This is a genomic window from Bradyrhizobium zhanjiangense (genome assembly GCF_004114935.1).
GTDB classification, from domain to species: Bacteria; Pseudomonadota; Alphaproteobacteria; order Rhizobiales; family Xanthobacteraceae; genus Bradyrhizobium; species Bradyrhizobium zhanjiangense.
Genome location: NZ_CP022221.1, coordinates 8,611,347 through 8,725,619 on the forward strand (window position 1 = coordinate 8,611,347; position 114,273 = coordinate 8,725,619).

General features: G+C 64.1%; 105 protein-coding genes and 2 pseudogenes (2 of these 107 running past the window's edge). 36 read left to right on the forward strand and 71 right to left on the reverse strand.

Annotated features, from left to right (window positions below; translation table 11 throughout):
- Positions 1–182 carry the 5' portion of a C4-dicarboxylate transporter DctA gene (gene dctA / locus XH85_RS41175; RefSeq protein ID WP_128936471.1) on the reverse strand. It extends 1,198 nt beyond the left edge of the window, so 182 of the gene's 1,380 nt are visible here — the first part of the coding sequence; it begins with the start codon at positions 180–182; the stop codon falls past the left edge of the window.
- Between the two features lie 53 nt (positions 183–235).
- On the reverse strand, positions 236–1,309 hold the full coding sequence (locus XH85_RS41180; RefSeq protein ID WP_128936472.1) for a 4-oxalomesaconate tautomerase: 1,074 nt from the start codon (positions 1,307–1,309) through the stop codon (positions 236–238).
- Positions 1,310–1,427: 118 nt separating this feature from the next.
- Here XH85_RS41180 and XH85_RS41185 point away from each other — a divergent pair, with 118 nt between their 5' ends.
- From XH85_RS41185 to XH85_RS41200, 4 genes are all read left to right on the forward strand, one after another.
- Positions 1,428–2,408, forward strand: a complete 981-nt coding sequence (locus XH85_RS41185) for a LysR family transcriptional regulator (RefSeq protein WP_164940420.1) — start codon at positions 1,428–1,430, stop codon at positions 2,406–2,408.
- 389 nt (positions 2,409–2,797) lie between these two features.
- A complete protein-coding gene (locus tag XH85_RS41190; protein WP_091888259.1) occupies positions 2,798–4,183 on the forward strand; it encodes an ABC transporter substrate-binding protein in 1,386 nt (461 codons plus the stop codon).
- 94 nt (positions 4,184–4,277) lie between these two features.
- Positions 4,278–5,150, forward strand: coding sequence for a carbohydrate ABC transporter permease (locus XH85_RS41195; RefSeq protein WP_128936473.1), 873 nt, complete (start codon positions 4,278–4,280; stop codon positions 5,148–5,150).
- Positions 5,147–5,998 carry a carbohydrate ABC transporter permease gene (locus XH85_RS41200; RefSeq protein WP_091888255.1) on the forward strand — a complete coding sequence of 284 codons (852 nt, stop codon included), beginning with the start codon at positions 5,147–5,149 and terminating at the stop codon, positions 5,996–5,998. The genes XH85_RS41195 and XH85_RS41200 overlap by 4 nt, the downstream gene beginning before the upstream one ends.
- A gap of 102 nt (positions 5,999–6,100) precedes the next feature.
- Here XH85_RS41200 and XH85_RS41205 read toward each other — a convergent pair whose 3' ends face one another.
- From XH85_RS41205 to XH85_RS41225, 5 genes are read right to left on the reverse strand one after another with little or no spacing between them, the layout of a single operon-like run.
- Positions 6,101–6,913, reverse strand: a complete 813-nt coding sequence (locus XH85_RS41205; protein ID WP_128936474.1) for an ABC transporter permease — start codon at positions 6,911–6,913, stop codon at positions 6,101–6,103.
- A 4-nt stretch (positions 6,914–6,917) separates the two neighbouring features.
- Positions 6,918–7,832, reverse strand: a complete 915-nt coding sequence (locus XH85_RS41210) for an ABC transporter permease (protein WP_128936475.1) — start codon at positions 7,830–7,832, stop codon at positions 6,918–6,920.
- Positions 7,829–9,001, reverse strand: a complete 1,173-nt coding sequence (locus tag XH85_RS41215; RefSeq protein WP_128936476.1) for an ABC transporter ATP-binding protein — start codon at positions 8,999–9,001, stop codon at positions 7,829–7,831. The genes XH85_RS41210 and XH85_RS41215 overlap by 4 nt, the downstream gene beginning before the upstream one ends.
- A 52-nt stretch (positions 9,002–9,053) precedes the next feature.
- Entirely contained in the window at positions 9,054–10,532 is a 1,479-nt protein-coding gene (locus XH85_RS41220; protein WP_128936477.1) for a glycerol-3-phosphate dehydrogenase, read from the reverse strand.
- Between the two features lie 36 nt (positions 10,533–10,568).
- A complete protein-coding gene (locus XH85_RS41225; protein WP_128936478.1) occupies positions 10,569–13,256 on the reverse strand; it encodes a sensor domain-containing protein in 2,688 nt (895 codons plus the stop codon).
- 202 nt (positions 13,257–13,458) lie between these two features.
- Between XH85_RS41225 and XH85_RS41230 the strand changes: the two genes are divergently transcribed.
- Positions 13,459–14,562: an NAD(P)/FAD-dependent oxidoreductase gene (locus XH85_RS41230; protein WP_128936479.1), complete on the forward strand. Its 1,104-nt coding sequence runs from the start codon at positions 13,459–13,461 to the stop codon at positions 14,560–14,562.
- A gap of 104 nt (positions 14,563–14,666) precedes the next feature.
- Here XH85_RS41230 and XH85_RS41235 read toward each other — a convergent pair whose 3' ends face one another.
- Positions 14,667–14,846, reverse strand: coding sequence for a YdcH family protein (locus tag XH85_RS41235; RefSeq protein WP_025034152.1), 180 nt, complete (start codon positions 14,844–14,846; stop codon positions 14,667–14,669).
- Positions 14,847–15,174: 328 nt separating this feature from the next.
- On the opposite strand from XH85_RS41235, the gene XH85_RS41240 reads away from it, so the two are divergent.
- The 3 genes from XH85_RS41240 (at position 15,175) to XH85_RS41250 (ending at position 16,024) form a co-directional block, all read left to right on the forward strand.
- Complete coding sequence (locus XH85_RS41240; protein ID WP_091888239.1) at positions 15,175–15,381, forward strand: YdcH family protein; 207 nt, start codon at positions 15,175–15,177, stop codon at positions 15,379–15,381.
- 151 nt (positions 15,382–15,532) lie between these two features.
- A complete protein-coding gene (locus tag XH85_RS41245; protein ID WP_128936480.1) occupies positions 15,533–15,751 on the forward strand; it encodes a hypothetical protein in 219 nt (72 codons plus the stop codon).
- Between the two features lie 21 nt (positions 15,752–15,772).
- The gene (locus tag XH85_RS41250) at positions 15,773–16,024 is read left to right on the forward strand and encodes a hypothetical protein (RefSeq protein WP_128936481.1); all 252 of its coding nucleotides are present in this window, start codon (positions 15,773–15,775) and stop codon (positions 16,022–16,024) included.
- Between the two features lie 2 nt (positions 16,025–16,026).
- Here the strand turns inward: XH85_RS41250 and XH85_RS41255 are convergent, their stop codons facing one another.
- Entirely contained in the window at positions 16,027–16,734 is a 708-nt protein-coding gene (locus XH85_RS41255; protein ID WP_164940417.1) for a GGDEF domain-containing protein, read from the reverse strand.
- A 141-nt stretch (positions 16,735–16,875) separates the two neighbouring features.
- Between XH85_RS41255 and purE the strand changes: the two genes are divergently transcribed.
- Entirely contained in the window at positions 16,876–17,364 is a 489-nt protein-coding gene (purE, locus tag XH85_RS41260) for a 5-(carboxyamino)imidazole ribonucleotide mutase (RefSeq protein WP_128936483.1), read from the forward strand.
- The gene (locus tag XH85_RS41265) at positions 17,361–18,467 is read left to right on the forward strand and encodes a 5-(carboxyamino)imidazole ribonucleotide synthase (protein ID WP_128936484.1); all 1,107 of its coding nucleotides are present in this window, start codon (positions 17,361–17,363) and stop codon (positions 18,465–18,467) included. The genes purE and XH85_RS41265 overlap by 4 nt, the downstream gene beginning before the upstream one ends.
- A gap of 136 nt (positions 18,468–18,603) precedes the next feature.
- Here XH85_RS41265 and aqpZ read toward each other — a convergent pair whose 3' ends face one another.
- The gene (gene aqpZ / locus XH85_RS41270; protein WP_128936485.1) at positions 18,604–19,326 is read right to left on the reverse strand and encodes an aquaporin Z; all 723 of its coding nucleotides are present in this window, start codon (positions 19,324–19,326) and stop codon (positions 18,604–18,606) included.
- A 261-nt stretch (positions 19,327–19,587) separates the two neighbouring features.
- Between aqpZ and rpsU the strand changes: the two genes are divergently transcribed.
- Entirely contained in the window at positions 19,588–19,884 is a 297-nt protein-coding gene (rpsU, locus tag XH85_RS41275) for a 30S ribosomal protein S21 (protein ID WP_008546194.1), read from the forward strand.
- A gap of 229 nt (positions 19,885–20,113) precedes the next feature.
- Positions 20,114–20,764 (forward strand): tetratricopeptide repeat protein, encoded by a 651-nt coding sequence (locus tag XH85_RS41280; RefSeq protein WP_128936486.1) that lies wholly within the window; start codon positions 20,114–20,116, stop codon positions 20,762–20,764.
- 21 nt (positions 20,765–20,785) lie between these two features.
- Here XH85_RS41280 and XH85_RS41285 read toward each other — a convergent pair whose 3' ends face one another.
- From XH85_RS41285 to XH85_RS41340, 12 genes are all read right to left on the reverse strand, one after another.
- Positions 20,786–21,721 carry a hypothetical protein gene (locus tag XH85_RS41285; protein WP_128936487.1) on the reverse strand — a complete coding sequence of 312 codons (936 nt, stop codon included), beginning with the start codon at positions 21,719–21,721 and terminating at the stop codon, positions 20,786–20,788.
- Positions 21,722–21,814: 93 nt separating this feature from the next.
- Positions 21,815–22,099 carry a cupin domain-containing protein gene (locus XH85_RS41290; protein WP_128936488.1) on the reverse strand — a complete coding sequence of 95 codons (285 nt, stop codon included), beginning with the start codon at positions 22,097–22,099 and terminating at the stop codon, positions 21,815–21,817.
- Positions 22,100–22,121: 22 nt separating this feature from the next.
- Entirely contained in the window at positions 22,122–23,219 is a 1,098-nt protein-coding gene (locus XH85_RS41295; RefSeq protein ID WP_128936489.1) for a calcium:cation antiporter, read from the reverse strand.
- A 49-nt stretch (positions 23,220–23,268) separates the two neighbouring features.
- Positions 23,269–24,747, reverse strand: a complete 1,479-nt coding sequence (locus XH85_RS41300; protein WP_128936490.1) for a sodium:proton antiporter — start codon at positions 24,745–24,747, stop codon at positions 23,269–23,271.
- The gene (locus tag XH85_RS41305) at positions 24,701–25,498 is read right to left on the reverse strand and encodes an alpha/beta hydrolase (protein ID WP_128936491.1); all 798 of its coding nucleotides are present in this window, start codon (positions 25,496–25,498) and stop codon (positions 24,701–24,703) included. Before XH85_RS41305 ends, XH85_RS41300 begins: the two co-directional genes overlap by 47 nt.
- A 200-nt stretch (positions 25,499–25,698) precedes the next feature.
- Positions 25,699–27,096, reverse strand: a complete 1,398-nt coding sequence (locus XH85_RS41310; RefSeq protein WP_128936492.1) for an NAD(P)(+) transhydrogenase (Re/Si-specific) subunit beta — start codon at positions 27,094–27,096, stop codon at positions 25,699–25,701.
- Between the two features lie 39 nt (positions 27,097–27,135).
- Positions 27,136–27,453 (reverse strand): proton-translocating transhydrogenase family protein, encoded by a 318-nt coding sequence (locus tag XH85_RS41315; RefSeq protein ID WP_091888212.1) that lies wholly within the window; start codon positions 27,451–27,453, stop codon positions 27,136–27,138.
- Between the two features lie 11 nt (positions 27,454–27,464).
- Positions 27,465–28,592 (reverse strand): Re/Si-specific NAD(P)(+) transhydrogenase subunit alpha, encoded by a 1,128-nt coding sequence (locus tag XH85_RS41320; protein WP_128936493.1) that lies wholly within the window; start codon positions 28,590–28,592, stop codon positions 27,465–27,467.
- 140 nt (positions 28,593–28,732) lie between these two features.
- Positions 28,733–28,885: an aa3-type cytochrome c oxidase subunit IV gene (locus XH85_RS41325; protein WP_128936494.1), complete on the reverse strand. Its 153-nt coding sequence runs from the start codon at positions 28,883–28,885 to the stop codon at positions 28,733–28,735.
- A 97-nt stretch (positions 28,886–28,982) separates the two neighbouring features.
- Complete coding sequence (locus XH85_RS41330) at positions 28,983–29,378, reverse strand: type II toxin-antitoxin system death-on-curing family toxin (RefSeq protein ID WP_206734363.1); 396 nt, start codon at positions 29,376–29,378, stop codon at positions 28,983–28,985.
- Between the two features lie 9 nt (positions 29,379–29,387).
- Positions 29,388–29,612 (reverse strand): AbrB/MazE/SpoVT family DNA-binding domain-containing protein, encoded by a 225-nt coding sequence (locus XH85_RS41335; RefSeq protein ID WP_128936495.1) that lies wholly within the window; start codon positions 29,610–29,612, stop codon positions 29,388–29,390.
- Between the two features lie 109 nt (positions 29,613–29,721).
- On the reverse strand, positions 29,722–31,674 hold the full coding sequence (locus XH85_RS41340) for a M3 family oligoendopeptidase (RefSeq protein WP_128936496.1): 1,953 nt from the start codon (positions 31,672–31,674) through the stop codon (positions 29,722–29,724).
- Positions 31,675–31,801: 127 nt separating this feature from the next.
- On the opposite strand from XH85_RS41340, the gene XH85_RS41345 reads away from it, so the two are divergent.
- From XH85_RS41345 to XH85_RS41355, 3 genes are all read left to right on the forward strand, one after another.
- Entirely contained in the window at positions 31,802–33,298 is a 1,497-nt protein-coding gene (locus XH85_RS41345; protein WP_128936497.1) for a sigma-54-dependent transcriptional regulator, read from the forward strand.
- Positions 33,299–33,645: 347 nt separating this feature from the next.
- Positions 33,646–35,820 carry a L,D-transpeptidase scaffold domain-containing protein gene (locus tag XH85_RS41350; RefSeq protein ID WP_128936498.1) on the forward strand — a complete coding sequence of 725 codons (2,175 nt, stop codon included), beginning with the start codon at positions 33,646–33,648 and terminating at the stop codon, positions 35,818–35,820.
- A 274-nt stretch (positions 35,821–36,094) separates the two neighbouring features.
- Positions 36,095–37,714: a peptidoglycan L,D-endopeptidase MepK gene (locus tag XH85_RS41355; protein ID WP_128936499.1), complete on the forward strand. Its 1,620-nt coding sequence runs from the start codon at positions 36,095–36,097 to the stop codon at positions 37,712–37,714.
- Between the two features lie 54 nt (positions 37,715–37,768).
- Here the strand turns inward: XH85_RS41355 and XH85_RS41360 are convergent, their stop codons facing one another.
- From XH85_RS41360 to XH85_RS41370, 3 genes are all read right to left on the reverse strand, one after another.
- Positions 37,769–39,532, reverse strand: a complete 1,764-nt coding sequence (locus tag XH85_RS41360; RefSeq protein WP_128936500.1) for an adenylate/guanylate cyclase domain-containing protein — start codon at positions 39,530–39,532, stop codon at positions 37,769–37,771.
- Between the two features lie 86 nt (positions 39,533–39,618).
- Positions 39,619–39,891, reverse strand: a complete 273-nt coding sequence (locus XH85_RS41365) for a DUF2312 domain-containing protein (protein WP_018641571.1) — start codon at positions 39,889–39,891, stop codon at positions 39,619–39,621.
- A gap of 194 nt (positions 39,892–40,085) precedes the next feature.
- Positions 40,086–40,391, reverse strand: coding sequence for a DUF1244 domain-containing protein (locus XH85_RS41370; RefSeq protein WP_128936501.1), 306 nt, complete (start codon positions 40,389–40,391; stop codon positions 40,086–40,088).
- 168 nt (positions 40,392–40,559) lie between these two features.
- Here XH85_RS41370 and XH85_RS41375 point away from each other — a divergent pair, with 168 nt between their 5' ends.
- Together XH85_RS41375 and pyk are read left to right on the forward strand one after the other, a co-directional pair.
- Positions 40,560–41,153, forward strand: a complete 594-nt coding sequence (locus XH85_RS41375) for a DUF1036 domain-containing protein (RefSeq protein ID WP_128936502.1) — start codon at positions 40,560–40,562, stop codon at positions 41,151–41,153.
- On the forward strand, positions 41,150–42,586 hold the full coding sequence (pyk, locus tag XH85_RS41380) for a pyruvate kinase (RefSeq protein ID WP_091888192.1): 1,437 nt from the start codon (positions 41,150–41,152) through the stop codon (positions 42,584–42,586). The genes XH85_RS41375 and pyk overlap by 4 nt, the downstream gene beginning before the upstream one ends.
- Before the next feature lie 133 nt (positions 42,587–42,719).
- On the opposite strand, the gene XH85_RS41385 is transcribed toward pyk, so the two are convergent.
- Together XH85_RS41385 and XH85_RS41390 are read right to left on the reverse strand one after the other, a co-directional pair.
- Positions 42,720–43,400 carry a TetR/AcrR family transcriptional regulator gene (locus XH85_RS41385; protein ID WP_128936503.1) on the reverse strand — a complete coding sequence of 227 codons (681 nt, stop codon included), beginning with the start codon at positions 43,398–43,400 and terminating at the stop codon, positions 42,720–42,722.
- Positions 43,401–43,841: 441 nt separating this feature from the next.
- A complete protein-coding gene (locus XH85_RS41390; protein WP_014492421.1) occupies positions 43,842–44,006 on the reverse strand; it encodes a Flp family type IVb pilin in 165 nt (54 codons plus the stop codon).
- 396 nt (positions 44,007–44,402) lie between these two features.
- Here XH85_RS41390 and XH85_RS41395 point away from each other — a divergent pair, with 396 nt between their 5' ends.
- The gene (locus XH85_RS41395; RefSeq protein WP_128936504.1) at positions 44,403–45,890 is read left to right on the forward strand and encodes a hypothetical protein; all 1,488 of its coding nucleotides are present in this window, start codon (positions 44,403–44,405) and stop codon (positions 45,888–45,890) included.
- A 48-nt stretch (positions 45,891–45,938) separates the two neighbouring features.
- Here the strand turns inward: XH85_RS41395 and XH85_RS41400 are convergent.
- Positions 45,939–47,106 (reverse strand): annotated as a pseudogene (locus tag XH85_RS41400) (IS3 family transposase).
- A gap of 264 nt (positions 47,107–47,370) precedes the next feature.
- On the opposite strand from XH85_RS41400, the gene XH85_RS41405 reads away from it, so the two are divergent.
- The 6 genes from XH85_RS41405 (at position 47,371) to XH85_RS41430 (ending at position 54,538) form a co-directional block, all read left to right on the forward strand.
- Positions 47,371–47,769 (forward strand): YybH family protein, encoded by a 399-nt coding sequence (locus XH85_RS41405; RefSeq protein WP_128936505.1) that lies wholly within the window; start codon positions 47,371–47,373, stop codon positions 47,767–47,769.
- A 43-nt stretch (positions 47,770–47,812) separates the two neighbouring features.
- Complete coding sequence (locus tag XH85_RS41410; RefSeq protein WP_128936506.1) at positions 47,813–51,184, forward strand: adenylate/guanylate cyclase domain-containing protein; 3,372 nt, start codon at positions 47,813–47,815, stop codon at positions 51,182–51,184.
- Between the two features lie 113 nt (positions 51,185–51,297).
- Complete coding sequence (locus tag XH85_RS41415) at positions 51,298–52,041, forward strand: protein-L-isoaspartate(D-aspartate) O-methyltransferase (protein ID WP_164939992.1); 744 nt, start codon at positions 51,298–51,300, stop codon at positions 52,039–52,041.
- A gap of 377 nt (positions 52,042–52,418) precedes the next feature.
- Positions 52,419–53,201, forward strand: coding sequence for a nucleotidyltransferase family protein (locus XH85_RS41420; protein WP_128936508.1), 783 nt, complete (start codon positions 52,419–52,421; stop codon positions 53,199–53,201).
- Positions 53,202–53,205: 4 nt separating this feature from the next.
- A complete protein-coding gene (locus XH85_RS41425; RefSeq protein WP_128936509.1) occupies positions 53,206–53,928 on the forward strand; it encodes a metallophosphoesterase family protein in 723 nt (240 codons plus the stop codon).
- A gap of 334 nt (positions 53,929–54,262) precedes the next feature.
- Positions 54,263–54,538: a hypothetical protein gene (locus XH85_RS41430; RefSeq protein WP_128936510.1), complete on the forward strand. Its 276-nt coding sequence runs from the start codon at positions 54,263–54,265 to the stop codon at positions 54,536–54,538.
- Between the two features lie 229 nt (positions 54,539–54,767).
- Here XH85_RS41430 and XH85_RS41435 read toward each other — a convergent pair whose 3' ends face one another.
- Positions 54,768–55,334 carry a GNAT family N-acetyltransferase gene (locus XH85_RS41435; protein ID WP_128936511.1) on the reverse strand — a complete coding sequence of 189 codons (567 nt, stop codon included), beginning with the start codon at positions 55,332–55,334 and terminating at the stop codon, positions 54,768–54,770.
- 271 nt (positions 55,335–55,605) lie between these two features.
- Complete coding sequence (locus tag XH85_RS41440) at positions 55,606–56,523, reverse strand: NADP-dependent oxidoreductase (RefSeq protein WP_128936512.1); 918 nt, start codon at positions 56,521–56,523, stop codon at positions 55,606–55,608.
- A 524-nt stretch (positions 56,524–57,047) separates the two neighbouring features.
- On the opposite strand from XH85_RS41440, the gene XH85_RS41450 reads away from it, so the two are divergent.
- Positions 57,048–57,914 (forward strand): alpha/beta fold hydrolase, encoded by an 867-nt coding sequence (locus XH85_RS41450; RefSeq protein ID WP_128936513.1) that lies wholly within the window; start codon positions 57,048–57,050, stop codon positions 57,912–57,914.
- A gap of 533 nt (positions 57,915–58,447) precedes the next feature.
- On the opposite strand, the gene ftsH is transcribed toward XH85_RS41450, so the two are convergent.
- The 10 genes from ftsH to tolQ all read right to left on the reverse strand — a co-directional run bounded on the left by ftsH (position 58,448) and on the right by tolQ (position 70,926).
- Positions 58,448–60,370: an ATP-dependent zinc metalloprotease FtsH gene (gene ftsH, locus XH85_RS41460; protein ID WP_091880422.1), complete on the reverse strand. Its 1,923-nt coding sequence runs from the start codon at positions 60,368–60,370 to the stop codon at positions 58,448–58,450.
- A gap of 300 nt (positions 60,371–60,670) precedes the next feature.
- The gene (gene tilS, locus XH85_RS41465) at positions 60,671–61,729 is read right to left on the reverse strand and encodes a tRNA lysidine(34) synthetase TilS (RefSeq protein ID WP_128936515.1); all 1,059 of its coding nucleotides are present in this window, start codon (positions 61,727–61,729) and stop codon (positions 60,671–60,673) included.
- A gap of 82 nt (positions 61,730–61,811) precedes the next feature.
- Positions 61,812–62,891, reverse strand: a complete 1,080-nt coding sequence (ybgF, locus tag XH85_RS41470) for a tol-pal system protein YbgF (protein WP_164939993.1) — start codon at positions 62,889–62,891, stop codon at positions 61,812–61,814.
- Positions 62,892–63,078: 187 nt separating this feature from the next.
- Positions 63,079–63,567 (reverse strand): peptidoglycan-associated lipoprotein Pal, encoded by a 489-nt coding sequence (gene pal, locus XH85_RS41475; protein ID WP_018641585.1) that lies wholly within the window; start codon positions 63,565–63,567, stop codon positions 63,079–63,081.
- 257 nt (positions 63,568–63,824) lie between these two features.
- The gene (locus XH85_RS41480; protein WP_128936516.1) at positions 63,825–64,565 is read right to left on the reverse strand and encodes an N-acyl amino acid synthase FeeM domain-containing protein; all 741 of its coding nucleotides are present in this window, start codon (positions 64,563–64,565) and stop codon (positions 63,825–63,827) included.
- Positions 64,566–64,770: 205 nt separating this feature from the next.
- Positions 64,771–67,101 (reverse strand): putative bifunctional diguanylate cyclase/phosphodiesterase, encoded by a 2,331-nt coding sequence (locus XH85_RS41485; protein ID WP_128936517.1) that lies wholly within the window; start codon positions 67,099–67,101, stop codon positions 64,771–64,773.
- A gap of 252 nt (positions 67,102–67,353) precedes the next feature.
- A complete protein-coding gene (gene tolB / locus XH85_RS41490) occupies positions 67,354–68,700 on the reverse strand; it encodes a Tol-Pal system beta propeller repeat protein TolB (RefSeq protein WP_164934747.1) in 1,347 nt (448 codons plus the stop codon).
- Positions 68,701–68,741: 41 nt separating this feature from the next.
- Positions 68,742–69,701, reverse strand: coding sequence for a protein TolA (locus tag XH85_RS41495; RefSeq protein ID WP_128936519.1), 960 nt, complete (start codon positions 69,699–69,701; stop codon positions 68,742–68,744).
- A 3-nt stretch (positions 69,702–69,704) separates the two neighbouring features.
- Entirely contained in the window at positions 69,705–70,154 is a 450-nt protein-coding gene (gene tolR, locus XH85_RS41500; protein ID WP_128936520.1) for a protein TolR, read from the reverse strand.
- 55 nt (positions 70,155–70,209) lie between these two features.
- On the reverse strand, positions 70,210–70,926 hold the full coding sequence (tolQ, locus tag XH85_RS41505; protein WP_028180156.1) for a protein TolQ: 717 nt from the start codon (positions 70,924–70,926) through the stop codon (positions 70,210–70,212).
- A 457-nt stretch (positions 70,927–71,383) separates the two neighbouring features.
- On the opposite strand from tolQ, the gene XH85_RS41510 reads away from it, so the two are divergent.
- Both XH85_RS41510 and XH85_RS41515 read left to right on the forward strand, forming a co-directional pair.
- Positions 71,384–71,902: a DUF2231 domain-containing protein gene (locus tag XH85_RS41510; protein WP_128936521.1), complete on the forward strand. Its 519-nt coding sequence runs from the start codon at positions 71,384–71,386 to the stop codon at positions 71,900–71,902.
- A gap of 244 nt (positions 71,903–72,146) precedes the next feature.
- Positions 72,147–73,310, forward strand: coding sequence for an acyl-CoA desaturase (locus XH85_RS41515; RefSeq protein WP_128936522.1), 1,164 nt, complete (start codon positions 72,147–72,149; stop codon positions 73,308–73,310).
- A 218-nt stretch (positions 73,311–73,528) separates the two neighbouring features.
- Here the strand turns inward: XH85_RS41515 and XH85_RS45695 are convergent, their stop codons facing one another.
- From XH85_RS45695 to XH85_RS41535, 5 genes are all read right to left on the reverse strand, one after another.
- Positions 73,529–73,705: a hypothetical protein gene (locus tag XH85_RS45695; RefSeq protein WP_164934733.1), complete on the reverse strand. Its 177-nt coding sequence runs from the start codon at positions 73,703–73,705 to the stop codon at positions 73,529–73,531.
- Between the two features lie 397 nt (positions 73,706–74,102).
- Positions 74,103–74,594 carry a DUF2852 domain-containing protein gene (locus XH85_RS41520; RefSeq protein ID WP_091880452.1) on the reverse strand — a complete coding sequence of 164 codons (492 nt, stop codon included), beginning with the start codon at positions 74,592–74,594 and terminating at the stop codon, positions 74,103–74,105.
- Between the two features lie 121 nt (positions 74,595–74,715).
- Positions 74,716–75,456: a TetR/AcrR family transcriptional regulator gene (locus XH85_RS41525; protein WP_128936523.1), complete on the reverse strand. Its 741-nt coding sequence runs from the start codon at positions 75,454–75,456 to the stop codon at positions 74,716–74,718.
- A 127-nt stretch (positions 75,457–75,583) separates the two neighbouring features.
- A complete protein-coding gene (locus tag XH85_RS41530) occupies positions 75,584–75,949 on the reverse strand; it encodes a YciI family protein (RefSeq protein ID WP_128936524.1) in 366 nt (121 codons plus the stop codon).
- 29 nt (positions 75,950–75,978) lie between these two features.
- Positions 75,979–76,413: a YciI family protein gene (locus tag XH85_RS41535; RefSeq protein WP_128936525.1), complete on the reverse strand. Its 435-nt coding sequence runs from the start codon at positions 76,411–76,413 to the stop codon at positions 75,979–75,981.
- A gap of 262 nt (positions 76,414–76,675) precedes the next feature.
- Between XH85_RS41535 and XH85_RS41540 the strand changes: the two genes are divergently transcribed.
- From XH85_RS41540 to XH85_RS41550, 3 genes are all read left to right on the forward strand, one after another.
- Entirely contained in the window at positions 76,676–77,464 is a 789-nt protein-coding gene (locus tag XH85_RS41540) for an SDR family NAD(P)-dependent oxidoreductase (RefSeq protein WP_128936526.1), read from the forward strand.
- Between the two features lie 126 nt (positions 77,465–77,590).
- A complete protein-coding gene (locus tag XH85_RS41545; RefSeq protein ID WP_128936527.1) occupies positions 77,591–78,025 on the forward strand; it encodes a hypothetical protein in 435 nt (144 codons plus the stop codon).
- 499 nt (positions 78,026–78,524) lie between these two features.
- On the forward strand, positions 78,525–78,887 hold the full coding sequence (locus XH85_RS41550) for a hypothetical protein (protein WP_128936528.1): 363 nt from the start codon (positions 78,525–78,527) through the stop codon (positions 78,885–78,887).
- Positions 78,888–79,016: 129 nt separating this feature from the next.
- Here the strand turns inward: XH85_RS41550 and XH85_RS41555 are convergent, their stop codons facing one another.
- The 4 genes from XH85_RS41555 to XH85_RS41570 form a co-directional block, all read right to left on the reverse strand.
- Positions 79,017–79,430, reverse strand: coding sequence for a VOC family protein (locus XH85_RS41555; protein WP_128936529.1), 414 nt, complete (start codon positions 79,428–79,430; stop codon positions 79,017–79,019).
- A gap of 30 nt (positions 79,431–79,460) precedes the next feature.
- Entirely contained in the window at positions 79,461–80,000 is a 540-nt protein-coding gene (locus tag XH85_RS41560; protein ID WP_128936530.1) for an SRPBCC family protein, read from the reverse strand.
- 218 nt (positions 80,001–80,218) lie between these two features.
- Positions 80,219–81,517, reverse strand: a complete 1,299-nt coding sequence (locus tag XH85_RS41565; protein WP_128936531.1) for an RNA polymerase sigma factor — start codon at positions 81,515–81,517, stop codon at positions 80,219–80,221.
- On the reverse strand, positions 81,514–81,882 hold the full coding sequence (locus XH85_RS41570; RefSeq protein ID WP_128936532.1) for a YciI family protein: 369 nt from the start codon (positions 81,880–81,882) through the stop codon (positions 81,514–81,516). The genes XH85_RS41565 and XH85_RS41570 overlap by 4 nt, the downstream gene beginning before the upstream one ends.
- Positions 81,883–82,022: 140 nt before the next feature.
- On the opposite strand from XH85_RS41570, the gene XH85_RS41575 reads away from it, so the two are divergent.
- The gene (locus XH85_RS41575; RefSeq protein ID WP_128936533.1) at positions 82,023–82,988 is read left to right on the forward strand and encodes a 2-hydroxyacid dehydrogenase; all 966 of its coding nucleotides are present in this window, start codon (positions 82,023–82,025) and stop codon (positions 82,986–82,988) included.
- A 326-nt stretch (positions 82,989–83,314) separates the two neighbouring features.
- Positions 83,315–85,283: pseudogene (locus tag XH85_RS41580) on the forward strand (methyl-accepting chemotaxis protein).
- Between the two features lie 142 nt (positions 85,284–85,425).
- On the opposite strand, the gene XH85_RS41585 reads toward XH85_RS41580, so the two are convergent.
- Positions 85,426–86,070 (reverse strand): TetR/AcrR family transcriptional regulator, encoded by a 645-nt coding sequence (locus XH85_RS41585; RefSeq protein WP_128936534.1) that lies wholly within the window; start codon positions 86,068–86,070, stop codon positions 85,426–85,428.
- A 105-nt stretch (positions 86,071–86,175) separates the two neighbouring features.
- Here XH85_RS41585 and XH85_RS41590 point away from each other — a divergent pair, with 105 nt between their 5' ends.
- Positions 86,176–86,820 carry a glutathione binding-like protein gene (locus XH85_RS41590; protein ID WP_128936535.1) on the forward strand — a complete coding sequence of 215 codons (645 nt, stop codon included), beginning with the start codon at positions 86,176–86,178 and terminating at the stop codon, positions 86,818–86,820.
- Between the two features lie 51 nt (positions 86,821–86,871).
- On the opposite strand, the gene XH85_RS41595 is transcribed toward XH85_RS41590, so the two are convergent.
- The 7 genes from XH85_RS41595 to XH85_RS41625 all read right to left on the reverse strand — a co-directional run bounded on the left by XH85_RS41595 (position 86,872) and on the right by XH85_RS41625 (position 95,830).
- The gene (locus XH85_RS41595) at positions 86,872–88,176 is read right to left on the reverse strand and encodes a TRAP transporter large permease (protein WP_128936536.1); all 1,305 of its coding nucleotides are present in this window, start codon (positions 88,174–88,176) and stop codon (positions 86,872–86,874) included.
- A 34-nt stretch (positions 88,177–88,210) separates the two neighbouring features.
- Complete coding sequence (locus XH85_RS41600; protein WP_128937613.1) at positions 88,211–88,804, reverse strand: TRAP transporter small permease subunit; 594 nt, start codon at positions 88,802–88,804, stop codon at positions 88,211–88,213.
- A 10-nt stretch (positions 88,805–88,814) separates the two neighbouring features.
- Complete coding sequence (locus tag XH85_RS41605; RefSeq protein ID WP_128936537.1) at positions 88,815–89,816, reverse strand: TRAP transporter substrate-binding protein; 1,002 nt, start codon at positions 89,814–89,816, stop codon at positions 88,815–88,817.
- 24 nt (positions 89,817–89,840) lie between these two features.
- Entirely contained in the window at positions 89,841–91,499 is a 1,659-nt protein-coding gene (locus tag XH85_RS41610) for a hydantoinase B/oxoprolinase family protein (protein ID WP_128936538.1), read from the reverse strand.
- Positions 91,500–91,501: 2 nt separating this feature from the next.
- Entirely contained in the window at positions 91,502–93,586 is a 2,085-nt protein-coding gene (locus tag XH85_RS41615) for a hydantoinase/oxoprolinase family protein (protein WP_128936539.1), read from the reverse strand.
- A gap of 197 nt (positions 93,587–93,783) precedes the next feature.
- Positions 93,784–94,779, reverse strand: a complete 996-nt coding sequence (locus tag XH85_RS41620; RefSeq protein ID WP_128936540.1) for an alpha/beta fold hydrolase — start codon at positions 94,777–94,779, stop codon at positions 93,784–93,786.
- Between the two features lie 127 nt (positions 94,780–94,906).
- On the reverse strand, positions 94,907–95,830 hold the full coding sequence (locus XH85_RS41625) for an NmrA family NAD(P)-binding protein (protein WP_128936541.1): 924 nt from the start codon (positions 95,828–95,830) through the stop codon (positions 94,907–94,909).
- Between the two features lie 114 nt (positions 95,831–95,944).
- Here XH85_RS41625 and XH85_RS41630 point away from each other — a divergent pair, with 114 nt between their 5' ends.
- Complete coding sequence (locus tag XH85_RS41630) at positions 95,945–96,568, forward strand: TetR/AcrR family transcriptional regulator (RefSeq protein WP_128936542.1); 624 nt, start codon at positions 95,945–95,947, stop codon at positions 96,566–96,568.
- A gap of 10 nt (positions 96,569–96,578) precedes the next feature.
- On the opposite strand, the gene XH85_RS41635 is transcribed toward XH85_RS41630, so the two are convergent.
- The 4 genes from XH85_RS41635 to XH85_RS41650 all read right to left on the reverse strand — a co-directional run bounded on the left by XH85_RS41635 (position 96,579) and on the right by XH85_RS41650 (position 101,721).
- On the reverse strand, positions 96,579–97,400 hold the full coding sequence (locus XH85_RS41635) for an NAD-dependent protein deacetylase (protein ID WP_128936543.1): 822 nt from the start codon (positions 97,398–97,400) through the stop codon (positions 96,579–96,581).
- 76 nt (positions 97,401–97,476) lie between these two features.
- Positions 97,477–99,276, reverse strand: a complete 1,800-nt coding sequence (locus XH85_RS41640; protein WP_128936544.1) for a cation:proton antiporter domain-containing protein — start codon at positions 99,274–99,276, stop codon at positions 97,477–97,479.
- A 215-nt stretch (positions 99,277–99,491) separates the two neighbouring features.
- The gene (locus XH85_RS41645; RefSeq protein ID WP_128936545.1) at positions 99,492–100,328 is read right to left on the reverse strand and encodes an SDR family oxidoreductase; all 837 of its coding nucleotides are present in this window, start codon (positions 100,326–100,328) and stop codon (positions 99,492–99,494) included.
- Positions 100,329–100,401: 73 nt separating this feature from the next.
- Positions 100,402–101,721 carry a solute carrier family 23 protein gene (locus tag XH85_RS41650; protein ID WP_128936546.1) on the reverse strand — a complete coding sequence of 440 codons (1,320 nt, stop codon included), beginning with the start codon at positions 101,719–101,721 and terminating at the stop codon, positions 100,402–100,404.
- A gap of 126 nt (positions 101,722–101,847) precedes the next feature.
- Between XH85_RS41650 and XH85_RS41655 the strand changes: the two genes are divergently transcribed.
- Positions 101,848–103,176 carry a dicarboxylate/amino acid:cation symporter gene (locus tag XH85_RS41655; protein WP_128936547.1) on the forward strand — a complete coding sequence of 443 codons (1,329 nt, stop codon included), beginning with the start codon at positions 101,848–101,850 and terminating at the stop codon, positions 103,174–103,176.
- Positions 103,177–103,356: 180 nt separating this feature from the next.
- Here XH85_RS41655 and XH85_RS41660 read toward each other — a convergent pair whose 3' ends face one another.
- From XH85_RS41660 to XH85_RS41710, 10 genes are all read right to left on the reverse strand, one after another.
- Positions 103,357–104,970 carry an ABC-F family ATP-binding cassette domain-containing protein gene (locus XH85_RS41660; protein ID WP_128936548.1) on the reverse strand — a complete coding sequence of 538 codons (1,614 nt, stop codon included), beginning with the start codon at positions 104,968–104,970 and terminating at the stop codon, positions 103,357–103,359.
- 167 nt (positions 104,971–105,137) lie between these two features.
- Positions 105,138–105,485 carry a RidA family protein gene (locus XH85_RS41665; protein WP_128936549.1) on the reverse strand — a complete coding sequence of 116 codons (348 nt, stop codon included), beginning with the start codon at positions 105,483–105,485 and terminating at the stop codon, positions 105,138–105,140.
- A 228-nt stretch (positions 105,486–105,713) separates the two neighbouring features.
- Positions 105,714–106,835, reverse strand: coding sequence for an NAD(P)/FAD-dependent oxidoreductase (locus XH85_RS41675; protein ID WP_128936551.1), 1,122 nt, complete (start codon positions 106,833–106,835; stop codon positions 105,714–105,716).
- Positions 106,832–108,250, reverse strand: coding sequence for an FAD/NAD(P)-dependent oxidoreductase (locus tag XH85_RS41680; RefSeq protein ID WP_128936552.1), 1,419 nt, complete (start codon positions 108,248–108,250; stop codon positions 106,832–106,834). Before XH85_RS41680 ends, XH85_RS41675 begins: the two co-directional genes overlap by 4 nt.
- Positions 108,247–108,543, reverse strand: a complete 297-nt coding sequence (locus XH85_RS41685) for a (2Fe-2S)-binding protein (protein WP_128936553.1) — start codon at positions 108,541–108,543, stop codon at positions 108,247–108,249. The genes XH85_RS41680 and XH85_RS41685 overlap by 4 nt, the downstream gene beginning before the upstream one ends.
- Positions 108,544–108,574: 31 nt before the next feature.
- The gene (locus tag XH85_RS41690) at positions 108,575–109,771 is read right to left on the reverse strand and encodes an NAD(P)/FAD-dependent oxidoreductase (RefSeq protein WP_245473289.1); all 1,197 of its coding nucleotides are present in this window, start codon (positions 109,769–109,771) and stop codon (positions 108,575–108,577) included.
- A gap of 8 nt (positions 109,772–109,779) precedes the next feature.
- Entirely contained in the window at positions 109,780–110,586 is an 807-nt protein-coding gene (locus XH85_RS41695) for an ABC transporter permease (RefSeq protein WP_128936554.1), read from the reverse strand.
- Entirely contained in the window at positions 110,583–111,458 is an 876-nt protein-coding gene (locus XH85_RS41700) for an ABC transporter permease (protein WP_128936555.1), read from the reverse strand. Before XH85_RS41700 ends, XH85_RS41695 begins: the two co-directional genes overlap by 4 nt.
- Entirely contained in the window at positions 111,455–112,495 is a 1,041-nt protein-coding gene (locus XH85_RS41705) for an ABC transporter ATP-binding protein (protein WP_128936556.1), read from the reverse strand. Before XH85_RS41705 ends, XH85_RS41700 begins: the two co-directional genes overlap by 4 nt.
- A gap of 26 nt (positions 112,496–112,521) precedes the next feature.
- Positions 112,522–113,556: an ABC transporter substrate-binding protein gene (locus XH85_RS41710; RefSeq protein ID WP_128936557.1), complete on the reverse strand. Its 1,035-nt coding sequence runs from the start codon at positions 113,554–113,556 to the stop codon at positions 112,522–112,524.
- Positions 113,557–113,827: 271 nt separating this feature from the next.
- Here XH85_RS41710 and XH85_RS41715 point away from each other — a divergent pair, with 271 nt between their 5' ends.
- A protein-coding gene (locus XH85_RS41715; RefSeq protein ID WP_128936558.1) for a LysR substrate-binding domain-containing protein crosses the window boundary here: on the forward strand, positions 113,828–114,273 show its beginning. Its footprint extends 481 nt past the window's final position; only the first 446 of its 927 coding nucleotides appear in the window; its start codon is at positions 113,828–113,830; its stop codon lies beyond the right edge, outside the window.

A 114,273-nucleotide genomic window follows, 5' to 3' on the forward strand; every position in this document is an offset into this window, starting at 1 on the left:
ATCATCTTGACCAGCTTGACGAAGCCGTCTCCGAAGGGCTTCAGCGCGGCGCCAAATTCAGGCCAGAAATGGCCGGTGAGGACGCCAAGCATGAGGCCGATCAGCACCTGGACGTAGAGAATCCGGTAGAATGGTTTTCGCGGCTCACTGTTCTCGGGCCCAGCCAGCGCTTGCTTGTGCATTCTCGTTTCTCCCATGGCTCTGATTTTCTTGATGGCTGCGGAGGCGGCGGGCTTCAGGCCGCCAAGACCGAATGAGGCACATGCGACCGGCGGGCGAAGACGTGGCCCTCGAAGATCCGCCGGGCTGTCCGCTGCACCCGGGCGACCGGACCGGGCTCCAGCCGAACCACGAGCTGGCCGGAGGGATGAGCGAGCGTGATCGGCACCGGCGGCGCCAGCGGTCCCACCATGTCTGCGGCGATAGTCCCGGGCGTGACACAGGCCGTCGCGATTGCGACAGCGCCGGTCACCGCCAGCGCGCCATGGCAGTCATGCGGCATGAAGTACCGGGTGTTCAACGTCGCCTCGCCCGCAGACGCAATCAGAACCGGCTTCGGGATCACCATTGTCGTGGAATTTGGAAAACCCATCAGGCGCCCGGCTTCGATGCGCAAGTTCTCGAGACGCGCGCGGAAGCCGCTGTCGGCGAAGTCCGAAGGTGCCTCACGGCCGGTCCATCCCAGATCCGCCGCGCGGACCAGCATGACCGGCATCGCCGCGTCGATGCAGGTCACGTCGATCCCTTCGATGCGATCGATCGGTCGTCCTGTCGGCAGCAGGCGACCGGTGCGTGCGCCGGCCGCGTTAGGGAACGACAGTTCGATGGGCGCGGCCGTTCCCGGTACGCCGTCGATCCGCGCCTCGCCCTCGTAAGTCACCCGCGCTCCGGGGGTGGCAACGGTCGCATCAATCAGCTTGCCGGTGTTGACATTGTGGATGCGGACATGGGTGCGATCTGCGGTCGCGGCGACCAGGCCGGCCTCGATTGCGAACGGCCCCACCGCCGCCAGCATGTTTCCGCAGTTCGGCGAGGTATCGACAATCCCTTCACGAACACGTACCTGGGCAAACAGGTAGTCAACGTCGGCGCCGGGCACCGTTGGCGGTCCGATGATCGCGACCTTGTTGATAACGGCATTGCCGCCGCCGATTCCATCGATTCCAAGATCGTGGCCGCCTCCCATCACAGACAACAGGACCGCGTCGCGCGACCTGGGGTCGGCGGGAAGATCGCGGGCCAGGAAAAACGGTCCGCGTGAGGTACCCCCGCGCATGACCACACAGGGAATGGCAATCTGATCGTTCATGGAATTCTTCCGTTCGGCGACATCTTCGCCCGAACCGGAGCATCCTCCCTCTGAACTCTTTTGTGAAATGCAAATATCTGAGGTATTATTTCGTTTCCAGAAAAAATGGAGTCCTGCCATGAACGCAGAACTGCTCGACCTCAGGGCGTTCATCACCGTCGCGGAGACGGGAAGCTTTGTCCGGACCGCCAAGGCGCTGAACCTGTCTCAACCAGCGCTCAGCCGACGTATTCAGAAGCTGGAAGAAAGCCTCGGTGCGCCGTTGCTCGAGCGGTCGACGCGCCACGTCAATCTCACCATGACCGGCCGCGACTTCCTGCCGAAGGTGCGCCGCCTCATCGACGAGTTTGAGACCTCGGTGCTCGCCATCCAGGATATCGGCGCGCGAAGTTCAGGCTTGGTCTCGGTGGCTGCGGTGCCGACAGCAGTGTTCTATTTCCTGCCGCGAGCGATCGGCCGGTTTGCCGAAGCGTATCCGCGCATTCGCATCCGGATTCTGGACATCGGCGCCAATGAGGGATTGGAAGCGGTCGCGCGCGGCGAAGCCGACTTCGGCATCAATTTCATTGGTGCATCACATGCCGAAATTGAATTTGAGAAACTGGTTGAAGATCCTTTCGTCCTGGCCTGCCGTCATGACCATCCGTTGGCATCGCGCAAACAGGTAAGCTGGTCGGAGATCGTGCCGCACCGGGTCATCACCGTCGGTCGCAACAGCGGCAATCGCGCGTTGATCGACAATGCGCTGGCGCGACACGGCCTGCAGCTGAACTGGTCCTATGAAGTCGCGCATCTCTCAGGTTCGCTTGGCCTCGTCGAAGCGGGACTCGGAATCGCCGTGCTACCGAAACTCGCGACGCCCGTCGCCGGCCATCCGATCATTCACACCATTCGGTTGATCGAGCCGGAAGTGTCGCGGACGATCGGAATCGTGCGCAGGCGCGGGGCGACACTATCCCCTCATGCCAGCCAATTTCTCAAGATGCTGCTCGAGGCGTGGCGCTCTCCTTCCCGGACGAGCGGGCAAGTCAAGCCGCGGCCCCGATCCGCCGAGGCAAGTTCAAACACAGCATCGACGGGTCTGAAGCGGAAACGCTGATAGCTCGCCGGCAGACCGGGGCAAGACCGTTCCCTGTCGAACTGGAGTTCCTCGGATCAATCCGCCCGTTTCACAGAGACATTTTTGGCCCTGCAGCCAGAGCACCGCTGCCTTGCGAGCGGGTTGCGTTGCGTTCAGTCCTCATACTGCTTAAAACGCCTTTCGCTGGCGGCGAGCAGCCGCGCATGGTCAGGCCAAGCCAGAACGCACAAGGCGAATTGATTGCCGCGAATTGATGCGGCGATTGGATCGATGCGCGCATTAAGCATCTCCGCGAGGCTCTATCCCCACGACATTGGTCTGACAAGATGGCGCTAGATCAGACTTCCGCCATGCGCTAGTGTTTTATACGACCGGTTAAAAACACCGGCCGTTTGAGGGAGAAAAACGTGAGATCCAAGGTTATTGGCGCAGTATCATTGGCGGTCGCTGCGGTTGGGCTGTTTGCGGCCACTGCACCCGCCTTTGCGCAGCAGAAGACGATTACGGTCTGGTGGGGCAAGGGCTTCTATCGCTCCGAAGACGACGCGTTGATCGACACGATCAAGAAATTCGAAGCCAAGACCGGCATCAAGGTCGAATTGTCGCAGTACGCGATCCAGGACATGATTCCGAAGACGGTCGCCGCGCTCGATGCCGGCACCGTGCCCGATGTCGCCTATTCCGACTCTTATGACGTGCAAGCACAGGGCAAGTGGGCTTACGAGGGCAAGCTCGAGGACCTCACGGATGTCATGGAGCCGATCAAGGGCCGGTTCGTGCAGAACACGCTGGACGCGTCGATCCTCTACAACGATGTGACCAAGAAGAAGGCTTATTACGGCTTCCCGCTGAAGCAGCAGAGCATGCACGTCCAGATCTGGAACGACATGCTGGAGAAGGCCGGCTTCAAGCAGAGCGACATTCCGACCGACTGGACGGGCTACTGGACGTTCTGGTGCGACAAGGTGCAGCCGGCGATCCGCAAGGCGACCGGCCAGCGCATCTATGCCGTCGGCCAGCCGATGGGCGTGGAATCCACCGACGCCTTCCAGTCGTTCTACACCTTCATGGACGCCTACCACGTCAAGCTGGTTGACGACGACGGCAAGCTGCTGGTCGATGATCCCAAGGTCCGCGAGAACCTGATCAAGGCGATGAAGGACTACACCGACACCTACATCAAGGGTTGCACGCCGCCCTCCTCGACGACCTGGAAGGATCCTGACAACAACGTCGCCTTCCACAACAAGACCATCGTGATGACTCACAATTTCACGATCTCGATCGCGGCGAAGTGGTTCGAGGACTCGCAGAACCAGGCCCTTACCCAGGAGCAGCGCGACGCCGGCAAGAAGGCCTATGAACAGGACATCATCACGGCGTCCTTCCCCAAGGCGCCGGATGGTTCGACCATCCGCTACCGCTCCGACGTCAAGACCGGGCTGGTCTTCACCGCGGCCAAGAACAAGGCCGAGGCCAAGCAGTTCATCAGCTTCCTGCTCCAGGAAGAGAACGTCCGTCCCTATATCGAGGGCGCACTGGGCCGCTGGTTCCCGGTGACGAAGGAAAGCCAGGAAAGCCCGTTCTGGCAGGCTGACAAACACCGCAAGGCGGTCTACACGCAGTTCAAGGGCGGCACCGCCGCGTTCGACTTCACCAAGAACTGGAAGTTCACGATCCTCAACAACGAGAACGTGTGGGCGAAGGCGATGAACCGGGTGGTGAGCGAGAAGGTTCCGGTCGACAAGGCCGTCGACGAACTGATCGCCCGCATCAAGCAGGTCGCGGGTTAAGTCATCCGCCCCTCTCCCCGCGTTGCGGGGGGAGGTGTAAGAACAACACCGGCCGCGTTTCGCGGCCGGCTTCTCTTTGAAGAGACCGAAAAGAATGGCGATCACGCTCTCTGGCGATCAGGCAATGCCCGGCACGCCCCTGTCGTCGCGGCTGACCCCGGCGCAGGTCTGGGGCATCGTACTGCTCGCGCCCTATCTGCTCGTTTTCCTCGCCTTCGTCGTCTATCCCGTCGGCTACGGGCTGTGGCTGGCGCGCGCCCCGGCAAACTATGTCGCACTCTACAACGACCCGATCTTCGCGCGCGCCGCGGTCAACACGCTGATCTTCCTGGTCATCGGCATCAACATCAAGATGCTGATCGCGCTGTTCCTATCCGGCTTCTTCGCCCAGCAGCGCACCTGGATCAAATGGCTCTCGGTGATCTTCATCCTGCCCTGGGCGGTACCGTCGATCCCGACCATCCTGTCGGTGCGCTTCATGCTCAATCCCGAATGGGGCATGATCAACCACTTCATCTTCACCTTCACCGGCGATGACGGCCCGAACTGGCTGAACGATCCGACCGTGGCGCTGACCATGGCGATCGCCGTGCACATCTGGAAGTCGCTGCCGTTCTGGACGCTGATCCTGATCACCGGCCGCCTTGCGATCTCCCACGATCTGTTCGAGGCCGCCGAGGTCGACGGTGCGAGCTGGTGGCAGAAATTCCGCTACATCACCTGGCCGTCGATGCAGACTCTCTACGTCACCTGCACGCTGCTCTCGATGATCTGGACGCTCGGCGACTTCAACAGCGTCTATCTGCTCACCGGCGGTGGTCCGGCCGACCTCACGCACGTGCTGTCGACGCTCGGCATCCGCTATCTCCGGCTCGACCAGCTCTCGCTGGCCATGGCGTCGATCGTCTGCGCGATGCCGTTCGTCCTGCCGCTCGTGTACTTCATGATGAAACGGTTGTCGCGATGAAGCTCCCCTCCTTGCGCGAAGTCGCGATCGAAGCGCGGCTGCTGCTGATCGGTATCCCCGTCTTCCTGTGGACGATGATCCCGATCTATCACATGTTCCTGTTCGCAATCTCCCCGAAGGAGGACGCGTTCTCGGGCAAGCTGTGGCCGGATCATCCGACGCTGCATAACTTCGAGATCGTGTTCAAGCAGCAGCATTATTTCCTGCGCGACTTCTACGTCCAGTTCTGGAATTCGACGCTGATCGCGGCATCTGTCGGCGTGCTGACCCTGTTCATCGCGACTGCGGCGGCGTTCTCGATCTCGCGGCTGAAGGTGCCGGGCGGACGCATGGTGTTGAACCTCGCGCTCTTCACCTATTTCATCCCCGCGGCGTTCCTCGCCGTGCCGATGTATCGCACCATGGGCAATTACGGCCTGCTCAACAATCACTGGTCGCTGATCCTGGCCATGGTGACGATCGCCAGCCCCTACGCGATCTGGGTGCTCAAGCAGGCCTCCGACAAACTGCCGGTCGAGCTGGACGAAGCCGCCGTCATGGATGGCGCGACGACGCTCCAGATCTTCCGCCTGGTCTATCTGCCGTTGATGATGCCGTCGCTGGTCGCGATCGGCACCTATGCGGTGCTGCTGGCCTGGAACGAATATCTCTACGCGTTCCTACTGCTCTCGAACGACCGCGAGATCACCCTCCCCGTCGCGCTCGGCAACTTCCTCGCCGCCGACGACTCGCCATGGGAGCTGCTGATGACAACCGGCTTCATCTACGCGCTGCCGCCGGCCGCGGTCTACTACGCCTTCCGCCGTTACATGGTGGGCGGGCTCACGGCAGGTGCAGTGAAGTCGTAACAGCCCTTCGTGTCATTGCGAGGAGCGTAGCGACGAAGCAATCCAGAGTGTTTCCGCGGGGGCATTTCTGGATTGCTTCGCTTCGTTCGCGTGACGATCGGCTCACAGCGGCGCCGCGCTCTCGCCCTGCGAGCTCGACAGCTTCGAGGCGAGCGAGGCGACAACGATCACCACCGCGATCAGGACGATCACCAGGGTGCAGATCGCGTTGATCTCGGGCTTCACCCCCAGCCGTACCTCGGAGTAGATCCGGATCGGCAAGGTCGCGGAGCCGGGGCCCGTGGTGAAGCTCGCGATCACGAGATCGTCCAGCGACAGCGTGAATGCCAGCATCCAGCCGGCGACGATTGCCGGCGCAATCAGCGGCAGCGTGACGGCCACGAAGGCGCGGACAGGATCGCAGCCGAGGTCCATCGCCGCCTCCTCCAGCGAACGATCGAGCGAGCCGAGGCGGGACTGCACGACGACAGCGACGAAGCACATCGTCAGCGTGGTGTGGGCGATCGTCACCGTCCAGAAGCCGCGCTCGGCGTTGAGCGCCACGAACAGCAGCAGCAGCGACAATCCGGTGATCACCTCCGGCATCACCAGCGGTGCATAGAGCATGCCGGAGAACAGCGTACGGCCGCCGAAGCGTTCACCACGCGACAGTGCGACCGCGGCGAGCGTGCCGAGCAGCGTGGCAATGGTCGCGGACGAGACCGCAACCCGCAGGCTCATCCAGGCCGCCTCGATCATGGCGCGGTCGTTGAAGAACTCGTGATACCAGCGCAGCGACCAGCCACCCCACACCGTCACCAGGCGCGAGGCATTGAAGGAATAGATGACGAGGATGAGGATCGGCAGGTAAAGGAACGCTAGCCCCAGCGCGAGCGAGGCGATGTTGAAGCGGGAGAGACGGGAGAGCTTGCGCATCGTCTCAGCGCCCCTGTTCCAGCTGCCGCTTCTGAAGCCGCTCGTACAGCAGCAGCGGCACCAGCAGCACAACCAGCAGCACGATGGCCGCCGCGGACGCGACCGGCCAGTCCTTGTTGGTGAAGAATTCGAGCCAGAGGGTCTGGCCGATCATCAGCGCGTTGGAGCCGGCGAGAAGGTCAGGAATCACGAACTCGCCAACGATGGGAATGAAGCACAAGAGCACGCCGGCGCCGACGCCGGGCAGCGACAGCGGGAAGGTGACGAGCCAGAACACCTGCCAGGGCGGCGCGCCGAGATCGCCGGCCGCCTCCTCCAGCGCCGGCTCCATCTTGGCGAGCGTGGCGTAGAGCGGCAGGATCATGAACGGCAGATAGGAATAGACGATGCCGATATACATTGCGCTGTCGGTGGAGAGCCACACGACGGGCTGGCTGACCAGATGCAGTGCCAGCAGGATCTGGTTGAGCAAGCCGTCGTGCTGGAGGATGTTGATCCAGGCATAGATGCGGATCAGGAAAGAGGTCCAGAACGGCACGATCACCAGCACCATCGCCACCGCCTGCCAGCGCTTGGGCAGCCGCGCCATGCCATAGGCGATGGGATAGCCGATCAGGAGCAGGAGCACGGTCGCTGTGACGGCGACGGTGAGACTGCGCACATAGGCGAATGCATAGATTTCGTCGGAGATCAGCAGCCTGAAATTATCGATCGACAACGCAGCAAGCGCCGTCTTCACTGCTTCCCATCCCGCCGTCAGGTCGAACACGGGCTCGTAAGGCGGCTGCGCAATCGCCGTCTGCGACAGGCTGATCTTCAGCACGAAGGCGAACGGCACCAGGAAGAACAGCACCATCCAGACGTAAGGCGCGATGGCAGCAAAACGCGCCGGCCGCGCGAAGATGCGCCGTCCGCTCACGACGGCAACACCACGCAGTCGTCGGGCGTGAACCAGGCGACGACATTCTGGTTCACGCTGTAGGCGTCGACGTCGAGACGCGCGCTGTTGACGACTGAAGCTTGCACCATTCCGCCGTCGTCGAGCTTCACCTTATAGGTGGTGGTGCCGCCGAGATAGCAGATGTCGGCGATCACACCGTCCAGACTGTTGATCGCCGTTTCACGACCGGCCTCAAACACCGGGCCGCGGCGCGAGAGCTTGACCTTCTCGGGCCGGATCGCGACCGACAATTTCGCCTCGCTCACCGGTTCGCGCGGCTCGGCCGCAACCAAGGTCCCGGCCTCGCGCGTGGCGATGATCAGGCGATGACCGTCGCGCAATTTGAACTCGCCCTCGAACAAATTGACGTCGCCGACGAACTCCGCGATCCAGCGCGAGCGCGGCGCCTCATAGAGCTCGCGCGGGCTCGCAACCTGCGCCAGCTTGCCGGCATTCATCACGCCGATCCGGCTCGCCATCGTCATCGCCTCCTCCTGGTCGTGGGTGACGATGATGAAGGTCATGCCGAGCCGGCGCTGCAGCTCCATCAGCTCGGCTTGCGTGCTCTCGCGCAGCTTCTTGTCGAGTGCGGCGAGAGGCTCGTCGAGCAACAGGAGCTGCGGACGGCGGGCCAGCGCACGGGCCAGCGCCACGCGCTGGCGCTGGCCGCCGGAGAGCTGGTCGGGCTTGCGCTTCTCAAGTCCCTCGAGCTTCACCAGTGCGACCATCTCCGCCACGCGCGAGGCGATGTCGGCGCGCGCCATGCCGGCACGCTTCAGGCCGAAAGCGATGTTGTCGCGCACCGACAGGTGCGGAAACAGCGCGTAGCTCTGGAACATCATGTTGATCGGACGCTCGTGCGGCAAGGCCTGCGCGATATCCTGACCCCCGAGCAGGATGCGCCCCTCGTCCGGCGCCTCGAAGCCGGCGAGCATGCGCAAAAGCGTGGTCTTTCCGCAGCCGCTCGGACCAAGCAGCGCGAAAAACTCGCCGGCCTTGATGTCGAGCGATACGCCGTCCACGGCACGGAACGTCCCGAACGTCTTGGCGACGCCCTCGATGCGCAGCAACGGCTGCCCGGCCGCCGGATGTTGATCTCCGCTGGCCGCATTGGCCGCGGCGTCTGTTCTGGGCAACTCGTCCGTCATGTTCCCTGCCAGCCCCGATTCCGCCGCACGCTAGCGGCCGATCGTCCCTAGCTCAACCGGTTCGGAAAGGATCGTTCACATCCGACATGAACGCGGCCAGCGCGTCGCGGTCCGCCGCGGGCATGGTCAGGCCGAGCTTGGAGCGGCGCCACAGGATGTCGTCGGGGAAGCGCGCCCATTCATTGTTCATCAGGTAACGTACTTCGGCGCCGGTCAGTTCGGGACCGAAGGCGGGGCCGAGCTCTTCATGGGTCTTCGCCTCGCCGAGCACCGCGGGCAGGCGCGAGCCATAGGCCGCGACCAGGCGTTGGGCCTGCGGCTCCGAAAGAAAGCGCCAGCGGTCACGTGCGAGATCGACCTCGGTGTCAAAACGATCCCAGGCAAAATCTCCACCCGGTAGCGCCACGCCAGCGGTCCAGCGCGGCGACATCGGATAGAACGGCGTCAGCTTCGTTATCGCTCGCTCCGCGCGCAGGCGCGACGTCGTGACGTCGCCGCCGAACATGGTGATCAGCGGCGCCTCGCGCCGGCGCACGTGGAACAGGGTCGTGCCATCGCGCTGCCGCACCGACGCCAGCGTCAGGTTGACGCCGGAGACCGTCCGGACCACGTCGATCGGGGTCACGTGCTCGCGGAAATAGCGGCTGGCCGCCTCGCAGAGGTAGCTGATGTCGGCTCCCGGCATCGCCACGATCGCGGGATCGCCGGTGAACTCATGCGTCACCGTGCCGATCAGGGTGAAGTCGCGCTCGAAGGGCTGGGCAAAGATCAGTCGTCCATCGTTGTTCTGGAAAACGTAGACGTTATCGGAATAGAACAGCCGCGGCACGATGATCTGGCTCATCTGCGTGGCGGCCATGGCGGGCTGCGGCTGCCGCAGCACCGTCTCCGCGACCATCGGCGTCCAGGCGCCGGTGGCGTTGGCCAGGGCCCGTGCCGTGATCGTGCGGCGGTGGCCACGATCGACCACCGCAAGCCGCCAGGTGTCGGTTCGGTCGGCGCGGACACAGCGCGCCCCGGTCCGGATCACCGCACCACGTTCGGCGGCATCGAGCGCCGTGAGCACCACCAAGCGGGAATCATCGACGACGCAGTCCGAATATTCGAACGCCGTGCCGAACGGACGCTTCAGCGCGTTGCCGACCGGATGATGCGTGATGTCGAGGGTCGTCGCGACAGGCAGCCCATTCCGGCTGGAGAGGCTGTCATAAAGCAACAGGCCGGCACGCAGCAGCCATGGCGGGCGTTCCTCGGAATGGGCGGGGATGACGAAGTGCATCGGCCGGACCAGATGCGGCGCGATCCTGAGCCAGGTCCGGCGCTCTGCCAGCGCCCGCCGCACCCGCCAGAACCCGCGCCGCTCCAGAACCGACAGATCGCCATGAATGAGCCGCGGGGTCGCCGATGACGCGCCGGCGCCGAGATCGCCCTGCTCGAACAGGATGACCCGCAGGCCACGGCCAGCCGCATCGCGCGCGAGGCTGACACCGTTCAGGCCGCCGCCGATGATCGCAAGGTCGTAATCCGCCATGAGGCCGTCGAGAAGGAGCGAAGCGCCCCATCATCATTAGCCGGTCTTGAGCGCAAGCTCCATGACCTCAGCACGGCCGACGAGGCCTGCATATTTCCCGATCGGCAAGGGCTTGCCGAGCAGATAGCCCTGCACGCCATCGCAGCCCTCTTTGGCAAGGAAGGCGAGCTGGTCGAGTGTCTCGACGCCCTCGGCGATAATCGACATTTCGAGGCCGTGGCCGAGATCGATCACGGCGCGCACGATCGCCGCCGATTGCGGGTTGCGGCCGAGATTGATGATGAAGGCGCGGTCGATCTTGATCTTGTCGAAGGGGAATGCCTGGAGATAGCTCAGCGAGGAGTAGCCGCTGCCGAAATCGTCCATCGAGATGCGCACGCCGAGCGACTTCAGCCGGCGCAAGAGCGCAAGGCCGCGGTCGAAATCCTCTATCAGCACGCCTTCGGTGATCTCGAGCTCGAGCCGGCCGGGTGCAAGGCCGGTCTCGATCAGGATCGAATGGACGAGGCCGACCACGTCACCGTGCATGAACTGCGCCGGCGACAGATTGACCGCGACCTGGAGCGGTTTTGGCCAGGACGCCGCCTCGCGGCAGGCCTCGCGCAGGATCCACTCGCCCATCTCGACGATCAGGCCGCTCTCTTCCGCGATCGGGATGAAATCGGCAGGCGAGACTTGGCCACGCACCGGATGCTGCCAGCGCGCCAATGCTTCGAAGCCGATGATCTCGCTATCGGCGACGCTGTGGCCGGCGGCGCCTTGCGGCTGGAACGCGAGCGAGAGCTCGCCATTCTTGATCGCCATCGAGAGGTCCTGGTGCAGCACGCGGCGGTCGCGGATCTGCTGGTCCATCTCGGGCTGGTAGAGGCTGATCGTGCCGCGCGACTTCTGCTTGGCGCGGAACAGCGCCGCGCCGGCATTGGCAAGCAGCGAGGCGCCATCAGCGCCATTGTGCGGGAAGATCGACATGCCGGTGGTGATGCCGGCGCGGACCGGACGGCCGTCGATCTGGAATTCCTTCGCGACGGCCTCGGCGATTTGCTGCGCCAGCGCCAGACCGGCCTCTGGCTGCTTGCCATCGAGGATGAGGCCGAACTCGTCGCCGGACAGGCGCGCCACCACGCCGCCGCGCGCCGAATCCTGGAGCCGCTGGGCCACCTCGATCAGGAGCTTGTCACCGAGCGCATGGCCGAAGACATCGTTGACCTCCTTGAGGCCGTCGAGGTCGACGCAGAGGACGGCGAATTCCTCACCGGTGCCTTCGCAAGCCTCGATCATCTGGGTCAGCGCCTGGAGGAAGGCGGCGCGGTTCGGCAGATCGGTGAGGCCGTCGTGATAGGCCATGTGCGCCATGCGCGATTCGGTCTGCCGGCGATCGGTGACGTCCTCGTGGGTCTTGATCAGATATTGCGGCTCGCCGGCATCGCTCAGCACGGTGGCGCGGCGGGTCAGGAACAGCCGCAGGCCGTCCTTGGTGGAGATCGGATGCTCCTCGGTGATCATCCCGCGCTTCTTGATGGCGGCCTCGTCGCGCGCGATGATCAGCTTGGCTTCCTTGGGATTGAAGATATCGGCGGCGGTCAGGCCCGTGGCTTCCTCGCGCCTGCGGTTGAGAATCGTCTCGGCGCTGCGGTTGGCGAGCAGATAGCGGCCATCCTTGACCTGCTCGACGATCAGCGCCACCGGGATGTTGTCGACCACGAGCTCGAGGAACTTCTTGGTGCTCTCCAGCTCCTGCGACAGTGAGCGGCGGTCGGTGATGTCCTCGAAGACCAGCAGCAAGAATCCGGGCCGATTGCTGTCATTGCGGACCGCGATCCGGATCGAGGCGACCATGCGCCGCTCCCCGCCACGCTCGACCTCGAATTCGTTGCGGAACTGGCCGTCCGGCGAATTGAGCGCCGCCCGGTCAGCCGCCTCGATGCTGGCCGCTGACGCTGGCGCAAACAGCTCGCGCGCATTCTTGCCGACGACGTGATCCCGCGAGAAGCCCCAGAAGCGCTCATAGGCGGTGTTCGCAAAGATGTAGCAGCCGTCCTCGATGTTCTTCGCGGCAACACAGGCCGGCACGTTGTCCAGCACCGTTTCCAGGAACTGCTTGGTGGAGGCGAGCTGCTGCGACAGCCTGCGCTGTTCGCTGACGTCGAGATGCGTCGCCACCGAGCCGCCGTTCGGCAGCACGTGAAATTTCACCAGGATGGCCCGTCCATCCGGCAATTCGGTGATCAAACCGTTGCTGCTTGCCGCCTTCTCGTAGAACTCGTCGTCGGAGGCGCCGCCGAGCACCCCGCGCTTGCGTCGCAGCGCGAGGAGTTCGTAGCCATTCATGTTGGCCCGGACATCCGACCGCGTCAGGCCATAGATATCGAGATAGCGGTCGTTGCAGAAGATGACGCGCCGCTGCGCGTCCGTCATCACCACGCCCTGGTTGAGATTGTTCATGGCGGAGGAGACGAAGGCATTGCGCCGCAGCTGCAAGCGCCTGGTCCGGCGCAGCGAGGAATGGATCCACAGCGCGATCGCGGCGAGGAACGAGCAGACGACGATGCCCGCGATCAGGACTTCCCAGATCACGCTGGGATCGAGCTTGGCGAGATCACCTGGAGCGGTGAAGCTGTCCGACAGCGCAAAGGCGCGCGCGGGCGCGACCGCGCCGGCCAGGCACAGGACGGCCTGCACAGCGATCGGAAGCGTGCTGCCCACGTGCCAGTTCTTCTCAGCCATCAGCCACCCGCGATTTCAACGTCGGATTGTCTGGCTTCACGGGTTTGGATCGGGTAAACGCCTGTACGTGCAACGGAAAAATTTGACGCGAAATACGGCAATTGCCCTGACATGATAAATGCTTCCTTAACGGAGAACGGCCGCGCGCCCTCGATTCCAGAGCCGCTGCCACCGGCGCTTCCAGCGGACGTCCTGCACGACCATGGATAAAGTCGATTGCGTCGTCATCGGAGCCGGCGTGGTCGGGCTCGCGGTGGCTCGGCGGCTCGCGCAGGCCGGGCGCGAGGTCATCGTGCTCGAGGAAGCCGAGGCCATCGGCACTATCACCTCCTCACGCAACAGCGAGGTGATCCATGCCGGCATCTACTACCGCGCCGGCAGCTGGATGGCGCGCATGTGCGTCGGCGGCAAGCACGCGCTTTACCGCTACTGCGCCGAGCGCGGCATCCCGCACAAAAATTGCGGCAAGCTGATCGTCGCGACCAGCGCGAAAGAGACGGAGAAGCTGCAATCGATCAAGGCACATGCCGAGGCCAACGGCGTGATCGACATGCAGCTGCTTTCGGGCGAGGCCACACGCGCGCTGGAGCCGGCGCTCGCCTGTGACGCCGCGCTGCTGTCGCCGTCGACCGGCATCATCGACAGCCACGCCTACATGCTCTCGCTGCGCGGCGAAGCCGAGGAGGCTGGCGCCGCCTTCGCGTTCCACACGCCACTGGTCCGTGCCAAGGCAACCGCCGGCGGCATCGAGATCGAGGCTGGCGGCGAGGCGCCGATGACGCTGCAATGCGATCTGCTCGTCAATGCTGCGGGGCTCTCGGCAACGACGGTGGCGCGCAACATCGACGGCATGCCGCTGGACCGGATTCCGCCGGCCTATCTTGCCAAGGGAAATTACTTCAGCTGCAATGCAAGGGCGCCGTTCTCGCACCTGATCTACCCGGTGCCCGAGCCCGGCGGGTTAGGGGTGCACCTGACGCTGGACATGGCAGGGCAGGCCCGCTTCGGCCCTGACGTCGAGTGGATCGAGACGATCAATTACGAGGTCGATCCGTCACGCGCGGAGCGCTTCTATCCCGCGATCCGCAAATACTGGCCGACGCTGCCCGACGGGGCGTTGATGCCGAGCTATTCAGGCATTCGCCCGAAGATCGTGCCGCCGGCGGTGGCCACGCAGGATTTTCTGATGCAGGGCCCGCGCGAGCACGGCGTCGCAGGCTTGATCAACCTGTTCGGCATCGAATCGCCGGGACTGACGTCGTCGCTTGCGATCGCCGATCATGTCGCCGAACTCGCAGACATCTAGGCGCCGCGCAAATTTGCACGACGCACATCGCAGCAGGGGTGAGCGCAAAGGCACTCATCCCCGCTTGAAAGGGTACGATCAACTCTACGCTGTTACGGGGGTCACTAGTGGAGCGTGTCGCCTTGCTTCAGACGCTCGATCTGGTCCTTGACCATCAACTTCCGGCGCTTCAACTCAACAATTTGCAGGTCGTCTGTTGAAAGGTGCACGAGAGCTTCGTGCAATTCGTTTTCGAGAAGTTTGTGCTTCCGTTCCAATTCAACAAGATGTGCCTGAATTGTCATTCGAAACCTCCTCGGTAGGGTTGAACCTCAGGATTCGATCCGGACGAGAGACTGTACATCACCGATTCGTTCTGTCGATGGGTATCCGTCGTCGCGGCGTCATTTTTGAAAATTCATATGTAACGAAGCGTGAGTAAGGAACCACGCGAGAAAAATCCATGATATCAATGCGCCTGCGCGGCGGCGCAGCGACTCGCAGAAATATGTTGCGGGAGATCGGCGGGCAATGGCCGCAGATCGCTTGCGGTCACGCCGCGCAAGGACGATAATTTCCACAGGGCATCCACAGCCCAGATCTCACGCCTATCGGTTTTCGGCCACCGCAGACATGACCAATGAAAACGAGCGTGAGCTCGAAGTCGAGCTCACCCGGTTGCAGCAGGAACACCGAGATCTCGATGCGGCGATCGATGCACTGCATCAATCGCCCGCGCCCGACCTGTTGCGGTTACAGCGGTTGAAGAAGCGTAAGCTCTTGTTACGCGATCGCATCGCGTTCATCGAAGACCAGATTACGCCCGACATCATCGCCTGAGCCCTCCGCCGATCGTTCGCGGCGGCTCGCCGTATCCGAATCCGCTTGACTCAAAAAGAACAAAATAGGAACATTCGCGACGCCCGGCTCCAGACAGGCCAAGGGAAGATGCCAAGGGAAAACGCCAAGGAAAGACAGAAGGACAACGCAGATGTCGGCAATCGCCCTTCTCGACAACAGCCACTATGAACAAGCCTGCGATCAGGCGATCGCGATGTGCGACGGCAATCTGCGCAGCACCATCAAGGCGCTGATCATGGCTAATGAATATCTGGAAGCCGAGCTGGCGGAATTACAGGCGGCGATTTCCGCCGGCTGCATTCCGGAGACCTCGCCCAACGAGATGCGGAGCAAGAGCAGCGCCGCCTGAGTTCAACATCGGAGCAACGCCATGTCGGATGTGACCTACTACGTTGCAATGCCCTTCCTGATCGATGCTGACGGATCGCCCGTCGCTGGCGCCGCAGAGGAGTGCCAGAGTTCGGCGGCCGCGTTGCGGCGCGCCGAAATCTTGTCGCGCGGTGCCGGTCACATCGGCGCGATCGCGTTCAGCCGCAGCGGCGATCCCATGACCGGCGAATTCGGCGACGCCACACTGCTGCGCAAGTTCGGCAATGTGCCGCAAGATCTCGCCACGCTGTAGGATCAGCTGCTGGCGAGCCTGATCCGTGGCTCGTGACGCCGGTGCGCCTTGCGCACATACATGGCGGCATCGGCTTCCTCGAGGGCGCGGCCTGCGTCGGACTGCGCCCCCAGCAGCGCGACGCCGGCGGAGGCGCCCGCAGCCACGTGCCGGCCCTGAAACGTGAAAGACAATTCGTCGATCGACTGCTCGAGGATGGCGGCCTTCGCCTTGGCGTCGGTCTCGCTGAGATTCCACAGCAGCAGCGCGAACTCGTCGCCGCCAAGACGACCGACCACATCCGAGGCGCGGACCTGCCGCGTCAGGGTCGCGGCAATCGCCTTCAGCACCTCGTCGCCGGCGGCGTGTCCGAAGGAATCGTTGATCGGCTTCAGCCGATCGACGTCGAGCACGATCAGCGCACCGCTGGCGCGGTAGCGCTTCATGTAGGCAATGGCACGGTTGAGCTCGCGCTCGAAACCGCGCCGGTTCGGAATCTCGAGCAGGAAATCGGTGTCAGCGGCCGCCTCGAGCTCCGCGACCCGCCGCTCCGCCGCCTTGAGCTTGCTCCGCAAGCCGCGGATGGTCGCCTTGATGGTTTCCGTGGCATCGGCCGGCGTTTCGCGCCGCGCCGGCCTGGCCGGACGCTTGGCAGCGGCTTTGGAGCGGCTGGCGCTGGTCTTTCGGCCCGTTTTGGCCTTCGCAGCACTCGCCCTTTTTGGTTTCTTCATGGGCATCCTGCTCAATGAAGGCTTGCGGGGATTCACCAAGACAGGATAGTGCATTCCCTTCTCCTTGCCACCGCCTTGCGAGCCGCCGGCCGGAACCTTTAATCTGGCCTATCTTTCTGTTTTCCGGGCACATTTGACGTCATGACCGCGCCGATCGCCATCATCATGGGAAGCCAGTCGGACTGGGACACGATGCGGCATGCCGCCGATACGCTTGCCGCGCTCGGCGTCGCCGCCGACACCCGCATCGTTTCGGCACACCGCACCCCCGATCGGCTGTTCGCTTTCGCCAGGGGCGCCAAGGCGGCGGGTTACAAGGTCATCATTGCCGGCGCCGGCGGCGCCGCGCACCTGCCGGGCATGGCGGCGTCGCTGACGGAACTGCCGGTGTTCGGTGTCCCCATCGAATCGAAGACGCTCAAAGGCCTCGATTCGCTGTATTCGATCGTTCAGATGCCCGCCGGCATCCCGGTCGGCACCCTCGCCATCGGCAAGGCCGGCGCGATCAATGCGGCGCTACTGGCGGCTTCCGTGCTGGCGCTGTCCGACCCCGCCCTATCCGGTCGCCTTGCCGCCTGGCGCAAAGCGCAGACCGAGGCGGTTGCCGAGCGTCCGGAGGACAAGGCGTGACCGACGCCAGGCAGGTGAAGCTGAAGCCCGGTGACACCATCGGAATTCTCGGCGGCGGACAACTGGGCCGGATGCTGGCCATGGCTGCGGCGCGGCTCGGGCTGCGCTGCCAGATGTTCTCGCCCGATCCGGATTCGCCGGCCTTCGACGTGGTCCTAAATGCGACCTGCGCCGAATATGCCGATGTCGAGGCGCTCGAGCTGTTCGCCAACGACGTCGACGTCATCACCTACGAATTCGAGAACGTGCCGGCGGCCGCGGCGATGGTGCTGGATGCGCGCCGCCCGGTGCTGCCCAACCGCAAGATCCTCGAGACCACCCAGGACCGGCTGGCCGAGAAGGATTTCGTGACGCGGCTCGGCATCGGCACCGCCGCCTATGCCGACGTGACCTCCGTTTCCTCGCTGCGCGAGGCGATCGCGCGAATCGGTCTTCCGGCCGTACTGAAGACCCGCCGCTTCGGTTATGACGGCAAGGGCCAGGCCATCATCCGCAAGGGCGACGACATCGCCAAGGTGTGGACCAGTCTCGCCACCAAATCGGCGATCCTGGAGGCCTTCGTGCCGTTCGAGCGCGAGATCTCCGTGATCGCCGCGCGCTCGGCCGCGGGTCAGGTCGAGTGTTTCGACGTCACCGAGAACGAGCACCGCGACCACATTCTGAAGATATCGCGCGCGCCCGCGCCGATCCCGGATTCTCTCGCCGAGGAAGCGCGCAGCGTCGCCGGCAAGATCGCGACCGCGCTCGACTATGTCGGCGTGCTCGCCGTCGAGATGTTCGTGCTCGCCAATGGCACCGGACCGAAGGTGCTGGTCAACGAGATCGCTCCGCGCGTGCACAATTCCGGACACTGGACGCTTGACGGTGCATCCATCTCGCAATTCGAGCAGCACATCCGCGCCATCGCCGGCTGGCCGCTCGGCAAGCCCGTGCGCCACGGCGAAGTCGTCACCATGACCAATCTGATCGGCGACGAGATCAAGGACTACGACAAGTGGCTGACCGTTCCCGGCGCCACGGTGCACATCTACGGCAAAGGCACGCCGCGCCCCGGCCGCAAGATGGGACACATCACCGAAGTCAGGCCGACGAAAGGCAAGTGAGGGGACCACAGCAACCGCTGCGATGCCCTTAAAGCGCAATAAGATCAGGATGAATCGTCATCGCGCTTTAGGTTATTGTTTGAGCATGATCTTCCCGGAAAACCGCTGCACACTTTTCCGGATCATGCTCTAGCGATTACGCGGTCTTCACGCCTGCGACGATGCCTGTGGGCTCCTCGCTGAGCCAGCGGTAGATCACCCCGCCCAGCGCGCCGCCGATCAATGGCGCGACCCAGAACAGCCAGAGCTGCGACAGCGCCCAGCCGCCGACGAACAGCGCGGGACCGGTGCTGCGCGCCGGGTTCACCGAGGTGTTGGTGACGGGGATGCTGACGAGATGGATCATCACCAGCGCGAGCCCGATCGCGAGCGGCGCGAAGCCCGCGGGCGCACGGCCATGGGTGGCGCCCATGATGATGAACAGGAACATCATGGTCATCACCACCTCGGTGAGGAAGCACACGATCATGCTGTACTGGCCGGGCGAATGCGCGTCATAGCCGTTGGACGCGAAGCCCTTGGTGACGTCGAATCCGGGCGCCCCGCTCGCGATGACATAGAGCAGCCACGCGGCAACGATCGCGCCCGCCACCTGGGCGATCACATAGGGCAGGATCTGGCCGGCCGGGAAGCGCCCGCCGGCGGCAAGGCCGACCGTGACGGCCGGATTGAGATGGCAACCCGAGATGTGGCCGATCGCATAGGCCATGGTGACGACGCTGAGCCCGAACGCCAGGGACACACCGACGAGACCGATGCCGACCTGGGGAAAGCCGGCGGCAATGACCGCGCTGCCGCAGCCTGCGAATGTGAGCCAGAAGGTGCCGATGGCTTCCGCGGCGTATTTTTTCATATCCATGTGTGGACCCCCGATTTCAAGTTTCCGGAGCAAAGCTCCGGAAACGGCCCCGTCATTGGCACCGAATCGCCCAAATCGGGGCCGCACAGAGGTATTTTCGCCGCATTTAATGGCCGAACTTGGCCCAAAATCCCCCTTGGCCGGTGGACATCTGCAGTTTTGTCTGATACATCCGCGCGCTCAAGGTTAAGGGCTTGCGCGTTTCGCCATCCCCTTTGACTTAGCAGAATTCAAATCCGATCCACCTGAAGAGGATGCCGCGTGCAGGTTCTCGTTCGCGATAACAATGTCGATCAAGCCCTCAAGGCGCTGAAGAAGAAGATGCAGCGCGAGGGAATTTTCCGCGAGATGAAGCTCCGCGGCCATTACGAGAAGCCCTCCGAGAAGAAGGCCCGCGAAAAGGCCGAAGCCGTGCGCCGCGCGCGCAAGCTGGCCCGCAAGAAGCTGCAGCGCGAAGGCCTGCTGCCGATGAAGCCGAAGCCGGTGTTCGGCGCGGGTCCCGGCGGTGATCGCGGTGGTCGTGGCGGCCCCGGTGCGGGTCCGCGCGGACCGCGCTGATCTACCGGATCTTGCGAGACTTCAGTTTTCGATAACGCGGGCCCCTGGCCCGCGTTATTGTTTTGTGAGCGGTGCCTTCTTCTGGGACGCGGGCACTACCGATGCGGCGCTAAAGCGCGATGAGATTGGATTGAAAGCCATCGCGCTTTGGTTTGATGTTTGAGCATGATTCTTTCGGAAAACCGCTGCACACTTTTCCGGATCATGCTCTAGCGCGAGCGAACCGTAGATGGCCTCCCCTTTCCCCGAGCGCAGCTTGGCGCGGCTGCGCCAGATCTGGCAGCAGCCGTTCGTGCTGGCGTTGATGGGGATTGCGCTGTGCAGCTGCTCCTTCGATCTGGGATCGCTGATGCCAGAGAAGGAGAAGCCTCAGGAGGCGCCGAAGGCGACCGCGGCCACCGAAAGCGCGGTCAGCGCCGTCAATGTCAGCGAAGCCCAGGCCCACACGGCAAAGGCCCAATCCCTGGCGAAGTCAGGCGAGACCGCAGTTGCGCTCGACGAGTTCAATCGTGCGGTCGGGCTCGATCCCTACAATGCGCAGGCGCTCTATGGCCGTGCCTTGATCTATCAGAGCAAGAACCAGCACGATTTCGCCATTGCCGATTTCAGTGCTGCGAGTGGGCTCAACCCGCAGAAGGCCGAGCCGCTGCTCGGCCGCGCCACCAGCTATCTCGCGCTCGGCAAGGTCAAGGAGGCCGCAGCCGATCTGGACGAGGCCTCCGAGGCCGATCCGCACAACGCCCAGGTCTGGACCACCCGCGGACAGGCCTATGAGCGGCTGGGCGACAGGGCCAAGGCAGCGGCGTCCTACACCAAGGCGGTCTCGCTTCGCCCACGCGACGATGCCGCCCGCAGCGGCCTCGCCCGCGTCGGCGGCTGACAGCGCGGCTCAGATGGCGTCCTAATCGGGGGTGGCGGGCTTCGGCAGTACGGCGTGGAACATCGATTTCATGCCGGACAGCATTTCATCGGCGACATTGGTTTTCGGCCGCTGCATGGTCGTGGTCGCGCCGGCGTCGGCACGCAGATCGAGCGGGGGTGCGATCACCGGCACAGGAATATCAGCCGGCGGCGTCACCCGATTCGGGTCGTCATTGCCGACCGAGGCCGTATAAGGCGGGTTGACCGGCGATGAGCCGCCATTGCCATAGGCCTCGGATGACGGCGTCGACACCGTGATCGGCGGCGGCAGCGGACGCACCGGGGACGGCTCCGCGGTGATCACACGCGGGGCCTCCGGGATGCGGGCGGCTTCTCGCACAGCAGGCTCCGCCGGCCTTTCAGCGGGCTTGGTTTCGGAAGATTTGGTCTCGGCCGATTTGGCCTCAGCGGCCTTGCCCTCAGGCGATTTGCGCAGACGCTCGATCGCGGCGCGCACGAGGTCATTGGCGTCGGAGGTCGCGGCCGGCGAAGCTGCAGCCGGGGCCGAATTGGCCTCCACCACCGGGGCGGCAGCCGCAGGGGCGGACTTGGCGACCGCCTTCTCGCGTGCGGGGGTGCGGCCGCGCGGGCCGGTCTCGGCGGGAGCCACGTCTGCGGCCTTGGTCTCGGCAGCCGGCTGATGATCGGCAGGCTTCTCGGCCGCCGCCTTGTCCGTCACGTTCTTCTCGGAAACGCTCTTCTCGGAGACACCCTTGGCCTTGACGCCGGGTGCGGGAAGGTTGGCAGTGTCCGCCGGCTTGCCCTCACTGCCAGTCTTCGCAGGCGCGACCACGGTCGCAGGAGCATCAGGCGCGGGCTTGGCATTGATGTAGTGATTAACGATGTAAGCCCCGATGATCGTCGCGAGCACCGAGGGGAAGATATCCATCGAGATTTTAGCGAGGTATTTCAGCATTTCTCGGCCACTCCCCGCGCGATCTGATGCGGGAACTTTGGGGCATTGTGAGGGATCAACTGCGACGGATCGATGGCAAACAGTAACGCAAACTTACGGTTTTAGCTCGATTTCAAGGAACACGATCTCGGTTGAGGTTTCGTTAAGTACGTCATGCTGGACGCCGGCCTTGCGGAAATAGGATTTGCCGGCCGCAAGCTGCGCCTTGGACCTCTCGCCGCCGGGCGCCACGATGGTCATTTCCCCCGCCACCACGGGAACAATCACATAATCCATGCCGTGGGTGTGATGCCCGGTGGCGCTCCCCGGCGCAAGCCGCCACTCGGTCACACGAACCTGCTCGTTGTCGACCTGAACCTCGGACCTGGCGGCAAGCATCGGGAACTCTCCTTATCGCGCCTCAGGGCACGAAGACCATGAACACGTAGACGGCAAATACCACCATATGGACCAGTCCGAACAGGACGTTGGTCCTGCCCGTGCCGAAGGTCAGCATGCTCAGGAAGAAGGTCAGGAGCAAAAGCACGCTGCCCTGGGCGTTGAGGCCGAGCTCGAGCTCCTTGTCGAGCGCGTAGGTGGCAACGCCGACGGCCGGGATGGTCAGCCCGATGGTGGCCAGCGACGACCCGAGCGCAAGGTTGATGCTCTTCTGGAGGTCGTTCCTGCGGGCCGCCGAAACGGCCGCGACGCCTTCCGGCATCAGGATCAGGAGGGCGACCAGAAGTCCGGTAAAGGCCGGCGGCGCACCGATCTTGGCCGCGACGGCGTCGACCACCAGCGAAAACTTCTTGGCGAGCAGCACGACCGCCAGTAGCGCAATCAGCAGCAGCACGACGCTGAGCACCAACATCCGGCCCGATAGAAGCGCTCCACCGCTGCCGCCGTCCGCTCGCTCGTGAACGAAGTAATCCTTGTGCAGGACGGTCTGGGTGTAGAGAAACACCCCGTACAGCGCGAGCGTGACCACGTCGACGAAGCCGAGCTGAACCGCCGAATAGACCGGCCCGGGCGTGGTGGTGGTATAGTTCGGCAGAATCAGCGTGATGGTCGCAAGGGCGAACAGCACGCTGAGATAGACGTTGGCGCCGGACAGCTGAAAGCCCTGCTCGCGATAGCGCAGGCCGCCGATGAAGATGCAGAGCCCGACGAGGCCGTTGCAGACGATCATGACCACGGCGAACACGGTGTCGCGCGCCAGTTCCGGCGCGGGCTTGTCGCCCAGCATGATCGTGGTGATCAGAGCCACCTCGATGATGGTCACCGACAGCGTCAGCACCAGCGTGCCATAGGGTTCGCCGACCCGCTCCGCGATCACCTCGGCATGATGAACCGCAGCGAATACCGTGCCGAACAGGATGACCAGAAGGACGATGGCGAAGACGAGCCCGGCCAGCGACAGCGTGAACACGTAGTCCGTCGCGCTGACGGCCGCGAACAACAGCACGGCCAGCGCCGGGAAGATCCAGGCCGACCGGGGCATCGGACTATGCGCGCTCATCCACTACTTCCATTTGCTTGAATGAGCAGTAGCAAATCAGGCGCGAGATTCAATGCCAGTGCAGGATCGGCGCGACCGGCAGCAGTGTCAGCAGCAGGAACAGCGGGATCAGCACGGCGCCGGCGCGCAAGAGATAGCCGAAAAAGCTCGGCATCTCGACGCCGTTCTCGCTGGCGATGCTGCTCACCATGAAGTTCGGCGCGTTGCCGATATAGGTGAGCGCGCCCATGTAGACCGCGCCCATGGAGATCGAGGCGAGCGTGCCCGAGAGCTCATGCATCAGCGCTTGCGGGTCGCCACCGGCGAGCTCAAAGAACAACAGATAGGTCGGCGCATTGTCGAGGAACGCGGACATCAGGCCGGTGAACCAGAAATAGGCGACCTCGCGCGGCACACCGTCCGGCGCCGTCACAGCCGACAACAGCCAGGCGAAGGCGCCGTGATGTCCGGCATTGAGCATGGCAATGACCGGGATGATCGCGACAAAGATCCCCGCGAACAGTTTCGCGACCTCGCGGATCGGCTCCCAGGTGAAGCCGTTGGCCAGCCTGTGCTCGTCCGGCGTCAGCCACACCGACAGCGCCGCAATGGCCAGCAGCACCGAATTGCGGACGACGTCCTCCAGGTCCAGCTTGGTGCCGAGAATGTCGAACGCCACGCCGGGCTTCCACATCGCCGACGCCAGCAGGCTCACGACGATGGCCGCGATCAGCACCAAATTGACGAGACCGCGGATGCGCGGCGGCTCCCCGCGGCCGGCTTCGCCGAGCGGCGGCTCGCTACGAAAGCGCCAGATATCAATGACAACGAAGATCGCGAGCAGCAGTCCGGCGACGATTGCGGTCTGCAACCAGATGGTCCGTGTGGTCCAGAAGAAGTCGATGCCGTGCAGGAAACCGACGAAGAGCGGGGGATCGCCAAGTGGACTCAGCGCGCCGCCGACATTGGCGACCAGGATGATGAAGAAGATGATGACATGGGCGTTGTGACGCCGCGGACGGTTGGCGCGGATCAAGGGGCGGATCAGGATCATCGCGGCCCCCGTGGTGCCGACAATGCTCGCACCCAATGTGCCGAGCGCGAGGATGCCGACATTGGTCGCTGGCGTCGCCTTGATGTCGCCGGTGATGAGGATCCCGCCGGCCACGACATAGAGCGAGAACAGCAGCACGATGAAGCCGAGATATTCGGCGAGCATGGCATGGACGAGCGCCGCCAGCGTTGCCATGCTGCCGGCAAACAGGACAAGCGCGGCGAGTGCCAGCAGCGACCAAGCTGCGGCTATCTTGCCGTAGTGATGATGCCAGAATTTTGGAAACAGCAGCGGCCCCAATGCGATCGATAGCAACAGACCGGCAAATGGCAGCGCATAGGGCCAGCGCATCGCCGCACCATCGAGCCCGGTCGCGGCCCATGCGTGTTGCGGCGACAGCGTGAGGATCGCGGCGAAGGTCAGGCTCCAGGGCCACGTGACGAGCCGTTTAGGATTCAATGAAGCGCCTTGCCGTTTCGATCGCACCGAAAGCATCGAGATTGTCGTGTCCGCCGCCCGCGAAGCGAACGAACTGCTTCGGTTCATGTGCGAGCGCGAACAGACGCTCTCCGAACACGATCGAAATGGCAAGGTCATTGGTGCCATGCATCACCAGGAGCGGCACCGTGACGCGCGTGATGCGCTGGTCCGAATGGAACGGATCGCGCATCAGCAGGCGCACCGGAACGAACCAGAACGACGACGCTGCAACGTCGACCGTCGACGTATAGGGGGCTTCCAGGATGAGCTTCCCGACATGATGCTCCGAGGCGAGCGCAACCGCCGCGCCCGTCCCGAGCGAAAAGCCCCAGGCGATGATTCGTTCCGCCGCGTAGCGCGCGATCGTGAAGGCGTAGGCGGCTGCGGCATCGCGCAGCAGGCCCTCTTCGCTCGGCGCACCGCTCGAGCCGGCGTAGCCGCGGTAGGACAGCGCGACGAGGCCGGTGCCGTCGGAGGTCATCGCCCTGAAACGGCTGACGCGGCCGGCGAGAAAATCGCCATTGCCAGGAAAAAACAGGATCACGGGACGGCCAGGCTTCGCCGGCACGTGCCAGAGGATGACCTTCTCACCGTCGGACGTGGTCAGAATGTGCTCTTCCGCCTCGGGAAGGCCCGCGGCATCGGGGGCGGTGCGACCGACGGGCGGGATCGGAAACAGCATCTCGCGCTGCCGGACGTACAGCACGAGGAGACCGACGCAATAGACGGTCACGAGCAGGATGGCGATCCACTTGACGATGGTCATGATGCGCGGCCGGCCTTTCGGCTCACGGCTTGCGACCGCTCCGCAGCAATTTCATGACATCGGGCCGAAGGCTCGTCGGAACAGCGCGGCAGCCGCACGCCGCCTTGTGGGCGGCGCGCTGCGCGCGCGTCGCTTTGGGGGGGCATGCGATGGGACCGGTGCCATTCCTTGTTGATGGCCACGGTCCGTTTACTTCCGCGCTACATCGCCTTGACGATGTTCTCGGTGACCTTCTTGGCGTCGCCGAGCAGCATCATGGTGTTGTCGCGATAGAACAGCGGATTGTCGATGCCGGCATAGCCGGAGGCGAGCGAGCGCTTGATGAACATCACGGTGCCGGCCTTCCAGACCTGGAGCACGGGCATGCCGTAGATCGGCGAGGTCTTGTCCTCCTCGGCGGCCGGGTTGGTGACGTCGTTGGCGCCGATCACGAAGGCGATGTCGGCCTGCGCGAATTCGGAGTTGATGTCCTCCAGCTCGAACACCTCGTCATAGGGCACGTTGGCTTCGGCGAGCAGCACGTTCATGTGGCCGGGCATGCGGCCAGCGACCGGGTGAATGGCGTATTTCACCTCGACGCCTTCCTTCTTCAGCATGTCCGCCATCTCGCGCAGCGCATGCTGGGCCTGCGCCACCGCCATGCCGTATCCGGGCACGATGATGACCTTGGAGGCGTTCTTCATAATGAAGGCAGCATCGTCGGCCGAGCCGAGCTTGGCGGGCTTCTGTTCGCCTGTAGCCCCGCCGGCGGCGGCGGTCTCGCCGCCGAAGCCGCCGAGGATGACCGAGATGAAGGACCGGTTCATCGCGTGGCACATGATGTAGGACAGGATCGCGCCCGAGGAGCCGACCAGAGCGCCGGTGATGATCAGCGCGGAATTGCCGAGCGTGAAGCCGATGCCGGCGGCGGCCCAGCCGGAGTAGGAGTTCAGCATCGAGATCACGACCGGCATGTCGGCGCCGCCGATCGGGATGATCATGAGCACGCCGAGCAGGAGTGCCAGGATCACGTTGAGCCAGAAGAACACCGGGCTGCCGGTCATCACCAGGCCGACGATGCAGACGACCAGTGCAATCGCGAGCGCGATGTTGATGAGGTGCCGCGCCGGCAGGATGATCGGGGCGCCGCTCATGCGCGCCGAGAGCTTCAGGAACGCGATCACCGACCCGGTGAAGGTCAGCGCGCCGATCGCGACGCCGAGCGACATCTCGACCAGGCTCTGGGTGTGGATGTTACCGGGCGTGCCGATGTCGAAGGCTTCGGGCGCGTAGAACGCGCCGGCAGCGACCAGCACCGCGGCCATGCCGACCAGCGAGTGGAAGGCGGCAACCAGTTCCGGCATCGAGGTCATGGGCACGCGGCGGGCGATCACCGCGCCGATGCCGCCGCCGATCGCGACCGCGAGGATCACGAGCACCCAGGCCACACCGTCGGCTGGCGGATGGCTCGCGAGCGTGGTGCCGACCGCGATCGCCATGCCGATCATGCCGAACAGATTGCCCTGGCGCGACGATGCCGGGCTCGACAGCCCGCGCAGCGACAGGATGAACAGCACCCCCGCCACGAGATACAAGAATGCAGAGAGATTGGCGCTCATCTCAGGTCCCCATTAATCCCTTCAGCCCGAGGTGGCCGCTTACTTCGACTTCTTCTTGTACATCGCCAGCATGCGCTGGGTGACAAGGAAGCCGCCAAAAATGTTCACGCAGGCGAAGATGAGCGCGACGAAGCCGAAGCCGCGCGCCCAGCCCGAGCCGCTCGAAACCATGCCGACGCCGACCGCGAGCAGCGCGCCGACCACGATCACCGAGGAGATCGCGTTGGTCACGCTCATCAGCGGCGTGTGCAGCGCCGGCGTCACCGACCACACCACGAAATAGCCGACGAAGACGGCGAGAACGAAGATCGACAGCCGGAAGATGAAGGGGTCGACGACCTGTGCAACATGCTCCATGGCGACTCTCCTTAAACCTTCGGCTGGAAGTTCGGGTGGATCACGGCGCCGTCTTTCGTGAGCGCAGTGGCCTTGACGAGCTCGTCGTCCCAGTTGACGGCGAGCTTCTTCTCTTTCTTGTCGACCATGGTCTCGATGAAGGAGAACAGATTGCGTGCGTAGAGGCTGGAGGCCGAGGCCGCGACGCGCCCGGCGACGTTGGTGTAGCCGACGATCTTGATGCCATCGAGGTCGACGACCTCGCCGGCCTTGGCGCCCTCGACATTGCCGCCGCGCTCGACGGCGAGATCGACCAGCACCGAGCCCGGCTTCATCGACTTGACCATGTCAGCGCTGACGAGCTTCGGCGCCGGCCGGCCCGGGATCAGCGCGGTGGTGATCACGATGTCCTGCTTCTTGATGTGCTCGGCGGTGAGCGCGGCCTGCTTGGCCTGATATTCCTTGGACATCTCCTTGGCGTAGCCGCCGGCCGTCTGGGCGTTCTTGAACTCCTCGTCCTCGACGGCAAGGAATTTCGCACCGAGCGACTCGACCTGCTCCTTGGTGGCGGGCCGCACGTCGGTCGCGGTCACGACGGCGCCGAGACGGCGCGCGGTCGCGATCGCCTGAAGGCCGGCGACGCCGACGCCCATCACGAACACCTTCGCGGCGGGCACGGTGCCGGCCGCCGTCATCATCATCGGGAAGGCGCGGCCGAAGGCCTCGGCGCCCTCGATCACGGCGCGATAGCCGGCAAGATTGGCTTGCGAGGACAGCACGTCCATCACCTGCGCGCGCGTGATGCGCGGCATCAATTCCATCGCGAAGGCGGAGACGCCGGCATCGGCCATCGTCTTCAGCGAGGCCTCGTTGCCGTAGGGATCCATGATGGCAATGACGAGTGCGCCGCGCTTGTATTGTGAAAGCTCCGACGCCTCGGGACGCTTCACCTTGATGATGATATCGGCGTCCTTGAGCGCGTCAGCGCTGACTGTGGCGCCCACGGCGGTGAATTCGGAATCCGGCAGGCCTGACTTGATGCCGGCGCCCGGCTCGACGGCGATCTCGGCACCGAGCGCCTTAAACTTCTTCACCGTATCAGGCGAAGCGGCGACCCGCGGCTCGAGCGGATCGATTTCCTTGGCAACGGCGATCTTCATAGGTCCTCCGGCGGCGCGGGACAGCGCACGCGCAAACTAAGCGTAACTCCCGCAGCGTTCGATACCGGTTCTGGGACCGGCTTGTATGCAAGTATTCTGGGCAGCTGCTGCCGCTGGCGTGTGCAGCTACCGAAGACGGATCAGGTGAGGAAAATCGCCATCAGGATCACGATGAGCGCGACCGAGGCCGTGCCGTACTTCACCAGCTTGATGAAGCCCTCATAGGTCTGCTCGTGCGCAACGTAGTCGTTGCCGTCGGCGGTGGTGTATGCCACTTCGCGATGGTCAGCCATGGATTGTCCCCAGTCGAAAGTCGAATTCTTCGCTGGCAATACCGCAATAAACCGGACAGGGCAACGGCACGGACGCGCAGTTTTCCCGCAAATGGACTCATTTGGAATCCCAATGATCGCGGATCCAGCGGGCAAGGCTCTGCTCGCTGACTTCGCCTGCGGCGAGTGAGCCGATGATGATGGCAGCTTCCGCGGGATCAGGACTGAAGTCCGCGCTGTTCTTGCGGAGAAACGCCATCATCGTCAGGAAAGCGATGCGCTCATTTCCATCGACGAATCCAACATTTTTCGCGAGGCCGAATGCATAGGCTGCGGCGAGTTCGTCCAGCGGCGCCTGCTCGGAGCTCCATTTGTCGAGCGGCCGCTCCAGCGCCGAGTGCAGCATGTCTTCGTCGCGTATTCCCGGCGCGCCGCCAAAGCGGCGAAGCTGTCGATTGTGAATGGCGACAGCCTGCGCGTAGCCAATCCAAAGCGGTTCCTGAAGCTCGTTCATGCGAGCCGACTACCTTGCTAGCGCTGCTATCGTGTCGCGATATTTGTCCATGATCCCGTCGGCGATTTCCATCGTTCGCGCGAAGTCGGGATCGTAGGGCAGCGCCTGGAAGCCGCCACCGGGTAGTTCCACGATGTGCAGTTGCTGGCCGCGCTTGAGGTCGAGGCGCTGCATCAGTTCGCGCGGAAGCAACAAACCATCCGAATTTCCGATCTTCTTGATCTCGATCTTCATGGCCGAACCGTCGCTGAGGCTGTGTTATACAGATGTACAACACAGCCTCAGCGACAGTTCAACAGATGTTTTACGCTTTCCCTGCCTACAAATGAGGCAGGCTCGCGCCTCAGCCCATCGCCTCCAGCTCGTCGATCATCCCGGCGATGACGCTGAGCCCGCCATCCCAGAACTTCGGGTCCTTGGCATCGAGCCCGAACGGCCGCAGCAGCTCGGAATAGTGCTTGGTGCCGCCCGCGGCGAGCATGTCGAGATAGCGCTCGGCAAAGCCCTCGGCCGCATGCTCGTAGACCGCATAAAGCGAGTTCACGAGACAATCGCCGAACGCATAGGCGTAGACGTAGAACGGCGAATGGATGAAGTGCGGGATGTACATCCAGTAGTTCTCGTAGCCCGCCTTGATCTCGATCGCGGGCCCCAGGCTCTCGCCCTGCACCGACAGCCAGATCTCGCCGAGTCGCATCGCGGTGAGCTCGCCGTTCTTGCGCTCGGTGTGGACCGCGCGTTCAAACGAATAGAACGCGATCTGCCGCACCACGGTATTGATCATGTCCTCGACCTTGCCGGCGAGCAGCGCCTGGCGCTGCTTTGCATTCTTGGTCTGGGCAAGGAGCCGCTTGAACGTGAGCATCTCGCCGAACACGCTCGCGGTCTCCGCCAGCGTCAGCGGCGTCGGCGCCATCAGCGCGCCGTTCTTCGCCGCCAGCACCTGATGCACGCCATGGCCGAGCTCATGCGCCAGCGTCATCACGTCGCGCGGCTTGCCCTGGTAGTTCATCAGCACGTAAGGGTGCGCCGACGGCGTGGTCGGATGCGAGAACGCGCCGGGCACCTTGCCCGGACGCACCGGCGCGTCGATCCAGCGGTCGGTGAAGAAGCGCTCCGCGATGTCGGCCATCTTAGGCGAGAAGCCGCGATAGGCCGTCAGCACCATGTTCCGCGCATCGGGCCAGCCAATGACGTCGGTCGCGGCAAAGGGCAGCGGCGCGTTGCGGTCCCAATAAGCGAGCCGCTTCTTGCCGAACCACTTCGCCTTCAGCGCGTAATAGCGATGCGACAGCTTCGGATAGGCCGCGTGCACGGAAGCAACCAGCGCATCCACCACCTCGCGCTCGACGCGGTTGTTGAGGTGGCGGGAATCCGCGACGTCCTTGAAACCGCGCCAGCGGTCGGAGATGTCCTTGTCCTTGGCGAGCGTGTTGGTGATCAGCGCAAAGGTGCGCTCATTGGCCTTGAAGGTTTTGGCCAGAGCCTCCGCCGCGCTCTTGCGCTTGGCGCCGTCGCGGTCCTGTAGGAGATTCAGCGTCGGCTCGATCGCGAGCTCTTTGGCGCCGACCTTGAAGCGCAGGCCCGAGATGGTCTGGTCGAACAGCCTGTTGAAGGCGGAATAGCCGGTCTGCGCCTTCTCCAGGAAGAGCTGCTCGAGCTTGTCGTCGAGCTGGTACGGCTTCTCCTTGCGCAAATCCTCGATCCACGGACGATAGTGCACGAGCTCGGTGGCCTGCATCGCGCGGTTCAAAATATCGTCATCGATTCGATTGAGCTCGAGCGCGAAGAACAGAAGATGCGTCGACGCCGCCGTCAGGCGCTCGGACACGTCGCCGTAAAACTTTGAAATCGCAGGGTCCACGCTGTCGCCGGCGTGGACCAGGCCGGCATAGGAGCCGAGTCGGCCAGCGAGATCGTCGATTGCCTCATAGCGTCGCACGGCTTCCGCGAGCCATTTTCCGCCATCTTCGTTTGCTGTCCCTGTCGCGAGCTTGCCCTTGTAGTCGGTCTCGAACGCGACGCAATCGGCATCCATCTTTTCGAGATCGCGCGCCACTTCCGGCGCCTCGATCCCGGAATAGAGATCGGCCAGGTTCCACTCGGGAAGCTTGCCGGTCTTGCTTGCAGGCTTTGCGGGTGAAGATTTGGCGAGTGAAGGCTTGGCAGACGAAGGCCTGGAGGACTTTGCTTTGGCGGCGGATTTCCTGGTGCTCGGCTTGCGGGGAGCGGGCTTGCTGGAAGCGGCCTTCTTGAGAGCAGACTTTTTGAGAGCGGGCTTGGAGCGCGAATTCATTGTGTGGGAAACCTGTGTTCAACAGTCGCGACGGCGGGCGGGGGCATCAAGGTTTAAGAGTGCGTTAATCGGCTTCGGCCAGAGTGCCCCGATTCGAGACAGATAGTTGTAGCGTGCAGGGAACACCATGGCTGCCAGTATTTTGATCGCCGACGACGACGCTGTAGCCCGCCGGCTGGTCGAAAACATGGTGCAGAAATGCGGCTATGAGACGATCGTCGTGGAGTCCGGCGACGCTGCGATCGCCGCGCTCACCGCTCCCGACGCCCCGGCCATCGACGGCGTCATCCTCGATCTCGTGATGCCCGGCCTCGACGGCATGGGAGTGCTGGCGAAAATCCGAGAAGCCGGCCTCAGCATCCCCGTCATCGTGCAGACCGCGCATGGCGGCATCGACAATGTGATCTCGGCGATGCGTGCCGGCGCGGCCGATTTCGTCGTCAAGCCGGTCGGCCTCGAGCGACTTCAGGTTTCGCTGCGCAATGCGCTCAACGCCTCCGCGCTCAAGGGCGAATTGCAGCGCATCCGTCACAGCCGCGAGGGCCGGCTGACCTTCTCCGACATCATCACCCGCTCCGAGGCGATGGCGGGCGTGATGCGCGCCGCGCAGAAGGCGGCGAACTCCTCGATTCCCGTGCTGATCGAGGGCGAGTCCGGCGTCGGCAAGGAGATGTTCGCGCGCGCCATCCATGGCAGCGGCGAGCGCAAGGCAAAACCTTTTGTCGCGGTAAATTGCGGCGCGATTCCCGACAACCTCGTCGAGTCCATCCTGTTCGGCCACGAGAAGGGCGCTTTCACCGGCGCCACCGAGCGGCACATGGGCAAGTTCGTCGAGGCCCATGGCGGCACGCTCTTCCTGGACGAGGTCAGCGAGTTGCCGCTGACCGCGCAGGTCAAGCTGTTGCGCGCGCTCCAGGAAGGCGCGGTCGAGGCGGTCGGCGGCCGCAAGCCCGTCAAGGTCGACGTGCGCATCATCTCCGCGACCAACCGTAAGCTGCTGGAGCGGGTGAAACAGGGACACTTCCGGGAAGATCTGTTTTATCGCCTCCACGTGCTGCCGCTGACGATCCCGTCGCTGCGCGCCCGGCGCGAGGACATTCCGCATCTGCTGCGGCATTTCCTGGCGCGCTTTGCCGCCGAGGAGAACCGCCCCATCACCGGCATCAGCGGCGAAGCGGTGGCGCACCTCGCCCAGCTCGACTGGCCCGGCAACATCCGCCAGCTCGAAAACGCGGTCTACCGCGCGGTGGTGATGAGCGACGGCGACCAGCTTGGCCTCGGCGATTTCCCCCTGCTCGCCTCGCAGCCGCATCCTGCAGCCGACATTCCGACTGCGCCACTGCTGCTCGAGCCGATCGCGGCGCCTTCCTTGGTGTCGGGTAATGAAATACCGATCGCTCCCTTCCCGTCAGCGGGAACTCTCTCCATGCTGACCGCGAGCGGCGATGTCCGCCCGCTGGAGGACATGGAGAACGAAATCATCCGTTTCGCGATCTCGCATTATCGCGGGCAGATGTCCGAAGTCGCCCGCCGCCTCAAAATCGGTCGGTCCACGCTCTACCGCAAACTCGACGAAGCAGGCGTGCCTGGCCATGGCGGGAAAAGCGATGAGGAGACGCACTGAGCCATATCTGAACAGCGGCTTGCCTGATGTTGCGACGAGGCCGCAAGCCCTTCGCATTTCGGCGAAATTTGGCGGCGACGTGAACCGTGACCTGGAAGTGACAGACACAGGGAAAATTGCGTGGGGCAAGCGCATAATCCGTTGCCAAAGAGGCTGCCTTGACGTCAGTTTGTCGTGAGTTGTCCCGGGTAGCGCTGGCCGCAAAAGCGGGGCCTGTATATCGTCTGCGTATGAATCGTTGCGTGCAGGCGTGCGACTTTCGAGAGGCCGGCGCGATTTAGCCGAAGTTTTAGAGACGATAACGAAGCTGTTCCAAGAGGGACAGTTCACCCGAGGGGTGTGACACAATGCGTGACTGTTTGAACCACCGTGCAGGCTTTGACCGTGTCTTGATGACGGTCGCGGCGACCTTCCTCACGGTGTCGGCCAGCTCAGCCCTGGCGCAGGATCAGACGCGCAGCAGCGCCGCCGAGCTCGCGATCGAGGCCGCGATCCCGCGCCCCGAGCCGGCCAACGTTCCGCCTCCGACCGCCTCCGACATCAAGCTCGACACAACCGCCACCATCCCGGACTCTGCGAAAGAGCCCGTGAAGGCCGAAGTCGCACCGGCGCCCGACAAGATCGAGACCAAGCCTTCCGACGTCGCCACCTCGCCCGCCACCGAGGCGCCGAAGAGCGAGACGGCCAAGACCGAACCCGCGAAGACAGAACCTGTGAAGACAGAACCCGCCAAGGCCGACACTGCGACGGCACCTGCTGCGACTCCGGCCGCCGAGCCGGTGAAGGCCGCGAGCAACGTTCCCGCCGCCGACCAGCCGGTCGCCGACAAGCTCAGGGACATCATCGGCGCCAAGGCCTCGCGCCATTTCGACCGCAAGAACGAGCGCGCGACGATCGAGAATTTTTACGGTGCGCGCGACTTCGCGCCGGTCTGGACCCAAGGCGGCAGCCTGACCGCTGCGGCCAAGGGCGTCATTGCGCGGCTGAAGGATGCAGCCTCCGACGGCCTCAACCCCGCCGACTATCCGGTGCCGGATTTCGCCGCCGCCACCACGCCCGATGCGCTCGCCGATGCCGAGCTGAAGCTCACCGCCAGCATGTTCGATTATGCGCGGCAGGCCCAGAGCGGCCGCATGCACTGGTCGCAGGTCAGCGGCGACATCCTCTATCCCGAACATCCGGTCGACCCGAACGAGGTGCTCGCCAAGATCACGACAGCGACGGACGCCTCCGCGGCGCTCGACAGCTACAACCCGCCGCACAAGCTCTACAAGGAGCTGAAGGCCAAGCTCGCGGAGCTGCGCGGCCAGGGCAACGGCCCCGCGATCGAGATCGCCGACGGTCCGGCGCTGAAATACACCCCGGCCGGCAAGAAGCAGGCCGAGATCGTCGTAGAAGATCCGCGCGTGCCACAGCTGCGCGCCAAGCTCGGCATCACCGAGAACGCGAACGACACCCGCTATGACGCGGCGGTCGCCGATGCCGTGCGCAAATTCCAGGGCGGCGCCGAGATGAAGGCGACCGGCATCCTCGACGACAAGACCGTCAAGGCGCTCAACACGCCCAAGCGCGACAAGCAGATCGACGTGGTGCTGGTGAACATGGAGCGCTGGCGCTGGCTGCCGCGCGACCTCGGCGCGCCCGCGCTGGGCGATGCCTATGTCATCCTCAACATTCCCGACTACACGCTGAAGGTGATGCAGCGCGGCCAGCAGGTCTGGACCACCCGCGTTGTCACCGGCAAGCCTGGCACGCATGCCACCCCGCTGCTCAGCGAGACGATGAAGTACATCACGGTCAATCCGACCTGGAACGTGCCGCCGTCGATCGTCTACAACGAATATCTGCCGGCGCTTCAGCAGGATCCGACCGTGCTCCAGCGCATGGGCCTCAAGCTCGAGCAGAACCGCGACGGCTCGGTGCACATCTCGCAGCCGCCGGGTGAAGCCAATGCGCTCGGCCGCATCCGCTTCAATTTCCCGAACAAGTTCCTGGTCTATCAGCACGACACGCCGGACAAGCATCTGTTCGCCAGGGAAGATCGCGCCTTCAGCCATGGCTGCATGCGCGTGCAGAACCCGGATCAGTACGCGTCCGTGCTGCTCAACATCACCATGCCGAGCGACAAGTACACGCCGGAGCGCGTGCGCAGCATGTACGGCAAGAGCGAGATCGACCTGAAATTCCCGACCCCGATCCCGGTCAACATCACCTATCAGACCGCCTTCGTGGATGACGCCGGCAAGCTGCAATTCCGCAAGGACGTTTATGGCCGCGACGCGACCATGATCAACATCCTGAAGAACAATCGCGGCAAGGACCTCGAGGCTATCGTGGCGCATTCGCAGCCGAGCTATTCGCGCCCGGCGACGACGCTCCCCTCAGGCGTGGCGGTGGCCAACAATGGCGGCGGCTTCGGCTCGTCTGGGCCAAACTTCTTCGAGCGGCTGTTCGGAGCGCCGACCCCGACCCAGCCGCCAGCGCCAGTCGGCCGTCGTCCGCAGCGGGTCTTTACCCGCTGAGCCCGGCTGAGCGCCTGGTTCACAAAAATTCTGCAATGAAATCAGCGACCCCGTCCCCTGGATGGGGTCGCTTGACGTTAACCGTTCTCCAGCCGGGCCCCAGAGAGCGGGCGTTTTTTTGCCACAGTCAACCGTTTAGGATCGTACTCTGACTTGGTTTGGGGGCGGGAAGGTCAACCTCGAATTAACCTTCTCGCTTTAAGAAAGCGTTCACCCTCTTTCGCGCTGCTAACGGGGTTGGCGGGAGAGTCCATTTTGAACGCTCGTCGACTGGGTGGGCTCATACGTGCTGACTGGTCTCGCACGCCAATTCGCTGTGCTGTCGTTGTCCCATGCGGGAGTGAAGGCCGGATCCCGGATCGGCCTCGCTTCCGTATTGCTGCTTGCCGCCGCAGGTTCGGTTCATGACGCCGCCGCGCTGAACGAAACCAAGACGCTCTCCTTCCATCACACCCATTCCGGCGAAGACCTCACCGTCACCTTCAAACGCGACGGCCGCTATGACGAAGCCGCGCTGAAGCAGCTCAACCACTTCCTGCGCGACTGGCGCACCCAGGACGAGACGGTGATGGACCGTCGCCTGTTCGACATCCTCTGGGAAGTCTATCGCGACGTCGACGGCAAGCAGCCGATCCAGATCATCTCCTCCTACCGCTCCCCCGCCACCAACGCCATGCTCCGCCGCCGCTCCTCCGGTGTGGCGCGCTTCAGCCAGCACATGCTGGGCCATGCGATGGACTTCTATATCCCGGGCGTGCCGCTGGAGCAGATCCGCTTCGCCGGCCTGCGGCTCCAGCGCGGCGGCGTCGGCTTCTATCCGACCTCCGGCTCGCCCTTCGTGCACCTCGACACCGGCAGCATCCGGCACTGGCCGCGCATGACCCATGACCAGCTCGCCCGTGTCTTCCCCGACGGAAAAACGGTGCATCTGCCAACGGACGGCGTTCCGCTGAAGGGCTATGAGCTCGCCAAGGCCGAGATCGAGCGACGCGGCAGCGGCGACGATTCCGGCAGCAAGACGAATTTCTTCGCCGCCTTGTTCAAGGGCAAGTCGGCGGCTCCGGCCGCCAGCAGCAGCGACGAGGATGACGAGGGCGCACCGGCCGCGAAACCGTCCGCGCCGACCGTGGTCGCCGCCGTGACCAAACCCGCCGAGCCGGTGCCGACGCCGCGCGCCAAGCCGCAAGTGGCCGCAACGCTCCAGCTCGCCTCGGCCGATGCGCAGATCGTTGCGCCGCCCAAGCCGAAGGCCGCGCCCGTGGCTGACAAGCCGGCGACTGGCAAGCCCGAGACCCCCGCCGACATCATCAATGCCCGCGGCTTCTGGGATGACATACCGGCTGCGCCACAGCAGGCGACGCCGGCTCAGGTCGCCGCGTTGAAGGCGCGCCAGGCGCTCGCCGCAGCCACCGATCCGCAAGCCACCGCGAGCGTCTCCAGCGCGGCCTATCAGGCGCTGGCCTTTGCGCCGGCATCCGCCTCGCCGGTCGATCGCGCCAACGTCGTCGCCGCCTCTGCGCCGATCCCGCGCTCCGCCCGACCCGCTTCCGCGACGCGCAGCCTCGCTCAGGCGACGGAGATCAATACGGTGGTCGGCAAGAGCGTCGATGGCAGGATCGCCACCGCGACCCGGCTCTCCGCGGCCAAGGGCGACAGCATCTGGCTCAAGATCGTGATGCTGTCACCGAGCGCCAGTCGTGCGATGTCGGTGACGCTGATGGGCGAGCTCGATACGGCGGCGCTGCGCCGCTTTTTCGTCAAGCCGCAGGCCGTGATCGCGATGGGTTTTGTCGAGGACCCGATGCAGGGCCTGTCCTGCGACAGCTTCTCGGGCAGCGCGACCGCAAAGCTCCAGACGACGTCCTTCGTCATGCGTACCGCCGCGCTGCGCTGAGAGCCGCGGCCCGGCAAAGCTCTCCCCTGCCCCATTCTTCCTCCCGCGTATCGATCATGCTGGCAGGCCAGCCCTGACGAGGCCGGATTCGTGACGCTCGCGATCGATCTCGCGCTTGTAGTGCAGGGTTGCAAGATAGGCTGCCACCGAGAACCCGGGTTCGCGCTTCAGGACCTCCGCGGCGTGAGCGCCAGCCGCGACGGCATTGTTCATCTGCGCGAATATCGCTGCAAGGAACGCATGATGGGTATAGTCGGGCCGCGTGATCCTTGAAAACGCCTCGGCGGCCTCGGCGTATTTCTCTGCGCAATAATACGCACGACCGAGATGGCTCCAGAATCGCTCGGGATGATGAGGATTGAGACGCATCGCTTTCCTGATCCAGTCGATGCCCTCCTCAGGCAAGCCCAACCAGGTCAGGAGCTCTCCCTGCTGCACGACGATCAGATCGTAGTTCGGGTTAAGGGCCAGCGCACGCTCCTGGTGATAGGTGGCCTTTTCATAGTCGTGACGCGTCAGATTGAGCGCAGCGAGGATCCGGTGCACGTCGGCGTCGTTGTCGTCGAGCGCCAACGCGATCTCGAGTTCAGAAGCCACCTGCTCGAAGGTCGCGTCGCGGTCAGCGCACCAGCCGTAGATCCAGCACTGGCCGAGCACACACGCCTTCCAGGCGTGAGCGTGGGCGTAATTCGGATCCATTGCCAGCGCCCGGTTGAGCAGGGTCTGCGCCTGCGCGTTGTCCTCGCGTGTTGAACGGTGATGCAGGAGCTTTGCAGCCAGCACGCATTCGTAAGCGCGCATGTTCTCGGTCGGCTTGCGCTTGGTGCGGTCATGCGCTGCCGCTTCCACTCGACCAGGCAACGTCGCGACGATTGCGCGGGTCATCTCGTCCTGGATGGCGAAAATATCCTCGAGCTCGCGATCGTAACGTTCGGCCCAGATATGGCGGTCGGTTTCCGCATCGATCAGCTGCACGGTGACGCGGACGCGCCCCCCGGCCTTCCGCACGCTGCCCTCGATGACATAGTCGACGCCGAACTCACGGCCGATGTCCTGGACCTTTACCGCCTTGCCCTTGTAGACGAAGGTCGAGTTTCGCGAGATGACGAGCAAGTCGTGGAAGCGCGAGAGCTCGGTGATGATGTCTTCCGTGAGACCGTCGGCGAAGAACTCCTGTTCCGGATCGCCGCTCATGTTGGCGAACGGCAGCACGGCGATGGACGGCTTCTTTGAGACAACCGGTGACGCAACAGCCTTCGTCGCGTCGGGCAGGCTTGCAGGCCCCTCCGCCAGGCGAATGCGGAAGACGCGGATCGGACGCGTGATGTTCTTGACGCTCTGCTCGCCGAGATCGTCGAATTGAACTCCGTCGAGCCGGTCGCCAACCTGATCGCGCACTGCGCCTGAAACGCAGATCCCTCCAGGCTCGGCGAGCGTCTCCAGTCGCGCCGCGACGTTGACCCCATCACCGAAAATGTCGTCTTGATCGACGATGACATCGCCCAGATTGATGCCGATGCGGAATTGTATCCATCGCGGCGGCGGGACGTCGGCATTGCGCCGCGCCATGCGGCGCTGAACCTCGGCGGCACACAGCACGGCGTCGACGACGCTGTGGAATTCGGCGAGCATGCCGTCGCCAGTCGTCTTGATGATGATGCCGCGATTTTTGGCAATGGCCGGATCGATGAGCTCGACCCGGTGGGTCTTGAGGCGCGCAAGGGTACCCGCCTCGTCGACTTCCATGAGCCGGCTAAAGCCGACCATGTCGGCGGCGAGGACCGCGGCAAGCCTGCGCTCTGGTCCCGGCACATCCATCGCTCGGTCCCTTCACCGAGCACTCTAGCAGATGAAGGGATTTCGCCCAAGCTTGGTGCGCTGCAACGCCTACCGGGCGAGACGCCTCAGAGCATTCCCAGCGCCTGCATGTAGGTCTCGAGAATGGTCTCGGCCTCGGCGCGCTCGTTGGGGTCCTGCTTGCGCAGGCGCACGATGGTGCGCAGCGCCTTGACGTCGTAGCCGTTGCCCTTGCTCTCGGCGTAGACGTCGCGGATGTCGTCGGAGATCGCCTTCTTCTCTTCCTCCAGCCGCTCAATGCGCTCGATGATGGATTTGAGCTGGTCCTTGGCAAATTTCGTCGCGGGCTCGTCGTCGCGGACGGCGGCGGAGGTGGCCATCTTGGTACTCCCAATGGAACTGGCAAAACGAGGTGACGCCGGCATCCTCACCGCGCGTGCTGCGTAGACCCTTAGGGTTGGCGCCCTCCGCGTTCAAGGCAGCATCGCGCTCGTCCACAGCGCGCCCACACCTTCCTGCAGCTGCCTGAAGAAAGCTGTTGTGCGGCACGACTCAGCAGGCCGCAGGCGGCCGTTCAGTGCCCGTGGGGATGGACCTTCTTCATCGCCTCGAGCTGCTCGGGCGTGGCCGTGCCCTGGTATTTCGATTTCCAGGTCTCGTAGGGCATGCCGTAGACGGCCTCACGGCTCTCGTCCTTGCTTAAGGCGACGCCTTGGGCGTCGGCGGCATCCTTGAGCCAGTTGGACAGGCAGTTGCGGCAGAAGCCGGCCAGATTCATCAGGTCGATATTCTGGACGTCCGTCCGCGTCCTCAAATGATCGACCAGGCGCCGGAAAGCGGCCGCCTCGAGCTCCGTTCTGGTTTTGTCGTCGATTGCCATAACTGGATTCCTTAAGACCTGCCCCGATGGCCGTCACCCTTACGGGATCAGGTGGGTCCTGTCACAGATTTTGCCATATCACGGCGCAAACGGGCCGAAACCCGGCCTTGGGACAGTTCCCGGCCCCTACGCCAAATCGTCAATGATCTGATATAGCTTTTCGCGACTATGATCGCCGAATCTCCCCGCTCCCTCGTTCGCATGCTCGCCCGGTTGGTCCCGGTGCTGGCGGTCGCGCTGCTGTGCCTCTGGACCAGCCCGGCGTCCGCCGATTTCCGCCTCTGCAACAACACATCGAGCCGGGTCGGGATCGCGCTGGGCTACAAAGACGCCGAGGGCTGGACCACCGAGGGCTGGTGGAACATCTCGTCCCGCTCCTGCGAGACGCTGCTGCGGGGAACGTTGGTCGCCCGTTACTATTACATCTACGCCATCGACTACGACCGTGGCGGTGAATGGTCGGGTCAGGCCTTCATGTGCTCGCGCGACAAGGAGTTCACCATCCGCGGCACCGAGGATTGCTTGGCGCGCGGCTACGACCGGACCGGCTATTTCGAGGTCGATACCGGCGAGCAGCGGGCCTGGACGGTCCAGCTCACCGACGCCAACGAACAGCCGGCGCAGCAGCGCGTGCCCGGCCTGCCCGGCCCGGTCGGTCCGGGCGGGGTTCCGGGTTTGCCCAATAGCCCGCCCGGTGGTACGCCCCCCGCGCCTGGCCTCCCGCCAGGCGCTGCCCCGCCCCCGTCTGGAAGTAAGCCATGAGGCGCCTTCGCCGTATCAAGATTCTCGCGACCCTGGGACCCGCCTCTTCAGACCTCGCGATGATCCGCCGCCTGTTCGAGGCCGGCGCCGACCTGTTCCGCATCAACATGAGCCACACCCCGCACGACAAGATGCGGGAGCTGGTGGCGACGATCCGTAACGTCGAAAGCAGCTATGGCCGGCCGATCGGCATCCTGGTCGACCTCCAGGGCCCGAAGCTCAGGCTCGGCGCCTTCACTGACGGCGCGGTCCAGCTCCAGAACGGCCAGACCTTCACCCTCGATTCCGACAAGGCGCCGGGCGATGCCACGCGCGTCCACCTGCCGCATCCGGAGATCCTGGCCGCGCTGCGGCCGGGACATGCGCTGCTGCTCGACGACGGCAAGGTGCGGCTGATCGCGGAGGAGACCTCGAAGGAGCACGCGGTGACGCGTGTCGTGGTCGGCGGCAAGATGAGTGACCGCAAGGGCGTCAGCCTGCCCGACACCGACCTGCCGGTCTCGGCCATGACGCCGAAGGACCGCGCCGACCTCGAGGCGGCGCTCGTCACCGGCGTCGACTGGATCGCGCTGTCCTTCGTGCAGCGCGCCGACGATGTGCTCGAAGCCAAGAAGATGATCCGCGGCCGTGCCGCCGTCATGGCCAAGATCGAGAAGCCGCAGGCGATCGACCGCCTCGCCGACATCATCGAGGCCTCCGATGCCCTGATGGTGGCGCGCGGTGATCTCGGCGTCGAACTGCCGCTGGAGCGGGTGCCGAGCCTGCAGAAGCAGATGACGCGGATGGCGCGCCGCGCCGGCAAGCCGGTTGTGATCGCGACCCAGATGCTGGAATCGATGATCCAGTCGCCGGTGCCGACCCGCGCCGAAGTCTCCGACGTCGCCACCGCCGTCTATGAGGGCGCCGACGCCATCATGCTGTCGGCGGAATCGGCGGCCGGCAAATTCCCGGTCGAGGCGGTCTCGACCATGAACCGCATCGGCGAGGAGGTCGAGCGCGACCCGACCTATCGCTCGGTGATCATGGCGCAACGCCCCGCGCCGGAATCCACCGCGGGCGATGCCATCGCGGACGCCGCGCGTCAGATCGCCGAGACGCTCGACCTGCCCGCTTTGATCTGCTGGACCAGCTCGGGCTCGACCGCCGTGCGCGTCGCGCGCGAGCGGCCGAAGCCGCCGATCGTGGCGATCACGCCGAACATCTCGGCCGGCCGCCGCCTCGCCGTCGTCTGGGGCGTGCATTGCGTTGTAGCCGAGGATGCGCGCGACCAGGACGACATGGTCGGCCGCGCCGGCCAGATCGCGTTCCGGGACGGCTTCGTCCGCGCCGGCCAGCGCGTCATCATCGTCGCCGGCGTGCCGCTCGGCATTCCCGGCACCACCAACATGGTGCGCATCGCCTCGGTCGGCCCCGAGGGCGACGCCCATATCTGATGTCCGGTCGCTCCGACAAAAAATGCGAAAACAACCCCATGCACAGTAGACGGCGCATCCGGCGCCCGTGCTGCGGTTTTTCGAAAAACCCTGTGCGACCAACGGCCTGAGCGCAATCAGGCCTCCGCCGATTTTACGCCCCCACCAGCGCCTTCGTGGTTGGTAGCAGCGTCTGCTGCACCACCAGACCCCTGGCGCGGGCGTCCATGACGCCGACGGCGCGCAGCGCCAGCAGCGTCACGGTCTGCACCGCATCGCGCATCTTGACGGGATCCTCGAGATTGTCGGGCGCGAGCGGCCCGACCAGGGCCTCATGCAGCGCTCCGAGCAACGCGGTGGCGGCGAGCGCGGTATCCTGCGCCGGCAGATGGCCGGCGCGCACGGCGGCGTCGATCCGGGACGCGATCTCGCCCGCGATCTCGCGCCGGCTGGCAATACGCGAGGCGCTGACATCGACATCGACGGGCTCGGCCAGGATGCCCCAGGCCAGCCTGCGCTGCGACAGCGTATGGACCGCCACGGTGGTCACGGCGGCCGCCAGCGCCGAAGACGGCCCCGGCGCGGCGTCGGCCGCCCGCCGGATCGCCGCGAGCTCGTCGCGGGAAACCTCGGCGATCAATTCGGAGATCAGCTCGGCCTTGGAGGGGAAGTAGCGGTAAACCGTGCCGGCCGCGACATTGGCCCGGACCGCGACCGGCGCAATCTGCACCGCCGCCATCCCGCCCTCCGCCGCAGCCTCCCGCGCCGCGGCCAATATCGCACTGCGCCGGGCCGCAAGGCGCTTCACCACTTGATGCGTCCGCCGATAAACCATGGCGCGCTTCCTGTCCCACACGCCAGCCACACGCCCTGCGGCCAAACGCTTCGTCACTGCAAAAGATGCAAATCGCCCCGCAAAGACTGAACAACTATTCAGGGTGGATGACAAGATGCAAATGCGTGGAGCGTCACAGCGAACGGGCTGGAGCGTCAGCCACGCCGCGAAGGCGACAGCGCGATGAGATCAGGCTTGATGGCCTGCCACACGATAGGTGCGCTGGGGGGTGGGGTGTCCGCGCAAATAGCCCTCAAGAGGAGAGAGCCCTCACCCGGCGCTTCGCGCCGACCTCTCCCGCAAGCGGGAGAGGTTAAAGGAGCCCGCGGCGACTCAAGCGATTCCGCCTGAAGGCCCCGCTCTAACGCCGCGAGAAGCGACACCCAAAAGAAAAGAGCCCCGTCCAGGACGGGGCTCTCGAAATTCCTAAGGCGTGCAGTCTTACTTCAGGCTGCTCGAGATCGAGCCGAACTTGGTGTTCAGCGAGCTGCCGAGGTTGTTGACGACGGTGATGATCGCGAGCGCGATGCCGGCGGCAATAAGGCCGTATTCGATGGCGGTGGCGCCGGATTCGTCTTTCACGAAACGCGAAACGAGGTTCTTCATAGACTGCTCCAAAGATTAAACGGGGCTACAAACTGGTCTGGTCTTTTCGGCTTCCCAGCGCCGCCTGACCATGAAACCGAACCTAGAGGCAAAGAATTTCGCCGCAGTTAATTCGACTGCGGAAACACGGAGCGGTTTGCGTGTATTCGTCGATGGTAAATCGAAATTGAAAACAATCGGTTAAATTGTCGGGACATGAAATCGGCCCGGCGCCGCTGATTTACCCGAAGTTATGACCGCGCATGGTCCAATGCCGTCCGCTCGGCCTGAAGCGCGATGAGATGAATCGTTCACCGCGCTGCGGGTTATTGTTTGAGCATGATCTTCCCGGAAAACCGCGACACACTTTTCCGGCTCATGCTCGGACCGACAAGAACGACAGGACCACAAGGCGGCATGTCCCTTTCCTTTGCCAACAGCAGCGCGGTGCAGAGCCGCGCGCGCGCCCTGGTGCCGCTGTGCGTCGGTGCCGGCACCTATCTGTTCTTCCTTTTTGTCGGCGACACGCTGCTTCAGGACTCCGACTCGTTCTGGCAGATCAAGATCGGGCAATGGATCCTCGACCACGGCGCAATGCCGTACACGGATTTCTATTCCTTCACGCGGACGGGTGCGCCCTGGATTTCGACGTCGTGGCTGTCGCAGGTGATGTTTGCGTTCTCCTACACGCAATGGGGCTGGGCCGGGCCAGTGATCCTCACCGCGGTCGCGGTCGCGCTCTCGACTGCGATCTTCGTCTATTTGTTAGATGCGCAGATCGAGGCACCGCGCGCGGTGCTGTTTGCGATGCTGGCGCTGCTGTTGGCGCTGCATCACGTGCTGGCGCGGCCGCACATCCTGGCGCTGCCCGTCATGGTGGCGTGGGTCGGCCTCTTGATGGCGGCGGCCGACCGCAGGAGCGCGCCGTCCTGGACCTGGCTGCCGCTGATGGCGCTCTGGGCGAATTTGCACGGCGGCTTCGTGCTGGGCCTTGCGCTGATCGGCCCGATCTCGCTCGGGGCGGTCGAGCATGCCGAGAAGGGACGACGGCTCCAATTGTTCCTGCGCTGGGTCCTGTTCGGCGTGGGCGCATTGATCGCGAGCTGCTGCACGCCTTACGGCTGGCGGACGCTGATGGGCGCGACCAACATCCTCAGCCTCGGCGAGCTGCTGTCGCTGATCTTCGAATGGATGCCGGCGAACTTCGCCACGTTCACATCATTCGAGGGCGCGCTGCTCGGCCTGATCGCGCTCGGTTACTATCGCGGCCTCGTGCTCTCGGCGCCCAGGATCTTCCTGATCCTGTTCCTGACCTGGAGCGCGCTGACCCATGTCCGGAGCATCGAGGCCTTTGCCTTCCTGGTGCCGCTGGTGCTGGCAAAGCCGCTCGGCGAGATGTTTTCGCGGCCGCCGGCTGACGCCACTGATGCCGACGGTTGGCCGGCCCGCTACGTCACCGCGCTCGGCGCACTGATGATCGTGGCCGCGAGCTGGACCTCGACCTCGCTCTATATGGGGCATCATCGCTTCGGCTTCACGATGACGCAGACGCCGGTTGCAGCGGTCGACCTGCTCGAGCAGCGGAAGGCGCAGCGCATCTTCAACGCCTATCAGTTCGGCGGCTATCTGATTTCGCGCGACATCCCCGTCTTCGTCGACGGCCGCGCCGAGCTCTATGGCGAGAAATTCGTCATGGACTTCTTCAAGGCGACGGAAGGCAAGAAGCCCGAGCTGCTGCCGCGCCTGCTCGACGAATACAAGATCGACGTGACGCTATTGGTCGCCGATGCGCCGGGCCCGCAGATCCTCGACCAGCTCAAGGGCTGGAAGCGGATCTATGCGGATGACATCGCCGTGGTCCATGTGCGGGAGAATGCGGAAGGGGCGGCGGCGCTGTCGAAATGAGGACGTAAGTCCAGGGCGTGTGATCTTCCCCCGAAAAAGTGGACGGGTTTAAGCGGCTTTTAGCTCCATCTCGATCGGGGCGATATATCCGATCGCGGAATGGAGCCGGGTGCGGTTGTAGAAGCCCTCGATGAAGGCGAAGATATCGCGCTGGGCCTCGGCGCGGGTCTGGTAGTCGCGATGGTGAACGAGCTCGGTCTTCAGGGTATGGAAGAAGCTCTCCATCGGGGCATTGTCGTAGCAATCGGCCTTGCGGCTCATCGATGCAACGATGCCGGCGCCCGTGAGAGCGTCGCGATAGGCGTGTGAGGCATACTGCACGCCGCGATCGGAGTGGTGGATCAATCCGGCCTGCGGCCGTTGCTGCTGGAGGGCCATCGTCAACGCCGCGGATGCGAGTTCGACTTGCATGTGATCCCGCATGGCCCAGCCGACGATCTTTCGACTGAAGAGATCCATGACGGCCGCCAGATACAGCCAGCCCTCCGCGGTCGGGATGTAGGTGATATCGGCGAGCCAAACGCGGTTCGGGGCTTCCGCTGTGAAGTCGCGCGCGATCAGGTTCGGGGCGATCGGCAGGTCGTGACGGCTGTCGGTGGTGCGCACCCGGCGCGGCGGCGCCGTGATGGCGCGGATACCGTGCCGGCGCATCATCCGCTCGATCCGGCCGCGGCTGGCGCCACGGCCCTGCGTCCGCAGCACGGCATGGACGCGGGACTGCCGTAGCGTCCGCTGCTGTCGTGATGGGCCTGCCGGATCGCAGCCAGCAGCGTGGCATTGGATTTGGTCCGCTGACCCGCCGGGCGATCGCGCCAGGCGTAATAGCCGGCCGGCGAGACCTCGAGCACGGCGCACATCAATCGTACCGGATAGGCGTCGCGATGGTCCTCGATGAAGCGGAAGCTCATGTCCGGGTTCCGGCAAAGATCGCGATCGACTTTTTTAAAATGTCGCGCTCCATGCGCAGCCGTTCGTTCTCCTGGCGCAACCGGGCGATCTCCGAAGCCTGGTCCGCCGACATCGGCGTCGCCTGCGTGGTGGGGCGCCACGCCGCCGATGCCGGCTGCTGCCCGGCCTTATCCACCCAGCGCCGCAGCACCGAGTCGCGCAGCCCGAGTTCCTTGCCTACCGACGTGATCGAGCGACCGCTCGACACCACCAGCTCAACGGCCTGGCGCTTGTACTCTTCGGTAAATGACCGACGTTGACGTTCCATTCGACACCTCCGGGCTCAATGAGCCTACTACAGGTGTCCACTCATTCGGAGGAGGTTCAGTGTGCTTAAGAAGTCCGCTTCCAAGTGCGGAGCGGACGTGGGCAGGTACTGCGGCTATCTGACCCCTTTGCGCACTTTCGGTTACGTCCTCGCTTACGTCAGCACGTAGGCTGGTTCCCCCTCCCCCCGCACATTCCGGATTTTCCCACCGCTTAGTTGGAGTATGATCCGGCGGTCACCAGCGCTACCCTGAGGGAGGGAATCATGACGAACTTGGGCCCCTCGACAAGCTTTGACGTCAGAGCCGAAATTACCGCGGCTTATGCCGCCTGGGATTCGGCATTCAACAAAGCTGACGCTAAAGCGATTGCCAAAGCGTACGTCTCGAACGCCAAAGTGCTGCCTCCGACACATCAAATCATAACAGGTCCGGCAGAGATCGAGAATTTCTTCGCTGGGCTTTTTGCGAGCGGATTCGCCGATCACAACCTGACGATCATAGATGCGGGTGGAGACGAGAAGGTGGCCTACGGCACGGCGAGATGGAGCGCCAACGGCAAGGGAGCGGATGGGTCCCGCCAAGCTGCCGGCGGGATTGCTACGCACGTGTTTGAGCGTCAGGCGGACGGTTCGCTGAAGCTAAGGTTGCACACCTTCAACTAAGCCGGCCGTTCGCCTCGCCTGACATCAGGCGAGGAGGCGTCGCGTGAACATCGCGGAATGGCTCCATGGTCTTGGGCTGGAGCGTTACTCCCAGGCCTTCCAGGATGCGGAAGTCACGCCTGAGGTCCTGCCAGAGCTGACCGAGGACGACTTGCGGGAACTTGGTTTGCCACTCGGCCCGCGCAAGACGGTGCTGAAGGCGATTCACGCACTCGCTCCGGGGAGCCGTCCTATACCTGTGGAGGTTCGCGCCTCCGCTGGACAGCCAAAATTGTCGCTGCCGTCGGAGGCAGATCGGCGGCAGCTCACAGTCATGTTTGTCGATCTGGTGGGCTCGACGGCGCTCGCCTCGGGACGTGACCCTGAGGAGCTGCGGGACCTGATGCAGGCCTATCACAACACCGTAGCGGGCGAGATCACCCGGTTCGAGGGCCATGTCGCCAAGTTCCTCGGCGACGGCGTTCTTGCTTACTTCGGCTGGCCGCGGGCGCATGAAGATGAGGCCGAGCGCGCAGTTCGCGCCGGGCTTCAGATATCCAAGGCGGTCGCCGCCCTTACAGAGCCGGCTGGTGCAGCACTTGCTGCTCGCGTTGGCATCGCAACCGGTCTGGTCGTGGTCGGCGAACTGATCGGCGAGGGAGAAGCCCGCGAGCGGTCGGTCATTGGAGAGACCCCGAATCTGGCCGCCCGCTTGCAGGGGCTCGCCGAGCCCGGCGGCGTTGTAGTCGCCGATTCAACGCGCCGCCTCATCGGAGAAGCCTTCATATACCAAGACTTGGGGACGGTGCCTCTCAAAGGGTTCCCCGGACCGGTGCAGGCGTGGCTCGTCCTCGGCGAGGGCGTGGCCGAGAGTCGATTTGACGCCCAGCATGGGATGTCGACAACCGCGCTGATCGGTCGCGACCAGGAGCTCGCACTTCTCTTGGACCGCTGGGAACAGGCAAAAGGGCGAGAGGGACAAATCGTTCTGCTCGGCGGCGAACCGGGCATCGGCAAATCCCATCTCGTGCGAGCGCTGCGCGACCGGCTCGCAGGCGTTCCGCACACATGCCTAAGTCATTTCTGTTCGCCATTCCATATCAACAGCGCCCTGTACCCTATCGTTGGGCTCCTTGAACGGGCAGCGAGAATACGGCGAGAAGACCCTTCCGAAGAACAGCTCGATAAACTTGAGGCATTGCTCACTCTTGCGACGGACGACGTACGCGGGAGCGCACCAATTCTCGCAGACCTGTTGGCCATCCCGACAGGCGAGCGCTACTCTCCACTGGAGCTTAGTCCACACCAAAAGAAGGAGCGAACGTTCCAGGCTCTGTTGGAGCAGATAAAGGGCTTGGCAGCAAAGCAACCTGTTCTTGCCATCTACGAGGACGTCCACTGGGCCGATCCCACCACGCTCGAGTTCATCGATCGCGCCGTTGACGAGGTGCAGCGCCACTCGATCCTGATGATCGTTACTTTCCGACCGGAATTTGTTCCGCGCTGGACGGCGCATGGACACGTGGCAGCACTCTTCTTGAGCCGGTTGGGACGCAGGCAAGGTACTGCCGTGGTCGACCGGATAACCGGCGGCAAACTGCTTCCGCACGAGGTGCTCGAACAGATCTTAGCCAAAACAGACGGTGTGCCGTTGTTCGTCGAGGAGCTCACCAAGACCGTCCTTGAATCTGGGCTGCTTAAGGACCGCGGGAGCTACTATGAGCTTGTTGGTCCGTTGCCCCCGCTGGCGATCCCGACAACGCTCCAGGATTCATTGATGGCCCGTCTTGACCGGTTGGCACCCGTTAAGGAGGTCGCCCAGATCGCGGCCTGCATTGGCCGAGAGTTTGGATACAACCTTCTGAAAGCAGTAACGCCGCTCAGTGAAGATGCCCTCCAGCGCGCTATCGATGAACTCTTGGAGGCGGAACTCATCTTTCGACGAGGAGTGCCTCCGGATGTCGGCTACACCTTCAAGCATGCGCTGGTACAGGACATCGCGCACGAGAGCCTGTTGAAGAGCAAGCGACAGCAGATCCACACCCGTATCGCCGCAGCTCTCGAAGAACATTTTCCTGCGCGCGCGGAGATGGAGCCGGAGACGATAGCTTTGCATCTCGCAGAGGCCGGGCTGGCGGCCAAAGCGGTCGGCTATTGGCTGCAGGCTGGCCGAAATGCCGCGGGGCGTTCCGCCAATCTCGAAGCGATCACTCATCTCTCAAGAGGGCTGGAAGCGCTCAAGGCCTATCCAGAAGGGTTGGAGCGGGATCGTCAAGAACTCGCACTCCAGACAGCAATTGGAGGTCCGCTGATCGCCATTCACGGATACACGTCTCCTCAGCTCGGCACTGCCTTCAGCAGGGCTCATGCGCTCTGCTACGAACTCGATGACATGGATGCGTTGTTCGCCACACTTAGCGGCAAGTATATTTTTCATTTCGTGAGAGGCGACTACCGCGCCATGCAGAGCCTGGTTGCCGAGGCACGCCTCGCCGCCGAGCGAACCGGGGACATGGCACTGGAATTGGGGGCGCATCGTTTGGCGGCTCTCACGGCTATGCACGCCGGTGACTTCCTTACGGCCCGCTCCGAGTTCGAGACGATTTTAAGCCGCTATGACCCGGTCGCCCATCGGCCAGCGCCTGTGCACTATGTCCATGACCCGAAGGCCTCCGCGTTACCCTACCTGGCGGTCGTGCTTTGGGTCCTTGGCTATCCCGATCAGGCCCTGAGAACAAGCCGTGCGGCGTTTGAGTACGCTGCGGAGCTGAACCAGACGAACCTTACCGCTCACGTCGCGGTGTATGGCGGAGCGGGACCTGCGGAGCTGACGGGTGACGTGGCGGCCGTACGTGCGCACGCGGACGCCATCATCGACCTCGCCGATCAGCACAGCTTGAACTACTGGCGGTTGAGCGGCCTCATCCTTCGGGGTTGGGCCATGGCGCAGGAAGGCGACGCGGAGAAGGGCCTGGCGCTCATGCGTCAAGGCTTGAACGATCGGGCCGGGCTCGGAGCCAGCTGGTACCAAGTTCGGTACTTGTGCATGTTGGCATCAGCCTATTTGCAGCTTGGTGATGGCGAGAAAGGGCTCGCTGCACTGACAGAAGCAAAGGACCTCGCGGCGCGGAATGACGAGCATATGTGGGAGGCAGAGGTTGCATGCGTTGAGGGCGAACTGCGGCGCATTCGCGGAACTCCAGTGGGTGAGGTCGAGGCTTATTTGCAAACTGCACTTGATGTGGCACGCAGGCAAAGCGCGAAGTCGCTCGAACTGCGTGCAGCCATGAGTCTGGCTCGGCTTTGGCGCGATGAAGGCAGGCTTATCGAAGCACGGGATCTCCTTGCCTCAGCGTACCGATGGTTTACGGAAGGATTCGAAACGCCTGACCTCCTTGCCGCAAAGGCACTCACCGCAGAATTGGCCGAGCTCTAGTGGTTGCACTGCGGTCGTTCGCCGGACGCCGTGTTTCGCTGAGGTGATGCGTCGAATCGGCTCATTGCGCTCGAGCGCTCGACGTGAGCCCATTCCTTCTCGGAGAGCGCACGATGAAGGCCTTGCTGCTGCTCGTGTTTGCCATGGTTGTCGTGGCCCGGGAAGCGACCGCTCAGGACGCACCAAAGGACGCGCAATGCGTCCGCGAGCGCGTCGCCATGGTCGAAACCATCCGGGCATACGCCCGATCCGCCGCCAGTGCCTTGGGACAGCAAGGCCTGTCGGAGAGTGTCCTTGAGGCCATGGAGCAAACGAAACGCCATCTATTCGTCCCCGAGCAATCTTGCTCCATCGCATACGCGGACAGACCGATGCCGATCGGTCTCGGGCAGACCATATCGCAGCCGTACATCGTGGCCTTGATGACCCAATTGGTCGAGGTCGCGCCCGATCACGTTGTGCTGGAAGTGGGGACGGGTTCGGGCTATCAGGCCGCCGTCCTTGCGCACCTGGCGCGAAAGGTCTGCACCATCGAGATCATCCCGCAATTGGCCGAGACCGCCGCGAAAACATTAAGAGACCTCGCGTATGACAACGTGAGCGTCAAGCTTGGCGACGGATACGATGGCTGTCCCGAATGCGGTCCTTTTGACGCCATCGTCGTGACTGCCGCGCTCGGGCAGCCACCGCCGCCCCTGATTGAACAGCTTAAAGTAGGTGGCCGGCTCGTTATGCCGGTGGGACCCGGTTACACCACTCAGCAGCTCACGGTCGTCGAAAAAATCGCCCCCGACAAGACGACGACGCGCGCCGTCGCCCTCGTGCGCTTTGTCCCCCTTACGCGTTCACAAAACTAAGCTCGCAAACGTCCCGTTCTTGCTGAGCCGGAATTTGTCGAGGCGGCTGGCGCCTCGCGCGAATGCCCGCCTCGGACCTCTGGTGAGGTCGGTTATCGCGCCGCTATCAGGGGTATAGCGGACCTCACCGCATACCATGTTGTCGACCGCCGTGCGCAGATGTTTGACGCGCTTCTCTGGCTCGCTGAAGACGTACCGAATTTGAAGACGAATCAATTCCTCAACGTCGCCAAGGCACGCTGAAAGCGAAGTCCATCGACCATTGCGAACCGGTTTGTTGCCGGTGGGACCCAGGGCGCGCGGAACTTTGCATGGTCTATTCGATTGTCGAACAGGGACCCTCATGGCCGAAGCCGATGAGCTTCGAGTGAACTATTATGGCCAAGGAGATCACTGGATCGATAGAGACGATCGCTGCGGCCGCCGAGCCGACCGTGCCATCGGCCCGCGCCGAGGTGTTTTACACTCAGGCCTTGCGCGAGCTCGCGAAGCTGGATCTGCCGTTTCTTTTGGCCGGCACGTATGCGCTGAGCGCCTATACCGGCGTGGTGCGCGCTACCAAAGATCTCGATATCGTGTGCAAGCCGACTGACTATCCACGTGTTCTCAACCACTTCCGCAACCTCGGGCACACCGTCGCAATCGAGGACGAACGCTGGCTCGGCAAGGTCTTCCAGGACGAGCACTTTTTCGATGTGATCTTCGCTTTCTGGCATGGCATGGCTCCCGTGACCGACCAATGGTTCGAATCCGCGCCGCGCATCGAGGTGTTCGGTACGCCGATGCGCATCATCGCCCCGACGGAGTTGATCTGGTCCAAGGCCTTCGTCCAGCTGCGGCACCGTTACGATGGCCCGGATATCGCGCATCTCATTCTCAAGCAGCACGATCAGATCGACTGGCGGCGTCTGCTTGCCTACATGGAGCTGCATTGGGAGGTGCTTCTGGCACATCTACTCAACTTCCGCTGGGCCTATCCGAGCGAGCGCGATTGCCTGCCGCGCTGGCTGATGGACGAACTGGTCGCCCGCCTGAAGACCCAGTTCGAACTTCCTCCTCCGCGCGTGAAGGTATGTCGGGGGCGCCTGTTTTCGCAGGTCGATTATGCCCCGGCCGTTGAGGAATGGGGCTTTGCCGACGCAGACCAGGATAGCGAGTAGCGCGATGTCCGAAAAACCCGACACGCTCACCTTCGCTGCCATTGGCGATCTCCACGTGAAGGAGGACCGCACGTTGTCCTTCCGGGAACTCTTTGCCGAGCTCTCGACCAAGGCCCGGGTGCTCGTCCTTTGCGGCGACCTCACTGACCTCGGCAAGCCGTCCGAAGCGGAACTTCTGGCGGAGGATTTGCGCGCCTGCTCCATTCCCGTTGTCGGCGTGCTCGGAAACCACGACTACGAGTCCGGGCAGACTGAAGACGTAAAGAGCATTTTGAAGGGCGCCGGAATGCACCTGCTCAACGGGCAGTCGTACGAAATCGAGGGCGTCGCCTTCGTCGGCGTGAAGGGCTTCATCGGTGGGTTCGGCCGCCGCATGCTCGCTTCGTTCGGCGAGGCCGTCGTCAAGAGCCTGGTCGCCGAAGCCGTCAACGAAGCGACGCACCTCGAAAATGCGATGCGCGCGGTGGCGAGCAAGCAGGCTGTTGTCGTCCTTCACTATGCGCCGATTCTCGATACGGTTGAAGGCGAGCCGCTGGAGATTCTTCCGTTCCTCGGCTCGTCACGCCTCGGCGAAACGATCGATCGATTTACGGTGAGTGCGGTCGTTCACGGCCATGCTCATCAGGGTCGCTATGAAGGCCGCACGCCCGGAGGCGCGCGGGTTTACAACGTGGCGCGGTCAATCAAGAAGCCCAGCGGTCGACCCTACGCCTTGATTCAGGTTTGAGGCGGGCTGCCACGGCGAAGCCCGGTGGCTCCGAGCTCTTTGACGCTATGGACCTCGATATTGGGCGTTTCGTTAATGCGCAGTGTCGAAGTTGGTGCTCGACCCGACCATTCTTGACCGTGATCTCGCCATAGAGCGCCGCGGTCGCGCCGAAAATGATTCCGCTCTCGGCGATAAACGCGCGCGCGGGAGCAGCAGTTTTTTGCAGGGGCGCGTGCGCAGTCATGAGTGTAAGCGAAGCGGATTGTTTCGAGCTGCTGTCCTCAAAGGGGACTCACGTAGAAACAACGGCTCGGTGAGTTCGCGGCGATCATTGCGTACATTGGAGGGTCTCATGCGATTCATTCTCCGTGTTCTCGCCGCATCCGTGATTCTCGCCTTCTATCTTCCCGTAATCTCTGGAGTCACGCTTGCGATTGCTGATGCGACTGGCGGGTTGCCGGGCACTCTCACCGGCTGGTGGAAGTATATCGGCGATGTGATCGCCGAACGCGCTGGCTTTTCTGGAAGCTACAAAGAGAACATGTTCACTATATGGGGCATCGCGGCGCTCCTCAGCGTCATCGGTCACACACTGCTTTCGATTTCCAGGGCGTGGATGCATCGATGAGGAATTTCGGGAAACCCCGCTGCTTGCCTGAACGCATCCGAAGGAAATGACTGCGCGGTCGTGTACGAGATCGCTCGCGGCCTGCGAGGCCGTCCGCTTCTGGCGCTGAGCTGAACAATGAACGAGCCGCCGCCATGTCGGCTGTCTGCAGGAGACCGGACGTTGCACGAAAGTTGCGGTGACCGCCGCTCATGACCTAACCGGACTTTGCACAGGTCCGACGCAGCCACTACTCGCACAGCGCATCATCGGTCACTCGACCGAACACGCGGAAGTCGTGGAAGGCACCTTTGAACCATGCCTTCTGACGCAAAGTCCCCTCGTAACGGAATCCACCTTTTTCGAGCACGCGATCGGAAGCTCCGTTGCCGGGTAAGGTCCAGGCTTCGATACGATTGAGCCCAAAAGTATCGTGGCCGCAACGGATCGCTGCACGCAGCGCCTCAGTCATCACGCCTCGTCCCCAGACGCTCGGATGTAATTCGTATCCGATGCCACCGCATTTCCACGGTTTATGGAACCAGTTGAAGCGGAAAACGCCAACGAACGCGTGCGACAGGCGATCTTCGATGATCCAGGCACAGCCATTTCCCGATTGATACAGCTCCGACATATTCCGCACCAACTCGATGGCTTGCTCTTCGGTCGGTGAATCCGGAATGTTGGAATAGCGTGTGACCTCGGTGATCCCCAGCAGGGCACGGATCGACGAGACGTCATCCATGCTCACGGCCCGCATGAGCAGACGGTCCGTCGGAAGGATCGGAAATTCCGTGGCCACGGCGGACTCTGACATGAACGCACCCCGTTCTCAAAGTGCGGCCGAGACAGCCGCGAATACGCTACCATCGCCATCACACGTATCGACCAACCGTTTCCTGCGCAAGAGCGCTGGCGGCTCTTGGCCCTTAGCCGAACAACGTTGGGCCTATTGTGATGTCTGCTATCGGCGGTAAACCGGGCGCGGGGCTCGCTCGCTTCGACTGCCGCTTGTGACCTGCTTCGGACACGTCCGGCCGACCCGGACAGCGCCGGGCCGGCTGCGTGCATCAATGGGCGTGCATCGCTCAGGGACGAACGCGGATGATCGTATTGCCCTTGCGTCGCTCGGTGGGATTTAAGGCAGCGACGGCATCGTCGAGGGTCGAGATGTTGCCGATGTTCGTCCGCAATCGTCCATCCCGTACCCGCTGGACGATCTCACTCAGTTGCGCACGATCGGGCTCGACGACGAAGTCAACCGCCACGCCGTCGGAGGGCCGCGCCTCGGCCGGCCCGACGACAGTCACCAATATTCCTCCAGCTCGAAGCAGTCCTGCAGACCGCTTCTGGATATCACCGCCGATAACATCAAATACCAGATCGACTTCGCCGACCTCTTCCAGGGCGTCGTTGTCGAGATCGATGAACTCCTTCGCGCCGAAGTCGAGCACCGTCTGACGGTCGGCGGCACGTCCGGTGCCGATGACGTAGGCGCCGGCCTCTCGTGCGAGTTGCGTCACCATCGACCCGACTGCGCCGGCCGCGCCGTGTGCGAGAACGCTCTGCCCCGCGTGAAGGCGGCCGTGCTGGAACAGCCCTTGCCATGCGGTCAGGCCCGAGATCGGCAGGCTCGCGCCCACAGTGAAGTCGACGTCGCCCGGCAGCGGCGCGAGGTTGCGAGCCTCGATCGCCACATACTCGGCCAGCGTGCCGTCGCGATACCAATCCGCGAGGCCGAACACCCGCTGTCCCACCGACAGCCCCGTGGTGCCATATCCGAGAGCGGTGACCACTCCGGCCAGCTCGTGCCCGGGGATCGACGGTGTTCGGTCACGATCGAGGCGATCGGTCCAGGTCGAGGGCCACGCCAGCTCAGTCGGGACAAATCCCGACGCATGAACCTGAACGACGACGTCGTTTATCGCTGCCTGCGGCGCGGGCCGCTCCACCAGCTTCATCGCGGCCGTTCCCGCGGTTCGGTCCGTTACAACGATCGCCTTCATGGGAATTATCTCCTCGGTCATTTGTTAGTGTGTTGCAGGGGGCGTGGATGTGCCGGCCATCAACAAAACGCCAGGCAGTGTGGAATTCCTGTCTCCGTGTCTGCGATCTGAACTGTCTGCATTGACTGGGGCTCCCACTCAGCCTGATGGATCGGAATCGCTCCAGTCGCCGGTGCTAGCGAATAGATGCGTTGCGCCTGGTCATAAAACAGTACCAAGATTGCGGATTCTGGCTGTACCAAGCGCAATGGACCTTTCGGCCTGCTGCTTCCGGTGTTTGCCTTGATGTCGAGCGTGTTGTTGATTGGCGAGCGCATGACGCCAAAGTTGATCGTCGGTGGGCTGCTCGCGATGTCAGGCGTGGCGACGACACAGGCCAGACCGAGCGCGCGCCCCGTTTGAACACCGACGTCGCGTCATGGCATCGACATCATCTGTCCGGCCAATGGAGATCACGATGTTGCGACCCCACGCGCCCGCCTGATCATGCGGTAATATCGAATGGTCGAACAGGAAGACGCATCATGAAGTTTCGCCATCTCGTCACCGCGCTTCTCGTCATGGTCTCGATCGGCGCAGCGCGCGCGGCGCCGCAATGGCTGAGCCTGCCGCCGACGCCGACACTGCCCAAAGCGGCCCACAGCGGTCTCGCGCCCATCAACGGGGTCAAGATCTGGTACGCGGTGTTCGGTCGCGGGCAGCCCGTCCTGTTGCTGCATGGCGGTCTTGCCAATGCGAACTACTGGGGCCACCAGGTCCGCGCGCTGCAGCAGCACTATCAGGTCATCGTCATGGAGAGCCGCGGCCATGGGCGCAGCAGCCGCAATCAGGAGCCTTATGGCTACGACTTGATGGCCTCGGACGTGGTCGGGCTGCTCGACCATCTCAAGATCAGGAAGGCGGCGATCGTCGGCTGGAGCGACGGAGCGATCATCGGCCTCGACATCGCCATGAAGCATCCGGAGCGGGTGAGCAAGCTGTTCGCCTTCGCGGCGAACTCGGATCCGTCAGGCGTTGCGGACATCGCTTCAAGCGACGTCTTCAACGCCTACATCGCCAGGGCCGGCGAAGAATACAAGCGCATCTCGCCGACACCGACGGAGTACAAGAGCTTCGTCGCCGACATCACCAAAATGTGGGAGAGCCAGCCGAAATGGACGGCTTCGGATCTCGCTTCGATCAAGGCCCCGACCTGGATCGTGGACGGCGATCATGACGAGGCGATCAAGCGCGAGAATACCGAGTTCATGGCGGCGAACATTCCCGGCGCCGGCCTGCTGCTCCAGCCGGAGGTCAGTCACTTCTCGTTCTTGCAGGATCCCGAGCAGTTCAACGATGACGTGCTGCATTTCCTGGCGCGTGGCGGAGGCCCGCGCGCATCGCCGAAATGAAGAGCTGTAGGGTGGGCAAAGCGTAGCGTGCCCACCATGTCGACCGTGCGTTCCGAGAGATGGTGGGGCACGGCGCGAGCGCGCCTTTGCCCACCCTACGAAGCTGGTGCCACCTCATTGCACGCGCAACTCTCTCAACACCGTCATTGCGAGCGCAGCTCTCTCGACACCGTCATTGCGAGGAGCCCTTGCGACGAAGCAATCCAGAATCCCTCGGCGGAACGATTCTGGATTGCTTCGCTGCGCTCGCAATGACCGAGTTTGCGGTAATAGCGCGCCTCCCTCTCGTGTCCCGGACGCGCTGCAACGCCCATAGCGCGTCGAAGACGCGCGTGAACGCGCTTACGGCGTTGTGGCGCAGAGCCGGGACCCGCCGCCGCGTACACCGCTGAAGCATGGGCCCCGGCTCAGCAGCGCACCACGTCGCAAGGGCGACGCGCTGCGCTGCCTCCGGGGCACGAGACCTGAATTGCGAGACCACAAAAAACGCGGCGTTGCCGCCGCGTTTTTCAATTCGATCTGCAGCTCGGAGCTTACGCCTGCGGCTGCGGCTCCAGGCCGGGATCCGGATCGGGCCGCGGGCGCGACTTGCCGGCCGGGGGCACGGCGGAGGCGCGCGGCGTGGCCGGCTCCAGCACGGACTCGCGGTTCGGCTTCTTGCCCTTGAGCAGGTCGACGATCTCCTCGCCGGTCAGCGTCTCGAACTCGAGCAGGCCCTTGGCGAGCGTCTCGAGGTCGGCATGCTTCTCGGTGAGGATGCGGGTTGCTTCCTTGTAGCCTTCCTCGACCAGACGCTTGATCTCGGAATCGATCTTCTGGACCGTTGCCTCGGAGGCGTTCTGCGTCCGCGACACCGACATGCCGAGGAAGACCTCGTCCTGGTTCTCGCCGTAGGAGACGGTGCCGAGCTCTTCCGACAGACCCCAGCGCGTCACCATCATGCGGGCAAGGCGCGTGGCCTGCTCGATGTCGGAGGCGGCACCCGAGGTCACCTTCTCGCGGCCGAAGATCAGCTCTTCGGCGACGCGGCCACCCATCATGATGGCGAGGCGCGAGGTCATCTGCTCCAGCGACATCGACAGCTTGTCGCGCTCCGGCAACTGCATGACCATGCCGAGCGCACGGCCGCGCGGGATGATGGTCGCCTTGTGGATCGGATCGGTCGCGGGCACGTTGAGGCCGACGATGGCGTGGCCGCCCTCGTGATAGGCCGTCAGCAGCTTCTCTTCCTCGGTCATGACGAGCGACTTGCGCTCGGCGCCCATCATCACCTTGTCCTTGGCCTCCTCGAACTCGGCCTGCGTCACCATCCGCTTGTTGCGGCGGGCGGCGGTCAAAGCGGCTTCGTTGACGAGGTTCATCAGGTCGGCGCCGGAGAAGCCCGGGGTGCCGCGCGCGATGGTCTTGAGGTTGATATCCGGCGCCAGCGGAACTTTACGAACATGCACCTTGAGGATCTGCTCGCGGCCGACGACGTCAGGATTCGGCACCACGACCTGGCGGTCGAAGCGGCCCGGACGCAGCAGCGCGGGATCGAGCACGTCGGGACGGTTGGTCGCCGCAATGAGGATCACGCCCTCGTTGGCCTCGAAGCCGTCCATCTCGACCAGCAGCTGATTCAGCGTCTGCTCGCGCTCGTCATTGCCGCCGCCGAGACCAGCGCCACGGTGACGACCGACGGCGTCGATTTCGTCGATGAAGATGATGCAGGGTGCGTTCTTCTTGGCCTGCTCGAACATGTCGCGGACACGGCTCGCGCCGACGCCGACGAACATCTCGACGAAGTCGGAACCGGAAATGGTGAAGAACGGCACGTTGGCCTCACCCGCGACCGCACGCGCGATCAGGGTCTTGCCGGTGCCGGGAGGGCCGACCAGCAGCACGCCGCGCGGAATGCGGCCGCCGAGGCGCTGGAATTTGCCGGGGTCGCGCAGGAATTCGACGATCTCCTGGAGGTCCTGCTTGGCCTCGTCGACGCCGGCGACGTCCTCGAAGGTGACGCGGCCATGCGCTTCGGTCAGCATCTTGGCGCGCGACTTGCCAAAGCCCATCGCCTTGCCGGCACCGCCCTGCATCTGCCGTGACAGGAAGATCCACACGCCGATCAGCGCGATGAAGGGCAGCCAGGAGACCAGCAGCGAGACGAACCACGGCACGTTGTCGCCGGGCGGCTTCGCGGTGATCTGCACCTTGCTGTCATAGAGCCGCTTCACCAGCGTCGGATCGTTCGGCGCATAGGTCTGGAAGCTGGAGCCGTTGGTGAAAGTGCCGTGGATGTCGGGACCCTGGATCACGACGTCGCGCACATTACCGCGGTCAACCTCGCTCAGCAGCTGGGAGAAGGCGATGTCCTGCGAGGACGCGCGCTGACCTGGATTCTGGAAGAGCGTGAACAATGCCAATAGCAGTAAGACAATGATGACCCAGAGGGCGAAATTGCGCAGATTGGCGTTCATCGATCTTCCTTCGTGGTCGCGCGGATCGCGGCCCTGATCCTTGGGGAGTTACTTTGGTCAATGCGAGGAAATCCCAAGGAATCCTCTCGGTTAGACGCATACAATTTAGGTGCCGCCCCGGTCGCTGCCAAGGGAACGAGATGGGACTATTTATCCCATCTTAGCGCGATTCCCGCTGAAATAATGGCGTCCTAGCCCGGGTTTTTCCCGCCTGGTTAAGGTCGCCTGACGGCGCCGAGCCGAAATGGCCGGTGTCATGATCCGACCTCATGCAGCCCTCATGCGCGCTTCATGCACCCTTCACGCACCCTTGCGCCGCCGGGCCGGCGCCGGCGCGATGTGGATACGCCCGCCGGCGAGGCTGATCAAGGCTCCCGCAAGGGTTTGCTTCAGGACCGGCCGGCCATTTGCGGCTGCACGAGGACCTGCGGCGATGGCCCGATCAAGCGCGGACATCAGGGTTTCGACCTTGCCGAGTTCCGCCGGCCCCTCGTGCCCGAGCGCGGCGATGGCCCGCAGCAGCAGCCGCAGCCGGACCTCCTCGGGCAGGACGGCAAACGCCGATGCCTCGAAGCTTCGAACGCCCGCCTGCGGCGCAACGTCGCGATCCCGCAAGCGGAGGAAGCGCTCGGCGCCGTCGGCGAGCACCTCGACGGCCGCATTGGCGCGCGCCAGCCTTGCCGCGAGCCGCACGAGCGTGCGGGCATCGCCGCCTTCGGCCGCGAGCTGTGGCAGCAGCGCGCGCAGCCGCGGCCGGGTGAAGGCGGTGTCGCGGTTGGTGGGGTCGTCGGCAAAGCCGACCTTCGCCCGCTTCAAGGTCGCGATCAGCTGCGCCTTCGGAACGTCGAGCAGCGGACGCGCCAGCACGATGCCATCGCGCTCGCTGACACTGGCCATCGCTGACAGCCCGGCAAGTCCACTGCCGCGGAGCATTCGCATCAGCAGGGTCTCGGCCTGGTCGTCGCGGGTGTGGGCCGTCAGCACATGGCTGGCGCCCACGGCCCGCGCGGCCTGTGCGAGCAGCAGGTAACGGGCCTCGCGCGCCGCGGCAGGTAGTCCCGTCTTCGGCTTTGCGCCACGCCAGCGCAGGGTCCGGTGCGGCAGCCCGAGTTCGGTTGCCAGACGCTTGACCTCGCGCGCCTCGCGGGCCGCTTCCGGACGCAGTCCGTGATCGACGGTGACGACGGTGAGTTGCGGGCCGCGCACAAGACTGCGCCGCCAGCGGGCCGCGAGCCACATCAGCGCGACCGAGTCCGGCCCGCCGGAGACCGCGAGCACCAGCGCCGGCGCAGCTTTCAGGCCCGCGAACAGCCGCCTCGCCTCGCGCGCCGAGATCGGAGAATTGTCGTCGTCTGACATGACGGCCCAGCAAATCGTCAGCGGATGATTGCGATGTTTAGCGCAGCACCATCCGCATTGTCAGGACCTTAGACGCCACGCGTCAGCACTTCACCCGCTTCTGCTCGCGATCGACCGCGGCTTTGACGCCGGCGGAGGCGCGCGGATATTTCCGGCCGACCTCGCCGAAGGCGGCGCAGGCGGCCTCCTTCTCCTTCAGCGCGGCGAGCGACTGGCCGAGCCGCAGCAGCGCATCCGGCGCCTTGGCCGATTTCTCGTATTTGGTGGTGACGGCGAGGAACGCTTCCGCGGAGTCGCGATATTGCTGGCGCTGGAAGTAGCTCTCGCCGAGCCAGTATTGCGCGTCGCCGAGCAGAGGATCGCTCGGGTATTTCTGCGCAAAATTCTTCATGGTCTGCTCGGCGAGCGCATAGTCCTTGCGCTGCATGTAACCGATGCCGAGGTCGAACTCGTCGCGCGGCGTTGCCGAGGGCGGCAGCGTCGTGAGGCCAGCGCCGCCTGATGGCGCGGGATGGCCGGATTGGGCCGGCGGATAGCCGGGCTGCGCCGCCGGGGGAGCCGCCTGCTGCTGATAGCGGGGGCTGGTGTTGGCGAGATCGAGCGGCTCGCCGGCGCCGCGGCCGCCAGGGGCACCACTGGGAGCTCCTGCCGGCATCGGCTGCTGACCGCCGCCGAGCGCGCGCGGCGCACCGGGCGCGGTCGGGTTCTGGTTCGGATCGAAGGCATCGCCGCGGCGGCGCGTGCCAGGTGCGCCGGGCGCCGGCTGCTCCTGAACGATCGGCGCGGGAGCGGCGATCTGCGGCTGCTCGTAATTCGGCTGCACGGCCTGCTGCTGCGGCTGCTGCTGGCGATAGCCCGGCGCGACCTGACTTGGTGCGATCTGGGCGGGCGGCATCGCCGCGACGTTGGGCGCCTGTCCGGGCGCGCTTTGCGCGCCGCCTTCGAGCGCCCGCAGCCGCTCCTCGAGCTGGCGGTTGCGATATTGCAGCTCTTCGTTCTGGCCGGTGAGCTGGCGCAGCTGGTTCTCCAGCCGCTCGATCCGCATCTCGGGGTCGGCATCATCCGACTGCGCGACGATCGATTGCGCAAGTGCGGGCGAGCACAAAGAGAGCAGCGCGGCGATCGCCGCGGTGCCGGTAAAGACCTTAAATCTGGATGACATCTTGCCCTGACGACAAAAGCGAAATGGCCTGCGACGGAACATTCGACGCGCCACACATTGAAGTGGAGTACGCCAAAAATGTGACTGGTACCAAGGGGTTTCTGTCACAGAATGCTGAAACGAAACCGGCGCCCGAGAGGGCGCCGGCATCATCCAGTTCTGAAGCTGAACGGCGCCTGACTGAACGTCAGGAGCTCGCGTTCAAGACGGTGACGGCGCGCCGGTTCTGCGACCAGCAGGAGATGTCGTTACAGACCGCGACCGGCCGCTCCTTGCCGTAGGAGATCGTGCGCATGCGGTTCGGATCGATGCCGCGCGAGGCGAGGAACGAACGCACCGACTGGGCGCGGCGGGCGCCGAGCGCGATGTTGTATTCGCGGGTGCCACGCTCGTCGGCATGACCTTCGATGGTGAAGCTGTAGCGCGGATAGGTCTGGAGCCATTGCGCCTGCTTCTCCAGGGTCACGATCGCCTGAGGGGTCAGATCGGTCTGGTCGCTTTCGAAGAACACGCGGTCACCCACGTTGACGACGAAGTCCTGCTGGCTGCCCGGCGTCGCCGCGTTGGCCATCGCATCCGTCGCAGCATTCTTGTTGGCGCAGGCGCCCATCGACAGCGCGACGGCAAGCACCGCGGCCAGCTTCAATCCCTGGAGGATACGCATAGGATGTTTCATTCCGGAGCCTCCACGCTCGCGTTAGTCCACTGCTGTCCGGTCTACAGGGGGTTGGTTAAGCGAACGTTCCGTCAACCTTGACGGAACCTTGCCTCAGCCGATCAAATGCCCCCAACCAGCGAAAAGCACCCATGATGGTTAATGGGTTGTAAATGTGGCGCGAGGGTGAAGGCAAGCCGCGCCAGCCGGCACAGCACTGTTTTTTGCCGGGATTCTAGGCCGAAAGGCGTACGGCGGCCCGAGTCGCCGCTTCGGAATCAGGCGTGAACGGCGTCCGCCACGAACACCGGCCGCTGCGGAACGGACCGTTGCGGCGCCTGGCGCTGACCACCGCGCCCGAACAGCATCCGCCGCTCGAAGGCGGTCGACCGCATGATCGGATAGCGCTCGAACACCTTCTTGCGGAAGGTCGGGAAGTCCGCCGCCATCAGCCCGAACGGCTTGGTGAGACCGGGAACCAGCCGGGGCTCGGCGATGGTCTGGTGCAGGAACACCCGGCGGTAGAAGGCCTGATGCTCGGGGCGCACGATCGCAAGGCCGAGATCGGCATTAAAATGCTCGCAGGCCATGTAGGCGAGGCGCGTCGTCAGATAGGGCAATTCCGGGACACGTTTGACCTGGTCGGGATCGGCGACGAAGCGGGTCGGGTCGATCATGACCTCGCCGCGGTCGAGCCGCGGCAGCAGGATCTCGGGGAAGACGTCGGCCGAGGTGGACTCGCGCCATTCCGAGGTCAGCACGCTGATGCGCACGGAGCTGCAGAGCTCGCCGTTGAGATAGACGCCGAAGGTCCACGCGTTCGGCAGCTCGTCGTAGCGGTCGGTGACCCGTGCGTCCGCCGATTCCTTGACGGCGCCTTCGCGCCGATAGGCGCGGTAGCGGAGATTGTAGATCTCCTCCTTCTCGTCTGCCGTCTCTGCGAGATGATAGTCGAGGTCGGTGAGGAGTTCTGCCCCTCGCCCAACAGCCGAAATGACCGCTTTGGCCGAGGACTGCATCCCAACTCCTTACCCACAACCACACCGCTCACTGCAAACGCGCGCAAGAAAGGAGGATTTCTCCAGAACAACTTCCACGCGCGTCGTGATTTATTAACAGCTTCTTAACATCTATGCAAAGCAATCGAAAGATTAGGGTTAACCACCGTAGCACTACGGTGGCCGCAACAGACTGAAACGACAGGAAGTTTTTTGAGAGGCGGTCTTAAGCGAAGGAGCGCGAGAAGGCGACCTGGAGCGCGCTGTCGCCCCGGCGTCCATGCGAGGCGTTGAGGAGCTGGCGCATCCGCACCGCAGGCACTGGACGGCTGAACAGATAACCCTGCCCCTCGGAGACGGTGCCGTCGGCGCTGATCAGCTCGAGCTGCTCGTTGGTCTCGATGCCCTCGACCACGACGGCCATGCCGAGGTCGGCGGACAGCCGCGCCACGCCGCGCAGCAGCGTCAGCGGCCGGTCGGTGTCGATGCCTTCGAGGAAGGAGCGGTCGATCTTCACCTTCTGCATCGGGAAATTGTGCAGATAGCTGAGGCTGGAATAGCCGGTGCCGAAATCGTCGAGCGAGATGCGCACACCGAGCGCATGCAGTTGCGACAGGATGTCATGTGTGAGCTGGGTGTTGCGCAGCAGCGAGGATTCCGTGATCTCGATCTCCAGGCGATGGGCCGGAAGCCCCGAGACTTCGAGCGCGTAGCGGATTTCGCTCAGCACGTCGCGCTGGTGGAATTGCTGCGGCGAGAAGTTGACGGCGACGCTGACGCCCTCCGGCCACTTCATGCATTCCATGCAGGCGCGGCGCAGGATCCAGCGGCCGAGATCGACGATCAGGCCCATGTCTTCGGCGACCGGGATGATGTCGACCGGCGAGACGGTGCCGCGCACCGGATGATTCCAACGCAGCAGCGCTTCGCAGGTGGTGATCTTGCCGGACTTCAGATTGACCAGCGGCTGATAGAACAGCTCGAACTCCTCGTTGGCGAGCGCCTTGCGCAGGTCGAGCTCGAGGATGCGGCGCGCCTCGACGGTCGCCGCCATCTCGTCGCGGAAGAAGCAGAAGGTGCCGCGGCCGTCGGCCTTGGCGCGGTACAGCGCCATGTCGGCGTTCTTGAGCAGCGTATCGGCGCTGGTGCCATCCGGCGAGGTCAGCGCGATGCCGACGCTGGCGCCGATCTCGACCAGATGATTGTCGATGCGATAGCGCTCGCTCAGCCGCTCGACGATGCGGCGGGCGAGACTAGCTGCGTCTTCCGGCGAGGAGATGTTCTGCTGGAACACGACGAATTCGTCGCCGCCGAAGCGGGCGACGAAATCCTCCGGCCGCAACATCTCGCGCAGGCGGTTGGCGACCGCACACAGCAGCTGGTCGCCGCAGGGATGGCCGAGCGTGTCGTTGACCTGCTTGAATTGATCGAGGTCGACGAACAGCAGCGCCGAGAGCCGTTCGGAATGACGCGAATGCGCCAGCAGCCGCTCGATCTCGTCGCGGAAGCTGACGCGGTTGGGCAGCGCCGTGAGCTCGTCATAGCGGGCGAGATGGCTGATCCGGGCTTCGGCGCTGGTGCGTTCGGTGATGTCTTCCAGCAGCAATACCGTGCCGCCACCGGTCATCGGCTGGAACGTCCAGGCCAGCGTGCGGCCGCGCGCCTGATCCGGATCGGCGGTGACGATCTCGCAGATTCGCGCCTTCTCGATCTCGGACAGGATCTGATTGCCGCTCTCCGGCGAGATCGACCCGGCAGCGACGCAGGCCGAGGCGATGTCGGCGGCCGTGGCGCCGCGCTTGACGAGGTCCTCGGGCAGCGCCATGAGCTCGCTGAAGCGGTGGTTCATCACGGCGAGGCGCCGATCGGCGCGAAACATGCACAGGCCGTGCGGCATGTTGTTGAGCGCGGTGTCGAACTGGCTGGCCAACGCGGATTCGCGAAAGCTCGAGGTCAGCGCCTTGACGAAGATCGCGTGCAGGCTGAGGTTGATGTTCTTCAGCGCGATGAAGAACAGCACGAGCAGGATCGCGAGCCCGATATAGTAGAATCCGCCGTGCAGCAGCAAGGCGAGCGACATCGGACCGCAGGCGAGCGCGACGTGCCACTGCACGACCCTGGGCTGGCCGTAATTGCGGGCGGCGCCGCCGGCGGTGTAGCCGACCGTGACGGCGACGCAGAGCATGTTCGCGACCGCGTCGTCGTTGTTGAAGATCACGACGAAGCACCACACGCCGATGACCGCGGCGTAGACGAGCGCGCCGAACCAATAGCGCGGCTCCAGATGCTTGGCCTGCTGGAACGTCAAGCCCGGCACGCGGTTTTCGTAGGGGCGCATCTGAAACGCGCGCCCGGTGCCGATGGCAATGATCAGAAACGCGATCGGCCACAGCAACACGTCGCCGGTCTTCAGCGCAGTCATCACCGCGGCCACGGCCGCGGAGGCCGAGCCGAGGAAGATCGCCCAGAAATTCTGCACCATAGAGTTGATGAGAGCGGCGTAGAGTATCGGCTCCAGCTCGTCTCGATCGCTCTGCTTCTGGTCGGCCAGCTGCATTGAGTTGCTACGCGTCCTGTTTGGCGCGTAGTCTTACCCAGACCAGATGAAGCCTTTCTGAGGGAACATCGTTAAAGTCGAGTTGTTTTTCGGCAATAGCGAACCTGTTTCTGCTGATATTTCAATCAACTAGGCAAGCCTTGCCGAGGGCAAGGTGAAGGAAAGCTTGCTTTCCTCACCGAACCCGAAAAAAACTGCACGCTTTTTCGATAACATCGCGCGTCCAGAGGCGCGATCTATTGACCTGCCGTCCTATTGACCTGCCGTCGAGGACAGTAGCGGCGACCATGCCGGGTCGGAGGCAAAGCCCGGCGTCGGCACCTTCAGCTCGTTGCGGCCGGAGATGTCGACGGTGTACAGCGACGGTCCGCCATTGCCGCCGGGATCACGGAAGAACATCAGCACGCGGCCGTTCGGCGAGAAGGTCGGACCCTCGTTGTGGAAGCCGGAGGTGAGCAGCCGCTCGCCGCTGCCATCCGGCTTCATGACGCCGATCGAGAACTGCCCGCCGCCCTGCCTGGTGAAGGCGATGTAGTCGCCGCGCGGCGACCACACCGGCGTCGAATAGGTGGCGTTGGTGTCGTCCTTGGAGAACGAGATGCGTTGCGCCTGCCCACCGCCTGCGGCCATCACGTAAATCTGCGACCTGCCGCCGCGATCGGATTCGAAGCAGATGCGGGTGCCATCTGGAGAATAAGAAGGAGAAGTGTCGATCGCCGGCGTGTCGGTGAGGCGCGTGGTCGAGCGCGAGCGCAGATCCATCACGAACAGGTTGGAATTGCCGCCCTGCTGCAAGCTCATGATAACGCGCTGGCCGTCCGGCGAGAACCGCGGCGCAAAGGTCATGCCGGGAAAATTGCCGACGATCTCGCGCTGGCCGGTCTCGATGTTGAACAGATAGACCTTCGGATCGCCCTGGCCGAACTCCATATAGGTGATCTCTTGCGAGTTCGGCGAGAAACGCGGCGTCAGCACGAGGTCGGAGCCGCGCGTCAGATAGCGCACATTGGCGCCGTCCTGGTCCATCATCGCGAGCCGCTTGACGCGGCGCTCCTTCGGCCCGCTTTCGTCCACGAACACCACGCGGCTGTCGAAATAGCCCTTCTCGCCGGTCATCCGCTCGTAGATCTGGTCCGAGATGATGTGGGCGATGCGCCGCCAATATTCCGGCGAGGTGAAATATTGCTGGCCGGCGAGCTGCTGGCCGGAGACCACGTCCCAGAGGCGGAATTCGGCCTTGAGCCTGCCGTCCGGCTGCCGCGTCATGCGGCCGGTGACGAGGGCCTGCGCGTTGATCGTCTTCCAGTTCTGGAATTGCGGCGCGACGTCGATGTTGCTGATGCGCTCGATGAAGGCGGCCTGGTCGATCGGCGCGAACAGGCCCGAGCGCTTCAGATTGTTGGTGATGACCTGCGTGACGCCGTTGCCGACGTCGCCGTCGGACGGCGAGCCCGGCAGGAAGTTGGTGATCGCGATCGGGACCGGCTGGAATTCGGTGGGATCGATGCGAAGCCGCGGCTGCCCCTGGGCGAAAGCGTGTCCACCCCCGAGCATCGCGAGTGCCGATCCGGTGACGGTCATGAAACGGCGGCGGTTCATCGAACGGGCATCATTCATCGCAAAATTCTTTTGTTCGGATGTCACAACATATCTTTCAGACCGAAAGTCATCGGAATGAGCTTCCAGCTCTCGTACTGCTGCTTCGGCATGAACGAATAGACCTGGCACTGCACGATGGCGCGCTTGGCGCTCTCCGCCACAGCCTGGGCGATCGACCGCGACGGTCCCCGCACCGCGACGACGATCGGCTCGGCCGCCAGCGATCCATCGATCTTCATGGGAATGTCGATGTCGGCTTCATACTGGTCGGCGTCTTGGCCGTTGTAAGTCGGCGTGAAGCAGCGCTTGACCGCGCCCTGGAATGCACCGCGCCAGGTCGCGACGTTGTTGGCTGCAGTCCCGGTCGCCGATCCCAGCGATGCCGACGCATTCAGTGCCGAGCCGGCGAGCTCATGCCGGGTCGCGGCGCGCTTGTCGAGATCGCGCTGGATCTGGGCGGGGTCGAAGGTGCGCTCCTTGGGCTTGGGCTGCTGCTGCGGCTGCACCGCGGCGACCTTTTGCTCCACCGGCTTCGGTGGCGGTTTCTTCGTCTCCAGCTTCTTCTGGAGCTCGGCGATCGGATCTTCCTTGGCCGGATCAGGCTTCTTTTCCTGCGGCTTCGGCTCTTCCTTCGGCTTCGCCTCGGCGACAGGCTTGGGCGGCTCGGGCTTCTTCTCGACCGGCTTCTCGACGGGTTTTGGCGGCGGCTCAGGCGTCGAGTTGGTCTTGATCAGCTCTTTCTTCTCGGTGACCTTGCCGACGGCGTCTTCCTCGGGCTTGGGCTCCGCGATCTTCTCGACCTTGGGCTTCGGTTTGTCCTTCTCCCCGGTCTTCTGCCCCGCCATCATCTTCGCGAGTTGATCGGTGGAGATGATGTCGATCGGAAGCGACTCTTCCGGCGCGACGTAAGCCTTGCTGCTAAAGGTGACGAGGCCCCATCCCAGCACGAGGACGTGGAGTGCAATCGACGCAACGAGTGTCTTGTCGACCTTCACCTTCACGGCCTACCCCTGCTCCGCTTCCGTGACGAGGGCGAGCTTCTTGAAGCCCGCGCCGGACAGCAGGCCCATCACCCTGGCCACCGTCCCGTAATCGGCCTTCTTGTCGGCGCGCAGATAGATGCGTTCCTCGAGCCCGCCGCGGGCGTCCGTGATCGCCTTGAGCTTCGGCACCAGTTCGTTGATTGCGATCTCGGCGTCGTTGATGAACACCTTGCCTTTGATGTCGACCGACATCTGGATCGGTTTCTGGTCGTTCTGCTCGAGGCTCTTGGCCTGGGTCTGCGGCAGATCGAGTGGCACGCCGACGGTGAGCAGCGGCGCCGACACCATGAAGATGATGAGCAGCACCAGCATCACGTCGACCATGGGGGTGACGTTGATCTCGGCCATGACCGGCTTGCGCCGGCTGCGGCGCCCGCCGCCTCCGGACGAACTCGCGACGTTCATGCCCATGGTCTGATGCCCAAATTGCCCTTCACACTATACATGCCGTCATACATGCCCTCCGTCAGCCCCGCTCGTCGATCTGACGTGACAGAATGGCGGAAAATTCATCGGCGAAGCCTTCGAGCCGCTGGGCCTGCCGATTCACCTCGGAGGTGAACTTATTGTAGAAAATAGTGGCAGGAATGGCGGCGATGAGACCGACGGCGGTGGCAAACAGCGCCTCCGCGATACCAGGGGCCACCACCGCCAGAGAGGTGTTTTTCGACGCGGCGATCGACTGGAAGCTCGACATGATGCCCCAGACCGTGCCGAACAGGCCGACGAAGGGGCCGGCGGAGCCGACGGTCGCGAGCACCAGGAGCCGGCGTTCCAGCCGCTCGACCTCGCGCGCGATCGAGACGTTCATCACCTTGTCGATGCGCATCTGCAAGCCCGCGACCGAGCGGGCATGGCTCTCGAAGGAACGCTTCCATTCGCGCATCGCCGCCACGAAGCAGGCCGCCATGGAATGGGTCGGCTTGGCCGAAAGCGTGCGATAGAGTTCCTCGATCGACTCGCCGGACCAGAAGGCCTGCTCGAAACGATCCATCGAGCGCCGTGTGCGCGCGTAAAGAAAGATCTTGTCGATGGCGATCGCCCAGACCCAGACCGAGCAGGACAGAAGTCCCAGCATCACCGCCTTCACGATCCAGTGAGCCTGCCAGAACAGCGCAATCAGCGACACGTCGGCGGAGGCAGCAACCGGAAGGGCTGACTGAGCCACGTCGGCCGGATTCATAAGCAGTATCCTCTCAAGGCGATCGTTACCTAATGTCCTTCGGCCAGCAAATGGGCGGCCGGTATCCTCTAACAGCCGCGCTAGAACCGGCGCGGCCGGCAAGCCCGCTCAAAGCCTTGGTTTTTTGGGGTGCAGGGCTCGTCCAAAGGCTCTCCAAAGCCGGCCGCCTGCATTCCCCGCCAAGATGTCAAAACTATGGGCCTCGACACGGCTTCGGGCGCGACTGTCCGCAATTACCAGAGCCCGGCGTTGGTTAATGCGGGGTTACCGGGGACGAATTTGGCTGCGGGAAAGGCAGGCAGCGCAGGGGGATGGGGGGACAGGGCCCGCTACGTCCGGGACACCAGAGTTCCGCTTCCTCCCCGCACATAGCATGAGGAGCGCCCCTCGCGCCTGCAGGAACCAGCCCTCGCCCGGAAAAGTTGTCCCGGAAATTCATCTTTGGCGAGGTTTTGCCATGAGCATCAACCCCAAAACGACTGCCGCGATCGGCGATCACCCCCTGCACCCCATGCTGATTCCGTTCCCCGTCGCCTTCCTGGTCGGCGCGCCGATCGCCGACTTGGCCTTCATCGGAACCGGCGATGCCTTCTGGGCCCGCGCCGCGATCTGGCTGATCGGCGCCGGCATCGTCATGGCGCTCGTTGCTGCCGTAGCCGGTTTTACCGACTTCTTGAGCGAGCCCCGAATCCGCAGCCTCGAGGATGCCTGGTATCACATGGTCGGCAATCTCGCGGCGGTCGTGCTGGCGCTGGTCAACTTCTATCTCCGTTACGCGCAAGGCACTGAAGCTGCGGTCAAGCCGTGGGGCGTGGTTCTGTCGCTCATCGTCGTCGGCATCCTCCTGTTCACGGGATGGAAGGGCTGGGAGATGGTGCACCGGCATCACGTCGCGGTGCTGGACGCGCCAGGCCAGACCAGCTCGGAGCCGGTCATGCCGCCTCGTGGCGGCGAGAGCGACCGGCGGGCCGCCTGAGCGAGGCGCGCATCAAGCGGTCAGCGCCGCTTTCCGTGAGACTACGTGCTTGCATAGCAGGCATTCAGGACCATATGCTCAATTATCGAGCTTCGGCCGACTGCTTTGGCCGGAATCTCCCGGCAAAGCATCTCGTTCACGACCCCGCGGTGGCACGCCATCAGCGGGGTTTTTCGCAGGCGGCCGACTTTAGCTCGGCCGGAGCGAATCCCGCATCCTCTTGGTTCAAGGTCCTTCCGAAAACATGTCGCCCAATACCGCCGACGACGACCAGCACGACGACATCATGTATCCCTCGGCCCTGCCGTTTCTCCTGGTCCATCTCGGCTGTCTTGCGGCGATCTGGTCAGGCATCGATTGGCAGGCCGTCGCGATCTGCGTCTCACTCTATTGCGTGCGGATGTTTGCGATCGGAGCCGGCTACCACCGCTACTTCTCACATCGGGCGTTTGCGACCAGCCGGGCGTTTCAGTTCATCCTGGCCTGCCTCGCGCAGAGCAGCGCGCAGAAGAGCGTTTTGTGGTGGGCGGCCAAGCATCGGCACCATCACCTGCATTCCGATACCGAGACCGACGTGCATTCGCCGCGTCACCGCGGCTTCCTCTACAGCCATCTCGGCTGGATTTTTTCGCGGCAACACGACACGACCGATCTCGTGAAGGTCGGTGATTTCGCCGCTTATCCGGAGCTGATGTGGCTGCATCGGCTGGAGTTGCTGCCGGCTTTCGCGCTTGCAACGCTCTGCTTCCTGGCGGCGGGCTGGTCAGGCCTGGTCGTTGGCTTCCTCTGGAGCACGGTGCTGCTCTATCACGCGACCTTCTGCATCAATTCCCTCGCCCATGTGCATGGACGCAAGCGGTACGTGACGGGTGATGACTCCCGCAACAACTGGCTATTGGCGCTGTTCACGCTGGGTGAGGGCTGGCACAACAATCACCACGCCTACCAGAGCAGCGTGCGACAAGGCTTTCGCTGGTGGGAGATCGACGTGACCTATTACCTCCTGAAGGTCTTGTCGTGGATCGGCGTCGTCTGGAACATGAAGGCGCCGCCCGAACAGGTGCTGCGCAACGAGCAGCCGCTCGGCGCACGGGTCATCAATCGGGCGGCCCGCGAGCTTGCCGGACGGTTCGATGCGCAGACGCTCGCGCATGCGATCTCGTCGGCGCTTCACCGCGCCGATCTGGCCCAGCTGCAACTGCCGACGCTGCACGACGTTCTCAATCGCGCGCATGACGGCGTCGACGCGCTGACGCATCTGCATCTGCCGAAGATTCCGACCCGCGAGGAGTTTCTTGCCGAAGCCAAAGCGATGTTCGCGCGAACGCGATCGCTCAACGAGATCGTGGACCACGCCTACGAACACTTCCTGGCATCGGTGCGCGCGCAGCTCGCGACCACGACCTGAACGTCACGGCTGACCGCCGCGCGTCGCATCCGCGCAGCGGAGATGTCTTGACGCCCGACGATCTGGCTCCGACAATCGCGGACCCGATGGCAGCTCTTGCGACAAGTTGCTGTAAGCACAGCTTCGTCCGCCCTGCTTCCCGGCATCGGTCATGGTGGTACCTGCCCACGCGGAAAAGGCGTTGTCAGGACTTGGTCGCGCCGCCCGCGGCCCGGGTTCTACGGCACCTTCTGGTCCTGCACGTGCCCGTAGACCACACCGCAGAACGAGCGCTGGCCCGGACACCGACCAAAATGGCAATCCGGATCAAGCGCGCAGCCGCCGTAGACGAGGCCGATATAGCCCAACACCGCGAACGCGGTGATGCCGAGCAGCAATCGGGTGTGGCGGTCCATGAACTTCGTCCTGGAATAACCTGCGCCCATCGGCGAAGCGGCGCGCACACATCCTAGTGTCGATAGACGCACCGTTCGAGGACCGGCGCTGACATTTTCGCAACGTCACGACCGGGCTTGGCGCCTTCGCTGAAGTTTCGGTGGCCGACCACGTTGTGGGCCCGGCGCAGCCTTGTCGGAGCCGAGCCCCGGCCGTTCACGACTTGCCCGGCGATGCAAGAACGTGGATGCCAGGGGACAAGCCTGGGCATGACAATCCCTCGCAGGCACGGCGGACGAGGAAAGAAAGCACCAAAAATCAAACCGCCCGCCTGCGGGTTGCGCAGGCGGGCGGCTCGGGGCCATCAGGACTTTGGGGGCATGCGCCTGAAGGCTTTGAGAGGTGTCAGTTTCCAGATCAGCCCTGCTGCTGGTCGTTGGGCGGCGGGGTCGGACGCGTCTTGTGCTGCGCCATGAACTGGTCGAACTCTTCCTTGTCCTTGGCGTGACGCAGTCGGCTCAGGAAATCCTTGAACTCGCGCTGCTCTTCCTCGAGCCGCTGCAGCGTCTCGGCGCGATATTCGTCGAAGGCGCGGTTGCCGGATGACGGCGGGCCGAAGCCAAAGCCGAAGCCACGACGCTCCATGCGATCGCGCATGCGGTCCATCTTGTACTGCATCCTCTCCATCTTGTTCTGCCAGCGATCCTGGTGGCTCCAGCACGACATTCTTCTGCTCCCGAGTGTGAAAAAGAGAAGGGCAAGTCCAATCGGCCACCAGATGATGAAGCCGAGAATGGTCACGGCGATCCAGCCGGGATGCCAGGGCGTCTCGAGCATGTGAGGACGTTGGTACTGTTGGTATTGGTCCGAGGGGCCGCGCCATCGATTGACATCAGCGGTGTAGGCCATTTCCCATCTCCATCACGGCATCAGCGCCGTTGTGAATGTAAATAACATTTACATAGCTAGACCATCCCGTGATTTTGTCAAGCCGGCCGCAAGACAGGCTCGCGGAATTATTTGCGCAACTTTATTTCGGCTTGCCCCAAGGACCGCCGGGCGGCACGCCAGAACCGGAGGACGCCTCCGGTGGTACCGGTGGCGGCTCGGCGCTCTTCGCTGGCGGACGGCGGTCGGTCGGGAAGCCGAGGCCACGCAGATAGATCAGCACCTCGGCTTCGAGCAGTTCGTCCGGCGACATCGGCAGTTTTCGCCGTGCGGCATCGCCGCGGGAAAACAAAGAGGCCACGCCGTGCGCCATCGACCAGATGTGCAGCGCCATCATCATCGCCGGCGGCCGCGGCGTGCCCGGCGGCGTTAGCGCCGCAAGCCGTTCGGCCGCGGCGCGAATGATGTTAAAGGCACGTTCGCTCGCGGCCTGAAGCGCCGGATTGGCATCGACCGGCACGCCCGATTCGAACATCGCGTTGTAGAAGGCGGGCTCCTCGCGCGCGAAGGCGAGATAGGCCTTACCGACGCGTTCGAACGCGGTGACCGTATCAGGGTGTCCGTCGTCCCAGGCCGCGGCCAGGCGCGCCTCGAACTGCTCGAAGCCGCGCTGGGCGATCGAGGACAACAGCTCGTCGCGGTCGCGGAAATGCCGGTAGGGCGCCGCCGCGCTGACCCCGGCCATGCGCGCGGCATCGGCAAAGGTGAAGCCGGCCGCGCCCTTCTCGGCGATCAGGCCTAGAGCGGCCTGCAACAGGGCTTCTTTCAGATTGCCGTGGTGATAGCCGCGCTCGGCGCGGCGTTGCTCCTTGCGCCAGCTCATGTGAACGACTTTTACATGAGCCGGGCGTGAAGGTCACTAGCGGCGATGCGGCGTGATTAACCCCGTACTTCCACGGTCGTGCCGGGCCGATGCGTCGACATCGAGCCGGAAACGAGTTCGCCCGCAGCTACATCTGCGGAATCGGCAGCACGGGCATGACTTCGATCGCCTCGCCCGGGAAGATCGCAAAATGCGGATGGTTCTCGAACAGCTTTGCAGCCTCCTCTTGCGAGGCAGCCCGCACCACCGTGAAGCCGGTCAGCGCATTGCTGACCTCGGTGATGCCGCTCGCGTCGATCCTGCGGGTCTTGCCGAGCGGGCCGCCGATCTCGACGATGACGGCCTTGTGCTTCTCGACCCAGCCGTGCCAGGCGGCCATGCCCTCCTGTTCCTTTGCTTTCCGTTCGGCCTCGGGCAGCGCGCGCCAGGCCGCCATTTTCGAGCCGTTCATGCTGCCGAGATAGACGGCGAGGAATTTGTGTTCGGTGCTCATCGGTTTTCTCCTTGTTGATCGATTGAACGTCAGTCGCAATTTCGTCGCGACCCGCCGTGGCTACTCTTCAGGTCGTCGAATCCGGCGGCCGCTGCCTGCACATCTGGCGGAAAGTCGCCCATCTCCTGCACCTGCCGGATCTCGATGATTTCGTTGGGCGAAGCCGGGCACTTCTTCGCCCAGGCGATCGCCTCGGCGCGTGAGGCAACCTCGATCATCCAGTAACCGCCCAAAACCTCCTTGGCCTCAGCGAAGGGTCCATCGGTGACAATGGGCACGCCGGTCGCAAACGAGACACGCGCGCCCATCGAGGGCGGATGCAGGCCATCGAGCGTGATCAGCACGCCGGCATCCTTCAGCGCCTCGTTGTAGCGCATCATCGCGGCAACGCGTTCCGGATCGAGCTGTACATCCGGCGGCGCGCTCTCGTAACCGAGCGGGATCATGAGCATCATGAATCGCATGGGGGTTCCTTGTTGCTCGCTGTCATTCCGGGGCGCGACGAAGTCCAGGCGGCCCGCATTCCCCTGTAAGACGAACGACCTCTCGCCGCCCCGACAGCGGCGCAGAAAATATTTGGAGGCAGCGCCAGTGCGACTACGGACGGCGCATTCGGGCCGGATCGGGTCGATAGGTTTAGGCCTGAGACCTTTCTTGCTGGAACGAAAGCGAAGTAAAAGGAGCCCGCGCTCAGGCGCCTCTCTCGGACACAGGACAGATCAACCAATGCCGCAAGCCCCGCAAAAAGTCGCCCTCGTCACCGGAGCCGCGCGCGGCATCGGGCTTGCGACCGCGAAGAAGTTCCTTGCCGAGGGTTGGCGCGTGGCGCTGCTCGACATCGAGGGCGAGTTGCTCGGCCGCGCGGTCGCCGAGATCGGCCAAAGCGAGGCGACGCTGGCGCTGACCTGCGACGTTTCGGACAAGGCGGCGGTCGGCGCGGCGATGACCACGGTCGAACGGCGGTTCGGTCGGCTGGATGCGCTCGTCAACAATGCCGGCATTGCCGTGTTCGCGCCGCTGATGGAGACGTCGGAGGCTGACTGGCGCCGCGTGCTCGAGGTCAACCTCACCGGCCCGTTCCTCTGCACCAAGGCGGCGGTGCCCTTGATGCGCGACGGCGATGGCGGCGCCATCGTCAACATCACCTCGATCTCGGCGGTGCGCGCCTCGACGCTGCGCTCGGCCTACGGCACCAGCAAGGCGGGGCTGGCGCACCTCACCAAGCAGCTCGCGGTGGAGCTCGCCTCGCTCAATATCCGCGTGAACGCGGTCGCGCCGGGGCCTGTCGACACCGCGATGGCGAAGCAGGTGCACAGCAGGGAGATCCGCGCCGACTATCACGACGCCATTCCGCTCAACCGTTACGGCCTGGAAGAGGAACTCGCGGAAGCGATCTACTTCCTGTGCTCGGCAAATGCGAGCTACATCACCGGCCAAATTTTGGCCGTTGATGGCGGCTTCGATGCGGCAGGTATCGGCCTGCCGACGCTGCGCGGCCAGCGGCGCAACGGGTAGGCGCGGAATTTGTAGGGTGGGCAAAGGCGCGAAAGCGCCGTGCCCACTCACCTCCCCCGATTTGCGCCATAGGTGGGCACGCTTTCGGTTTGCCCACTCTACGATGTCGAGAGTTCGGAGAGTGCCATGCGACGCGTCACCTTCAAAGCCTTGATGCTCGCGACAGCTCTGCTCACCTCTGCGCCCGCGGCCGCCGAGATCCGCATCATCCAATCACCGGGCGGAGCGGTCGGGCCGTTTCTCGACCTGTTCGAGAAGGTGCGCGAGAGCGGCGAGCGCGTGGTGATCGACGGTCCTTGTCTGTCAGCCTGCACGCTGGTCTTGAGCATCGTGCCGGGCGAGCGCATCTGCGTCACCAAGCGTGCGGTGCTCGGCTTCCATGCCGCGCGCTCGGTCGACGGGCGCGGGCGCTTCTATGCCGAGCCGGAAGCATCGGTCGCGGTGCTTGCCGCCTATCCCGGCCCGGTGCGCGACTGGATCAGCCGCCGTGGCGGCCTCACCTCGCGGTTGCTCTTGCTGAAGGGGCGTGATCTCGCCGCGATCTATCCGCGCTGCCGCTGACGAATTTGGCAGCCGCTCCAATGGCCTTTGGCTTGCCTGGTCCGAGGCCATACGGCAGGTTCCCTGTGCTCGCACGCAATGTGCGCACCGGGGGTCTTCGCCATCACGCGCTGGCTGGCTTCAAAAGAGAGTCTGGATCACCGGCACCAGCTTCATGCTGGCGCAAATGAGCATCCCCCAAAGAGCAAAATTGATCTGTAGCGCCGCTGCCATCGGTCGCTCCCCTTCCAAGTGACGTCCATCCCAGTTTGTAGATTTTATGACTCACAAATACCGATTCTTACTTGCAGATCACAGCCCAATATTGCGTCAATTGTTGTGCGATGCAGTCCGCATCGTTTCACGAAGCAGCCGCACTGCTCGCGCAGAGTGATGCGAATCGTAAGTTCATTGCTCGGCATGCCGGCCAATTGGTTTGCCTTAAGTTCCATTTGACCGACGCGATGCAAGTTTCCCCACGCGTATCTTGCCCGTCGCGCGCCGAACTTTGGGTCCCGGCATGATGCGACATGGCTTGATCTTGCTCACTTTCTGCACAACGCTGCTTGGATGTGCAGTCGCCCCGGCGCAGGAGCGTCGTCCGATCGCATGGGATGGCCTCGGCCAAGACCCCAACAAAGGCCCGAACCGCCCTCATATCGCGAAGCGGCCCGCAACGAACCCCGCGCCCGCGACAAGTGATCCCAATCAGGAGCGGGAACGAGTGCTCGGCACCCTGCGGCCGTACTCCGACGCGTGGTGGGCGGTCCATGACGAGATCGAAGCGGAAAACGACAGGCAGCTCGGCACCAAGCTCGTGATCTGTCCTCGCTGCGTGCAACCGGCGCCGCCGGACGGGGACGTGACCGGATCAACCCGGTGAGAGGCAAGCGGCCGATCCGCGCGCGACGGAACGACTCTACGCTCCGTACGAGTCGCTATGTGTCCCCTCTCCCGCGGGTTTGGAGAGAGGGGATCACATTTCAATCGATCATGTGGGCGGTCGCGCCCGTCACATTCCTTCCGCCGGGCAGTTCACCATCCACGGAATGCCGAACTTGTCGACGCACATGCCAAAGCCCTTGGCCCAGAACGTCTTGCTGAAGGGCATGGTGACGCTGCCGCCGTCGGCGAGCGCGTTGAACTTACGCTCGCCATCCGCGGGATCCTTGACCGTGATCGAGATCGAGAAGCCCTGCGGCTTGTGAAAATGCTCGGGCGGCGCATCGGAGCCCATTAATACGCTACCGTCGGGCAGCGACATCCGCGCATGCATGATCATCTTCTCGCGACCCGGCGAGGCGGGCACCTCCGGCGGCGCATCCGATGCACGCATCATTGCATCAATCTTGCCGCCGAGAACCTTGGCGTAATGGTTGAATGCCGCTTCGCAGGTGTCCTGATAGAACAGATAGGGATTGAGCATCGTTTCTCTCCTCTTCGTGTGTAGTAACGCCTATTGCTTCTCCGTGAGCTTCTTCAGGCTGGCGAGTCCGGCCTCGAAATCCTTGCCGATCATGCTGTCCATGTTGATGAACACCTGCATCACCTTGGACAGGAAGGGGGCCGGACCGGACATCGCCCATGTAACCAGTGTGGCATCGCCTTGCGGCACAAAGGTGAACTCGGCGTTGTTGTGGCCTTCGAACGGGCGCTCGAAATCGAGCTTGATGCGGAGCCTCGAGGGCACGTTGGCCTCGAGGATCTCCATGTGACCGGCGCCGACATTGTTGTTCCCGTCCCAGGCGTAGGTCGCGCCCTTGCCTTCCGCGGTTCCTCCGAAAGTCCGCTTCATGGCGGGATCGCGGCCCTCATAGGGTGACCAGGCGGTCCAGCGGCGGAAATCGGCCACCACCGGATAGATCGTATCGGCCGGCGCTTTCACGGCGAGACTGCGCTCGACGCGGAATGTGTCGGGCTTCGTCAGGGCAAAGACGAGCACGGCCGCAATTCCGGCCGCGAGGACGATGGCGATGACGGCAATGGCTTTCAACATGGATTGGCTCCCGGGATACGTGCGTAGGACGAACGAGGGAGACCCCGGTCGACAAGATCGACACGAAATTTTTGGCACAATGCCGCCCTACGTCGTGGCCGGGCATTAGCGCGAAGCGCGTCTTCGCACAGATGTCCCGGCCATCCACGCCTTGAACGCCAAGAGGGAACGTGGATGCCCGGGACAAGCCCGGGCATGACGGCGGAGATGGTGTTGCCCTATTTCGCCTTAGCGCTTTCCTTAGCGCTTTCCTTCGGCTTCGGCTGGCTGTCCCGGATCAGGCGATCGAGATGCATGCGGATGTGGGCGGCTTCCGCGGAGGTGTTGGCGAGCGCGATGGCGCGGTCGAAGGCGATGCGGGCCTCATCGTTGCGGCCGAGCTGCATCAGGAAGGCGCCACGCACACCGTAGAAATGGAAGTAGTTGGCAAGCTTCGGCGCCAGCGGCTCGATCAGCTCGAGTGCGGCCTGCGGTCCGCGCACCTTGGAGACCGCGACCGCGCGGTTGAGCGTCACCACCGGCGAGGGCTGCACCAGTTCGAGCGCGCCGTAGAGCAGGTCGATCTGCGTCCAGTCGGTCTCCTCCGGCGTCGATGCGCGCGCGTGCAGCGCGGCGATCGCGGCCTGGATCTGATAGGGCCCGCTGCGGCGGTGGCGCATCGCCTTGTCGATCAGGGCGAGGCCCTCCGCGATCATGGTGCGGTTCCACAGCGAACGGTCCTGGTCCTCCAGCAGGATCAGCGACCCGTCCGCGGCAAAGCGCGCGGCGCTGCGCGCATGTTGCAACAGGATCAGCGCCGTCAAGCCCATGATCTCCGGCTCGCTCTGGAACAGCCGCAGCAGCAGCCGCGCCAGCCGGATCGCCTCCTCGCACAGCGGCTTGCGAAGCTCCGCGGTATCGCCGCTCGCCGAATAGCCTTCGTTGAAGATCAGGTAGATCATCGCCGCGACGCCGGCGAGCCGCTCGGAACGCTCGACCGCGCCGGGCGCTTCGAAGGGTACGCCGGCGTCAGCGACCTTCGCCTTGGCGCGGGTGATGCGCTGCTCCATCGCGGCTTCCGAGACCAGAAAGGCGCGCGCGATCTGCTTCACCGTGAGACCGGAGACGATACGCAGCGCCAGCGCGATCTGCTGCGTCGCCGGCAGCTGCGGATGGCAGCAGATGAACATCAGCCGCAAAATATCGTCGCGGTAATGCGAGCCGTCGAGCCGCTCGGCAAGCGCGCCTTCGGCGTCGTCGAGATCGGAGATCGCCTGGTCGTCCTCTGGCAGCGGTTGCTGCTTGCGGGCGCGGCGGACCTCGTCGATCGCGACGTTGCGGCCGACCATGATCAGCCAGGCCGCGGGATCGCGCGGCGGCCCGTTCTGCGGCCAGGTTTTCAGCGCACGCAGGCAGGCGTTCTGAAAAGCCTCCTCGGCGGTATCGAGATCGCGGAAATAGCGCAGCAGCGCGCCGACCGCCTGGGGGCGCGCCGAGGTCAGCGCAGTCTCGATCCAGGCGGTGTCGGCCTCGCTCACGTCAGATTCCCTCCGGGCCTGAACACACCGACGGGACGCACCTCATAGGCACCGCCGGGATTGGCAGCGCCGAGCTCGCGCGCGACATCGAGCGCGTCGTCGAGGTTCTTGCAGTCGACGATATAGAAGCCGAGCAACTGCTCCTTGGTCTCCGCATAGGGGCCGTCGAGCACCAGCGGCGGGTCTTCCTTGCGCAGCGTCGCCGCCGCGGTGGTCGGCAACAGCCGCGCCACCGGGCCGAGCCGACCCTGCTGTGTGAGCTTCTCCTGCACCACGGCGAGCTTCTTCATCACGGCCTCGTCCTGGTCCTTGCTCCAGGAGCCGACGAAGTCCTCATCGTGATAGCAAAGAATGGCATAAAGCATAGGCGACACTTTCCTCGTCTGTTCTAAAGACGCGCCAATATGCCCCGCCCCGACACGGCTGCGGAAAAAATTTGCAAGAAAAATCCGGCAGATCGTGCCAAGGAGGGCCTTCTCAAGCGGAACTCGACGAGGCACTTCGAATGACCAAAGGCACACTGGCCGTCCTGATCAACAGCACGCAGCAGAACTGGCTGCCGGAGCGCTGGAAGGCCCGGTTCGACGCGGTCTGCGGCGGCCGGCGCGTGGTGCTGCTGCCCGATTCCGCCCTTGATCCGGCCGAGGTGCACTATGCCGCCGTTTGGAAACCGGTGCCGGGCGATCTCGGTGCGTTCCCCAATCTGCGTGCGATCTTCAATCTCGGCGCCGGCGTCGACGCGTTGATGGCAGACAAGAGCCTGCCCGATGTGCCGCTGGTGCGCGTCGCCGTGCCCGACCTGACCAACCGCATGACCGAATATGTCGTGCTGCATGTGCTGATGCACCATCGCCAGGAGCTCTATTTGCGCCAGTGCCAGCGCGAGAAGCGCTGGGAGCCCACATATCAATGGCCGGCGAGCGCGGTCACGGTAGGCATCATGGGGCTCGGCACGCTGGGCACTGATGCGGCCGATGTGCTGCGCCGGCTCGGCTTCCGCGTCGCCGGCTGGAGCCGCAGCCGGCGCACGATCGAGGGCGTCGAATGCTTCCACGGCACGGATGGAATCGACGCGTTCCTGCGCGCGACCGACATCCTGGTCTGCCTGCTGCCGCTGACGCCGGACACGCATGGCATCCTCAATCGCGACGTCTTCACCAAGCTCAGCCGCAACAGCCCGCTCGGCGCGCCGGTGCTGATCAATGCCGGCCGCGGCGGCTTGCAGAACGAAGCCGACATCCTGGCCTGCCTCGACGACGGCACGCTGGGCGCCGTCTCGCTCGACGTCTTTGTGCAGGAGCCGCAGCCGGCGACCAGCCGGTTCTGGACCCACCCCAAGGTGCTGCTGACCCCGCACAACGCAGCCGACACCGATGCGGACGCGATCTCGGCCTACGTCGCCGAGCAGATAGCGCGCTTCGAAGCGGGCGGTGTGCTGGAGAATGTGGTGGATCGGGCCAGGGGGTATTGAGGCCTCGCCTGGTTGGAAGAGGCACGACCGCGCCTCACTTTCGATGTCGTCCTGGCGAAAGCCAGGACCCATTACCCCAGGGAGAAGTTGCGGCGCGAAGTCGTAATCGGAGTCTTCGCCAAACCACTTCCTGGGGTAATGGGTCCTGGATCTGCGCTCCGCCCTGGACAACGCTACGCGTTGCCAAGAGCTGCGCTTGACCAGGACGACAGCTTTGTTTGGGCTCGTCGCCCCGCCCCGCCCCTCCCCACCAGCATCCCCGTTCACCCTCTCTTAGCGAGAAGTTGATAGACGTTGTTAATCAACGCTCAACGAATGGGTCGAACATGCGAGCGAACCTCGGCCTCAGGATGCGGATCACGGTTGCGCTGGCGGTGACGGCGGCGGCGACCGCCCTGTTTGCCGTGCTCGGGGCGATGTGGATCATCGCCGGGATCATCGACCGGGCCGACCAGCGCGAGCTGCGCAGCCATTACGATGCGCTGCAATCGCGCATTGCCGAGGAATCGCATCGCGCCGCCGCGATGAGCGCCGTGGTCGCGGCGATGCCGGCGACGCAAGAGGCCATGGCGAAGCAGGATCGCGAGGCGCTGGTGCGCCTGTTCGGACCGGTCTTTGCCGCCACCAAGTCGGACTACGGCGTCGATCAGTTCCAGTTCCATGTGGCGCCGGCGACCTCGTTCCTGCGCGTGCACCAGCCGGCGAAATTCGGTGACGACCTCTCCGGCTTTCGCAAGACGGTCGTCGTCGCTAACCAGGACCGCAAGGTCGTAGTCGGTCTCGAGGGCGGTGTGGCCGGACTCGGCATCCGCGGCGTGGTGCCGATCGCGCAAGCCGGCAAGCATCTCGGCACGGTCGAATTCGGTCTGACCTTCGGCCAACCTTTCTTCGACGACTTCAAGGCCAACCGCCATGTCGACGTCGCCTTCCATCTCGCCGACGGTTCAAGCTTCAAGCTGTTCGGTGGCACGCTGAAGGGCAAGAGCTTCTTCGATGCGGCCGATTACGGCCGCGCCACCGGCGGCGACTTCACGGTGCGGCAGGCCAAGCTCGACACGACGCCGGTCGCCGCGCTGCTCGGACCGATCAAGGATTTTTCCGGCAAACCGCTCGGTGCGGTCGAGCTGGTGATGGACAATGCCGACTACGAGGCCTCGGCCGACCGCGCCTGGATGCTCGCGATCGGGATCGCCGCGCTCGGGCTCGTGCTGGCCGCGATCGTCGGCTATCTCATTGCTCGCAGCATTTCGCGCCCGATCATCTCGATCACGAGCGTGATGCGCGAGCTCGCAGATGGTCGGCTCGACGTCACCATTCCCGCCAGCAAAGCGAATGACGAGGTCGGCGCAATGGTGAAGGCCGTCGCGGTGTTCCGCGACAATGCCGTAAGCTTTAGCAAACTCCAAGCCGAGCAGCTCGAGGCCAAGGCGCATTCCGAAGCGGAGAAGCGGCGCGCTTTCGGCGCGCTCGCCGACAATTTCGAAGCCAGCATCCGCGACGTCGTCACCACGGTATCCTCGGCCGCGGTCGAGATGGAGCACACCGCCCGCTCGATGTCCGAGATCGTCGAGCAGTCGCGACAACAGACTCGCACGGTGTCTTCGGCCTCGGCGCTGGCCTCGGAGAACGTCCAGACGGTGGCGGCCGCCGCGGAAGAACTGTCCTCGTCCATGACCGAGATCAGCCGCCGCCTCGCCCATGCGACCGAGGTCGTCGGCAGGGCAGCGAGCGACGGGGAACGATCGAATGCGCGCGTGCAGAGCCTTGCCGACGCCGCGCAAAAGATCGGCGACGTCGTCTCCTTCATCAACGGCATTGCGGGACAGACCAATCTGCTCGCGCTGAACGCGACGATCGAGGCGGCGCGCGCGGGCGAAGCCGGCCGCGGCTTTGCCGTGGTCGCCTCCGAGGTGAAGGCGCTGGCGACCCAGACCGCGAAGGCGACGGAGGAGATCGGCGCGCAGGTGACGGCGGTACAGGGAGAGACCACCGGTGCTGTCGACGGCATCCAGTCGATCTGTGCGACGATCCGGGAGGTCGACGAAATCTCGGCCGCGATTGCGGCAGCCGTCGGTCAGCAAGGGCACGGCGACACAAGAGATCGCGCAGAACGTCCAGCAGGCTGCGGCTCGCACCGGCGAGGTCTCACAAAACATCTCCGGCGTCACCGCCGGCATCGCTGCGACCGGCACAGCGGCTGAGGAAGTGCTGGGATCGGCGATCGAGCTGTCAAAGCAGTCGCAGCGGCTGCGGGACGAAGTGGACCGCTTCCTCGCGCATATCCGCGCGGCATAGTCGCGCCACAACAATAGTGTCGTCCTGGCGAAAGCCAGGACCCATTACCCCAGGGAGAAGTTGCGGCACGACGTTCTAACCCCGAGCTTTCGCCAAAACTGCATTCGGTGGCTATGGGTCCCGGCTTTCGCCAGGACGACAGCTAAGGTTTAGCCCCCACCATCATGTCGATCGCGCCGCTGACGATGGCCTCGAGCTCCTTGCGCGGGACGCGGGCGCGGGAACGGATGGCGATCGTGTGCACCGTGGCGGATGCGACCTGCGCCAGCACCGCCGGGTCGGCGCTATCAGGCAGCTCGCCCTTCTCCTTGGCGCGGCGGAAGCAATTGGCAAAGGCCTTGTCGAGTTCGGTGAGACCTTCGAGCACCATGGCGCGGATCTCAGGATCACTCACCGCCTCGGAGGCCGCAGTCACCACCGTGAAGCAGCCCCGCGGACCAGTGTCACCCGAGAGATAGATGTTCAGCGCGGACGCGAAGATGCGCTCCAGCCGCTGGCGCACCGGCATCTCCTGGCGAAAGATCTCCACCATCGATGCGCGCGCTTCCTCCCGGTAGCGCTGGTAGCTCTTGATGTAGAGCTCGCGCTTGTCGCCGAACGCGCCATAGAGGCTCGGGCGGTTCATGCCGGTGGCTTCGCTGAGATCGTCGAGCGAGGTCGCGGCAAAGCCCTGCTTGCGGAACAGGTCGAGCGCTCTGCCGAGCGCGACATCGGGCTCATAGGCACGCGGCCGGCCACGGCGCTTGGGTCCGTTGGCAGCAGCTGGCGGTTTCGATTTTTGTACCATTTCGCAAAATAATCCTTGACCGACCCTATATTATGCAAGACAGTACAAAAATCAATCTGGCCAGATTGAGCGACACCCAGAAGGAATTGCCCAAGGAGGCTACAGATGGATCTCTATTTCTCGCCGCTCGCCTGCTCGATGGCGACCCGCGTGGCGCTGTATGAAGCTGGCGCCGAAGCGAACTATCTCGAAGTCGATCCGCCGACGAAGACAGTGCTGAGTGACGGCTCCGACTTCCGCAGCGTAAACCCGATTGGCCTCGTGCCGACGCTGCGCACCGACGAGGGCGTGGTGCTGACCGAGAACGCCGCGATCCTGCAATATGTTGCCGACCGTTTCCCGCGATCCGGCCTCGGCGCCGCTGCGGGCATCGAGCGCACGCGACTACATCAATGGCTCTGCTTCATCGGCACCGAGCTGCACAAGGCCCTGTTCGTGCCCGTGCTCGACCGCAAAGCGCCGCAGGAAGCCAAGGCCTATGCGCTAGAGAAGAACCTGTCGCGACTCGACTACCTCGACAATCATCTCAAGGGACGTGAATTCCTGCTCGACCATTTCAGCGTCGCCGACGCCTATCTCGTCACGGTCATCAACTGGACCATGGCGACTCCGCCGATCGAGCTCGCGAAATGGCCGAACCTGAAGGCCTATTACGAGCGCCTGCGCCAGCGGCCCTCGATCGCGAAGGCGATCGCGGAGGAGTTCGAGCTGTACAAGGCCGAGCAGGCGCGGAAGAAGGCGGCGGCGTAAGCCAGAAGCATCGAAATGCCGTCCCGGCCGCTCAGCCGGGACGGCGCAAATCTATCCGTACAGCACCCGCGGCAGGATCGTGACGATGCCGGGCCACAATGTGAGCAGCAGCACGAAGCCGATCATGATCATGAGATACGGCATCGTCACGCGCGCGATGTAGCCGAGGCCGTCCTCGGTCAGGCCCTGGATCACGAACAAGTTGAAGCCGACCGGCGGGGTGATCTGCGCCATCTCGACGGCGAGAACCAGGAAGACGCCGAACCAGACCTCGTCGAAGCCCGCCGCCTTCACGATCGGCAGCACGATCGGCAGCGTCATCACGATCATCGAGAAGCCGTCGAGGAAGCAGCCGAGGACGAGATAGAAGACGACCAAAGCCACGATCAGCATGAAAGGCGACAGGCCAAGCCCCTTGACGAAGGCCGCCACCGCTTGCGGGATGCCGAGGAAGGCCGCCGCGTTGCCGAGGATCGAGGCGCCGAGCACGATCAGTGCGATCATCGAGCAGGTCACGACCGAGCCGATCAGCACGTCCCTCATCACCTGCTGCGACATCGCTCCTTGCGCCCAGGCAACCAGCGCCGCGCCGAGCACGCCGACAGCCGCGGCCTCCGACGGCGTCGCCAGCCCGCCATACATCGAGCCGAGCACGCAGGCGATCAGGAACAGCGCCGGCGCGAGGTCCTTCAGCGCCGCGAAGCGCTCGCTCCACGGCACCTGCGAGAGTTTTGCTTCCGTCTCCGGCACCATGGTGCCGTTGAGGCTGGTGTGCAGCATCACCCAGGCCATGAAGGTGGCGGCCAATAGCAGACCAGGCAGCACGCCGGCGGTGAACAGCTTCAGGATCGAGACGTCGCCGAGCACGCCATAGATGATCATGATGTTGGACGGCGGAATCAGGAAGCCGAGCGTGCCGGCACCGGCGAGCGAGCCGATCGCGATGTCGCGGGAATAGCCGCGGCGCAGCAGCTCGTTCAGCGACATGCGGCCGATCACCTGCGTGGTCGCGGCCGACGAGCCCGAGATCGCCGCGAAAATGGTGCAGCCGATCACGTTCACATGCAGCAGGCGGCCGGGCAAAAGCCCGGCCCAGGGCGCGAGCCCCTGAAACAGCGAGCGCGACAGGCGGGTGCGAAACAACAGCTCGCCCATCAGGATGAAGAGCGGCAGCGCCAGCAGCTCCTGCGTGGTCAGGATGTTCCAGGCATATTGCGGCAACAGCTTGTCGAGCGGGATCGAGCGGAACATCGCGAGCAGCAGCGTCGCGGTGAGCGCCAGCGTCAGGCCGATCCAGACGCCGCAAGCCAGCAGCGCGAACAGGATCGCAAACAGGGTGACGACTTCGATGGTCATGGGATCCGCTGTGCGGGGATTGGCGCGTGGGCGATCATTCGACGGGCGAGGCCTTCATGCGGTGATCCTCCAGCGGCAGGCCGAGCATGGCCTGAATCGCACGCGCCAGGAACTGAAGCGTCAGCAGCAGCATGCCAAAGGTGACGACGGCTTGCGGAAACCACAGCGGCGTATCGCTCGAGGTCGAGACCTGGCCGCGCACATAGGCGCCAAAGGCGAACTTTGCCATCGCCGAGGTCAGGAACGCCATGAAGGCGAAGCCGGCCGCCGCCGACAGGATCTCGAGCGCACGCTGCACCAAGGCCGGCGCGTTCTTGAGCAGCAGCACGACACGGATGTGACCGCCGACACGCAAGGTCATGGCGGCGCCGAAGGTGAAGGACGCCGCCATCAGATAGGACGAGTATTCCCAGGCGATCGAGATCGACGGCGGGAAGAATGAAAAGAAGTTCGAGAGGAAGCGCGTTGCGACCTCGCATAGCATCAGCAGTGTCAGCATCAACAAGCAGCCGCCGCCGATCCAGCCGTCGAGCCGGCCGAGGCGATCGATGCAGTCGAGCAGGATGCGCAGCGGCGCCGGTGCCGCTGCATTGAGACTCTGCGGAGCTTCGGGCGAGACGCTCACCACGACGTCGCCCTCAGCCACGCTTCATTTCGGCGAGATAGGCCCGCACCGGCTTGTCGGCCGCCGGCACACGCTTGAGGAACGCATCGAGCTGCGGTGCGGTCTTGCTGCGGATGGCCGTCATCATCGCGTCCGAGACCGGCACCACCTCCATGCCGCCCTCCTTGAGACGGTTGAGGCTGTCGACGTCGGCCTTGAGAGAATTCGCCCAGAATGCCGGCTCCATCTTCGTGGCGATATCCGTAACGAGCTTCTGTTGATCGCTGGAGAGCGCCTTCCAGGAATCGAGATTGACGGTGAGCATCTGCGACGACCAGACGTGGTTGGTCGGGTAGATGTATTTCAGGAACTCCCAGAACTTTCCGTCGACCCCCGAGACCGCCGAGGTGGAAACCCCCGAGACCGCACCCGACGCCAGCGCGGGAATCGTCTCGCCCCAGGGGATCATCACCGGCGCCATGCCGACCACGGCCAGCATGTCGACGGCGTTCTTGTCGGGCACGCGGATCTTGATGTTCTTCAGGCCCTCGACGTCGGCCACCTTGACCTTGAGGTGCAGATATTGCGTCGGCCACGGCACGATGTAGAGGATCTTCTGGTTGTTGCGGGCGGCGACCTTCTCATATTCGGGCCGCACATATTTGTGCAGCACCTTCAGTTCGTCCATCGAGCCGCAGAGGAAGGGGATGCTCTCGACGCCCATGAAGGGTTCGTCGCCGACCTGCTGGATGTTGAGGACGTCAGCGAGCGGCACCAGGCCGTCGCGCACGGCGCGCAGATGCTCGGGGCCCTTGAAGCCGAGCTGGCCCCCGGCCTTCACGGTGATCGCGACCGAGCCGCTGCTCTGCTTCTTCACCTCTTCCGCGAAGGCAAAAGCGTTCTGGGTGTGGAAATTGCCGTCGGGCCAGACCGTTGACATGTCCCAGCTGACGCTCGCCGCCCGGGCGCGGGTGGAGATGTGACCAGCGGCCAGCAGCGTCGCTGCACCCGCGGTGAAATTCCTTCGCGTGATCATTGCTCCCCTCCGTTTACCATCGCGTCACCGCGCGTACCCATAAACTGCAACTGCATTGTCTGAAGACACGAAACCGCTCTCGACGTCGTCCTTCACCGCCGCGCGCTCGCGCTTGCCGGGATCGCCAATGCCGGCGCCGCCCGGTGTCAGCACCACCAGCCGGTCGTCCGGCGGCACCTGCTGAAAGCCTTTTCCACGCAGCTTCTTGCCGGATTTGAGGCCGACATAGCCGGCCTCGCCGTCCCGGCCGCCATCGCGCCCGCGCGGCGGATGATCGATGCGATCGAACGCCGCCAGGATGTCGAACGGCGCATCGACGCCGCTGCCGACCTCGATGATCTGACCGAGCCCGCCGCGGGTGCGCCCTGCCCCGCCGGAATCCGGACGCAGCTCCTTGCGCCAGAAGATCAAAGGCGTCTGCGTCTCTGCGATCTCGACCGGCGTGCCGCGCACGCCGCTGGGATAGGCGGTGGCCGACAGGCCGTCCTTGCCGAAGCGCGCACCGGTGCCGCCATTGGAGGTCACCGCCATCGAGAACCCGTAATTGCCGCCGGCGCCGCTTCGCGTCTGTCCGCGGACATTGAGATTCCACAGGCACGACGTGCCTTCGGCCGGCACGCGCTCGGGAATGATCTGGCGCAAACAGCCGAACACGACGTCGGGCAGCATCTGGCCGATGACGTGACGCGAGGCGACCGCCGCAGGCTTCGGCGCATTGAGGATCGCACCCGCCGGCGCCGACACCGTCAGCGGCGAGAGCGAGCCGGCATTGTTCGGGATGTGCGAGGCGACGACGCAGCCGAGGCCGAACACGGTATAGGCCGTGGTGTAGGACAGGGGCACGTTGATGCCGAAATTGGAGGCGGCTGAGGTGCCGTCGAAATCGACGTGGATGCCTTCGTCCGAGATCGTCAGCGTCGCTGCGAGCGTCACCGGCGCATCATAGCCGTCGACGACCATGGTGTTGCGCCAGCTGCCCTTTGGCAGCTTTGCGACCTCGGCAAGCACGGCCTCGCGCGAGCGGTCGCAGATGTAGTCGCCGAGCTCGTCGAGCGTCTCGATGCCGAACTCGGTCATCATCTCGACCAGGCGCTCACAGCCGACGTCGTTGCAGCCGGCCAGCGAATAGGTGTCGCCTTCGGTGTCGATCGGCAGCCGCGTGTTGGTCCGGATCATCGCCATCAGCGTCTCGTTGACGACGCCCTGGTCGATCAGCTTCAGCATGGGGATGTAGAGCCCCTCCATGAACACGTCGGTGGCATCGGGTCCAAAACCGATGCCGCCGATGTCCATGAGATGGCTGGTGCAGGAGAACAGCGCGACAGGCTTGCCGTCCTTGAAGCAGGGCGTAGTGACGACGAAATCGTTGAGATGGCCGGTGCCCATCCAGGGATCGTTGGTGATGTAGGCATCGCCCTCCTTCATCGTCTCGATCGGAAAATGGGCAATGAAATGCTTGACCGATTCCGCCATCGAGTTGACGTGGCCGGGCGTGCCGGTCACCGCCTGCGCCAGCATGCGGCCCTTGAGGTCGAACACACCCGCGGAGAGGTCGCCGCATTCGCGCACGATCGGGCTGAACGCGGTGCGGAGCAGCACCTGCGCCTGCTCCTCGACCACGGCGATCAGCCGGTGCCACATGATCTGGAGATCGATCAGGCTCGCGCCGCTTGCCTTGCTCATGATCAGGCCGCCTTTCGTTCCATGACGATGCTGCCGGCACCGTCGATATGAGCATCAAAACTGGTCGAGACGAAGGTGGAGGTCTCGTCCTCGGCGATTACGGCCGGGCCCGCAATGGTGGCACCGGGCGCCATGTCCTCGCGGCGATAGAGCGGGATCTCGATCACCTCGCCTGCGCGGCCGTCGAAGAACTTGCGGCTTCCGACTGCCTTTCCGGCGGACTTGCGCGCGACGGCCGCGACCGCGGGTGGATTGCGCGCCTCGGTGGTCGCGAGCACCGACCAGCTCAACACCTCGATCGCGGCACCCGGGATCGGCCGCTCGAACATCGCTGAATAATCCGCCTCGAATTTCTGGCGCAGACCGGCGAGATCAGCGGTCGCCAGCCGCCGGTTCGGCAGCTCGACCGAGATCTCATGGCCCTGGCCGACATAGCGCATGAAGGCGGCGCGGCGCTCCCGCACCGGCGCACCGGCGGCGCCGGGCTCGACCAGCGCACGCGCTTCGGTCGCCATCTCCTGCAAGAGATCGGAGACCGCGTCGGTGTCGAAATCATCGAGCCGGACGTGACGGCTGCGCACCAGCTCGTAAGCGATGGGCGCCGCCAGGAATCCGACGGCCGATCCGACGCCGGCATTCGAGGGCACGATCACGCGGGAGACGCCGATCTTCTCGGCGACGCGCGCCGCATGCAACGGCGCAGCGCCACCGAAGGCGATCAGCGTGTGCTGGCCAACCACGGCACCGCGCTCGACCGCATGCACGCGCGCCGCGCTCGCCATGTTCTCACAGACGACCTCGTGCACGGCATAGGCCGCGGTTTCCGCCGACAGGCCGAGCGGCTCGCCGACGTCGCGCAGCAGCGCCTGCTTCGAAAGCTCCGGATCGAGCTTGATCGTGCCCGCCGCAAATGCATCGGGATCGATCATGCCGAGCGCAACGTCCGCGTCCGTCACGGCAGGACGCTGGCCGCCGCGGCCGTAGCAGGCCGGTCCCGGCTCGGACGAGGCGCTCTCGGGACCGACGGTGACACGCTTCATCGCGTCCACATGCGCAATCGAGCCGCCGCCGGCGCCGATCTCGACCATCTCGATCACGGGGATGCGCACCGGCAGGCCGGAGCCTTTGAGGAAGCGCGCGGCACGGTCGACCTCGAACACGCGCGAGGTCTCGGGCTGGTACTTCTCGATGAGACAGATCTTTGCAGTGGTGCCGCCCATGTCGAACGACAGCACCTTGCTCTCGCCCAACCTTGCGGCAATCTGCGCCGCGAAGATGGCGCCGCCGGCCGGGCCGGATTCGACGAGACGCACCGGAAAGCGCCGCGCCGTCTCGATCGAGGTGACGCCGCCGCCGGAGGTGACGAGATAGATGGCGCCGCGGAACTGCTCGACCTGCAAGGCATCGGCCATGCGGGCGAGATAGCCGTCGATCAGCGGTTGCACATAGGCGTTCGCCACGGCGGTGGAGGTGCGCTCATATTCGCGAATTTCCGGACACACCGCCGACGACACGGTCACGGAGATGCCGGGCATCTCCTCGCCCAGGATCGCTGCGGCGCGGCGCTCGTGCTCGGGATTGGCGTAGGAGTGCAGGAAGGCGATCGCGACGCTCTCGACGCCTCGCTCGCGCAATTTCGGCGCGAGCGCGCGCACAGCAATCTCGTCCAGCGGGAGCCGAACGGCACCGTGCGCGTCGATGCGCTCGGGCACGGTAAAGCGCAGGCTGCGCGGCGCCAGCGGCTTCGGCTTGTCGATGCTGAGATCATATTGGTCGTAGCGGCTCTCGGTGCCGATATCGAGCACGTCGCGAAAGCCGTCCGTTGCGATCAGAGCGGTTTTCGCGCCGCGGCGCTCGATGATGGCGTTGGTGGCGAGCGTAGTGCCGTGGATGAAGACGTCGATGTCGCTGATATGCGCACGCGCATCAGTAAGGATGAGGCGCATCCCGTCCAGCACCGCCTGCTCTGGCCGCTGCGGCGTCGTCAGCACCTTGCGCGTCTTGCGCGCCTCGCCCACGTCCAGCACGATGTCAGTGAATGTGCCCCCGATATCGACGGCAAGCCGCACCTCGGCTCCCTCAAGCATTCCAAATTCTCCGCGCTGATCGTCATAACTCAGGGTGAAACTGAGCAATTTTCATACCAGCGAACGTGCCGGTCGAGAAGGCGGTTTTGCGTGGCACCTATGCAGCATTGCCAAGTTGGCTTGGACGACCTCCCTTGCAAATCAGGGCCGGTTGTTCGACCGGCCCTGATGACGACGCTTTGCGGAAGCCACATCGCTCAGGAGCGGCTCGGCAGTGCGCGCATGAATTCGACGAGCGCGGCGCTGACTTCGCCTGGTCGCTCCTGCTGAGTCCAATGGCCGCACCCCGGAAGCATCTGGACCTTTCGCAAGCCGGGAACGAGAGTCTTCAGATTTGCGAGCAACTGGTCCGTTCCGGGGGAAGACAGCAGGAAGTCACGATCGCCCGCCATGTAGAGCGCGGGTATGGTGACCTGAAGGCCCGTCAAGGCACCCGTGATTTCCCAATTGCGATCGAGGTTACGGTAATAGTTTAGCGCGCCGCGAAAGCCGCTTCGTCGAAACTCCTCTCCGTAATGGTCGACGTCGCTTTCGCTAATCCAGGATGGCGACGTTGCCGGCGCACCGGGTCCTTGCAGGAAACCGCCACCCTTCGGGACCATCGCAAGGTTCGTCGGTGTCCCGCCGGCCGCGCGAGCCGCGGCCACGCCGTCGCCGGACGCGCCAAACAGCATGTTGCGAAGGGTCGCGCGCGGATCGCGTCCAAACTCAGCCTCCGCAGGACCCGGCTCCTGGAAATAGAGCTGATAGAATTGCGCAGTCTCGGTGCGCGGCATGAGACTGGTCGGTGGCGCCTTGGCGCGCGGCCGGAACGGGACGCTGAGCGCGGCGATGGCCCTGAAGCGATCAGGGCGCGTGAGAGCCGCCTGCCAGGCAACGCTGGCGCCCCAATCGTGCCCGACGATGACGGCAGTCGGCACGCCCAACGCATCGAGAATGCCGACCATGTCTCCGACGAGATGCAGGATCGTATATTGGTCGATCGCCTGCGGCGCGTCGCTCTTTCCATAACCGCGCATGTCGGGAGCGACGACGCGGAAACCGGCGGCGGCAAGGTCGCCGATCTGATGCCGCCAAGAATACCACGTCTCGGGGAAGCCGTGGACCAGCAGCACCAGAGGCCCTTCACCCTGCTCGGCAATGTTGAGGCGGATTCCGTTGGTTTCGATAATTCGCTGCTTGATCCCAGTCATTCTTTCACCTCGTTCCGAACTTGCCGCAAAAGCGCTTGATGACATTGCGCGGGGCGCCGCCTGCAATGCGAGCGGAGCCAAGGCCGCAGCCAGAAACCGGCGTCTGTCCATGTGCATTCCCCTCGGGCTAGGCCTTCGCAGCAGGCGCAAGCAACTCGGACTGTCGCTCGCGAACGAATTGTTGAAATGTCTTCGGCTGTGCACCACCGATTTTTTCGATGGTATCCGTCGCAACGAAACGCGCAGCTTCAGCCGGGAGCCGGGCAGCCCGCAGCGATTTCCAGAGCGAGGAGAGGTGCTCGACCGCGTGCGCATTCCAGCCTCGCGACAGGACTTCGCTGCGCCACTCCGCGTCGGTGATTTCCTCGTAGTGGACGTCCCTGTCGAAGACGTGCGCGAACGCCTTGACAATGTCGCCGACGGAATTGACGCTCCCGATGATGGGATAGGCGGATCCCGCGACCTGCTTGGGGCCAACGAGGAGACCCACGGCGACCCGCGCCACGTCTTCAGCCGAGATCAACGGCAGAATGGTGCTCTCGTCACCTAACGGCAGGCGGATTGCACCGCGCTCCGGCAGGTTCGCGCCGACAAGACGAGCCACGTTCTCGTAGAAGACGGTGGCCCGCAAATGCAGCGGGCCGACGCCTGCCCATTCGAAAACCTGTTCGGACAGATAATTCTGCCGCATGCGCGGGGTCGGTGCATCGATCGATGACTGATACATCACGAGATTGACAAGCCGCGAAATACCATGCCGGCGTGCTGCGAAGGCCATTGCCGCGGTTGCTTCTGCCAGTCCGTCCTGGACGGGATAGGCAAAATAGATCGCCGAGACGTCCTTTGCCGCCTGTTCAACGGAGCGGACGTCGAGGAAGTCGCCGACGAAAATCTCTGCGCCGAGCGACTTGAGCCTGTCGGAACGACTGTCGGTTTGGCGCACGAGCGCGCGGATCTGATGGCCGCGCCGGAGCAACATTTCGGACACGTGCCGGCCGGTCTGACCTTGGGTGCCCCCTGCGGCGGAGGTCACGAGGATTGCCTCTCTCATCGTCTCGGTCCTTTCCTGTTTCACTACATTCTGGTACGACGCGGTACCACGCGAAACGGATATGGTACCGATTGGTACCAAGTCAAGAGGAAGATTGCGTCGATGAGTCCGAAGATGGAGCCGCCCCAGGAAAACGCCGATGGACTTGAGGCCCGGAAGCGGATCCTGAACGCAGCGCTTTCCGCGTTCATGGAAGGTGGCTACGCGCAGACGAGCACTCTGGAGATCGCGACGCGTGCGCGCGTTTCCAAACGCGAGCTCTACTCGCTGTTCGGCAACAAGGAGGCGATGCTGGTCGCATGCATCACCGAACGCGCCCAGCGGCTCAAGGCACCGGCGGACCTTCCCACGATCCGCAGCAGGGACATGCTGGCAAAAGTGCTTGCCGCGTTTGGGTCGAAGCTATTGACGGAAACGACCGATCCGGTCGTCGTCGCCGTGTTTCGCCTGGCCATATCCGAGGCCGTACATGCACCAAGAGTTGCGCATGCGCTAGATACCGTCGCCCGCAAGCCCATCCGCGATTCACTGCGGATGATCATGGCGGACGCCAGATCAAAAGGTCTTCTTGCCGGTGACCCCGACGCGACGACCGAGAAATTTCTTGGATTGTTGTGGGGAGATCTGATGACGGGCCTACTGCTACAGGCCACCAATCGCCCGAGCACTAACGAGATCGCACGGCGAGCAAGCGAGGCGTCAACCGCGCTCCTGAAGCTCTATCCGAAGTCCAGCTAGCCGTCCATCTTCAGAGCAGGAATGCGAGCGCCGCCTCGCAGCGCTCCTCGACCTTCAGTGTCAGGAGATCGTCGGCCCGGGTGCGGCCGAGATTGACCGCCGCAATCGGAATATTGCGCTGCGCGGCAGCCTGCACGAAGCGGAATCCGGAATAGACCATCAGCGAGGAGCCGACGATCAGCATGGCGTCGGCCTGCGCCAGATGATCCTGCGCCGTGGCGACGATGTCGCGGGGGACGTTCTCGCCGAAGAACACGACGTCGGGCTTGAGAATGCCGCCGCAGGCCTCGCAGGCCGGCACTTCGAAGGACGAAAAATCCTCGTGCTCCAGATCAGCGTCGCCATCAGGTGCATCGGCGGCATCGAGCGTCAGCCAGGCCGCATTGGCGCGACCAAGCGCGTGCTGAAACTCATCGCGCGGCGTCTTGCCGCCGCAGCCCATGCAGCGGACCAGATCGAGCCGGCCATGCAGGTCGATCACCTGGCGGTGGCCGGCGGACTGATGCAGCCGATCGACGTTCTGGGTCAGCAGCATCCCGCACCGGCCGTTCGCCTCGAGCCGGGCCAGCGCATGATGCGCATCATTCGGCTTCGCCTGGCCGAACCGCCGCCATCCAATCAGACTGCGCGTCCAATAGCGCCGGCGCGTATGCTCGTCCGACATGAAAGCCTGGAAGTTGACTGGTTGGGTCCGCTTCCAATTGCCGTGGCTGTCGCGATAGTCGGGAATGCCCGAATTGGTGCTACAGCCGGCGCCGGTCAGCACGAACAGCCGTTCGTGCCGACCGATGAAATCCTGGAGCGGAGGGTTTGCCCGCGGAGCATTTGTCATGGCGCAGATGTAGTCCGCGCGGGCGGGTTTTGCCAGATCACGACAGTCCGCAGCGCACGGCCGCCCGGATAGGCGGCTATCTCGGGGACCGGCGCCCCGTGCTATCGAGGAGACGAGTTTTCTCTTGTGCTGCAATGCGGGCGGCTTGCTGCAATGTCAGCCGAAATTCGTCCCGCTTCTCGTGCACCGAGGCGATTGCATGCCCGACCGCGACTCCGAGGCCGATCAGTGCGGCTTCGGAAAGTTGCAGGCTTGCCTCGATGGTTTCCGGCACCGCATCGGTTGCGCCGATCGCATAGAGGTGGCGGGCATGATCGGCGTCCCGCGCACGTGAGACGATCAGCACGTCCGGCCGCACTGCGCGAATCCGCTCGACGACGGCATCGATCGCTGCTCGCGACTGAATGGTAATGATCACACCGGTCGTCTGCATCAGGCCGCAGGCTTCGAGAAAGCCCGGTTCTGTCGCGTCACCAAAATAGACCTTGTGACCATCGCGGCGGTCGCGCGCCACGGCGACTGCTTCGTTATCGATCGCGATGTAGTTCAGGCCGTGGCTGGTCAGCAGCGAGCAGACGACTTTTCCAACGCGGCCGTAGCCGACCACGATGGCCTGCGCCCGGTCGCCGGGCGGCCGAACCGTCAGTTCGGGATCGAGGGTGCGCTCGCTCCCCAGTTTCGCGGCCAATCGTCGTCCGAGCACGCCCAAAAGCGGCGTCAATGTCATCGTCACGGCGGTGATGGCGACGGCAAAGCTCGACACGCGAGGTTCGATCAGGCCGAGCGCCGCCGCCATCCCGATGCTTACGAAAGCGAATTCGCCGACTGGACCCAGCAGGAAGCCGATCTCGATCGCCGACGGCCACGAGAGCCTGAAGAGGCGGCCCAGGATGATGAGTACGATCGCCTTACCCGCCAGAACGCCGATAACGGCGGCCAGCAGCCAACCGGGCTCGCGCATGAACACGCGGAAGTCGATGGCCATACCGACGGTGAAGAAAAAGATGCCTAGCAGCAGGCCCTTGAATGGATCGACGGTGGCCTCAATGGCCTTGCCGTACTCCGTTTCCGCCAGCATCAGTCCTGCAACGAATGCTCCGAGCGCCATCGACAGGCCGGCTTGGTGCGCGGCAAGGCCTGCGCCGACGATGACGAACAAGGTCGCCGCGACGAAGAGCTCCGTCGAATGGGTGCCCGCAACCAGCTGGAACAGCGGACGCATCAGCAGCCGTCCGATCAGAATGAGAAAAGCGACCGCTACTCCGGCCTTCAAGATCGCACTGGAGATGTGCGCCACGACGGAGCCGCCGCTGCCTGCGCCAAGCACCGAGACGAGCACCAGAATGGGAATCACTGCAAGGTCCTGAGCCAACAACACCGAGAAGCTGGCGCGACCCGCAGCGGTCGCAAGCCGTCTCTCGGTGGACAGAAGCTCGAGCACGATCGCCGTCGAGGACAGCGCAAGGCTCGCGCCGAGAATCACGGCGGTATCGGAATTCTGCCCCGCGAGAAGCGTCGCGCCGAAAATGATCGCGGACGTCGTCAGCACCTGCAGGCCGCCAAGCCCGAACACCAGGCGTCGCATCGTCACGAGCCGCCTGAAAGACAGCTCGAGCCCGATCAGGAATAGCAGGAACACGACGCCGAGATTGGCGATGCCTTCGACGTTCTGCGCGTCCGCCACGGTGAACCAGTACAGGAACGGGAGTTCTCGAACGAGCGAGCCGAGTCCGAGCGGGCCGAGAATGGCGCCGGCGCCGAGATAGCCCAGCACCGGATTGATGCCCCAATGGCGGACAATTGGCACTACCACGCCGGCAGTGCCGAGGACCACCAGCGCGTCACTATAGGCATTGATGTTTATGGTTGTGGTCACGAGCCCATCATGTGTCGGCGCCTGCCAATAGCGGCAGCGTCGTCCACGGTCGATAGCACACGGCGCCGCAGACCCCTACCCGGCCGCAAACCGCCACTCCTGCGCGGTGCATCGGTGTCCAGGTAGGCCCAGTGGGAAGGCTTGCCTCGAGACCACGATCTAATCGTTGCAACCCGGTCGGGCCGCCGCAGATGCGCACGCTTCCAAGTTGACGTTCAGCTCGCCCAATTCTCCCGGAATTCGGGGAACAGCGTCAGGCCTCCGCAGGCATAGATGGTCTGTCCGGTGATGTAGCTCGAATCATCCGAGGCGAGGAAGGCGAATACGGCGGCGATCTCTTCCGGAGTGCCGACGCGGCCGAGCGGAATGTGGGAAGTGACGACGCCGCGCTTCTCGGGATCGCCGGTCCAGGCCGCATTGATCGGCGTATCGATCGCACCGGGACCTACCGCATTGACGCGGATGCCTTGGCCGGCAAATTCGAGCGCCAGCGTCCGCGTCAGGTTGGCCATGCCGCCCTTGCTGATCGAATAAGCGAGATAGCCCGGCTTTGGGATGATCTGGTGGACGCTGGAGCAATTGATGATGCTGCCGCCTCCGCCGCGGGCGACGAAATGCGCGAGCGCCTTCTGGGCGCAAAGCACGGCGCCATTCAGATTGACGTCGATGATGCGGCGATAGGTTTCGACGTCGAGTGCTTCGCTCGGCGATTCCCGCTGGAAGCCGGCATTGTTGACCAGACAGTCGAGGCGCTTCCAGCGCGCCAGGATCGTCTCGAACATCGCGGCGATGTCCTGCTCGTTGCCGATATCGGCCTTGACGATGATGTGATCGAGCCTGCCGTGGCCACGATCGCCCGACGCCGTCCGCGCCAACGCGAGCGTCTCCTCGGCGCTTTGGGGGTGATCGAAATAATTGATGGCGACGGTCGCGCCTTCCTGGGCGAGCCGGATGGCGACAGCGCGGCCGATGCCTTGTGAAGCGCCGGTCACCAGCGCGTATTGGCCGATGAGGCGCGAGGGAAAGGAGGTTGAGCGATTGGTTTGTGGCATGAGTTCTCTCCGGGGATGCCTGATCATCGACGGAACCCGCCCTTTGTTCCATCTCTCGACGCATTGCTGTGATTCATTTGGCGTGGCGGGCGACCGTCAAGGTCAGGATCTGGTAGAGGATGATGGCGCCGAAGGTCGCGGTGCCGATTCCGCCGATCGTGAACGCACCGAATTTGAGCGTGAGATCGCCGGCGCCTGCGGTGAGTGCCACCGCGACGGTAATCAGGTTCGCGGGATTTGCGAAGTCGACCTTGTTCTCGACCCAGATCCGTCCCGCCATCGCCGCGATCAACCCGAACAGCACGATCGACAGGCCGCCGATGACGGGGCCGGGGATCGACAGGATGAGTGCGCCGAATTTCGGCGAGAAGCCGAGCAGGATCGACACCGTGGCCGCGAACGCGAACAACAAGGTGGAATAGACCTTCGTCGCCGCCATGACGCCGATGTTCTCGGCATAGGTGGTGACGCCGGTACCGCCGCCGCAGGCCGCCACGATGGTCGCGAGGCTGTCGGCAAACAGGGCGCGGCCGAGATAGGCATCGAGGCTCCGGCCCGTCATCGCGCCGACGGCCTTGATGTGACCGAGGTTCTCGGCGACGAGAATGATCGCAACCGGCGCGATCAGGAAGATTGCATCGGCATGGAAGCTCGGCGCGGTGAAGTTGGGGAGGCCGAACCACGGCGCGGCCGAAAGTTGCGCGAAGTCGATCGGCTTGCCGAAACCGAGTCCGTTTGCGAACAGCAAGTACAGGAGATATCCGCCGATGGCACCGACAATGATGGGCAAGCGGCGCCATAGGCCCGGCGCCGCGACGGCGACCACGCCGATGATCAGAACGGTCGCAAGCCCGATCCAGGTGTCGAAGGTGCCGGCGCTCACAGCCTTCACAGCCACGGGCGCAAGGTTGAGTCCGATTGCGGCGACCACGGCGCCGGTGACCGCCGGCGGCAGCAGCCTTTCGATCCAACCAACGCCCGACCACATCACGATCAGTGCAATCAGGCCGTACAGCACACCGGCTCCGACGATGCCGCCGAGCGCAACTGACAGGTTCGGGTTTGGCCCCTGCCCGGCATAACCGGTGGCAGCGATGACGACGGCGATGAATGCGAAGCTCGAGCCGAGATAGCTCGGCACGCGCCCCGCGACGATGACGAAAAAGATCAGCGTGCCGATGCCGGAGAACAGGACCGCAACATTGGGATCGAACCCCATCAGCAGCGGCGCGATGATCGTTGAGCCCGACATTGCGACGCAATGCTGGAGACCGGAGACAATGGTCTGGCCCCAAGACAGCCGCTCCTCCGGCATGATCACGCCCGATGTCTTGAGTTTCCAGCGCGGAAAATAGCCTTGCATTTGCTCGTCGGAGCCTGTTGCAGTCGACATGTTTCCCCCGAGTTGCCGTGCAGCGGACGATCTTCGTGCGATCCGACAAAAATGTGATTGTCGCTCCCGCGACGGCCATCACATGATGCAAATCAAGCAAGATCAATACGTTCCGGGGCCTACAATATGACACAAGTCGCGATCCAGCCAGCCGTCCTCCGCCGGCACCAGCCCTGGTACAAGATCCTCTACGTCCAGGTGCTGATCGCGATCGCGCTCGGCGTGCTCATCGGCTACTTCTATCCAAATCTCGGCAAGGCCTTGAAGCCGCTCGGCGACGGTTTCATCGCGCTGATCAAGATGATGATCGCGCCGGTGATCTTCTGCACCGTGGTGCACGGCATCTCCTCGATGGGCGATCTCAAGCGCGTCGGCCGCGTCGGGCTGAAATCGCTGATCTATTTCGAGACGGTTTCGACCGTCGCGCTTGCGGTCGGTCTGCTCGTCGGCGAGATTCTCCAGCCCGGGCGCGGCTTCAACATCGATCCCGCCACGATCGATCCGAACTCGGTGGCGACCTACGTCACCAAGGCCAAGGAAGAGGGCATCGTCGCCCATCTGATGGCGATCATCCCCGACAGCTATCTGGGCGCCATCGCGCGGGGCGACCTGCTTCAGGTGCTGTTGATCTCGATCCTGTCGGGCTTCGCCATCGCTTTCCTCGGCAAGGCCGGCGAGCCCGTCGCGGACGCGATCGACAAGGCCGCAAAAATGTTCTTCGGCATCATCCGCATCATCGTGCGCGTGGCGCCGATCGGCGCCTTCGGCGCGATGGCCTTCACCGTCGGCGCCTACGGGCTCGGCTCACTGCTCAACCTCGCCGCGCTGATCGGCACATTCTACCTGACCAGCATCCTGTTCGTGCTGATCGTGCTGGGCGCGATCGCACGGCTCGCCGGTTTCTCGATCCTGCGCTTCATCGCCTACATCAAGGACGAGCTGCTGATCGTGCTCGGCACCTCGTCCTCGGAGACGGTGCTGCCGCAGATGATCCAGAAGATGGAGCATCTCGGTGCCTCGCGCTCGGTGGTCGGCCTCGTCATCCGAACCGGCTACAGCTTCAATCTCGACGGCACCAACATCTACATGACGCTGGCGACGCTGTTCCTGGCGCAGGCCACCAACACCCATCTGACCATCTGGCAGGAGCTTGGCATTTTGGGCATCGCCATGATCACCTCGAAGGGTGCATCGGGCGTGACCGGCGCCGGCTTCATTACGCTCGCCGCGACGCTCTCGATCGTGCCTGATATCCCGATCCAGTCGATCGCGATCCTGGTCGGTATCGACAAGTTCATGAGCGAATGCCGTGCGCTCACCAATCTGATCGGCAATGGCGTCGCCTGCGTCGTCATCAGCCTCTCCGAAGGCGAGCTCGACCGCGACGCCCTGCACGAGACCATGGCCCATCCGCTGGAGATCGGCGAGGCGCTGGAACCGGGTGGCAGTGCATAGCACCCCGGTTCCGATGCGGTAGTTTCCCGGAATGGAAAAACGGTGAGATACACGTCACAACAATCGCGTTGGGATCACCGATTGATAGTCAATCTTTCCGCCCGACGCGCTGGGGGCAGGGCGTCGGGCTTTTGAAAATCTCCGCCAGGACTAGCCGCCATATCGGGACGTAAGGCGGGATCAGATGATCCCGCCATTGACGTGAAGCGCCTTGCCGGCAAGTTCGAGCCGGCGCGTGATCCCGATCGCCTGCAAGAATGCCTCGTCGTGACTGACGACGAGCAGCGCGCCGTCATAGGCCCTCAGGCCCGCTTCAACGGCTTCGATGGACTCGATGTCGAGATGATTGGTCGGCTCGTCCAGGATCAGCAGGGACGGCGGCTTTGAATCGCCCAGCACGCAAGCAAGGCCCGCGCGAAACATTTGTCCACCGCTCAGGCTTCCCACGATCTGCAAGGCAGCATCGGCGCGAAACATGAAGCGAGCCAGCGCGGCATGGCACGCGTTCGCACCTGCCGTTGGATTGAGGCGACCGAAATTGTCCAGGATGGAGAGCGCAGGATCAAGCAGGCTGACCTTCTGATCGAACAGCGCGAAGTCGGGCCTGACCCGCACGGTACCCGAAACGGGGCGCAACTCGCCGGCAATGAGTTTCAGCAGCGTTGTCTTGCCGGAGCCGTTCGGCCCGACGACCGCAACGCGCTCCGGCCCGACGATCGCGAGCGAGAGATCGCGCAAGACCGGCTGCTCCGGCCGATAGCCTGCGCTGACGCCGTCGAGCCAAAGCACCTCCCTGCTCGCCGGCAGGCCAGTCGCCGGCAGTTTCACCGACAACGGCTGAAGTATCTCGACGCGCCGGCGTGCCGTGTCGACAGCCGCGAGCGCCTCCGCGCGCCGCCGCTCGGCGATTTGCGCGGTCTTGCCGCCGCTGTCTTCGCTGCGATCTTTGCGCGCGCCGGCCAGGATGCGCGGCATGTCGCCCTTGGCACGCTTCTTCCTGCCGCCGCTGTCCTTGCGCGCCTTCCGTTCCGTAGCCTCCTGTGCCTTGCCGTCAATCTCGGACAGGTGCCTCTCAGCATGTGCGAGGTCGTGCCTGACCGCTGCGAGCTCGACGGCCTTCTGCGCGCGAAAACTGCTCCAATTGCCGCCGTATCGGGTTGACCCGAGCGAGGTCAGCTCGACGATCGCGTCCATGGTTTCAAGGAGGCCCCGGTCGTGGCTGACGACGATCGCGCCGCCGCGCCAGGCAGCGAGGAGATCAGTCACCGCCTTGCGTCCATCCTGATCGAGATTGTTGGTGGGCTCGTCCAGCAGCAGGAAGTCGGGCTCGGCAAACACCAGTGCGGCGAGGCGAACGCGCGTGATCTGGCCGCCGGACAGGCAGGACAGCTCCGTGTCGGGAGACGGATCGAAGCCGAGGCGCGCGAGGGCGGCCTGAAGCCGCGCTTCGAGCGTCCAGTCGATCGTGGCGATGTCATCGACCGAGGCGTCGCCCTGCTCCGCACGGCGAAGCAGCTCTAGTGCCCGCCGCGCGCCGAACAGATCGGCCACCGTCGCATCTGCAGGCGGTTGAACGTCCTGGCGCAGCACGCCGATGGTCCCGTTAACAACAATGCGCCCAGACTGCGGAACATGGTCCCCGGAAATCGATGCAAGCAGCGTCGTTTTCCCGACGCCATTGCGGCCGACGAGACCGGTGCGCTCGGCCGCGAATGTCAGATCGATGTTGGAAAGAAGCGAACGGCCGTCAGGCGTGGATAGCGACAGGTTCGACAGGATGATCGAAGCAGGCATGGAATTCCCCGTGAGCAAGGCGGATGGGCTTTGCGGTCGGGGTAAAATCCATGGCTGCGAAGTTCCTGATTGAGAGCTCTCTAACTAGTGCCGCAGAAGCGCAAGATCAAGCCGCAGTTTGGACGACAGCGCGAGGGAAGCGCTGACGTCCCTATCGGTCGGCGCGATCAGCCCTTGAGCGCGGTGACCACCACCTCGATCAGAGCATTGCCGCCGAGGTCGGCGACGCCGACGGTGGCACGGGTCGGCAGATTGTCGCCGAAGAACTCGGTCCAGGCTGCGTCCATCTCCTTCTTCTTGGAGAGATCCGTAACGAAGATCGAGGCGCTGACGATGCGGTTCTTGTCGGTTCCCGCTTCCTTCAGATAGCCGGCGATCTTGCCGAGGATGTTGCGGGTCTGCTCGCCCATCGAGCCCGAGGTGTCGTCGGCGATGGTGCCGCCGAGAAAGACGAAGCCGTTGGCCTCGACGGCGCGGTGCATGATCGGCGTGCGGATGCTGCGGGTGATGCTCATGATGTCCTCTTCTTAAAGCGTGGAAGGAGTTGAGTTCGGCTGAGGGCCACGAAGGAGGTGCGCCCCCTCTCCCGCTTGCGAGGGAGGGCCGGGGTGGGGGTGTCTCCGCATTGGGACTTTCCCCGTGTGGAGAGAGCCCTCACCCGGCGCTTCACGCCGACCTCTCCCGCAAGCGGGAGAGGTTGAGTGAGCTCGGGGCAAACGATCGGATACGACAACTTCTTGTTCCTAGAGCGTGGACGGATGGAAGCGGTCGATGCCGAGATCACTGACGCGGGTCTGGGTGCCGCCGTTGACGATCAGCTCCGCCATCACGGCGCCGGCGCCAGGACCGAGCTGGAAGCCGTGCAGTGAGAAGCCGAACTGGTGATAGAGGCCCTGGTGACGCGAGCTCGGGCCGAACACGGGGATATCGTCCTTCATCTTCGCCTCGATGCCGGCCCAGGCCCGCATGATCGTCGCGCTGCGCATCACCGGAAACAGCTCGAACACGGTGCGCGCGCTGACAGCGAGGCTCTTCCAGTCCAGCACCGTCTCGTTGCGGTCCTGATAGGGCGTTGCCAGGTGGCCGCCGCCGATCAGCACGGTGCCGTTGGAGAATTGCTTGAAGGACAATTTGCGGCCGCGCAGGATCACGACGGGATCGATGAAGTGCGGCACGCGCGAGGTGATCATCAGCATCGGCGCGACGGTTTCGACAGGAACGGGCTCGCCGAGGGCAGCGGCAATCTTCCCGGCCCAGGCGCCCGCGGCGTTGACGAGCACCGGTGCGGCATAGGTGTCCGAGCCGACGTCGACATGCCACAGAACGTCATTCCGCCGGATGTTGCCGGCGGCCTCGCCCTCGCGCACCGTCGCGCCAAGCTGCTCGGCCTTGCGCCGGAACGCCGTCGTCGTCTGCGCCGGATTTGCAGCTCCATCGCGACGCGACACGACGCCGCCGGGACAGGTCTCGGCGACCGCGGGCACGAGCCGCCGCAGCTCGGCCGCATCGACCAGCTCTTCATGGGTGAAGCCGAGCGCATTGAGCTCGGCCACACGCGCGCGGCAGACCGCAAGCTCTTCCTCGTTCTCCGCAACCAGCACCTGGCCATGGCTCTCAAAGCTGCAATCGTCGTCGACGAGCTCGGTGATCTTCTCCCAAATCCCCATGGAACGGATCGAGAGCGGAATCTCAGGGATGTGCCGCGCGAGCTGGCGGACGCCGCCGGCGTTGACGCCCGAGGCGTGCCGGCCGGCATAGTCCTTCTCGATCAGCACCGGCTTCATGCCGGCAAGGCACAGATGCAGCGCGGTCGAGCATCCGTGGATGCCGCCGCCGACGACGATCGCATCCACGTTTTTGGTCATCCGCGCACCACCGCCTTGACGTCGGCCTCGCTCTTCGGGACGGCGGCGAGCTCGGCGAGCGTGATCGGCTTCACCGGCGCACGCAGCCGGTAATAGCCGATCTCCTGCGGCGTCTTCCCGCGCGCCTGCGCCATCAGCTCGGTGACGGTGAGGCCGCAGAGCCGGCCCTGGCACGGACCCATGCCCGTGCGGCGATAGGCCTTGAGCTGGTTCGGCCCCGTCGCGCCGATCGCGACGGAGTCGAGAACGTCCTTTGCGGTGACCTCCTCGCAGCGGCAGACGATGGTGTCGCCTGTGGGAATGCGGAACTGTTGCGCGGGGCGGAACAGCGTGTCGAGGAAGACGCGGCCGCGCTCGGCCCTGGCAAGATCGGCACGAAGCGCCGCCAACGATGTGAGCTTCGCGGCAGCCGCTGGCGCCAGCGCTTCCACCGCCGCGCGCGCCGCGATGCGACCGCGCACCACGGCGGCATTCGCGCCGCCGATGCCGGCGCCATCGCCGGCGATCGCGATGCCTGCGACCGACGAAGCCCCGTTCGCATCGAGCACCGGCGACCAGCACAATTGCAGCTCGTCCCAGCGATGCTCGACGCCGGCCGCCATCGCCAGATTGACGTTGGGCACGACACCCTGATGCAACAGCAACAGATCCGCAGGAATGATCTCGCGCTTGCCGCCGGCGACATAGCTCACGCTTGCGAGCTGACCGTCGCCGGACGCGGCAAGCTCGGTGACCCCGGATACGACCTGCACCTTCGCCTTGACTTCGCGCATCATCGACAGGCCCTTGGTGAAATAGGGCGAGGTCAGGAAGGCGAAGGCGTGCGGCAACGCGGCGAAGTAATTGCCGCGCTCGGTGGTGTCCAGGATGCGGTCGATGCGGCCGCCGAGACGCAGGATCTGCGCGGCGAGCAGCCAGAGCAGCGGCCCCTGCCCGGCGATCACCGCGCGTCCGTCAGGCACCAGCGCCGACGACTTCAACATCGTCTGCGCCGCGCCCGCCGTCATCACGCCCGGCAGCGTCCAGCCGGGAATCGGAAACGGCCGCTCCAGCGCGCCGGTCGCGAGGATCACACGCTGCGCCTTGACGAAGGCAGAGGCGCCGCCGATGGAGACCGCGATCTCGAGATTGCGGTCGAGGCTCCAGACCGTCGCGCGATGGATGACCTCGGCGCTGCTGGCGCGCAGCGCCTGCACGAGATCGGCACCGGCCCAATAGTCGGCCCCGAGCTGGTTGCGCTCTGTCACCGGCGTCGAGGCGATGGCGCGGAACACCTGACCGCCCGGACCGATGTTCTCGTCGAACAGCAGCGTCGACAGGCCGGCTTCAGCAGATGTCGCAGCCGCGGCGAGGCCGGCGGGACCGGCGCCGATCACCACGACGTCGTAGGCTTCGCGTTTGGGAGCCACAGTCATTTTCCGATCTCCCGCTTGCCCTTCTGGATCTCGACCTGCATGCCGTCGGCGACGGGCACGAGACAGCCCTGGCGGTTGCCGACACCGTCGATGGTGACGAGGCAATCGAAGCACACCCCCATCATGCAGTAAGGCAGACGCGGCGCGCCGCTCACCGCGGTCGACCTGCGCACGTCACGGCCGGAGGCCAGCAGCGCCGCGGAGACGGTGTCGCCCTGACGTGCCGCGACGGCGACGCCATCGACGAAAATCTGCACGTTTGGGCGCTTGTCCTGTTCGGATCGTCTAAACATGGGGATGCCTCTTGGCTCCTTCCTTGGATCTCTAATAGCCGCTGTTGTTCGCAGCGCCGGCACCGCCAAACCGACTGGCCGAGAACGCGCCGACCAGCTTGGGCTCGAGCGCGCCCTGCGCCACCATGCGCGCGATCTCGAAGGCGTGGTTGGAGGCGAGCGTCACGCCGGAATGACAGCAGGCGACGAAGGCGCCGGGATGCGTCTCCGACTGGTCGTAGATCGGAAAGCCGTCCTGCGGCATGACGCGGATGCCGGCCCAGCTTCTGACGACATTGAGCCGCGACAGATGCGGGAACATGCGCTGGGCACGATCGGTCATCACGGCGCTGATCGAATGTTTCAGCGTGCGGTCGTCGAGCTCGTCCTCCTTGCTGTCGCCGATCATCACCGTGCCCTCGTCGGTCTGGCGGATCGTGGTCAGCGGATGCGGCAGGAACGGCATCGTGCGCTCGGTCACCACGATCTGACCGCGGGTCGGGCCCATCGGCGCGTAGAGTCCGACCATCGGCGCCAGCGTCTGGTTGGCATTGCCGGCGGCAAGCACGATTTTGGCGGCGCGCAGCTCGCCCTTCGGCGTGGTCAGACGGAATTCGCCGCCGCTCTTGCTGATCGCCGAGACCGGACGCTCCGGAAAATAATCGATGCCGAACGCAATGAAGCCGGTGTGGAAGGCGCGGAACGTGCGCAGCGAATTGACGTGGCCGTCGAGCGGGCAATAGCTACCGCCGGACACTTCCGGGCCGATCAGCGGCAGCGACTTCTTCACCTCCGACGCGGAGAGCATCTCCATCTTGTAGTCGGCCGCGCCGACCTGGTTGTGCATGCGCTTGACCAGCTCGGCGCGCTGGCCGAATTCGTCCTCGCCGAGCGTGAGGTGGAAGCCGCCGTTCTGCTGAAGCGAGACGTCGAGCCCGGTCTGCTGCTTCAGCTCCGACGCCAGCCGGCCCCACGCCTGCGACGCCTGCACGGTCCACACCGTATAGGCGGGCATGCCGAGCCCCTTGCTCTGCACCCAGACCAGCGCAAAATTCGCGCGCGAGGCGCGCTTGGTGATGTCGCCTTCGTCGAGCACGGCTACGCGCTTGCCGAGCCGGCCGAGGCCCCAGGCAATGGCGGAGCCGAGCAAGCCGCCGCCGACGACGGCGACGTCGTATTCAGACTTTTGTTTTGACGCGTTTTCTTTACGCGAACCGGCGTCCACTTCGCTCGAAAACGCTTTAGACATAGATTCTCCTATCGTCCCGTATCGCCCTTGCCGGCGAGCACGCGGTCGAGCCCGTAGAAGCGGTCGAGCAGAATGAGGGCGGTCATGGTGATCGCGATCACGCAGGCCGAGACCGACGTCACCAGCGGATCGATGTTGTCCTGGATATAAAGGAACATGCGCACCGGCAACGTCTCGGTGCCGGGTGCCGCAAGGAAGACGGTCATGGTGAGATCGTCGAAGGACTGGATGAAGGCGAGTGCCCAGCCGCTGATGACGCCGGGCAGGATCAGCGGCAACGTCACACGGCGGAACAGCGTCCAGCCGCCCGCGCCGAGCGAGACCGCCGCCATCTCAACCGAAAGATCCATGCCGGTTGCGGCCGCGAGAGTCAGCCGCAACGCGAACGGAAACACGATGACGACATGCGCGATGATCAACGCCGCGAAACTGCCGCCCAGACCGGCGGAGGTGAAGAAGCGCAGGAAGGCGATGCCGAGCACAACATGCGGAATCATCAGCGGCGACAGGAACAGCGCCGCCAGCGCATCGCGGCCACGGAAGCGGTAGCGCGCGATCGCAAGCGCCGCGGGCACCGCGAACAGCAGCGCCACCAAGGACGACAGCGCCCCGAGGCCGAGGCTGACCCAGAAGGCGTGGATGAATTCGGGGTAGTTCGCGATCGTCCTGAACCAGCGCAGCGAAAAACCGTTGGTCGGCAACGACAGGAAGCCCTCGGGTGTAAACGCGACGAGGCAGACGACCAGGATCGGCGCCACCATGACGATGACGAAGATCGTGTGGAAGATCAGCGCGAGCGGGCCGTTCCGTCTCATCGGAACACCTCCGCATAGCGGCGCTCGACCAGCCCGTTGCTGCCGACCACGATCAGCACCAGCGCCACGAGAAGGAGCGTCGCGACCGCAGCACCGAGTGGCCAGTTCAGCGTGTTGAGGAATTCGTCATAGGCGAGCGTCGCAGCAACCTTGAGCCGACGGCCGCCGATGATCGCCGGCGTCGCAAAGGCGCTGGCCGATAGCGAGAACACGATGATCGCGCCCGAGAGCACGCCCGGCATGATCTGGGGCATGATGATGCGGCGGATGATGGTCGCAGGTGTCGCGCCGAGCGACATTGCGGCATTCTCGATCTGCGGATCGAGCCGCTGCAGCGCCGCCCACACTGACAGCACCATGAACGGCATCATCACATGCGCGAGCGCGATCACCATGCCGGTTTCGGTGAACATGAAGGGAATGGGGGAGCGAATCATCCCGAGCGACATCAAGAGCTTGTTGACGAGCCCATTATTGCCGCCGAACAGCAGCGCCCAGCCGAGCGTACGCGCCACCACGGAGATCAGCAGCGGGCCGAGGATGATCAGCAGGAAAAGGCTCTTCCAGCGGCCGCTCATGCGGTTGAGGATGTAGGCTTCGGGTGCGCCGAGCACGGCGGTGAGCAGCGTGGTCAGAATAGCGATCCGAAACGTCCGCCAGAACATTTCTGCGTAATAGGGATCGGTCGCGATCTCGTGCCAGTTCTTCAGGATGAAGACCGGCTCGATGCCTTTGTATTGGCCCCAATCGTGGAACGACAGCATCACGGTCATCGCCAGCGGGATCAGCAGCACGCCGACGAACAGCATCAGCGCAGGCGCCGTCAGCGCCCATGGCGCACGCGCGCTGCGTTCCTCTGCGACCGCGCTCATGCGACAGCCCTCGCGCGCACGCTCACGTCCTCCAGCCGCCAGGCGAGATGAACGGCCTCGCCTTCGGTTGGCTGGGCGTTGCCATCATTCTGGCGGATCACAATCGCCGGGCCGCATTCGCTGTCGCACTGGAACAGCCAGTGGTTACCCTGGAAGATGCGGGTGACGATTTTTGCGCTGAGGCCGGCACCGCCAAAACCGATGCGCTCGGGGCGGATGCTGATGGTCACCGGGCCATTCAGGCCGGCCGGTGCCGGCGCACTCCAGGAGCCCGCTGTCAGCCGCGCCGGTGTGACGGTCCGATCGATCGTCGCCGCAAAGTCGTTGGTCTTGCCGAGGAACTGCGAGACGAAGGCCGAGGCCGGCTTCTCATAGGTCTCCTGCGGCGTGCCGATCTGCTCGATGCGGCCCTGGCTCATCACCACGATGCGGTCGGACAGCGACATCGCCTCATTCTGATCGTGAGTGACCAGGATCGTGGTGGTGCCGATGGTGCGCTGGATCTGGCGCAGCTCGATCTGCATCTCCTCGCGCAGCTTTGCGTCGAGATTGGACAGCGGTTCGTCGAGCAACAGCACGCTCGGCTTGATCACCAGCGCACGGGCCAGCGCTACGCGCTGCTGCTGGCCTCCGGACATCCGGCGCGGGTGACGGTCCTCGTAACCGGCAAGGCCGACCATCGCGAGCGCGGCACGGACGCGCTCGGCTCGCTCAGCGCGCGGCACGTTGCGCATCTCCAGACCAAATGCGACGTTTTCCGCCGCGGTCATGTGCGGAAACAGCGCGTAGCTCTGAAACACGATGCCGAGCCCACGCTTGGCCGGATGAATCGCGGTCAGATCCTTGTCCTCCAGGCGGATCGCGCCGCGCGTGGGATCAAGGAAGCCCGCGATCATCTGCAACGTCGTGGTCTTGCCGCAGCCGGACGGGCCAAGGAAGGAGATGAACTCCCCCTTCCCCACCGACAGACTGAAGTCATCGACCACAGTCTGCGTGCCGAATCGTTTGGCGACTCGATCGAGCTCGAGATAGGCCATGCGCTGTCTCCGCTGCGACGATCAGATCAGCGCTCGACCTCGCGGTTCCAGCGCTTGGTCCATTCCTCGCGCTTCTCGTTGATGACGGTCCAGTCCGGATTATAGAGCTTGGCCGCGCGCTCGCCGATCGGCGCCATCTTGCCGAGCTCGGGCGGGATCACCAGCGATTTCAGCACCGGGCCGTAGCCGTAGTCCTTCAGCATCACGAGCTGGATCTTGGGATCGAGCAGCATCTTGACGAAGCTCGCGGCCAGCGGCGAAGCGTTGGGCTTGTTGATCGGACAGGCCGTCGTCAGCAGCGTCGCGGCACCTTCCTTCGGATAGACGAAGTCGACGGGGAAGCCGGTGTTGGCAAAGCTCTGCACCCGGCCGGTGCCCCACACCGCGATCACGGCCTGGCCGGACTGGAACAGCTCGGTCATCTTGCCGGGCGACGGCTCATAGGCGAGCACGTTCGGATTGATCTGCTCCTTGAAGATCTTGAAGCCGGAATCGACGTTGGTCTCACCGCCGCCGTTCATCTTCGACAGCATCACCAGCGCTTCGAGGCCATAGGTGTTGTTGATCGGCGGGATGACGAGCTGCTTTGCGTATTTCGTGTCCTTCAGGTCGTTCCAGGAAGTCGGCGGCGCCCAGCCTTTCTCCTTGAACACTTTGGTGTTGTACATCAGGCCGGTGGCGACGATGCCGATCGCGACCGCACGGTCATCCTTGAAACGCGCAGTGTCGTAGAGATCGGCCGGCAATCCCTCGAGCTTGCCGCAGAAGCCGAGCTGGATCGCCTGGTACATCGGGCCGTCGTCGACGATGGCGACATCGATCTGCTGATTGCCCTTCTGCGCCTGGAGCTTTGCCAGCGTGTCGGTGGAATTACCGGCGACGTATTCGACCTTGACGCCGTTTTCCTTCTCGAAAGTCGGGATCACCTCGTCGCGGATCGTCTTCTCGAACGAGCCGCCGTAGCCGGCGACGTAGAGCGTCTTTTGCTGGGCCAAGGCGGCCGACGAGGCGGCCATGAGCGCCACGATGCTGAGCGAAGTCAGAAGGCGAGAAGTCTTCATGTGGACCGATCTCCATACCGGAATGAGGTGACGTGCCGACAAGTCTCCGGCCGAAGCGCCTTCCGCATTTCCTTCCGCGCAATCCTCTCCAATCAGGGCTCCGGCCCCTGCTCGGCGGGTTTTGGCGCGATTTGGAGGTTTGAACCCCTCCAATCTGCCGAAAAAGCGGGCTGGCTCCAGCTCTGATGAAAAAGATCGCAGACGTATACTTCCATCGTCCAATGAATAATGGCACCCTCTGCATGCAAAAATGTTATGAATGGATTGCGAGATGGCGCGGATCAATTCGCGGCAGGTGGAGGCCTTCCGCGCGACGATGCTGACCGGCAGCGTCACCGAGGCAGCGAAGCTGATGGTGGTGACGCAGCCCGCCGTCAGCCGCTTGCTGCGCGACTTCCAGGCGCTGTTGAAGATGGAGCTGTTCGAACGACGCGGCACCGGCCTCGTGCCGACCGCGGCGGCGATGGCGCTTTACACGGAAGTCGAGCGCTCGTTCGTCGGTCTCGAACGCATCACCGCGGCCGCCGAAGAAATCCGCGGTCGCCGCACCGGCTCGCTGCGCATCGCCGCGCTGCCGGCATTGGCAAACGGCTATTTGCCGCGGCTCGCCGGACACTTTTTGAAGGAGCGGCCCAACCTCAACCTCGCTTTCTTCGGCGTGATCTCGCCGATCGTGGTCGACTGGGTGCTGAACAACCAGTGCGACATCGGCTTTGC

Bases quoted from the DNA above. Each gene is read 5' to 3' on its own strand.
- tolB (WP_164934747.1), bottom strand. From the start codon at position 68,700: ATGAACCGCCGCCGTTTCATGACCGTCACCGGATCGGCACTCGCGATG.
- XH85_RS41545 (WP_128936527.1), top strand. From the start codon at position 77,591: ATGCGACGCGTCACCTTCAAAGCCTTGATGCTCGCGACAGCTCTGCTC.
- XH85_RS41225 (WP_128936478.1), bottom strand. From the start codon at position 13,256: ATGGCTGAGAAGAACTGGCACGTGGGCAGCACGCTTCCGATCGCTGTG.
- XH85_RS41320 (WP_128936493.1), bottom strand. From the start codon at position 28,592: ATGAAGATCGCCGTTGCCAAGGAAATCGATCCGCTCGAGCCGCGGGTC.
- XH85_RS45695 (WP_164934733.1), bottom strand. From the start codon at position 73,705: ATGGACCGCCACACCCGATTGCTGCTCGGCATCACCGCGTTCGCGGTG.
- XH85_RS41630 (WP_128936542.1), top strand. From the start codon at position 95,945: ATGGAGCCGCCCCAGGAAAACGCCGATGGACTTGAGGCCCGGAAGCGG.
- XH85_RS41220 (WP_128936477.1), bottom strand. From the start codon at position 10,532: ATGGCGGATTACGACCTTGCGATCATCGGCGGCGGCCTGAACGGTGTC.
- XH85_RS41385 (WP_128936503.1), bottom strand. From the start codon at position 43,400: ATGGTTTATCGGCGGACGCATCAAGTGGTGAAGCGCCTTGCGGCCCGG.
- XH85_RS41535 (WP_128936525.1), bottom strand. From the start codon at position 76,413: ATGCGATTCATGATGCTCATGATCCCGCTCGGTTACGAGAGCGCGCCG.
- XH85_RS41575 (WP_128936533.1), top strand. From the start codon at position 82,023: ATGACCAAAGGCACACTGGCCGTCCTGATCAACAGCACGCAGCAGAAC.
- XH85_RS41280 (WP_128936486.1), top strand. From the start codon at position 20,114: ATGGCCTCCCCTTTCCCCGAGCGCAGCTTGGCGCGGCTGCGCCAGATC.
- XH85_RS41485 (WP_128936517.1), bottom strand. From the start codon at position 67,101: ATGCAGCTGGCCGACCAGAAGCAGAGCGATCGAGACGAGCTGGAGCCG.
- XH85_RS41700 (WP_128936555.1), bottom strand. From the start codon at position 111,458: ATGAGCGCGGTCGCAGAGGAACGCAGCGCGCGTGCGCCATGGGCGCTG.
- XH85_RS41660 (WP_128936548.1), bottom strand. From the start codon at position 104,970: ATGCCTGCTTCGATCATCCTGTCGAACCTGTCGCTATCCACGCCTGAC.
- XH85_RS41375 (WP_128936502.1), top strand. From the start codon at position 40,560: ATGATCGCCGAATCTCCCCGCTCCCTCGTTCGCATGCTCGCCCGGTTG.
- XH85_RS41285 (WP_128936487.1), bottom strand. From the start codon at position 21,721: ATGCTGAAATACCTCGCTAAAATCTCGATGGATATCTTCCCCTCGGTG.
- XH85_RS41405 (WP_128936505.1), top strand. From the start codon at position 47,371: ATGACGAACTTGGGCCCCTCGACAAGCTTTGACGTCAGAGCCGAAATT.
- XH85_RS41645 (WP_128936545.1), bottom strand. From the start codon at position 100,328: ATGCCACAAACCAATCGCTCAACCTCCTTTCCCTCGCGCCTCATCGGC.
- pyk (WP_091888192.1), top strand. From the start codon at position 41,150: ATGAGGCGCCTTCGCCGTATCAAGATTCTCGCGACCCTGGGACCCGCC.
- XH85_RS41570 (WP_128936532.1), bottom strand. From the start codon at position 81,882: ATGCTTTATGCCATTCTTTGCTATCACGATGAGGACTTCGTCGGCTCC.
- XH85_RS41395 (WP_128936504.1), top strand. From the start codon at position 44,403: ATGTCCCTTTCCTTTGCCAACAGCAGCGCGGTGCAGAGCCGCGCGCGC.
- XH85_RS41560 (WP_128936530.1), bottom strand. From the start codon at position 80,000: ATGTTGAAAGCCATTGCCGTCATCGCCATCGTCCTCGCGGCCGGAATT.
- pal (WP_018641585.1), bottom strand. From the start codon at position 63,567: ATGAAACATCCTATGCGTATCCTCCAGGGATTGAAGCTGGCCGCGGTG.
- XH85_RS41415 (WP_164939992.1), top strand. From the start codon at position 51,298: ATGAAGGCCTTGCTGCTGCTCGTGTTTGCCATGGTTGTCGTGGCCCGG.
- ftsH (WP_091880422.1), bottom strand. From the start codon at position 60,370: ATGAACGCCAATCTGCGCAATTTCGCCCTCTGGGTCATCATTGTCTTA.
- XH85_RS41325 (WP_128936494.1), bottom strand. From the start codon at position 28,885: ATGGCTGACCATCGCGAAGTGGCATACACCACCGCCGACGGCAACGAC.
- XH85_RS41590 (WP_128936535.1), top strand. From the start codon at position 86,176: ATGGATCTCTATTTCTCGCCGCTCGCCTGCTCGATGGCGACCCGCGTG.
- XH85_RS41705 (WP_128936556.1), bottom strand. From the start codon at position 112,495: ATGGCCTATCTCGAGCTCGATCGAGTCGCCAAACGATTCGGCACGCAG.
- XH85_RS41665 (WP_128936549.1), bottom strand. From the start codon at position 105,485: ATGAGCATCACCCGCAGCATCCGCACGCCGATCATGCACCGCGCCGTC.
- XH85_RS41595 (WP_128936536.1), bottom strand. From the start codon at position 88,176: ATGACCATCGAAGTCGTCACCCTGTTTGCGATCCTGTTCGCGCTGCTG.
- XH85_RS41420 (WP_128936508.1), top strand. From the start codon at position 52,419: ATGGCCAAGGAGATCACTGGATCGATAGAGACGATCGCTGCGGCCGCC.
- XH85_RS41180 (WP_128936472.1), bottom strand. From the start codon at position 1,309: ATGAACGATCAGATTGCCATTCCCTGTGTGGTCATGCGCGGGGGTACC.
- XH85_RS41620 (WP_128936540.1), bottom strand. From the start codon at position 94,779: ATGACTGGGATCAAGCAGCGAATTATCGAAACCAACGGAATCCGCCTC.
- XH85_RS41425 (WP_128936509.1), top strand. From the start codon at position 53,206: ATGTCCGAAAAACCCGACACGCTCACCTTCGCTGCCATTGGCGATCTC.
- XH85_RS41295 (WP_128936489.1), bottom strand. From the start codon at position 23,219: ATGAGCGCGCATAGTCCGATGCCCCGGTCGGCCTGGATCTTCCCGGCG.
- XH85_RS41215 (WP_128936476.1), bottom strand. From the start codon at position 9,001: ATGACGGACGAGTTGCCCAGAACAGACGCCGCGGCCAATGCGGCCAGC.
- XH85_RS41235 (WP_025034152.1), bottom strand. From the start codon at position 14,846: ATGACAATTCAGGCACATCTTGTTGAATTGGAACGGAAGCACAAACTT.
- XH85_RS41625 (WP_128936541.1), bottom strand. From the start codon at position 95,830: ATGAGAGAGGCAATCCTCGTGACCTCCGCCGCAGGGGGCACCCAAGGT.
- XH85_RS41680 (WP_128936552.1), bottom strand. From the start codon at position 108,250: ATGACTGTGGCTCCCAAACGCGAAGCCTACGACGTCGTGGTGATCGGC.
- XH85_RS41710 (WP_128936557.1), bottom strand. From the start codon at position 113,556: ATGAAGACTTCTCGCCTTCTGACTTCGCTCAGCATCGTGGCGCTCATG.
- XH85_RS41250 (WP_128936481.1), top strand. From the start codon at position 15,773: ATGTCGGATGTGACCTACTACGTTGCAATGCCCTTCCTGATCGATGCT.
- XH85_RS41360 (WP_128936500.1), bottom strand. From the start codon at position 39,532: ATGGATGTGCCGGGACCAGAGCGCAGGCTTGCCGCGGTCCTCGCCGCC.
- XH85_RS41440 (WP_128936512.1), bottom strand. From the start codon at position 56,523: ATGAAGGCGATCGTTGTAACGGACCGAACCGCGGGAACGGCCGCGATG.
- XH85_RS41515 (WP_128936522.1), top strand. From the start codon at position 72,147: ATGTCGCCCAATACCGCCGACGACGACCAGCACGACGACATCATGTAT.
- XH85_RS41585 (WP_128936534.1), bottom strand. From the start codon at position 86,070: ATGGTACAAAAATCGAAACCGCCAGCTGCTGCCAACGGACCCAAGCGC.
- XH85_RS41290 (WP_128936488.1), bottom strand. From the start codon at position 22,099: ATGCTTGCCGCCAGGTCCGAGGTTCAGGTCGACAACGAGCAGGTTCGT.
- XH85_RS41340 (WP_128936496.1), bottom strand. From the start codon at position 31,674: ATGAATTCGCGCTCCAAGCCCGCTCTCAAAAAGTCTGCTCTCAAGAAG.
- XH85_RS41685 (WP_128936553.1), bottom strand. From the start codon at position 108,543: ATGTTTAGACGATCCGAACAGGACAAGCGCCCAAACGTGCAGATTTTC.
- XH85_RS41510 (WP_128936521.1), top strand. From the start codon at position 71,384: ATGAGCATCAACCCCAAAACGACTGCCGCGATCGGCGATCACCCCCTG.
- XH85_RS41205 (WP_128936474.1), bottom strand. From the start codon at position 6,913: ATGCGCAAGCTCTCCCGTCTCTCCCGCTTCAACATCGCCTCGCTCGCG.
- XH85_RS41390 (WP_014492421.1), bottom strand. From the start codon at position 44,006: ATGAAGAACCTCGTTTCGCGTTTCGTGAAAGACGAATCCGGCGCCACC.
- XH85_RS41480 (WP_128936516.1), bottom strand. From the start codon at position 64,565: ATGCAGTCCTCGGCCAAAGCGGTCATTTCGGCTGTTGGGCGAGGGGCA.
- XH85_RS41675 (WP_128936551.1), bottom strand. From the start codon at position 106,835: ATGACCAAAAACGTGGATGCGATCGTCGTCGGCGGCGGCATCCACGGA.
- XH85_RS41635 (WP_128936543.1), bottom strand. From the start codon at position 97,400: ATGACAAATGCTCCGCGGGCAAACCCTCCGCTCCAGGATTTCATCGGT.
- XH85_RS41255 (WP_164940417.1), bottom strand. From the start codon at position 16,734: ATGAAGAAACCAAAAAGGGCGAGTGCTGCGAAGGCCAAAACGGGCCGA.
- tolQ (WP_028180156.1), bottom strand. From the start codon at position 70,926: ATGAATCCGGCCGACGTGGCTCAGTCAGCCCTTCCGGTTGCTGCCTCC.
- tilS (WP_128936515.1), bottom strand. From the start codon at position 61,729: ATGTCAGACGACGACAATTCTCCGATCTCGGCGCGCGAGGCGAGGCGG.
- XH85_RS41540 (WP_128936526.1), top strand. From the start codon at position 76,676: ATGCCGCAAGCCCCGCAAAAAGTCGCCCTCGTCACCGGAGCCGCGCGC.
- XH85_RS41365 (WP_018641571.1), bottom strand. From the start codon at position 39,891: ATGGCCACCTCCGCCGCCGTCCGCGACGACGAGCCCGCGACGAAATTT.
- XH85_RS41200 (WP_091888255.1), top strand. From the start codon at position 5,147: ATGAAGCTCCCCTCCTTGCGCGAAGTCGCGATCGAAGCGCGGCTGCTG.
- XH85_RS41300 (WP_128936490.1), bottom strand. From the start codon at position 24,747: ATGCTTTCGGTGCGATCGAAACGGCAAGGCGCTTCATTGAATCCTAAA.
- XH85_RS41230 (WP_128936479.1), top strand. From the start codon at position 13,459: ATGGATAAAGTCGATTGCGTCGTCATCGGAGCCGGCGTGGTCGGGCTC.
- XH85_RS41690 (WP_245473289.1), bottom strand. From the start codon at position 109,771: ATGTCTAAAGCGTTTTCGAGCGAAGTGGACGCCGGTTCGCGTAAAGAA.
- XH85_RS41520 (WP_091880452.1), bottom strand. From the start codon at position 74,594: ATGGCCTACACCGCTGATGTCAATCGATGGCGCGGCCCCTCGGACCAA.
- XH85_RS41245 (WP_128936480.1), top strand. From the start codon at position 15,533: ATGTCGGCAATCGCCCTTCTCGACAACAGCCACTATGAACAAGCCTGC.
- XH85_RS41650 (WP_128936546.1), bottom strand. From the start codon at position 101,721: ATGTCGACTGCAACAGGCTCCGACGAGCAAATGCAAGGCTATTTTCCG.
- XH85_RS41335 (WP_128936495.1), bottom strand. From the start codon at position 29,612: ATGAAGATCGAGATCAAGAAGATCGGAAATTCGGATGGTTTGTTGCTT.
- ybgF (WP_164939993.1), bottom strand. From the start codon at position 62,891: ATGTCATCCAGATTTAAGGTCTTTACCGGCACCGCGGCGATCGCCGCG.
- XH85_RS41615 (WP_128936539.1), bottom strand. From the start codon at position 93,586: ATGCTTGAGGGAGCCGAGGTGCGGCTTGCCGTCGATATCGGGGGCACA.
- purE (WP_128936483.1), top strand. From the start codon at position 16,876: ATGACCGCGCCGATCGCCATCATCATGGGAAGCCAGTCGGACTGGGAC.
- XH85_RS41305 (WP_128936491.1), bottom strand. From the start codon at position 25,498: ATGACCATCGTCAAGTGGATCGCCATCCTGCTCGTGACCGTCTATTGC.
- XH85_RS41350 (WP_128936498.1), top strand. From the start codon at position 33,646: ATGCGTGACTGTTTGAACCACCGTGCAGGCTTTGACCGTGTCTTGATG.
- XH85_RS41345 (WP_128936497.1), top strand. From the start codon at position 31,802: ATGGCTGCCAGTATTTTGATCGCCGACGACGACGCTGTAGCCCGCCGG.
- XH85_RS41555 (WP_128936529.1), bottom strand. From the start codon at position 79,430: ATGCTCAATCCCTATCTGTTCTATCAGGACACCTGCGAAGCGGCATTC.
- XH85_RS41240 (WP_091888239.1), top strand. From the start codon at position 15,175: ATGACCAATGAAAACGAGCGTGAGCTCGAAGTCGAGCTCACCCGGTTG.
- XH85_RS41185 (WP_164940420.1), top strand. From the start codon at position 1,428: ATGAACGCAGAACTGCTCGACCTCAGGGCGTTCATCACCGTCGCGGAG.
- XH85_RS41435 (WP_128936511.1), bottom strand. From the start codon at position 55,334: ATGTCAGAGTCCGCCGTGGCCACGGAATTTCCGATCCTTCCGACGGAC.
- tolR (WP_128936520.1), bottom strand. From the start codon at position 70,154: ATGGGCATGAACGTCGCGAGTTCGTCCGGAGGCGGCGGGCGCCGCAGC.
- XH85_RS41525 (WP_128936523.1), bottom strand. From the start codon at position 75,456: ATGAGCTGGCGCAAGGAGCAACGCCGCGCCGAGCGCGGCTATCACCAC.
- XH85_RS41655 (WP_128936547.1), top strand. From the start codon at position 101,848: ATGACACAAGTCGCGATCCAGCCAGCCGTCCTCCGCCGGCACCAGCCC.
- XH85_RS41610 (WP_128936538.1), bottom strand. From the start codon at position 91,499: ATGAGCAAGGCAAGCGGCGCGAGCCTGATCGATCTCCAGATCATGTGG.
- XH85_RS41370 (WP_128936501.1), bottom strand. From the start codon at position 40,391: ATGGCAATCGACGACAAAACCAGAACGGAGCTCGAGGCGGCCGCTTTC.
- XH85_RS41330 (WP_206734363.1), bottom strand. From the start codon at position 29,378: ATGAACGAGCTTCAGGAACCGCTTTGGATTGGCTACGCGCAGGCTGTC.
- XH85_RS41430 (WP_128936510.1), top strand. From the start codon at position 54,263: ATGCGATTCATTCTCCGTGTTCTCGCCGCATCCGTGATTCTCGCCTTC.
- XH85_RS41550 (WP_128936528.1), top strand. From the start codon at position 78,525: ATGATGCGACATGGCTTGATCTTGCTCACTTTCTGCACAACGCTGCTT.
- XH85_RS41695 (WP_128936554.1), bottom strand. From the start codon at position 110,586: ATGAGACGGAACGGCCCGCTCGCGCTGATCTTCCACACGATCTTCGTC.
- XH85_RS41310 (WP_128936492.1), bottom strand. From the start codon at position 27,096: ATGAGCGCCAATCTCTCTGCATTCTTGTATCTCGTGGCGGGGGTGCTG.
- XH85_RS41315 (WP_091888212.1), bottom strand. From the start codon at position 27,453: ATGGAGCATGTTGCACAGGTCGTCGACCCCTTCATCTTCCGGCTGTCG.
- aqpZ (WP_128936485.1), bottom strand. From the start codon at position 19,326: ATGGATATGAAAAAATACGCCGCGGAAGCCATCGGCACCTTCTGGCTC.
- XH85_RS41195 (WP_128936473.1), top strand. From the start codon at position 4,278: ATGGCGATCACGCTCTCTGGCGATCAGGCAATGCCCGGCACGCCCCTG.
- XH85_RS41605 (WP_128936537.1), bottom strand. From the start codon at position 89,816: ATGATCACGCGAAGGAATTTCACCGCGGGTGCAGCGACGCTGCTGGCC.
- XH85_RS41530 (WP_128936524.1), bottom strand. From the start codon at position 75,949: ATGAGCACCGAACACAAATTCCTCGCCGTCTATCTCGGCAGCATGAAC.
- XH85_RS41450 (WP_128936513.1), top strand. From the start codon at position 57,048: ATGAAGTTTCGCCATCTCGTCACCGCGCTTCTCGTCATGGTCTCGATC.